At 47.0% G+C, this 115,343-nt stretch carries 102 protein-coding genes (2 of these 102 running past the window's edge); 49 read left to right on the forward strand and 53 right to left on the reverse strand.

The features are described from left to right. Both H6570_07600 and H6570_07605 read left to right on the forward strand, forming a co-directional pair. On the forward strand, positions 1-1,010 hold the 3' portion of the coding sequence (locus H6570_07600) for a U32 family peptidase (GenBank protein MCB9319128.1). The gene continues 265 nt to the left of window position 1, outside the view; only the last 1,010 of its 1,275 coding nucleotides appear in the window; its start codon lies off the left edge, out of view; its stop codon occupies positions 1,008-1,010. Beyond that, a complete protein-coding gene (locus tag H6570_07605) occupies positions 1,010-1,240 on the forward strand; it encodes a ferredoxin (GenBank protein MCB9319129.1) in 231 nt (76 codons plus the stop codon). Before H6570_07600 ends, H6570_07605 begins: the two co-directional genes overlap by 1 nt. Before the next feature lie 27 nt (positions 1,241-1,267). On the opposite strand, the gene H6570_07610 is transcribed toward H6570_07605, so the two are convergent. The 11 genes from H6570_07610 to H6570_07660 all read right to left on the reverse strand — a co-directional run bounded on the left by H6570_07610 (position 1,268) and on the right by H6570_07660 (position 13,959). Beyond that, entirely contained in the window at positions 1,268-3,031 is a 1,764-nt protein-coding gene (locus H6570_07610; protein MCB9319130.1) for a tetratricopeptide repeat protein, read from the reverse strand. Further along, complete coding sequence (locus H6570_07615) at positions 3,000-3,989, reverse strand: glycosyltransferase family 2 protein (protein ID MCB9319131.1); 990 nt, start codon at positions 3,987-3,989, stop codon at positions 3,000-3,002. The genes H6570_07610 and H6570_07615 overlap by 32 nt, the downstream gene beginning before the upstream one ends. A 64-nt stretch (positions 3,990-4,053) precedes the next feature. Continuing rightward, complete coding sequence (argH, locus tag H6570_07620) at positions 4,054-5,385, reverse strand: argininosuccinate lyase (GenBank protein ID MCB9319132.1); 1,332 nt, start codon at positions 5,383-5,385, stop codon at positions 4,054-4,056. Continuing rightward, entirely contained in the window at positions 5,382-6,449 is a 1,068-nt protein-coding gene (locus tag H6570_07625; protein MCB9319133.1) for a M20/M25/M40 family metallo-hydrolase, read from the reverse strand. The genes argH and H6570_07625 overlap by 4 nt, the downstream gene beginning before the upstream one ends. Before the next feature lie 2 nt (positions 6,450-6,451). Then, complete coding sequence (argB, locus tag H6570_07630) at positions 6,452-7,234, reverse strand: acetylglutamate kinase (GenBank protein ID MCB9319134.1); 783 nt, start codon at positions 7,232-7,234, stop codon at positions 6,452-6,454. Between the two features lie 6 nt (positions 7,235-7,240). Next, positions 7,241-8,179, reverse strand: a complete 939-nt coding sequence (locus H6570_07635) for an N-acetylornithine carbamoyltransferase (GenBank protein MCB9319135.1) — start codon at positions 8,177-8,179, stop codon at positions 7,241-7,243. Further along, positions 8,176-9,321 carry an aminotransferase class III-fold pyridoxal phosphate-dependent enzyme gene (locus tag H6570_07640; GenBank protein ID MCB9319136.1) on the reverse strand — a complete coding sequence of 382 codons (1,146 nt, stop codon included), beginning with the start codon at positions 9,319-9,321 and terminating at the stop codon, positions 8,176-8,178. Before H6570_07640 ends, H6570_07635 begins: the two co-directional genes overlap by 4 nt. A 12-nt stretch (positions 9,322-9,333) precedes the next feature. Next, on the reverse strand, positions 9,334-10,302 hold the full coding sequence (locus H6570_07645; protein MCB9319137.1) for an N-acetyl-gamma-glutamyl-phosphate reductase: 969 nt from the start codon (positions 10,300-10,302) through the stop codon (positions 9,334-9,336). After that, positions 10,299-11,507, reverse strand: a complete 1,209-nt coding sequence (locus tag H6570_07650; protein ID MCB9319138.1) for an argininosuccinate synthase — start codon at positions 11,505-11,507, stop codon at positions 10,299-10,301. Before H6570_07650 ends, H6570_07645 begins: the two co-directional genes overlap by 4 nt. Beyond that, complete coding sequence (locus H6570_07655) at positions 11,507-12,091, reverse strand: GNAT family N-acetyltransferase (GenBank protein ID MCB9319139.1); 585 nt, start codon at positions 12,089-12,091, stop codon at positions 11,507-11,509. The genes H6570_07650 and H6570_07655 overlap by 1 nt, the downstream gene beginning before the upstream one ends. Positions 12,092-12,375: 284 nt before the next feature. Next, the gene (locus H6570_07660) at positions 12,376-13,959 is read right to left on the reverse strand and encodes a hypothetical protein (protein MCB9319140.1); all 1,584 of its coding nucleotides are present in this window, start codon (positions 13,957-13,959) and stop codon (positions 12,376-12,378) included. Between the two features lie 271 nt (positions 13,960-14,230). On the opposite strand from H6570_07660, the gene H6570_07665 reads away from it, so the two are divergent. The 10 genes from H6570_07665 (at position 14,231) to H6570_07710 (ending at position 23,630) form a co-directional block, all read left to right on the forward strand. After that, entirely contained in the window at positions 14,231-15,253 is a 1,023-nt protein-coding gene (locus tag H6570_07665; protein MCB9319141.1) for a glutamine synthetase beta-grasp domain-containing protein, read from the forward strand. 120 nt (positions 15,254-15,373) lie between these two features. After that, complete coding sequence (locus H6570_07670) at positions 15,374-16,291, forward strand: alpha/beta fold hydrolase (protein ID MCB9319142.1); 918 nt, start codon at positions 15,374-15,376, stop codon at positions 16,289-16,291. A gap of 9 nt (positions 16,292-16,300) precedes the next feature. Beyond that, positions 16,301-17,110 carry a methyltransferase domain-containing protein gene (locus tag H6570_07675; GenBank protein MCB9319143.1) on the forward strand — a complete coding sequence of 270 codons (810 nt, stop codon included), beginning with the start codon at positions 16,301-16,303 and terminating at the stop codon, positions 17,108-17,110. A gap of 180 nt (positions 17,111-17,290) precedes the next feature. Continuing rightward, positions 17,291-17,890, forward strand: a complete 600-nt coding sequence (locus H6570_07680) for a TetR/AcrR family transcriptional regulator (GenBank protein ID MCB9319144.1) — start codon at positions 17,291-17,293, stop codon at positions 17,888-17,890. 11 nt (positions 17,891-17,901) lie between these two features. Then, positions 17,902-18,792 (forward strand): alpha/beta fold hydrolase, encoded by an 891-nt coding sequence (locus H6570_07685; protein ID MCB9319145.1) that lies wholly within the window; start codon positions 17,902-17,904, stop codon positions 18,790-18,792. A gap of 84 nt (positions 18,793-18,876) precedes the next feature. Next, entirely contained in the window at positions 18,877-20,157 is a 1,281-nt protein-coding gene (locus tag H6570_07690) for a hypothetical protein (GenBank protein MCB9319146.1), read from the forward strand. A 2-nt stretch (positions 20,158-20,159) separates the two neighbouring features. Further along, positions 20,160-20,927, forward strand: coding sequence for a hypothetical protein (locus tag H6570_07695; protein MCB9319147.1), 768 nt, complete (start codon positions 20,160-20,162; stop codon positions 20,925-20,927). Next, the gene (locus H6570_07700; protein MCB9319148.1) at positions 20,921-21,484 is read left to right on the forward strand and encodes a sigma-70 family RNA polymerase sigma factor; all 564 of its coding nucleotides are present in this window, start codon (positions 20,921-20,923) and stop codon (positions 21,482-21,484) included. Before H6570_07695 ends, H6570_07700 begins: the two co-directional genes overlap by 7 nt. After that, positions 21,465-22,724: a hypothetical protein gene (locus H6570_07705; GenBank protein MCB9319149.1), complete on the forward strand. Its 1,260-nt coding sequence runs from the start codon at positions 21,465-21,467 to the stop codon at positions 22,722-22,724. The genes H6570_07700 and H6570_07705 overlap by 20 nt, the downstream gene beginning before the upstream one ends. Before the next feature lie 132 nt (positions 22,725-22,856). Then, entirely contained in the window at positions 22,857-23,630 is a 774-nt protein-coding gene (locus H6570_07710; GenBank protein MCB9319150.1) for a hypothetical protein, read from the forward strand. Positions 23,631-23,653: 23 nt separating this feature from the next. On the opposite strand, the gene H6570_07715 is transcribed toward H6570_07710, so the two are convergent. The 5 genes from H6570_07715 to H6570_07735 form a co-directional block, all read right to left on the reverse strand. After that, a complete protein-coding gene (locus H6570_07715) occupies positions 23,654-24,073 on the reverse strand; it encodes a molybdenum cofactor biosynthesis protein MoaE (GenBank protein MCB9319151.1) in 420 nt (139 codons plus the stop codon). A 4-nt stretch (positions 24,074-24,077) separates the two neighbouring features. Continuing rightward, the gene (locus H6570_07720; GenBank protein ID MCB9319152.1) at positions 24,078-24,344 is read right to left on the reverse strand and encodes a MoaD/ThiS family protein; all 267 of its coding nucleotides are present in this window, start codon (positions 24,342-24,344) and stop codon (positions 24,078-24,080) included. Between the two features lie 48 nt (positions 24,345-24,392). Continuing rightward, entirely contained in the window at positions 24,393-24,989 is a 597-nt protein-coding gene (locus H6570_07725) for a nucleotidyltransferase family protein (protein ID MCB9319153.1), read from the reverse strand. A 94-nt stretch (positions 24,990-25,083) separates the two neighbouring features. Then, on the reverse strand, positions 25,084-25,710 hold the full coding sequence (locus H6570_07730) for an HmuY family protein (GenBank protein ID MCB9319154.1): 627 nt from the start codon (positions 25,708-25,710) through the stop codon (positions 25,084-25,086). 5 nt (positions 25,711-25,715) lie between these two features. Then, positions 25,716-27,719: a TonB-dependent receptor gene (locus tag H6570_07735; GenBank protein MCB9319155.1), complete on the reverse strand. Its 2,004-nt coding sequence runs from the start codon at positions 27,717-27,719 to the stop codon at positions 25,716-25,718. A gap of 260 nt (positions 27,720-27,979) precedes the next feature. Between H6570_07735 and H6570_07740 the strand changes: the two genes are divergently transcribed. The 3 genes from H6570_07740 to H6570_07750 all read left to right on the forward strand — a co-directional run bounded on the left by H6570_07740 (position 27,980) and on the right by H6570_07750 (position 30,878). Continuing rightward, positions 27,980-28,849, forward strand: a complete 870-nt coding sequence (locus tag H6570_07740) for a pirin family protein (protein MCB9319156.1) — start codon at positions 27,980-27,982, stop codon at positions 28,847-28,849. Positions 28,850-28,860: 11 nt separating this feature from the next. Continuing rightward, the gene (locus H6570_07745) at positions 28,861-29,307 is read left to right on the forward strand and encodes a (4Fe-4S)-binding protein (GenBank protein MCB9319157.1); all 447 of its coding nucleotides are present in this window, start codon (positions 28,861-28,863) and stop codon (positions 29,305-29,307) included. Positions 29,308-29,531: 224 nt separating this feature from the next. Then, complete coding sequence (locus H6570_07750; GenBank protein ID MCB9319158.1) at positions 29,532-30,878, forward strand: cytochrome-c peroxidase; 1,347 nt, start codon at positions 29,532-29,534, stop codon at positions 30,876-30,878. A 7-nt stretch (positions 30,879-30,885) separates the two neighbouring features. Here H6570_07750 and H6570_07755 read toward each other — a convergent pair whose 3' ends face one another. Next, the gene (locus H6570_07755) at positions 30,886-33,558 is read right to left on the reverse strand and encodes a DUF4062 domain-containing protein (GenBank protein MCB9319159.1); all 2,673 of its coding nucleotides are present in this window, start codon (positions 33,556-33,558) and stop codon (positions 30,886-30,888) included. A 92-nt stretch (positions 33,559-33,650) separates the two neighbouring features. Next, positions 33,651-34,427 (reverse strand): DUF1080 domain-containing protein, encoded by a 777-nt coding sequence (locus tag H6570_07760; protein MCB9319160.1) that lies wholly within the window; start codon positions 34,425-34,427, stop codon positions 33,651-33,653. 44 nt (positions 34,428-34,471) lie between these two features. Here H6570_07760 and H6570_07765 point away from each other — a divergent pair, with 44 nt between their 5' ends. After that, entirely contained in the window at positions 34,472-36,043 is a 1,572-nt protein-coding gene (locus tag H6570_07765; GenBank protein ID MCB9319161.1) for an alkaline phosphatase D family protein, read from the forward strand. Here the strand turns inward: H6570_07765 and mutS are convergent. Then, complete coding sequence (gene mutS / locus H6570_07770; protein ID MCB9319162.1) at positions 36,035-38,638, reverse strand: DNA mismatch repair protein MutS; 2,604 nt, start codon at positions 38,636-38,638, stop codon at positions 36,035-36,037. The genes H6570_07765 and mutS overlap by 9 nt on opposite strands. Positions 38,639-39,012: 374 nt before the next feature. Here mutS and H6570_07775 point away from each other — a divergent pair, with 374 nt between their 5' ends. Next, positions 39,013-39,504: a hypothetical protein gene (locus tag H6570_07775; GenBank protein ID MCB9319163.1), complete on the forward strand. Its 492-nt coding sequence runs from the start codon at positions 39,013-39,015 to the stop codon at positions 39,502-39,504. Positions 39,505-39,634: 130 nt separating this feature from the next. Here H6570_07775 and H6570_07780 read toward each other — a convergent pair whose 3' ends face one another. Then, on the reverse strand, positions 39,635-40,447 hold the full coding sequence (locus tag H6570_07780) for a T9SS type A sorting domain-containing protein (protein ID MCB9319164.1): 813 nt from the start codon (positions 40,445-40,447) through the stop codon (positions 39,635-39,637). A gap of 60 nt (positions 40,448-40,507) precedes the next feature. On the opposite strand from H6570_07780, the gene H6570_07785 reads away from it, so the two are divergent. Then, a complete protein-coding gene (locus H6570_07785; GenBank protein MCB9319165.1) occupies positions 40,508-42,757 on the forward strand; it encodes a TonB-dependent receptor in 2,250 nt (749 codons plus the stop codon). 182 nt (positions 42,758-42,939) lie between these two features. On the opposite strand, the gene H6570_07790 is transcribed toward H6570_07785, so the two are convergent. Continuing rightward, positions 42,940-43,653, reverse strand: coding sequence for a DUF547 domain-containing protein (locus H6570_07790; GenBank protein MCB9319166.1), 714 nt, complete (start codon positions 43,651-43,653; stop codon positions 42,940-42,942). A 124-nt stretch (positions 43,654-43,777) separates the two neighbouring features. Between H6570_07790 and H6570_07795 the strand changes: the two genes are divergently transcribed. Beyond that, complete coding sequence (locus H6570_07795) at positions 43,778-44,746, forward strand: D-2-hydroxyacid dehydrogenase (protein MCB9319167.1); 969 nt, start codon at positions 43,778-43,780, stop codon at positions 44,744-44,746. 54 nt (positions 44,747-44,800) lie between these two features. On the opposite strand, the gene lysM is transcribed toward H6570_07795, so the two are convergent. After that, positions 44,801-45,262: a peptidoglycan-binding protein LysM gene (lysM, locus tag H6570_07800; GenBank protein ID MCB9319168.1), complete on the reverse strand. Its 462-nt coding sequence runs from the start codon at positions 45,260-45,262 to the stop codon at positions 44,801-44,803. A gap of 315 nt (positions 45,263-45,577) precedes the next feature. Here lysM and secDF point away from each other — a divergent pair, with 315 nt between their 5' ends. Both secDF and H6570_07810 read left to right on the forward strand, forming a co-directional pair. Next, complete coding sequence (gene secDF / locus H6570_07805) at positions 45,578-48,652, forward strand: protein translocase subunit SecDF (GenBank protein MCB9319169.1); 3,075 nt, start codon at positions 45,578-45,580, stop codon at positions 48,650-48,652. Between the two features lie 115 nt (positions 48,653-48,767). Beyond that, the gene (locus H6570_07810) at positions 48,768-50,729 is read left to right on the forward strand and encodes an OmpA family protein (protein ID MCB9319170.1); all 1,962 of its coding nucleotides are present in this window, start codon (positions 48,768-48,770) and stop codon (positions 50,727-50,729) included. A 5-nt stretch (positions 50,730-50,734) separates the two neighbouring features. On the opposite strand, the gene H6570_07815 is transcribed toward H6570_07810, so the two are convergent. The 3 genes from H6570_07815 to H6570_07825 are packed head-to-tail and all read right to left on the reverse strand — an operon-like array spanning position 50,735 to position 53,349. Continuing rightward, complete coding sequence (locus H6570_07815; protein MCB9319171.1) at positions 50,735-51,613, reverse strand: hypothetical protein; 879 nt, start codon at positions 51,611-51,613, stop codon at positions 50,735-50,737. Between the two features lie 2 nt (positions 51,614-51,615). Next, positions 51,616-52,695: a M42 family metallopeptidase gene (locus tag H6570_07820; GenBank protein MCB9319172.1), complete on the reverse strand. Its 1,080-nt coding sequence runs from the start codon at positions 52,693-52,695 to the stop codon at positions 51,616-51,618. 15 nt (positions 52,696-52,710) lie between these two features. Then, positions 52,711-53,349, reverse strand: coding sequence for an orotate phosphoribosyltransferase (locus H6570_07825; GenBank protein ID MCB9319173.1), 639 nt, complete (start codon positions 53,347-53,349; stop codon positions 52,711-52,713). Between the two features lie 18 nt (positions 53,350-53,367). On the opposite strand from H6570_07825, the gene H6570_07830 reads away from it, so the two are divergent. Beyond that, a complete protein-coding gene (locus H6570_07830) occupies positions 53,368-53,982 on the forward strand; it encodes an NUDIX hydrolase (GenBank protein MCB9319174.1) in 615 nt (204 codons plus the stop codon). A 34-nt stretch (positions 53,983-54,016) separates the two neighbouring features. On the opposite strand, the gene H6570_07835 is transcribed toward H6570_07830, so the two are convergent. Further along, positions 54,017-56,485 (reverse strand): zinc-dependent metalloprotease, encoded by a 2,469-nt coding sequence (locus H6570_07835; protein ID MCB9319175.1) that lies wholly within the window; start codon positions 56,483-56,485, stop codon positions 54,017-54,019. A 177-nt stretch (positions 56,486-56,662) separates the two neighbouring features. Here H6570_07835 and H6570_07840 point away from each other — a divergent pair, with 177 nt between their 5' ends. Then, positions 56,663-57,811: an acyl-CoA dehydrogenase family protein gene (locus tag H6570_07840; GenBank protein MCB9319176.1), complete on the forward strand. Its 1,149-nt coding sequence runs from the start codon at positions 56,663-56,665 to the stop codon at positions 57,809-57,811. Here H6570_07840 and H6570_07845 read toward each other — a convergent pair whose 3' ends face one another. Further along, on the reverse strand, positions 57,812-59,080 hold the full coding sequence (locus H6570_07845) for a replication-associated recombination protein A (protein MCB9319177.1): 1,269 nt from the start codon (positions 59,078-59,080) through the stop codon (positions 57,812-57,814). Positions 59,081-59,180: 100 nt separating this feature from the next. Between H6570_07845 and H6570_07850 the strand changes: the two genes are divergently transcribed. From H6570_07850 to H6570_07865, 4 genes are read left to right on the forward strand one after another with little or no spacing between them, the layout of a single operon-like run. Beyond that, positions 59,181-60,872, forward strand: a complete 1,692-nt coding sequence (locus H6570_07850) for a T9SS type A sorting domain-containing protein (GenBank protein MCB9319178.1) — start codon at positions 59,181-59,183, stop codon at positions 60,870-60,872. Positions 60,873-60,899: 27 nt separating this feature from the next. Continuing rightward, positions 60,900-61,496: an RNA polymerase sigma factor gene (locus H6570_07855; GenBank protein MCB9319179.1), complete on the forward strand. Its 597-nt coding sequence runs from the start codon at positions 60,900-60,902 to the stop codon at positions 61,494-61,496. Beyond that, a complete protein-coding gene (locus H6570_07860) occupies positions 61,493-62,767 on the forward strand; it encodes a PorT family protein (GenBank protein ID MCB9319180.1) in 1,275 nt (424 codons plus the stop codon). The genes H6570_07855 and H6570_07860 overlap by 4 nt, the downstream gene beginning before the upstream one ends. Further along, complete coding sequence (locus H6570_07865) at positions 62,764-63,876, forward strand: hypothetical protein (GenBank protein MCB9319181.1); 1,113 nt, start codon at positions 62,764-62,766, stop codon at positions 63,874-63,876. The genes H6570_07860 and H6570_07865 overlap by 4 nt, the downstream gene beginning before the upstream one ends. A gap of 5 nt (positions 63,877-63,881) precedes the next feature. Here H6570_07865 and H6570_07870 read toward each other — a convergent pair whose 3' ends face one another. Further along, on the reverse strand, positions 63,882-64,640 hold the full coding sequence (locus tag H6570_07870; protein ID MCB9319182.1) for an SDR family oxidoreductase: 759 nt from the start codon (positions 64,638-64,640) through the stop codon (positions 63,882-63,884). 117 nt (positions 64,641-64,757) lie between these two features. On the opposite strand from H6570_07870, the gene H6570_07875 reads away from it, so the two are divergent. Then, positions 64,758-65,963: a sterol desaturase family protein gene (locus tag H6570_07875; GenBank protein MCB9319183.1), complete on the forward strand. Its 1,206-nt coding sequence runs from the start codon at positions 64,758-64,760 to the stop codon at positions 65,961-65,963. A gap of 106 nt (positions 65,964-66,069) precedes the next feature. On the opposite strand, the gene H6570_07880 is transcribed toward H6570_07875, so the two are convergent. Both H6570_07880 and H6570_07885 read right to left on the reverse strand, forming a co-directional pair. Next, on the reverse strand, positions 66,070-66,798 hold the full coding sequence (locus H6570_07880) for a DJ-1/PfpI family protein (protein MCB9319184.1): 729 nt from the start codon (positions 66,796-66,798) through the stop codon (positions 66,070-66,072). Further along, complete coding sequence (locus tag H6570_07885) at positions 66,795-68,213, reverse strand: hypothetical protein (GenBank protein MCB9319185.1); 1,419 nt, start codon at positions 68,211-68,213, stop codon at positions 66,795-66,797. The genes H6570_07880 and H6570_07885 overlap by 4 nt, the downstream gene beginning before the upstream one ends. A 108-nt stretch (positions 68,214-68,321) precedes the next feature. Between H6570_07885 and H6570_07890 the strand changes: the two genes are divergently transcribed. Further along, a complete protein-coding gene (locus tag H6570_07890) occupies positions 68,322-70,553 on the forward strand; it encodes a T9SS type A sorting domain-containing protein (protein ID MCB9319186.1) in 2,232 nt (743 codons plus the stop codon). A 139-nt stretch (positions 70,554-70,692) separates the two neighbouring features. On the opposite strand, the gene H6570_07895 is transcribed toward H6570_07890, so the two are convergent. From H6570_07895 to H6570_07915, 5 genes are all read right to left on the reverse strand, one after another. Then, positions 70,693-72,021, reverse strand: coding sequence for an HlyD family efflux transporter periplasmic adaptor subunit (locus tag H6570_07895; protein MCB9319187.1), 1,329 nt, complete (start codon positions 72,019-72,021; stop codon positions 70,693-70,695). Then, the gene (locus H6570_07900; GenBank protein MCB9319188.1) at positions 72,018-73,733 is read right to left on the reverse strand and encodes an ATP-binding cassette domain-containing protein; all 1,716 of its coding nucleotides are present in this window, start codon (positions 73,731-73,733) and stop codon (positions 72,018-72,020) included. The genes H6570_07895 and H6570_07900 overlap by 4 nt, the downstream gene beginning before the upstream one ends. Positions 73,734-74,284: 551 nt before the next feature. Further along, positions 74,285-75,139: a fructosamine kinase family protein gene (locus H6570_07905; GenBank protein MCB9319189.1), complete on the reverse strand. Its 855-nt coding sequence runs from the start codon at positions 75,137-75,139 to the stop codon at positions 74,285-74,287. After that, positions 75,136-75,870 carry a response regulator transcription factor gene (locus tag H6570_07910; GenBank protein ID MCB9319190.1) on the reverse strand — a complete coding sequence of 245 codons (735 nt, stop codon included), beginning with the start codon at positions 75,868-75,870 and terminating at the stop codon, positions 75,136-75,138. The genes H6570_07905 and H6570_07910 overlap by 4 nt, the downstream gene beginning before the upstream one ends. A 1-nt stretch (position 75,871) precedes the next feature. After that, positions 75,872-76,891, reverse strand: coding sequence for a histidine kinase (locus H6570_07915; protein ID MCB9319191.1), 1,020 nt, complete (start codon positions 76,889-76,891; stop codon positions 75,872-75,874). A gap of 208 nt (positions 76,892-77,099) precedes the next feature. Between H6570_07915 and H6570_07920 the strand changes: the two genes are divergently transcribed. Genes H6570_07920 through H6570_07935 form a run of 4 tightly spaced genes read left to right on the forward strand, consistent with a single transcriptional unit; the run spans position 77,100 to position 79,618 of the window. Beyond that, positions 77,100-77,510, forward strand: a complete 411-nt coding sequence (locus H6570_07920) for a 6-carboxytetrahydropterin synthase (GenBank protein ID MCB9319192.1) — start codon at positions 77,100-77,102, stop codon at positions 77,508-77,510. A gap of 15 nt (positions 77,511-77,525) precedes the next feature. Further along, positions 77,526-78,122, forward strand: coding sequence for a GTP cyclohydrolase I FolE (gene folE / locus H6570_07925; GenBank protein MCB9319193.1), 597 nt, complete (start codon positions 77,526-77,528; stop codon positions 78,120-78,122). Between the two features lie 43 nt (positions 78,123-78,165). Then, a complete protein-coding gene (gene fabD, locus H6570_07930; GenBank protein MCB9319194.1) occupies positions 78,166-79,044 on the forward strand; it encodes an ACP S-malonyltransferase in 879 nt (292 codons plus the stop codon). 16 nt (positions 79,045-79,060) lie between these two features. Beyond that, positions 79,061-79,618, forward strand: a complete 558-nt coding sequence (locus tag H6570_07935; GenBank protein ID MCB9319195.1) for a YqgE/AlgH family protein — start codon at positions 79,061-79,063, stop codon at positions 79,616-79,618. Here H6570_07935 and H6570_07940 read toward each other — a convergent pair. Next, on the reverse strand, positions 79,615-80,307 hold the full coding sequence (locus tag H6570_07940) for a response regulator transcription factor (GenBank protein MCB9319196.1): 693 nt from the start codon (positions 80,305-80,307) through the stop codon (positions 79,615-79,617). The genes H6570_07935 and H6570_07940 overlap by 4 nt on opposite strands. Then, entirely contained in the window at positions 80,304-81,707 is a 1,404-nt protein-coding gene (locus H6570_07945; protein ID MCB9319197.1) for a HAMP domain-containing histidine kinase, read from the reverse strand. Before H6570_07945 ends, H6570_07940 begins: the two co-directional genes overlap by 4 nt. A gap of 150 nt (positions 81,708-81,857) precedes the next feature. Between H6570_07945 and H6570_07950 the strand changes: the two genes are divergently transcribed. From H6570_07950 to H6570_07980, 7 genes are all read left to right on the forward strand, one after another. Then, complete coding sequence (locus H6570_07950; protein ID MCB9319198.1) at positions 81,858-82,610, forward strand: GLPGLI family protein; 753 nt, start codon at positions 81,858-81,860, stop codon at positions 82,608-82,610. Between the two features lie 43 nt (positions 82,611-82,653). After that, positions 82,654-85,416 carry a TonB-dependent receptor gene (locus tag H6570_07955; protein MCB9319199.1) on the forward strand — a complete coding sequence of 921 codons (2,763 nt, stop codon included), beginning with the start codon at positions 82,654-82,656 and terminating at the stop codon, positions 85,414-85,416. A 206-nt stretch (positions 85,417-85,622) separates the two neighbouring features. Continuing rightward, on the forward strand, positions 85,623-87,482 hold the full coding sequence (locus H6570_07960) for an ABC-F family ATP-binding cassette domain-containing protein (protein MCB9319200.1): 1,860 nt from the start codon (positions 85,623-85,625) through the stop codon (positions 87,480-87,482). A gap of 102 nt (positions 87,483-87,584) precedes the next feature. Next, entirely contained in the window at positions 87,585-88,709 is a 1,125-nt protein-coding gene (locus tag H6570_07965) for a PD40 domain-containing protein (GenBank protein MCB9319201.1), read from the forward strand. Next, entirely contained in the window at positions 88,691-88,852 is a 162-nt protein-coding gene (locus H6570_07970; protein MCB9319202.1) for an alanyl-tRNA synthetase, read from the forward strand. The genes H6570_07965 and H6570_07970 overlap by 19 nt, the downstream gene beginning before the upstream one ends. An 80-nt stretch (positions 88,853-88,932) precedes the next feature. Next, on the forward strand, positions 88,933-89,931 hold the full coding sequence (locus H6570_07975; GenBank protein ID MCB9319203.1) for a helix-turn-helix transcriptional regulator: 999 nt from the start codon (positions 88,933-88,935) through the stop codon (positions 89,929-89,931). Positions 89,932-89,968: 37 nt separating this feature from the next. Next, positions 89,969-91,150 (forward strand): phosphoribosylformylglycinamidine cyclo-ligase, encoded by a 1,182-nt coding sequence (locus H6570_07980; GenBank protein ID MCB9319204.1) that lies wholly within the window; start codon positions 89,969-89,971, stop codon positions 91,148-91,150. A 26-nt stretch (positions 91,151-91,176) separates the two neighbouring features. Here H6570_07980 and H6570_07985 read toward each other — a convergent pair whose 3' ends face one another. Both H6570_07985 and H6570_07990 read right to left on the reverse strand, forming a co-directional pair. Beyond that, positions 91,177-93,261, reverse strand: a complete 2,085-nt coding sequence (locus H6570_07985; GenBank protein ID MCB9319205.1) for a serine hydrolase — start codon at positions 93,259-93,261, stop codon at positions 91,177-91,179. A gap of 123 nt (positions 93,262-93,384) precedes the next feature. Continuing rightward, entirely contained in the window at positions 93,385-93,714 is a 330-nt protein-coding gene (locus H6570_07990) for a hypothetical protein (GenBank protein ID MCB9319206.1), read from the reverse strand. A 195-nt stretch (positions 93,715-93,909) separates the two neighbouring features. Between H6570_07990 and H6570_07995 the strand changes: the two genes are divergently transcribed. After that, on the forward strand, positions 93,910-94,479 hold the full coding sequence (locus H6570_07995; protein ID MCB9319207.1) for an RNA polymerase sigma factor: 570 nt from the start codon (positions 93,910-93,912) through the stop codon (positions 94,477-94,479). Continuing rightward, positions 94,472-94,945: a hypothetical protein gene (locus H6570_08000; GenBank protein ID MCB9319208.1), complete on the forward strand. Its 474-nt coding sequence runs from the start codon at positions 94,472-94,474 to the stop codon at positions 94,943-94,945. The genes H6570_07995 and H6570_08000 overlap by 8 nt, the downstream gene beginning before the upstream one ends. Here the strand turns inward: H6570_08000 and purB are convergent. From purB to H6570_08015, 3 genes are all read right to left on the reverse strand, one after another. Further along, the gene (gene purB / locus H6570_08005) at positions 94,942-96,291 is read right to left on the reverse strand and encodes an adenylosuccinate lyase (GenBank protein MCB9319209.1); all 1,350 of its coding nucleotides are present in this window, start codon (positions 96,289-96,291) and stop codon (positions 94,942-94,944) included. The two genes, H6570_08000 and purB, sit on opposite strands and share 4 nt — an antisense overlap. 3 nt (positions 96,292-96,294) lie before the next feature. Then, positions 96,295-98,355, reverse strand: coding sequence for a polyphosphate kinase 1 (gene ppk1, locus H6570_08010; protein MCB9319210.1), 2,061 nt, complete (start codon positions 98,353-98,355; stop codon positions 96,295-96,297). A gap of 130 nt (positions 98,356-98,485) precedes the next feature. Next, positions 98,486-100,309: a TonB-dependent receptor gene (locus tag H6570_08015; protein MCB9319211.1), complete on the reverse strand. Its 1,824-nt coding sequence runs from the start codon at positions 100,307-100,309 to the stop codon at positions 98,486-98,488. Positions 100,310-100,429: 120 nt separating this feature from the next. On the opposite strand from H6570_08015, the gene H6570_08020 reads away from it, so the two are divergent. From H6570_08020 to H6570_08030, 3 genes are all read left to right on the forward strand, one after another. Further along, positions 100,430-101,176 (forward strand): triose-phosphate isomerase, encoded by a 747-nt coding sequence (locus H6570_08020; GenBank protein MCB9319212.1) that lies wholly within the window; start codon positions 100,430-100,432, stop codon positions 101,174-101,176. Between the two features lie 102 nt (positions 101,177-101,278). Next, complete coding sequence (locus H6570_08025) at positions 101,279-102,136, forward strand: LexA family transcriptional regulator (protein ID MCB9319213.1); 858 nt, start codon at positions 101,279-101,281, stop codon at positions 102,134-102,136. After that, entirely contained in the window at positions 102,133-102,369 is a 237-nt protein-coding gene (locus tag H6570_08030; protein ID MCB9319214.1) for a hypothetical protein, read from the forward strand. The genes H6570_08025 and H6570_08030 overlap by 4 nt, the downstream gene beginning before the upstream one ends. A gap of 34 nt (positions 102,370-102,403) precedes the next feature. Here the strand turns inward: H6570_08030 and H6570_08035 are convergent, their stop codons facing one another. Both H6570_08035 and H6570_08040 read right to left on the reverse strand, forming a co-directional pair. Continuing rightward, positions 102,404-103,285: an aminotransferase class IV gene (locus H6570_08035; protein ID MCB9319215.1), complete on the reverse strand. Its 882-nt coding sequence runs from the start codon at positions 103,283-103,285 to the stop codon at positions 102,404-102,406. Positions 103,286-103,351: 66 nt separating this feature from the next. Then, positions 103,352-104,392: an NAD(P)-dependent glycerol-3-phosphate dehydrogenase gene (locus H6570_08040; protein MCB9319216.1), complete on the reverse strand. Its 1,041-nt coding sequence runs from the start codon at positions 104,390-104,392 to the stop codon at positions 103,352-103,354. 153 nt (positions 104,393-104,545) lie between these two features. Between H6570_08040 and H6570_08045 the strand changes: the two genes are divergently transcribed. After that, complete coding sequence (locus H6570_08045) at positions 104,546-105,445, forward strand: hypothetical protein (GenBank protein ID MCB9319217.1); 900 nt, start codon at positions 104,546-104,548, stop codon at positions 105,443-105,445. A 248-nt stretch (positions 105,446-105,693) separates the two neighbouring features. Continuing rightward, positions 105,694-107,814 carry a hypothetical protein gene (locus tag H6570_08050; protein MCB9319218.1) on the forward strand — a complete coding sequence of 707 codons (2,121 nt, stop codon included), beginning with the start codon at positions 105,694-105,696 and terminating at the stop codon, positions 107,812-107,814. A 2-nt stretch (positions 107,815-107,816) separates the two neighbouring features. Here H6570_08050 and H6570_08055 read toward each other — a convergent pair whose 3' ends face one another. From H6570_08055 to H6570_08070, 4 genes are read right to left on the reverse strand one after another with little or no spacing between them, the layout of a single operon-like run. After that, positions 107,817-108,131: a divalent-cation tolerance protein CutA gene (locus tag H6570_08055; GenBank protein ID MCB9319219.1), complete on the reverse strand. Its 315-nt coding sequence runs from the start codon at positions 108,129-108,131 to the stop codon at positions 107,817-107,819. Beyond that, positions 108,131-109,102: a 6-phosphofructokinase gene (pfkA, locus tag H6570_08060; GenBank protein ID MCB9319220.1), complete on the reverse strand. Its 972-nt coding sequence runs from the start codon at positions 109,100-109,102 to the stop codon at positions 108,131-108,133. The genes H6570_08055 and pfkA overlap by 1 nt, the downstream gene beginning before the upstream one ends. 7 nt (positions 109,103-109,109) lie before the next feature. Beyond that, on the reverse strand, positions 109,110-109,976 hold the full coding sequence (locus H6570_08065; GenBank protein MCB9319221.1) for a hypothetical protein: 867 nt from the start codon (positions 109,974-109,976) through the stop codon (positions 109,110-109,112). Next, positions 109,973-110,872: a hypothetical protein gene (locus H6570_08070; protein ID MCB9319222.1), complete on the reverse strand. Its 900-nt coding sequence runs from the start codon at positions 110,870-110,872 to the stop codon at positions 109,973-109,975. The genes H6570_08065 and H6570_08070 overlap by 4 nt, the downstream gene beginning before the upstream one ends. 95 nt (positions 110,873-110,967) lie before the next feature. Between H6570_08070 and H6570_08075 the strand changes: the two genes are divergently transcribed. Continuing rightward, on the forward strand, positions 110,968-111,864 hold the full coding sequence (locus H6570_08075) for a 3-hydroxybutyryl-CoA dehydrogenase (protein ID MCB9319223.1): 897 nt from the start codon (positions 110,968-110,970) through the stop codon (positions 111,862-111,864). A gap of 70 nt (positions 111,865-111,934) precedes the next feature. Here H6570_08075 and H6570_08080 read toward each other — a convergent pair whose 3' ends face one another. The 5 genes from H6570_08080 to trxA form a co-directional block, all read right to left on the reverse strand. Then, positions 111,935-112,462, reverse strand: a complete 528-nt coding sequence (locus H6570_08080; protein ID MCB9319224.1) for a hypothetical protein — start codon at positions 112,460-112,462, stop codon at positions 111,935-111,937. A 109-nt stretch (positions 112,463-112,571) separates the two neighbouring features. Next, the gene (locus H6570_08085; protein MCB9319225.1) at positions 112,572-112,958 is read right to left on the reverse strand and encodes an RNA-binding S4 domain-containing protein; all 387 of its coding nucleotides are present in this window, start codon (positions 112,956-112,958) and stop codon (positions 112,572-112,574) included. Positions 112,959-112,960: 2 nt separating this feature from the next. Continuing rightward, complete coding sequence (locus H6570_08090) at positions 112,961-113,713, reverse strand: polyphosphate kinase (GenBank protein ID MCB9319226.1); 753 nt, start codon at positions 113,711-113,713, stop codon at positions 112,961-112,963. 3 nt (positions 113,714-113,716) lie between these two features. Beyond that, positions 113,717-114,646, reverse strand: coding sequence for a DUF58 domain-containing protein (locus H6570_08095; GenBank protein MCB9319227.1), 930 nt, complete (start codon positions 114,644-114,646; stop codon positions 113,717-113,719). Positions 114,647-114,690: 44 nt separating this feature from the next. Then, positions 114,691-115,011: a thioredoxin gene (gene trxA / locus H6570_08100; GenBank protein ID MCB9319228.1), complete on the reverse strand. Its 321-nt coding sequence runs from the start codon at positions 115,009-115,011 to the stop codon at positions 114,691-114,693. A 197-nt stretch (positions 115,012-115,208) separates the two neighbouring features. Here trxA and H6570_08105 point away from each other — a divergent pair, with 197 nt between their 5' ends. Then, positions 115,209-115,343, forward strand: partial view of a DUF3810 family protein gene (locus H6570_08105; protein ID MCB9319229.1) — the beginning only. It continues 987 nt past the right edge of the window; 135 of the gene's 1,122 nt are visible here — the first part of the coding sequence; its start codon is at positions 115,209-115,211; its stop codon lies off the right edge, out of view.

Below are 115,343 nucleotides of genomic sequence, written 5' to 3' on the forward strand. Positions count from 1 at the left end.
ATCTGAGCCTGATGCGCCGCATTGTTGATGAAGCGGCAAGTCAGGGCATTTCTGCGATCATTGCCTCGGATCAGGCTGCCATCGGTTATGCCAGGTCCAAAGGTGTGCCTGTGCATATTTCGACACAGGTCAATATCTCCAACATAGAGACCATCAAGTTTTATGCACTTTTTGCCGATGTGATGGTTCTGGCTCGTGAACTCTCTATGATCCAAATGCGTGAAATTACCCAGACCATCGAACGTGAAAAGATCACCGGACCTTCCGGGGAATTGGTACGGATCGAGGTGTTCGCTCATGGCGCATTATGTATGGCCATTTCCGGCAAATGCTATCTGAGCCTGCACACCCATAATTCGTCTGCCAACCGCGGGGTTTGTATTCAGAATTGCCGCCGGCAATATGAAGTCAAAGACCGCGATGAGGGCCATGAATTCCACATCGAGAATGAATACATCATGTCTCCGAAGGACCTGAATACATTGCCATTCCTGGATCAACTGCTGGATACCGGAATCGATGTACTCAAGATCGAAGGCAGGGGCCGTGCTCCGGAATACGTCAAGTCGGTGACCCAGGCATACCGGCAGGCTATCGATTCCGTGATTGCAGGAACCTTTACTCCGGAAAAAGTAGACGGTTGGATGAGCGAAGTGGAACAGGTCTATAACCGGGGATTCTGGGGTGGCTATTACCTTGGGAAGAAACTGGGAGAATGGTCTGATACGTACGGTTCAAAGGCAACTACTAAAAAGGTTTACCTGGGTAAAAGTCTCCATTATTTTCCTCGAGTTCATGTGGGTGAATTTAAGATGGAAAGCCATAAATTGAATAAAGGGGATAAACTGTTGATCACCGGACCGGTAACCGGTGTTCTGGAGTTTACAGCCGATGAGATCCGGGTGGATGATCAGCCCGTTGACACCATCGAACAAGGTGTATCCTTTTCCATCAAGGTGCCTGATAAGGTAAGGCCGTCCGATAAGCTGTACAAAATCGTGGATGCCTGATGATCGTGGTAACACAGAACCGCAAGAAATGCATCGGGTGTAATTATTGCGTGGAACTTGCTCACAATTATTGGCGAATGTCGAAAAAGGACGGAAAGAGTGTGTTGCTGAACGCCACGGAAAAACGTGGGATGTACAGTATCCGTCTGGAAGACGAAGCTTTTGAAGCCAATGAAGCTGCAGCGCAGGCATGCCCGGTCAGAATCATCCAGGTCAAGAAGATCAGTTAATCCGTCAGTATGGGTCACAAAATCAGGTTATTGCAGCTTTGCCTGGATCTCCTGTCTGAAAGACTGCATATTCGCATCGTTTGGATTGATGCGCAGATACTGTTCCACATCCTTTAAAGCTGCCTGGTTATTACCCATGGTATAGTAGGTTAGCGCCCGGTTTGACAGTCCGTCCAGGAAATTAGGCTGTAGTGATAAAGACTTGTTGAAATCGGCAATGGCTGGTTCGTACTGGCCGGCACTGGCAAGAGCAGCGCCACGGTTCGCATAAGCCAGGTAGTTATTGGGGTCCAGTTCAATAGCCCGGTTTTGATCTTTAATGGCCAGATCGGGTTTATTTTGTAGAAAATACAAATTACCCCGGTTGAGAAACCCTGTCGGATAACCTGGATTAGCCTGGATAGCGGCATTGTAATCTGACATAGCGCCTTCCAGATCTCCTGCTCTCTTTTTAGCCAGACCACGGTTGGAATAGGGAAGTGCTATCGTTGGGGTAGGTCCAGAATATCCCCTGGCATTCCGGTAATCAATGGCATCGCTAAACATGGTGACGGTGTCGTGCCAAACTTTGGAGCGCTGCCAGGTAAGCCCTGTCAGTAACAAGGCATAAATTCCAAACCCGGCATACAAGTATTTTTTATTCCACTGTAAACCCTCCGCCTTGCTGATAATTAATTGCACCAAACAGAGAAAAAATCCGATACTGGAAAGATACACATAGCGGTCCGCCATGATAACGTCCCGCACGGAGAAGATCTGCGAGAACAGGGTCAGAACGATATTAATAACAAAAAAAGCGATTCCAAAAAAGTAAAGCCGCAGGCCTTTACGCCAGGTGTAGTAAAGAAGCCATAATACAACTACTACGAAGAGGGGAGTGGCGTAAAAATAGCCGGGTGTTTCACCCTGAGGCGGATAGATATAGTAGGTGGAAAGGTGAACAGGCAGTACCTCTTTCCAGGCATAATTTGCAAATGCCATACAGGCAAATAATAACCGTTCGAGGATGGAGTAGGGCAGAGCGTTTCCCGTACCTCTCATGTCTCCGGCGACCCGCATGGTTGCCATCCCGATACCGAGTGCAATGATGAAAAAAGGGATCTTTTCGATCAATGCCTCCCTGGATAACCAATTGCGTTGCTGGAAATAATCGATCAGCATCAACAAGAGCGGAAGGACCACTGCCTGTTCTTTGCAAAAACCGGCTAGTAGGAAATAGACCAATGAAAGGTAGTACTGACTTCGGTGGCTGCCTTGACGATAGGTAAGATAACTGATCAATGAAGCCAGGGAAAACAGGCTATAAGTCCCAATTTTCATGGAGGCTGTGAGCCAGGCCACGGATTCGACCTGCAAGGTATGTACCGTAAATAAAGCACTGATGATGACAGCAATGTCATCCCGGCGAATCAGCTTCTTAATAAAAACGAAGACCAGAAAGCCATTCAGCAGATGCAGAATAATGCTGAAAAACTTAAGAGCACCCGGTTGTAATCCAAACATCTTTATCTCAAAAGCCATAATGGACATCGCAACCGGAGAATATTGATTTCCGATGTAACCACTAAAAAGGGATGGGAGGTCAAATCCGGTGAGGGGCTGATTTTGAGTGATGTATAACTCATCATCGTAATTGAGAAATTCACCCTGGAGGATGGGTGAATAGGCAATAAAACCTGCAACCGCTATGGCAACCAGGATAACCAGATTTGTCTTGGAGAAGAGAGTTGTTGACACAATGCGTTTACGGGTTGACCCCTTACTTTTTTTCTTTGGTTTTCCTTTCGTCATTCGATGTTTGGTTGTCTGATGTCCATTGGGGAGTTATTTCATCCCGGATAAAATAAAAAGGTCTGCGTTTGACCTCTAGAAATACCCTTGCCAGGTATTCTCCCATGATACCCAGGTTCAGCAGAATGACACCTCCTATGATGAGCAGGGTAAGTTGTGTTGAGGTCCATCCGGGTATCGTTTCCCCCCGGAAATATTGAGCCAGTGCGTAAACCCCGTAGGCAAATCCCAGACCTGAGATAATCACACCACTGTAGAAGGCAATGCTTAAGGGCCTGGCAGAAAATGAGGTTAGCCCCTTGAGACCGAAACCAATCATCTTTCCCCAACTGTATTTGCTTTGTCCCGAATGTCTCGCTTCAGCCTGAAATGGTACGATCGCCTGTCGGAAACCCATCCACGTAATCAGTCCCCGGTTAAATCGGTCGCGCTCCTCAATGGATAGGAAAGCATCCACGGTACAGCGGGTCATCAATCTGAAATCAGCGCCTGCCGGGGGAACAGGCATGTCACTCAGCCATCGGAGGAGCCGGTAGTATAACCTGGAACTGTATTTTTTTTGCCAGCTGGTAACGGCTGGATCGGTACGTTTGGTATTTACGATGTCGTAACCTGCCCTGGCTTTGTTTATCAATTCGGGAATCACCTCCGGAGGATGTTGCAGATCACCATCCATCGTGATCACGAGTGAACCGCGTGCGTGCTGCAGGCCAGCTAACAAGGCGGTTTGATGCCCAAAATTTCTGGAAAGTGATAGGTAGCCAATAGCCGGAAATACCTGATGCATCTGCCAGATGGTCTCTTTCGTCCCGTCATTGCTTCCGTCATCGACAAATAAGACTTCGAACGATAAGTTCAGAGTACCGAGTACCGGAAAAAGTCGCTCTCCTAAAGGCTGGATATTATCCTTTTCATTGTAGACGGGAACGATGACGCTGAGTACCGGTGAGCTTTCCATGTTCGCTTGCGATGCTATGGGAAAGGTAGGAAATAAATGGAAGGGTATTCACAAATGGCCCGGATCAATCCAATAATTGTTTAAGGATTTCAGCCGGCTTATGCATATCCACTTCGGTAGTAATAACCTTCATCTTTTCCCTGATTTTATCGAATCCAGGATGGTCAACGCTTCCCAAATGCGTGGTTCTCAGATTTTCCGGTTTGCGAAACTGCCCGCTGCGTACCTGCTGCCCGATCTGGTGATAGGCTTCCCGGAAGGATATGCCCTGAGTTACCAGCTGATTAACTGCATCGACACTGTATGCGAGCAGGTAACGTGCATCCTCTGAGAGATCCGCTTTAACTTCAATGGAACCAACCGCATAAATCATCAGATCCAGGATCTTCTGCATGGTGTGAAAGGCTGGAAAAATGATCTCCTTGAGTAGCTGAAAATCCCGGTGGTAACCGGCAGGCAGGTTTTGGATCAATTGAAGGATCTGCTGGGGTATGGTCACAAGTTTATTGGTCTTGGCCCGGATCAATTCGAATACGTCGGGGTTTTTCTTGTGCGGCATAATGCTCGAGCCGGTCGTCATCGAGACGGGTAGCGTGAAAAATCCGAAATTTTGGCCGTTGTACAGGCAAATGTCATAAGACCATTTATTCAGGGTTTGTGCAAGGCTGGCCAGGGCCATCCCGCAGAGTAATTCACTTTTACCCCGTTGTAGCTGGGCATGAATGCTGTTGATGTCAAGACGGTCAAATCCTAACAGACGGGTGGTCAATTCACGGTCGATCGGGAAGGATGAACCATAGCCTGCTGCACTGCCCAATGGGTTTTGGTTGATGATCCGGAATACCTGTTGAATCAATTGAAGGTCGTCGATCAGGTTTTCTGAATAGGCCCCAAACCATTGCCCAAAGCTGCTGGGCATTGCTACCTGCAGGTGGGTGTAACCGGGCATAAAAACATCCGCATACCGCTCTGCCTCGGCGATGCTTTGCTCAAATAAGGTCTTGATCTGCTCACCGGTATTTGCCAGTTGCTCTCTGAAAAATAATTTCAGGTCCGTCAAAACCTGGTCATTGCGTGATCGTGCCGTATGGATTTTTTTTCCGGCCTCACCTGCCTGCTCTGTCAGTAGTTTTTCTATCTGCGAATGGACATCTTCGATCCCCGGTTCGATTACAAAGGCGCCTTCCGATATCTGTTTATGGATAGCCACCAACCCCGCTTTCAGGTCCGCAAATTCTTTCTGGGTTAATAGGCCGGTTTGAGCCAGCATCTGTGCATGGGCGAGATTGACGAACACGTCGTACACTGCCAGTTCCAAATCAAATATCGGGTCATCTCCGACGGTAAAATCTTCTATCCTTGCATCAAGAGGGGTATCCTTTTGCCAGAGCTTCATGACCAGAAAGATTTGAGTTTATGTAGAAATGCCTGGTAACCCGACAAGCCGGCTTCCAGTTCGGAGTATAAGATGTATTCATCCGGTGTATGCGATCGTGCACTTTCTCCCGGACCTAATTTTAAGGTCGGGACAGAGATGAGGGCCTGATCGGAGAGAGTAGGTGATCCGTAGGCCGGCCAACCCAATTCTTTACCGGCTAGGAATAACGGGTGGCCTTCGGGCAGATGAGAAGGTCTGAGTCTTAAAGATCGGGGTGAAAGCCTGGCATTTAATTTTTTCGACAGCGTGTCCAGGATCTCCTCGAAAGTGTAGAGATCATTTACGCGAATGTCGACCACATAGTGACATACGGCCGGAACGACATTATGCTGTGTCCCGGACTGGATCATGGTTACCGTCATTTTGACCGGCCCCAGCCAGGGGGAGACTCTGGAGAACTTCCAGTTCCGGATTAGTTCGATATCTTCCACTGCAAGATAAAGGGCATTGACACCCTCGTCACGGGCCGCATGTCCGGACTTTCCTTCCGCATGAGCATCAATGACCAGCAAACCTTTCTCTGCAACTGCCATCTTCATACCGGTGGGTTCTCCCACAATGCCGGCATCTACCACTCCGAGGTCCTTCCATACACTTTCGATTCCTCCTTTTCCACTGATCTCCTCCTCTGCTGTGCAAGCCAGGATTACATTAAATCCCAAGTCTTCGTTCTGAACATTTAAGAAGGCATGTATGAGGCTGACGAGGCACCCGCCAGCATCGTTGCTCCCCAGTCCAATCAGGCGGTCATCCTGTCTCACAACTTCATGGGGGTTATGCGTCCAGTTACCCTGCGGTTTGACGGTATCGATATGTGAATTCAGCAATAATGTTTTGCGCTCCTCTCCCCAGGATCTCCCGCGCAGGATCAGGTTGTTACCAACCCTTTCAGGTATTGTGCCTGCATCAAGGAGGTATTGTTCGAGCAAATCGGCTACTTCTTTTTCCTCTTTACTGTATGATGGAATGGTAATCAGCTTTTCGAGCAGACGGATGCTATGTTCAGCGGTATACACCTTCATAGCTATCGTATCAGTGTGCCTTTGGCTTGCTGGTCGGGAGTGCGAATGGTGTTGGAGATCCAGATGGAGCGGATCCCTTTTTCGATGGCAAGGAACGCGTTGTCAAGTTTGGGGATCATTCCTCCCTGAACTATTCCTTCTTTTTTGTATTTCAGGTAAGATGCATGTTCCAGGAAAGGTAATGTTGACGAAGGGTCTTCAACATTTTTGAGAACTCCTGGTGTATCGGAAATGTATTGTAAGTGGATGCTGTAATCATTGAGAAGGGCTAATCCAAGTTGAGTAGCTATGCTGTCCGCATTGGTATTCAGCAGTTGATCTTTTCCATCGTAAGTAATGGCACAAAAGACGGGAACCCAACCAAGCTGGATGATCTGAATAACGCGGTCGGTCTGGATCTGGTCGATGTCACCTACAAATCCAAAATCGATGGGTTCGGGAGCTCTTTTTTTGGATACGATCAGATTCAAATCGGCTCCGGAGAGTCCGATTGAACGAATTTTATGACCGTTGAGCCAGGCAGATATCCGCTTATTAAGCAAGCCGGCATAAACCATCACGGCAATATCCAGAGTTGCTTCATCTGTCACCCTTCGACCATCGATCATTTTGGGTTCCAGGCCTAATTTCCTACTGAGTTCAGAGGCTTGTTTACCTCCGCCATGAATAAGGATCTTATTTCCGGGCAGAGAGCTGAATCCTTTGAGGAGTTGCTCCAATTTTTCCTGGTCATCAATTAATGCTCCACCTATCTTAACAACATGAAGTGCTGGGTTATCTTTCATGGCTGTTCACATCAGTAATTCGGCTAAGACCGCTTGCGCTGCATAGATACGATTTTCTGCCTGATCAAGCACTATCGAGTGCTTACTATCAATCACTTCATCTGCGACTACGACATTACGGCGTACAGGCAGACAATGCATGAAACGGGCTTTATTGGTACGGGCCATCTTTGCATCATTCAGCGTCCAGGATTTAAGATGTGGGGCGGTGGCACCATAATCGAGGTAGCTGCTCCAGTTTTTCACATATACGAAGTCTGCCCCTTCCAATGCACGATCCTGGTCAAAATCCACTTCTGTCTTACCTACAATATCGGAACGGAGGTCAAATCCTTCGGGATGCGTCACCACCAGGTCTACATCCATGCGTTGCATACCCTGGATGAATGAGTTAGCCACTGCCTGGGGTAATGCCCGTGGATGAGGAGCCCAGGATAAAACAACTTTCGGCCGATGATCCGGATGATATTGCCGGATGGTCACCGCATCGGCCAATGCCTGCAACGGATGTCCGGTAGCTGATTCCAGGTTAAGCATGGGAACCTGGGTATGACGGGCAAACTGATTGATGACAAAATCGGTATAATCGGCTTCACGGTCCTGTAAACTGGCAAAGGATCGCAAACCGATTATATCGGCAAAACGGCTCATGACACCGGCGGCTTCACGAATGTGTTCTGCTTTATTGCCATCCATGATGACTCCATCCTCAAACTCTAGCGCCCACCCCTGTGCGAGATCCATGGTGATGACTTCCATGCCCAGCCGTTGCCCGGCGATTTGGGTACTCAATCGCGTCCGTAAACTGGGATTGTAAAACAATTGAAGCAGGGTGCGGTGTTTACCCAGGGCAGCATCTGCGTGAGGGTTTCTCCGGTAAAAGTCTGCCCGGTCCAACAGATAACTCCAATTGGGTGCGTCGGCTACCGTCAGATATTGTTTCATATGGCCGTCGTTGAACTGAGTAATTCGGTAAATGCCTGAACAAACTCGTTTAGCTGAACTTTTTGGATGGTCAATGGCGGCAGAATCCTGATCACATTGGCATCGGAAGCACTTCCGGTAAATATGTGTTTGTCAAACAGCAATTGCTTCCTCAATGCGGCGACCGGTGTTTCCAGTTCGATACCGATCATCAAACCGCGACCGCGGACTTCAACCAAACCAGGAAGTTCCTTCAGGACGTCCATCAGATAGTTACCCAATTGATCAGCTTTATCGATCAGTTTTTCCTTCTCCATGACTTCAAGCACCGCAATACCTGCTGCGCAGGCAAGGTGACTTCCCCCAAAGGTGGTTCCCAGCATGCCATGCCATGGCTTGAACCGGGGATGGATCAGGACACCTCCGATTGGAAATCCATTCCCCATACCTTTTGCGACCGTGACTATGTCAGGCTCCAGGTCGGGGATCTCCTGATAAGCAAAAAAACGGCCACTGCGGCCATAACCGCATTGGATCTCATCGCTGATAAAAACGGTATCGGTTTCCCGGCACCATTGGCGTACTTGACTTAAAGCCTCACGATCAGCAAGGTGGATGCCGCCAATTCCCTGGATGGCTTCTGCGATGAAAGCAGTGAATTTCTGCGTGTAAAGCAGATTACGTATTTGATCCAGATCATCAAAGTCGACATACGTTACATCAACTCCACGGTTGATCGGGGCCTGGATTTTCAGATTGTCCGTGGCCCGAACTGCAGCACTGGTCCGGCCATGGAATCCCTTATGCAAGGCCATCACAGCGGTCCGCTCATTGTGGAAGGATGCTAATTTGAGTGCATTTTCGTTGGCTTCGGCGCCGGAGTTAATGAGAAACAACTGATAATCGTTCAGCCCCGAGAGATAACCCAGACGATCAGCCAATTCCTGCTGCAGGCGATTTTTTACCGAATTGGAATAAAACCCAAGTTGTGAGACCTGTCGGGAGATGGCTTCCACATAGGTGGGATGGGCATGACCGATGGAAATGACCGCATGTCCTCCATAAAGATCGAGGTAGCGGTTGCCGGAAGCATCGTAAACATATGTTCCGCAACCTTTGACAGGTTCTATGTCGTAGAGGGGATATACATCAAATAACTTCATAACTCGTGTGTGTTAGAATGCGGAAGGTTTTAGCAGTAATCCGGTTGTCTCGGGTATCCCAAACTGTATATTCATATTTTGGACTGCCTGACCTGATGCACCTTTGATTAAGTTATCTATCATGCTGATAATTAGTAAATTATCATCAATTACTTCAAGTCCTACCAGGCATTTATTGGTATTTACAACTTGTTTGAGGTCGATCGTTGTATTGGTCGTATGGACAAATGGATGATCCTGGTAAAAGGCTTCATACATTTGTTTAGCTTCTTTGGTGGTCCCGGCATAGGGGACGTACATCGTAGCAAAAATGCCCCGGGTGAAATTACCACGGACAGGAATGAAGCGCAATTTAGGAGTCGGTGAAGTTCCCACCCAGTCCAGTGTCTCCAGGATTTCAGCCTCGTGTTGATGCCTGAAAGGTTTATAAACAGAAACGTTGTTGTCACGCCATGTAAAATGGGTGGTTTCTGACAAGGCCTGGCCGGCACCGGTAGAACCAGTGATGGCCTGGATGTGTACCTCTGCAGGCAATTTACCAGATGCGGCTAGTGGCAGGAGACCCAATTGAATGGCCGTGGCGAAACATCCTGGATTTGCAATTTTTTGTGCACTGGCAATCTGATCACGGTACACTTCCGGCAGGCCGTATACGAAACCGTGGTCGCCACTACGTCCCAGACGGAAGTCGTGGCTTAAGTCGATAATCTTAGTCTCAGATGGAAACATGTGCTGATCCAGATAAGCTTTGGAACGGCCATGACCCATGCACAGAAAAACGACATCGGCATCCGAATCCGGTTCGCTGACAAAGGACATATCCAGGTCACCAAGTAGATCATTATGAGCAGAATGAATTGGTTTGCCCGCCTGGCTTTCGCTTACTGCCCACACCAGGGTTGCATCCTGATGCCCCAGTAGTAGCCGGATCAGTTCACCCCCGGTATAACCGGCAGCGCCGATGATACCAACCCGGATCATGTTTTTATTTTTTCTTCCTGATGCAGGGAGAAGTATAATTTGGATGCATTGCCTAATACCGTTGTGAACCCTTTGACGTCGTCTCCTGTCCAGGCATTGTTCATCTCACCGTACTGGCCAAATTTGGTCTGCATCAGATCGTATGGAGTACGCACACCAAGGCATTCAAAACGATGTGGATACAACTTGACTCGGACATCGCCGGTAACATGCTTCTGGGTATCCGTCAGGAATGTTTCGATATTACGCATCACCGGATCGAGGAACTGAGCTTCGTGCAGGAACATGCCATACCAGTTGCCTAATTGCTCTTTCCAGTATTGTTGCCACTTGCCCAGGGTATGTTTCTCCAGCAAGTGATGTGACCGGATGATAATTAATGCAGCTGCGGCAGCAAAGCCAACCCGGCCTTTAATGCCGATGATGGTGTCGCCGACGTGCATATCACGTCCTACACCGTAAGGTGTTGCAATGGCTTCCAAAGCTTCGATGAGTTGTACGGGATGGTCAAATTCCTTGCCATCGAGGGATGACGGCTCACCGTGGGTAAATCCCAGGACAACTTCCCGGACTTCGTGAGCAGTGGCCGGCTTGGGCCATGCCTCTTCAGGCAATCCCTGATCGGATGTTAAGGTTTCTGCGCCGCCGACGCTGGTACCCCAGATTCCCTGGTTGATGGAATATTTTGCTTTTTCCCAGCTCCAGGACACACCATGTTTTTCGAGATAGGCGATCTCTTCCTGCCGGCTTAATTTCAGGTCCCGGATTGGGGTGATGATTTCGAGGTTGTTACCCAATACCTCAAAAGCAAGGTCAAAACGAACCTGGTCATTGCCGGCACCGGTGCTTCCATGGGCTACATATTTTGCACCGCTTGCATTCGCATAGCGCACGATGGCCAGCGCCTGAAACATACGCTCGGCACTTACGGACAGTGGATAGGTTTGATTTCTAAGTACGTTGCCGAAGATCAGGTACTTCAGGCATTGATCGTAATAATCCCGGGTCGCATCGATGACTTCGAAGTGAACCGCTCCTAATTGCATGGCTTTTTCGCGAACAGTCTCAAGTTGTTCGTGGGAATATCCTCCGGTCTGGACCAGAACCGCATGAACGTCAAGTCCTTTTTCTTCTTTGAGGTATTTTACGCAAAATGAAGTATCCAGGCCGCCACTATACGCCAGAACCACATGTTCTTTGGTCATTACTCTACAGGATTTGGTTGAAGGATCAGATGGGATAAGTCCAGATGAGGCGCCTCTTCTTTAGAAGGCGCGAGCATGCCGGTGCATAGACACATGCGTCGCTCATTGCGCTCCAGGATATCGTAATTAGGACAGCTTTTGCATGCGTCCCAAAATTCGGTATCCTGGGTCAATTCTGAAAAGGTAACTGGCTTGTAACCTAATTCCGAATTGATTTTCATCACGGCCAGGCTGGTGGTGATACCGAATACCTTGGCACTAGGGTATTTATCCCGCGCCAGTTGGAAGGCACGCACCTTAATCATCTTGGCCAATCCTTGTTTTCGGTAGGCATTTTTAACGATCAATCCGGAGTTGGCGACGTATTTATGATGTGACCAGGTCTCGATGTAGCAAAATCCGATCAGCAATGTTCCGTCCAGGGCGATAATCGCATCGCCATTAAGCATTTTCTTTTGGAGATACTCCGGTTTTCGCAAAGCAATCCCGGTTTTGCGCTCTTCAGCAGAAAGACGATACATTTCAACCAGTTCTTCCACATAGGGAAGATGGGTTGCATTGGCAATAGTTAGTTGAATGGACATCTTTAGTTGTGCGAAATAATTAGTGATGAAAACAAAACCTCAGGTGGTTGAATACCGGCAATGCCGGATCGATGGATCATAAACACGCCCCGCCGGGGCGACGAGGTAAACATCGCGGGCTGAAAGTTGGAATATAGATGTATTGCTTATTCATCTTCGCTAATACAAATTTAGTAACGATTCAAACATTTTCCAATAATGCCCAATAATTTTAAAAGGCTTCAAATAGTTCCGGTGATTCAATGAATTTCATTCAATGGATTCACGTATCACTAATAATGGATTTATAATGAAGCGATTAGCGATTCAATTTTTTGACTCTGGCGGGAATTAAATTTTTGCCGGATCACGTCTTGCAGATTCTTTTCCTGCATCTTTGATTCCAGCCAGGTGATGATATCCAGGTAAACAAAGGATTTCTGGTCTTCCACGTTATGAGAAAGCTTATCCACTTTTTGATAGAATTTCCGGATCTCGATCAAGACTTCTTCATTGGGCTTATATAATAGACGGTTAAGTAAGCTTAAGGTTTCTTTTTGCAATACATTTTGATCCTCCAGCTTGGACATAAATCGCAAAACTGCCGGGATCTGATATTCCAGGAACTGATAATTCTTCAATTCATAGTGGACAATGAGTGATAACAACCGGGAGTAGATCTGAATATCTTCCCGCAAATGTCCCACATCGAGGTAGATGATCCGGTTCAGGTAATCAAGGGACTTTGAATAGTCTCCGTTACCAAAGTATAACCATGCTATTTTATAATAAAAGACCAGGATCTGATGCTGATCCAGATGGGGATCATACATTTCCAGCTTCTCCATGATCGTACGGACCTCTTTAATCCCTTCACCGAAAGTGCCACGGATAAAATGGTCGTTCAGTTTCGCGGTGTAAAGGTAGAGGAAGCAGATCACCTCGGACGTGGTATTGAAGTCCTGACCATGCTGAGCTTCAAATTGTTCAAAGGTTTCCAGGATATCTTTGAAGTCTGCGTAACACTGGAGATTGAAAAGGGTGGTGAGCTCATAATGCAAACCGCGCATATAAAGATCAGGATCCTTGGTTTTCATATCCTGATCCAGCTCAAATTGTTCTACCCACCGGGCCGCGTTAACGTAACATCTGACAAAGTCGAGGAGGATGTAATAATACCAGACATGGGTCTGATAGTAATAGATCTTTTCAAAAAAGGTGAGCTGGTCGGTTTGGATGGATTTTAGCTCATGCTTGAAATATTTCTCCAGATCGGCTCGGTCTTTTTCATCCCTGATATGACCGCGCTGAATATAAAGACCGTGGATCTTGAGTTTTAGATTGGTGAGCCTGGCCGTGTTCAGGGCCACCTCTGCCCTTAGCTCCGATTCGTCGATCAGTGTCTCCATTTTGTTTTTGATCTTCCGGCTGCGGGTGATGTGGCGTGATTCGATGAGTTTCTGAAATTCGAAGATCTCGATCAGTAAAAAATCCTGATGGGTGGTTTCGGCGGTTGTTTTAATCCTGTCAAGCAACTTCAGACTTTGCAGATACAGGCCTTTTCCATACAGGATCCGCGCGAAGTCGATCTGTTCACGAATTTGAATGTCGATGTTCTTATTGATGTGGATCAGCCGCAGGCTAATCAGGATCTGGGTGTACAAATGCCTTTTAAGATTGGATAGCTGAACCTTGCTTAATTGGTGGAAGCGCTTGTAAATAAGCTCCTCCTGATAGTTCTTTTGCTTATCGAGGATGTCGAATAGTTGAATGAATTTTGGATCCGAGTCTTTATTGAGACGTTTGGTATACAGTTTGAAAGTGCGCTTTTCTGCCTTTGATAAACTCCGGATCAGATTGAATAATTGGTCTCCATGAGAGATCGGCATAAGCAGTTGTTGGTTTGGTGCTTGTTTGGTACCTTAAAAATAGTCAGAATCTCTGACTCTCAGTCAGTAAGCTTGCGGAAGGGAGCAAAAAAGTTCTTTTGGAACTAACAAATGGAAATATTACAGTTGTTTGATAATCAATGCTTAATGATATGTGGTTGACATTTGGGTATGACAATGCATTTTGATTTTTAACATGGGTGCTTCACGTCGGCAATCTATTTTTGAAGTATCAATTAAAAATTGCATCACAAAATAAATTTCGGGAGTCATGTCAAAATCAAAACTGGAATACATTTGGTTGGATGGATCTACGCCAACCCAGGGACTTAGAAGCAAAACGAAGATCGTCGAAGATTTTAGCGGCAAGCTGGAAGACTGTCCAATGTGGTCATTCGACGGTAGTTCCACAGGCCAGGCCCCAGGCGGTTCTTCGGACTGTCTGTTGAAGCCGGTTGCACTGTTCACTGATCCTGATCGTAAGAATGGGTACCTGGTAATGACTGAAGTCTTGAATGCAGATGGTACGCCACACGTTACCAATGGCCGCGCCACCATCGAAGACGATGATAATGACTTCTGGTTTGGTTTTGAGCAGGAATATTTCCTGTGGGACCCTGAGACCGATAAACCGCTGGGCTTTCCGGCAAATGGTTTCCCGGCACCACAGGGGCCTTATTACTGTTCCGTAGGTGCAAAAAATGCCTTCGGACGTTCGATCATTGAAGAGCATCTGGATCTTTGTCTTGATGCTGGTGTAGATGTGGAAGGTATCAATGCCGAGGTTGCTGCCGGACAGTGGGAGTTTCAGACCTTTGCCAAAGGCGCTAAACACGCCGGAGACCATACCTGGGTAGCTCGTTATCTGATGGAGCGTACTGCTGAAAAATATGGCGTAGCCGTTAACTGGCACTGTAAGCCGATCAAAGGAGACTGGAATGGTTCCGGCATGCACGCCAATTTCTCCAATTCGCTGCTGCGCACCGCTGGTGACAAAGCAACTTATGAGAAGATCTGCGATGCTTTCGGTAAAGTGATCAAGGAGCACATTGCAGTGTATGGCGCTGATAACCACCTGCGTCTGACCGGATTGCATGAAACACAATCCATCGACAAATTCAGCTACGGTATTTCTGACCGCGGAGCATCGATCCGTATTCCGATTGCTACGGTTGACCGCGGATGGAAAGGCTGGTTGGAAGATCGTCGCCCCAATTCTGCAGCAGATCCATACAAAGTTGCTGCCCGGATTGTTGAAACGGTAAGTAAAGCCAGTAAGGCAATTACTGGATAAGAAATAAGGAAAGGCTTTTTTATTTATTGTTTAATTTTGGTTAGGGCTTGCTGTCCAAAAGTCATTTTTGGGCAGCTTTTTCTTTTTCATAACTACCCTTATATTACCAGATAAAAAAGGATGTATCGCATTCTTATCCCCCTCTTGATATTTATTGGTTGTCAGTCTCCCTCGCCTGATCAGGCGCTTGTGGACAGTGCAGAGTACGCCACACTGAATGGCTTTACCTTTTTTATCCGGCAAATTGGCTCTGGCGAACCAGTCCTCGTATGCCATGGCGGCCCAGGTTTGGATCACACTTACCTCATGCCGCAAATGGGTAAGCTGGGAAAGCAGGCGCGGATGATTTTTTACGATCAGCGGGCCTGTGGCCTGTCAGGACATATTGTAGACTCAGGTATGATGCGACTGGACACTTTTATAGCGGATATGGAAGCAATACGGCAGCACCTTGGTCTCGAAAAAATGAGCTTACTCGGTCACTCATTCGGTGGATTTCTGGCCATGGCCTATACCTCCCGGTATCCGGACCGGATCAGTCATCTTATCCTGATGAACAGTATGCCTCCTACCTATACGCTGTGGCAACAAGGGAACGATGCCTTGTTCAACCGCATATCCCCGGAACAACATCAGGAGATTACCGCAGTACAGCAATCCGACGCCTACATGTTAGGAGAAGCAAAAGGATACGAAGACCTTTTCAGGGTTATGTACAAACTCCAATTCGACAATCCTGCATTGATCGATTCTTTAAACATTACTCTGCAACCTGATTTCGAAACCACCAGCCAGACCTTTAACACCATGATGCCGGATATGATCAATTACGATTTTACCCAGAAGTTACAACGCCTGAAAGCACCTACGCTGGTCATTTACGGCGATCAGGAAGCGGGTGCGGATGGGGCGATCCGTGCATTTAAGACCATTAATCCGGCGTGGGAAGTGGTTAAATTAGCTCACTGCGGACATTTCCCTTATATCGAGGCTATGCCTGAGCTGGAGAAATATGTTGGCGCACTGTTGAAACAATAATAGCTGGATATGGATCAATACATTCATGGCTATGCCTCCGAAGAACAACGCCGTCTGGCCAAACTAAACGAGTTGCTTAACCGGCGTTGCATTTCACAATTACCGCTTAAGCCCGGAATGCGGGTTCTGGATGTGGGTTCAGGACTCGGTATGTTTTCCGCTCAAATGGCAGATAAGGTGGGCTTCTCGGGTCAGGTGCTGGGAGTGGAAAAAAGTGAGGCACAGCTGGATAGGGCAGGAGCTTGGCTGGAAGGCCGGCCTCAGCTGCACTATCGCCAGGGAGACGCATATCAGCTTCCGTTGGATGAAGAGGAGAGAGGTCATTTTGACCTGGTACATACCCGATTTTTATTGGAACATTTGCGATCTCCCGAAATGGCAGTTCACCAGATGGTGGATGCAGCCCGACCGGGTGGACAGGTCGTATTGGTGGATGACGACCATTTGCGGTTCACCTTATTTCCTGAACTGCCTTCTTTTGAGGCGATTTGGTATGCTTACCTGAGAAGTTACGAAGTTATAGGTAATGATCCATACATCGGCCGGAAGCTGGTGGCCTTACTTAAAGAGGCGGGTTGTACATCCATCCGCAATGATTTCATCTTTTTTGGTTCCAATGCCGACCAGTCCGACTTTACCGATTATGTCCGTAACATTGCCGAAATCATCGAGCAGGCAAGGACGGTAATCCGGGAATATCAATTGTTGCCAGAGGCAGAATTTGATTCCGGACTGAAGGATTTTGAACAATGGCAATATCATCCACATGCTACCATATGGTACCAGGTGTGCTGGGCAGAAGGGATAAAACCTTTCTGACGACAACAAGTATAGAGCTTCCGGAGATAATGTCTATTCTATTTCACGGAAAGGAGGTTGATTGCATGCTATCCGCCACCGGTCGGCAGTAGGACAGGTATATAATCCTTTCGTTGAACTCCCACCCTAATTTTGCTTGTTACAGAATTATTCTATATTTTTACAGACCAATTGGTCTGTATGAAGCCAAATGAAATAACCACCAGGGAGTGGATCATCCAGCAGGCAGCAACCCTGTTTAACACGAAGGGCTATTATGCTTGCAGCCTGAGTGATATCATGGATGCGACCCATCTGCGGAAAGGAGGGATCTATAATTATTTCCGCAACAAGGAAGAAATTGCCCTGGCTGCTTTTGACCATGCCTTCCAGCTGGTCCTGCAACGATTTCGTTCGAAACTGAATCAGGCCGACACCAGTTGGGACAAACTCCATATCATCATCGACGTTCTGGCATCCATGGCTTTTGAGCCCGTAATTGCTGGGGGATGCCCGATATTTAATATTTCTGTGGAGGCGCCAAGACTGGATCCGGCACTTGCCCTAAAAGCAAAACACGGTATGCAGATGTTAACCCGTTATATCGAAATTAAGCTGGAAGAGGGAGAGCTGCAGGGGGAATTTTCCTGCAGCCGTTCTTATCAGGAAATAGCTTCCACCATAGTCGGAAGTATCGAAGGGGCAAATATCGTTGCCAGGACTCTGGATGATCCTGGCCGGCTGCATTGGGCGGTTAATCACGCCAAGGAATATCTGGCACAAAATTGCTTTAAACCCTAATTTTTTTGCATATGAACAGACCGATCGGTTTGGCGGCTGAAGCCAAAAAGAAGAAGCGCAACAAACGCAAGACTCCGGTTTCTTTACGTATTATCAGGTCTACCATGAAAACACTGGAAAAGGTGTCCCCGAAGCTAGCCAACTTTGTCGCCTGGCGTCTCTTTTGTACACCATTCCGGCATAAAATACCTGAACGGGAAAAAGCAGCCCATCAAAGTGCGCAAAAATCAACACTCGGGATAGGTCATCTTTCCATTTGTACTTACCGGTGGGGACACCCGGCGGATCCCATGGTCCTATTCATGCATGGATGGTCTGGCCGGGCAACACAGGTTTCCAGCATGCTGCCACATTTGCTGAATGCAGGTTATCAGGTGCTTGCCATCGATGCCCCTGCGCACGGTCAATCAAGCGGTAAGACAACCAATATCCTGGAATTGGTGCAGGTCGTGGAACACCTGGGCCATCAATTTCCACTGGTTGCAGCGATAGGTCACAGCTTTGGTGGCGTAGCCCTCCATTATTCCAGCCGGAATGCAATCTTATTTTCCAAACTGGTCACCATCAGTTCTCCAATGGAGAGTACATTCATCTTACAGGACTTCATGGAGAAAATAGGCGGTACACCTGCGCTAGCTCACCGTATCCGGGAATACGTCCGGAATAAATTTAATATGGAATTTGACGCTGTTTCTCCTTTGTATCCCGATGTCTGGTCCGTATATCCGGACTGGTTGATCGTCCACGACAATGATGATCGCGATGTGCCGGTCAATCAGGCTCATGCAGTTAAAAATCATCCACTTAAACCTCAACAGGTTATTACCAGCGGACTGGGACATTACCGGATCCTCAGGGATGATCATGTGAGTCAGGTCATCATTGACTGGCTCCGGAGATAATTTTACACATATTCAAGGACAGCTTACCCAACCCTTTGCAGCCAACCCGGTGTCTTAATAATTGAACAACAAATTGACACCGTCATGCATAAAATTTACCCTTTCCTTTTCCTGGGGCTGTTAAGCCTGACTACCGGATGCCTGAAAGACAAATGCGATGCCACCATCAGCTATGTCAATATGGAACCCATCTACCAAACAGCATCCCAATTCAGAACGAAAGACGTACAAGCCATTCCCGCACAGCCATTGGAAAATCCGGGAAAAATCTATTTCTATAAAAATTATGTCCTGATCAATGAATTGCGCGAAGGTATCCACGTATACGACAATGCTAATCCAGAAAACCCGGTACAGGTCACTTTCATACCGATCGCCGGAAATGTGGATATGGCCGTAAAGGACGATGTTCTGATGGCGGACTCCTACGTCGATCTGATAGCCATTAATATCAGTGATCTGAATAATCCACAATTGCTGTCCCGGACAGAAAATGTTTTTAAACTGTATGGCCAGGGACCTGATGGAGCCTATCTGGTGTATTATGAACCTAAAGAGATTAAAGAATTTACTACTTGCGACAATGCAGGAACAGGACAACCCTGGTTACGGGAAAATAATCAGCTTTTTATCGATGTCGCTTTATTTGACGCCGCACCTGGAAACGCCTCCAGTACCGATAAGGCCTTGAATGCAGCAGGTATTGGAGGCTCAATGGCACGATTTACCCTGGCCGGTGACCGGTTGTATTCCGTGGATCATTCTCAGCTCTATACATTTGACATCACCAATCCGGGGAATCCCGTCCAGACCAACAGCCTAGCTATTGGGTGGGATATTGAAACCATCTTTCCGTATGATCAATACTTGTTTGTTGGTTCACAGTCCGGAATGCATATTTTCAGCCGCAGTGACGCAGACAATCCTTCCTGGGTCAGCAGTTATCAACACATGACGGCGTGTGATCCGGTTTTTGTCGATGGGAACACAGCTTATGTGACCCTTCGTGATGGCAGTACCTGTGATAATTTTACCAATGAACTAGATGTCATAGACATCAGTAACATTTATGCACCCTATCTGGTCGCCACTTATCCAATGGACAATCCGCATGGACTATCCCTGGCCGATGACCGCTTATACATTTGCGAAGGCGATGGCGGGGTAAAGGTCTTTGATGCCAGTGACCGGAATAAGATTGGTGACCGGCTGCAAGCTCATGCAAAAGGATTTAATGCCTACGATATTATTACCCTTTCCGGTTCACACGCCATGATCATAGGCAGCGACGGATTCTATCAATACGATATCAGTGATCCCAAAAAATTCCGGAAGTTGAGTGTAATACCTGTCCAAACCAAATGACCATGTCTGTACATCACCTTTATCGCTTCCTGATTTGTACGGTCGTATGTCTCACAGCAGTATTCATAAAGGCCCAAGATGCCGCCATACATTATCTTGATGTTCTGGACCTGAAAAATGGAAGCAGACTCACCGGCACCATAACCCGTATTGAATCAGACAGCGTGTATGTTTTCAAACTGGTAACCGGAGCGACGCTATACATCCATAGTCGTACTGTAAAACGCCTTTACCAGAAAGTGCAGGGAGGGCCACTGCTACTGAAGAGTTATAACTTCCGGGAAAGGGGCTGGTATGGCTTGATTCAGATGGATTTTATGGATGGGCAGGCTGTTAACAGCCCACTGATCCCAGGTTTTGGTCTGAATGCGCAGGTAGGTTACCGGCTGCAACGCCTGTATGGATTTAGTGGAGGGGTACGTTATAGTCAGTTCAATTTACAATCGGTAGAAAAAGTCCTGGCCGGATACGGTGAAGTAAGAGGATATCTTTTACCCCGGCAGGTAAGCCCATTTTATGCCCTGGCTGCAGGATTCGGCTGGACTTATGTCCGGAGCGGTAATATTCTGAATGCATCCGGAGGCTTTTACTGGTCACCGCAGATAGGCCTCCGTCTGGGAGCTTTCCGGAATACAGTAGCTACCATTGGTATTGGTTATCAATTTCAACGAGCAGCTTTTAATTACAATATAAGTCAGTGGGATCGTCGTACTTTAGAGAAGCGTATCGAATTCAGACGGTTAACCCTAAGTACGGGATTGCTATTTTAACTATGCCGAAACAGCACGATATCATATCGATCATAGAAGGGTGTAAAACAAATGACCGGCGGAGTCAGGAGCAGCTCTATCGCATCTATTTTCCTGCCATGGCCCAAATGTGTCACCGTTTCACCCGTGATCAGGATCGTATCATTGATATTGTCAATAACGGATTCCTCCGTGCCTTTCAAAAAATACACCTTTATGAGCACAAGGGATCTTTTGAAGGCTGGTTACGGCGTCTGGTATTCCATGCGATCTCCGACTATTTTAAGAAGGAAAACCGGTATTTGAAATTTTTGATCCTGGACGAAAAAGACGATTCCATCCGGGAAGAAGCTATCCACTCCCTCTATTACGAAGATTTGATGAGCCTGATTGAAGATCTTCCTTACATGAGCAAACAGGTTTTTATTCTTTTTGCCATCGAAGGACACTCTCATGATGAAATCGCAAAACAACTGGAGATCCAGGAAGGAACCAGTAAATGGCACCTTTCCAATGCTCGTAAGATCCTGAAGGACCGAATTCAAAAAACGCAGAAAAATGAGCAACTCGCAAGATAAAAACTGGTGGAATGATCCTTCCGCACTGGACAACGCCTGGAATGATATGCGCCGGGTGCTGGACCGGGAAATGCCGGAGAAAAAAAAGACCAGAGCCATACTGTGGTGGTGGCTTTCCGGTGCAGCAGCCTTAGCCCTGATGGGATGGTTCTTTCTCCTTCCTAAGGATAATGACTCCGGGGAATTAGCCGTGTCAAAATCCCAACTGGCCCAGCCAGTTACCCCGGAACAAAAACCTTCTGCTGCTGATGATATGAAAGCGCTGGCGTCACCGGTTCGTGGCGAACCAACTGCTGAGCTTGCTTCTCCGGAAGAAGCTCACATTCTGTCATTTAAAGCTGCCAAGTCAGGATCTGGACATTACGAGGTACGTAGCGCCAATAATACCTCCGCTGCAGTGGTTGTTCCGGAAACCGGATCGACATTTGAGGATGCCAGTATGTCTGAATATCTGGTGACTGAACCTGCTTCAAAAGAGCGAACCAGGGTAAGCCGTGAGGATCTACTTGTTTCGGATGCAGTGACTGTGTTAGCAGGGCTTTCCATCAAGAACTTCATTCCGGTAATGGATGATTTTAAAACCACGGTGCTTCCACCAGTCACAACAGCAATTGTGGTTCCAGAGGAACACCGTCGGTTGTTTGTTCCTGAATTTATGCTTGGTGTAGTGGCCAGTTTAAAACCATCATCTGGTTTTGGCTGGACTGCTGATGCCGGAGTAGCCTGGATGATTAGTTCCCACTGGTCCCTGGCTGGGGGAGTGGGCATAGCCAAATGGTCTTTTAATCCGGTGATCACCCAATATTTGCAGAATGTGTCTGGGAGTGGGATGAATGACACCAACCGTTCCACAGTTTCAGAGGTTTCCGAATTGAAACCATTTTATCTGGTGGTTCCTGTCGGGATTCGTTACCAGGTGGCTAAAAACTGGCAGTTGGGTATCGGCGGCAGTTATGAACATCTCCTCAGCGGACAGGTAAATACTGCCCTTGAATCCCTGGATAAATCCGATCCTACTGCAACGCCCGATTTTACTGCAAACCCGGGAACCATAAGCTCCACAGGAAATAGTACGGAACTTAATAACCAGGTTTGGACCGGTAACGCCTTTCTTCGTTATCGGTATAACCGCTGGATAGCGGAAGGTTATTTTCATCAGGGTTTGTCACCATTCAAGAAGGTGAATTCAGAGGCCATCAATCGCCAGGAACTGGGAGTAAGGTTAGGGATTCGCTTTTAACCGTAGCCTGCCTTTTATCGTTAAGTCGGCGCTACGGCCAGCTTAATCGAAAAGTAGGGGACTTCCGCTGAAAAAAATTGGCACAAACAGGTAAGCATAGTAACTTCCGTATCAACTAAACCGGATTATTGAATGGAAAGCCATTTACTCTCTTTATTTGTTTACGACCTGGCCTATACACTCAGCAGGATAAAGGACGCCGTCCATTTTATTCGGGACAACCGCCTGTGGGAAGGGATGATGGGTTACAGCTGGTTATCCAGGATATTGTTAGTCGTCGGATTGTTACTTTCCCTGAAGTTTGTCGTTTCATTTTTCAAGTGGTATGAGCAAGGGGTGAATGAAGACCACCACAATGCAGTATACCAGGCCTTTGCTTCTACCGGGCATGCCTTTTCGGATAGCCTTGGCTTTATGTTCAATGGAAGTTTTAAGTACATTCTTCTGATCGTTTTCGAGATCTTCATTTTCCATTTTTCCCGGCGTGCTATCGAAATCCTCACCGGAATGAAAACCCATTCAGACTGGAAAGATTTTGTTGCAGCTCAGAAAAGGATGATCCAGATTGCTATTCGCAATTACGCGTTCGAAATGGTTATCGTCGTCCTGATCGGAATTCCTCTGGGAATGATAGGAATGGCATTCATCAAGCCGGTCGTAGCCTGGCTCATCGGTTGTTATTTCATCGGGTTTACGCTCATCGACAACTACCACGAGGTGTATGAACTGAATATCAAAGAAAGTGAAAAGCGGACTAAGTCGTATCTGGGAGTATCATTTGGCGTTGGACTGGTAGCCAATACCCTGATGTTCCTTCCGGTGATTGGGTCTCTGATTGGATCTATCCTTGGTGCGGTATTAGCGGCAATGTGTATGTACGACCTGGAAGCTAAATCTACCGTCTAGCATTAGGATTAGGGTTGAGTAAGTTAAGGATGTGCTGATACCCAGTGTGACCCATCGGTAAAGAATTCCTTTTTCCAGATCGGCACCCTTTCTTTCAATGAATCGATTAAAAACTGACAAGCTGCAAATGCTTCCTGGCGGTGTGCACTGGATACCCCGATGATGACCGGGGCTTCACCTATCCCTAACGTACCCAACCGGTGATGTATGGCAATACGGTGACATGGCCATTGTTCACTGCATATCTGTGCCAGCTGATTCATTTCTTTCAGAGCCATAGGCTCATAAGCTTCAAATTCCAGTTTGATTACCTGCTGGTCCTGGTGATGATCACGTACGGTGCCGGTGAACACGACTATACCCCCACTGGACGGGGTTTGCAGGAAATGATAAATGCCGTCAGTATCCAGTGGTTGACTGGTAAGATGTATTTGTACTTCCATGTCCTTACCCACCGCTTACCGGCGGTATAATTGCAATTTCATCATCCGGAAGTATGATCTCATCGTCAGCGACATACGACTCATTGATAGCAAAACGTACATACTGTAATTTCTCGAAAGCCGGAAATGCTTCCAATAAGGCATATTTAAGATCGGAAACATTAGAGCCGGGCTCCAGATCCATCCAAAGTACGTTATCCTCGAGGATATCCTTGGCAATTCCAAATGCCAGGATTCGTACGGAGAGGGTTTCAGTAGTTTGTGGTTTCATAAAACGAAAATACAAAACTACCGGAAGACATTAAGGGTTACTTCCTGGTTACTCATTTAGCCTGCTAATGTCTTCCTGGGTATCCACATCCACCAGGCAGGAGGCATCCGGCCAGGGAATTAAACGAACATGGTCGGTATGGTTTCCAATGATTTCCTTCGCTCCCTGTGTCCCTCTCAATTTGCTTAATAAAGGACGCATCCTGGAGTGGAACAAAACGGGATGACCAGGTTCCCCTTCATAAACGGGGCGCATGATCCAAACCGAATCATCAGCCTGAAAAAATTTATCCACCATTGCAGTAAGAGGCTCTCGTTGGAGTAACGGCATGTCAGCCAGAACGATCATATATCCGGATGTGTCAGGAGATGCCACCTGTATGCCAGCGGCAATGGAGCCACCAATGCCTTGCTGATAATCATGGTTATAAATTGTCCAGTATGGTTTCCCGGAAACCAATGGGTACAATAATTCGGCCTGATGTCCAACTACCAGGATGCGTTCCTGTACTGGTATTTCGTCCATCAATGACAAGCAATAGCTGATCAGCGGCTTGCCATGTAATAATGACAGGGGCTTGTTGCTTTTCATTCTTGTGCCTGTTCCGGCAGCCAGGATTATTGCGGAGATTGCTCTGGTAGTCATGGCCTAAAGCTATGAAATCAATAAAAAAAGAAAAAGGCTGACCAGGGATTACAGGTCAGCCTTGGAAAGGATGAAGATCAATAATAAACTAATTCTACTGAAGATTTTTACTTCCGTCCTCCTGATAAATGAAACGGAAGGTATACGTGGCAGTCTGATCCGTAAATGCATCCGGATTGGCGGGAGCATCCTTGTAATAACTCAGGATCTCCAGTTTCGCATATTTATCATCATGTGTCCGGACGAAGATCACTTTGCCGGCAATGGGTGTAATCAGGTAAGCGGCATCGTTGTAGACGTACCAGCCATTATTACTCCCTGTGGGAATGGCAAGGTCACTTCCACTATCCTGACGGTATTCGCTATCTTCTGGTGCCGTAATCATCTCATCAAATATGCCATCCTTAATAATGGCACCAGCATGGCCGGTCCGGGTTACATTCTCGGATCCTGAGCCTCCATTGACCAGGATCTTGGTGCCTTTGAAGGCAAGATCCCAGGAATCATCCGATACCGTATCTTTTGCGCTGAAGCTAAATTTAACGAAGTTATTTTCCTTGAGGATCTCACCGGTTTCACGGTTAATCTCGTCATTGGGTGCAAAGAGATTATTAAACGTCTCTACGGTGAGTGGATCGCTCGGAGTCACTGTCTCATCTTTTTTACAGGCTGTGAATCCAAGGGCTATGAGAGCCAATACCCAAAATGTGTTCTTAGTCATCTCTATCATTTATGATTGTGATTGTGAAAATCGATTTGATATTCGAAACCCAGATAGGGGGTGATACCGGGTATTTGCGGTAAATAAGCAGCATTCCGGTAGTTGAACAGATTATCTACACCAGCTTTAAAAATCCAGGCCTGCCAGTATTTCTGGACCGATAAATATCCTACCCCATATCCGGCTACATATTCATTGGCAGCGTCGAGTACCGAATTACCGTTCAGATCGGCAAATCCAAAACGGCTGCGATAGGTATAACGGGCTTGTGCCTGCCAGCCATTATGTGAATCAAACATCAGCTGGATCTGTGCCTGATGGGCTGAACGGTTGAATAATCCACCATAATCCTTACGGGTCAGACGTTCCGTCTTCAGGGTTTCCGGGTTACGCCGGTAGATCGTTCCCTGGTCGATGGCATCCAGCACTTGCTTGTCTTTCGCTTCCAGGAACTGGTAGGATGATTTTAACTGCCATTGTGGTGCCAGTTGTAACGTTCCACACCATTCGATACCCTGGGTGAATACGCGGTCCAGATTCAGATAGGAATAGATAAGCTGGCCATTGGTTCTTCTGGCAACCGGTAAGGTTTCGATCAGCTGATTGATGTCGTTACGGAACAATTGCAGCTGCATGCGGTTCCCTCCTTTGCCTTCATAGTTGATAAAGAATTGACCTGAGTTAGACCGTTCAGGCTGAATATTTCCGAATTGACTGGTATTGACCAGATATTGATCGATCAGGTTTTGTGATTCCAGATCAGCCAGGACTGTTGGTAACTCTATAGCGCCAAGCACCTGATAGCCAGCGACCGAATTTGCAAAGTTGAGGTACAATTGCCGGAAGTCTGGAACTTTAAAACCCTGACCCCAACCACCGCCGGCTGAAACGGATTTGTTCAGTTGGTATTTCAGAGATAATTTTGGACTGAAGCTGGAGGCGATGTCGACGTAATTGTCATATCGTGACGATGCCAGTAGCTGCCAGGAAGCATGATTCCATTCCAATTGAGTGAAGCCATACGGGTGAGCCCTGCGGCGGGTCACTTCATAACGGTCGGACTGGACTTCCTCCCATTCACCTCCTGCACCCAAATGCCAGGTCAGGTCACGGAAAATCAATTCTTGTTGCCACTCTGGCTTCAGAAACTGCTGGTAGAATTGGAAGTTCTCTTCAACGTTACCGGATTCCTGCCGTAACAACAAAAGATCCTGGCTGAAGGTAGAATAGCTGAACCGGTAGGTATGTTTAAGATGCTGGTTCCAGAAATGAGTCAGATTGGTTGCTGCCAGCCACTCCTTCTGATACGTATTGCCGGTGACGATATCTGCCGGAGTGGTGACTTCATAGGCATTCCATTGAGTTTGACTTACATTGCGGACTGAGGCATTCCATTTGGTGTACGTGCCAAGCTGTGCAGAGATCTTTCCATGCAGGGTCACCTGATGATACGGTTCAACCGTCTTGCCATACGTTTCGTTATCGAGATCGTATCCCGGAGATTTTAGATAATCGGCAAATAGGGAAGACTTGATTTTTTTCCCGCTCCATTGGAGGGAGGTCTGAATATCGGGTAGTTGAATGGGGCTTACCAGCGTGCGAACAGTCATTGATTTACCTGCTGGCTGGTCCGTAATGATGTTGATTACCCCGGCTAAGGCATTACTACCGTAGAGGCTTGAAGCGGGCCCTTTTAAAATCTCAATTTGTCGGACATTTCCGAGTACTATACGGGACAGGTCCAGGGTTCCACCACTGCGACCAGTAAGCGGCTCGCCATCGATGAGGATTTGAGTATAATCCGGATCTAACCCTTGCATCTGGACCCCGGTACCAAGCATGGAAACGGTATTGATGCCACTTTGCTGTTGCAGTATATCCTGCAGGCGCATCGCACCGGTCTGCTGAATCTCTTTTTTACCGATCACCTGGACCGGAATAGGCAGCTGGTCCTGAGTCCGGGCCATTTTAGTTGCTGAAATGATCACCTCAGGTTGATCGATGTACATGCCAATGGTATCATTCTGGCTAATCAGCGGGAAGGCGTAATTTAAACCTAAGAGAATAAAAGTTACATTCCCAAAGACCCATTTGAATTTATGTACAATTGCATCCATGTCTACAAAGGAACGGGGATCTGCAATCACATTTTATATACATATCCTTTTTTGACATAACTCTGACAATTGCCCTAAGGAGCGATTCCTGTCGAACCAACTGTCCCAATAACTGTTGAATTGAAAGAAATTAATAAATACTTGATATCCTGATGGAACCAAAGAAGATTAAGCTGATCAGCACGGCTGAGATGGTAAACATGGACGGCAATCTGATCCTTCAGGCATTACCCATTCATGAATTGGAGCGTGGGGATCCTATCCTTTTGATTCACCACTGGAAGACTGAAATACCAGCGGAAAGCAGGGTACGTGAATTAGGGGTGGCACCTCATCCCCATCGTGGCTTTTCACCGGTAACGTTTGTTTTTGAAGGCGCCATGGAACATCGTGACAGTCGTGGTAACCGGGGAGTTGTCGGACCTGGTGGCGCCCAGTGGATGCATGCCGGTATGGGCATCATGCATAGTGAGCGACCGCCTAAAGAACTGGCAGGGGCTGGTGGAATGCTGGAGTTGATTCAGTTTTGGGTTAATGTGCCCAGCCAGTCGAAAATGATCCAACCCAGTTATCAGAATATCCCCAGGGAAGAGATCCCGGTAATCTCTTCTGAGCAGGGGTTGTTAGAAATCAGATTGGTCGCCGGGACCATTTCTGACACCCGGGGTCCGGCACAGGTCTTATCACCCGTGACAGCTATGCAGATCTATGCCCGGGGAAAGGACCAGATCAATTTTGAGGTCGGTGAAGGCCAACAGATGTTTTTTTATGCATTGGACGGACTGTTTAAACTAAATGGCAAGGTGATCGGTCCCACTCAGGTGGCTTTGTTACCGCCGGAAGGAACCAGTATTGGACTGGAAGCTCTTGAAGCAGGTCGTGCCGTTTTGGTCGGTGGCAAACCCATCGAAGAGCCGGTGTTACAATATGGCCCCTATGTCGTTACCAACCAGACCGAAGTATTGCAGGCGATGCGAGACTATCAGTTGGGGAAAATGGGTATATTGATCGAAGACTTTTAATTACCTGGACTATGAGCTCAGATAAAGAGATACAAAAAGAGTACACCAACGGCGATATAACAGTTGTATGGAAACCGGAGACGTGCATTCATTCTACCATTTGCTGGCATGGACTGATTGAGGTCTTTGATCCGCGTAATAAACCCTGGGTTGACATGAAGGGTGCGCCGACGGAGGATATCATCCAGCAGGTGGACAAGTGCCCTTCCGGAGCTCTCAGTTACCACTATAACGATCCTTCAAGACGGAACCTGACCGAGCCTTCTGAGAAATTACCCAACGTCCAGATTGAGGTCGTGGAGAATGGTCCGCTGCGCATTACCGGTGATATTTCGGTCCATTTTGTCGATGGAACTCTGCAGCAGAAGACGCCGAGAGCCAGCTTCTGTCGCTGCGGTGCATCTTCCAACAAACCATTTTGCGATGGAAGTCACAGGAAGATAGGTTTTAGGGGTTAAAAAAATCTAATACATATTTGCCCACATTATGAGCAGGTTAATCCTATATGCTATAATTTAGTGAAATGAATGGGTCAAAAAGGATACCTGTACATTTTTTAAATTGATCGATCATGGCATGGATTTTGATCCTGGCAAAGGGATTTGTGTTCAAGTTTCGACAATTTTTTGAGGTACACAATCAAACCGACCTATCGTAAAATCAAGCACTAGGAATATTGGTTATGAGGCCTCGTTTACTTTTTTTTATAATCGTTACTATCCTCAGTTTCACACAATGCAAAAAAGATAGCATTTCCACCAGTAACGAGCTGGATGACGCTTTAACCAGTCTGATCAGGAATGCCTCACCCAATGGTTCACTTAGCTATTTTGTGCTTCCTTCCAATACCGATTATGCTACCATACCTCAGGATCCAAGGAATGGATTATCTGAATCTAAAGTTCTTCTGGGAGAATTTTTATTTCATGAGACCCATCTAGCCGAAGGTGCCAAGTACGCTTCAGGCATTCATACCTATTCATGCGCTACCTGCCACCATTCTGCAGCCGGATTTCAATCTGGTATGCGACAGGCCATATCCGATGGGGGTATGGGCTTTGGATTTCGTGGCGAAAGCCGTGTGCCAAATCCGGACTATCCGTTTGATTCACTGGATGTTCAACCGATCCGGACCCCTTCAGCGATGAATGGTGCTTATCAGGAGGTCACCCTCTGGAACGGTCAGTTTGGCGGCACCGGAATGAATGTTGGTACTGAAGCATCGTGGACAGCAAAAACGCCCAAAGAAGCTAATTTACTGGGTTATGAAGGATTGGAAACGCAGGCCATAGCAGGCCTTAACGTACACCGGATGGTGGTTGACCGGTCCTGGATCGAATCCATGCCCGTCTATAAGGATCTGTTTGATAAAGCATTTCCAGAAATGGTGGAAAACGAGCGTTATCACCGCATTACAGCAGGATTGGCTATTGCTGCATACGAGAGAACACTGTTGTCCAATCAAGCCCCGTTTCAAAAGTGGTTGCAAGGTGATGACTCAGCGCTCACCACCGAAGAAAAGGAAGGTGCTGTGTTGTTTTTCGGTAAAGCGAATTGTGTGTCCTGCCATACCGGACCAGCATTGAACAGTATGGCATTCTACGCCCTTGGAATTGATGACCTTGCAGGCAGTGGCGTTTATGGTAATTTTGAAGAAGATAAAACCAACTTCGGAAGGGGAGGATTTACAGGAAAAGAAGAGGACATGTTCAAATTTAAAGTACCTCAGCTTTACAACCTGGCAGATGTTAAATTTTTTGGTCACGGCGGCACCTTTAAAAGCCTTGAAGAGATTATTCAGTATAAGAACGCAGCCCAGCCGACCAATCACAACGTTCCGGCTAATCAGTTGGCAAAAGATTTTCAACCTTTAGGTTTAACGCCCAAAGAGGTGCAGGCTATCGCGACTTTTATTCGTGATGGTCTCTATGACAGTAACCTGAAACGGTATGTTCCTCAAACACTACCTTCAGGTTACTGTTTTCCTAACAACGACCTCCAATCAAAAGCGGATATGGGCTGTAATTGATCTCGTTTTATTTGGCCTGAACTTGCATCGCCAGTTGAAACAATTGATCAATCCCTGAGGCATATACAGGGTAATCGTTCTTATCATTAAGTTGGTCAGCTATCAGTTCTTCAATTTTGCGTATGGTCATTTCGATCACCTTCCACGGCTTGTAATCAGTGGCAATAAATTCTTTATAGGCTTCCTTGTAGAGTGCTATTCCCTTTTCCGGTTCTCCAATCAGGGTTTGAATGATACCCAGGCCCATGGCCGGCACCAGTATCATGACCACATCACCTGAATTACGGCCATTTTCGATGGCCTCCCGGAAGTAACTGATGGCTTTTGAGTAATTGTTCATCCACATATGACAGAATGCGGCGCCCACCAATGCCCATCCGTTAGTTGCCTTAAAACTGGACTGGACATAGCGGACTAAACTTTCTTCATAAAAAGGCAAAGCCTTTTGCGGATCACCCAGCGCCAGCAAAGTTGCTGCTTTTACCACATAGGTTACGGAAAGATACATTTCATATCCTTGCCTGCACAGTGCTTCAGCTTCATCCAACAATTGAAATGCCTCTGCAAGTCTGTTTTGTGCAAGACGGAACTCTGCTAAAAATGTTTTGGAGAGAATCTGGCTGAACCGCTCATTGCTTGCTTTACCCAGGTCAATAGCCTGCAGGAACCACCGCTCCGTGTCAGGATGGTTGATACTTAATCCGGACATCCCCATGTAAGCATATCCAATGGCTTGTCCCCGCTTGTCCTGTAATGAGGTAAAAGCGTTTACACTGATTTGGAGTTCTTTGACGGCCTGGTCAAAACGGCCAGAAAGGTATCGAATCAATCCTTTTATCTGTATAGCACGTCCAAACAGGGCCTGGTCTTCACCGGATAAATCATCGATGGGGTAGTTGATCCGGATATTTGCCCGGTCCATCCATTCTACCGCTTCGCTGATTTTACCTACCGAGAGCCAATACATGGACAGTGCTCCCGGAAATTTCCAGGCAGTGCGCCAGTCTTCGAACCGGATAGCCAGGTTAAATGCAGCCCGGATGTTTTCAAATTCTTCGTTGATAATCTGTACATAGGAGAAATCACTAAGTCCCCGCAGGAGCGGATCGTATTTTTGGGTTAGATCAGCATAATACTGGTAGTAATTTTTCAATTTGTCCTGCTGTTCTCCTGCTTTATTAAAGCCTTCGGTTGCATATTCCCGGATGGTCATCAGCCAGTCGTATCGAAGCTGATAAGGTGAAAACTTACGGTATATGAGTCCCAGATCAATCATCCGGTCCATGATGTCCATTGGCATGATTTCGCCAAAAAATCGGGTTTGTAGCTGGGCAACTGCCTCGAGCGTCCATCCGCCATGGTAGATGGCCAGCGAATAGAAAAATTGCCGCTCATTTTCGGATAGTAGCTGAACACTCCAGTCTATGGTATTTCGAAGGGTCTTTTGCCGGGTGGGAAGGTTTACCGGGCCTTGTGCCGCCAGGTCAAGGGATGAATGAATCATCCTGATCATCATCGAAGGATTCACATACCGGGTTCTAAGTGCTGCCAGCTCAATAGCCAGGGGCAAACCATCCAACTGATTACAGATTTTCTGGATGGCCAGCATATCCTCCTTTCCAAATGCCATACGGGGGTTTACTTCCCTGACCCGTTGGATAAAAAGTTGAACAGCCGGGTTATCTTCCAGCTTTTCAGGTTGAATATCTGCAGGTGTCGGCAAAGGCTCCAGGGGGTAGATTTGTTCATATCGAAGGTGTAAGGGCGTACGGCTGGTAATCAGCAAATGTACCCGTGGACAACGCTGAATGAGATCGCCGATGAAATGCGAACTTTCCGTGATTTGTTCCATGTTATCCAGTACCAGCAGCATTTCTTTATCACTTAGCCAGGACATCAGTGTCTCACTGACGGCTTGCTTGCCACTATCCATGATGGGTAAGCTGCGGCTTATGGCTGCCGGGACGAGACCTGGCTCCGAAATGGCTTCGAGGCCTACAAAGACCACACCATTGGAGAAGTTGGTTTTTAACTGGCGGGCCGTCTCTATGGCGAGCCTGGTTTTGCCGGTCCCCCCAGCGCCACAGATGGTTATCAGCCGGCATTGAGCGGATGTAAACATTTCCCGTAACTGCTCAATATCCTTCTGCCTTCCAATGAGGGCATCGGCCATGGTCGGCACATCAAATTTATAGTAGGACGGAGGCTGATCGTCCTGATTATTTGACTGAAAATGCTCTGACAACATGATTGCCAGGTCATTTTCTACGAGGTCGAGTAATTCTTCCTGACTGGTGAAAGGTCGGTAGCACAGGGCATTGCTCGACTGAATTTCCTCCAGCAGATGATTCAGGCGCAGCTCTCTTTCTGAGGCCTGCTTTACGTAGATAAGTTTGGGTTTGTCCAGAGCGATTCGATATTCATCTTCAAGCCCGGAGATGTTCATATCAGGAGCTACCCAGCCGTATTTCTGCCAATAAACACCTACAAAAACGTCACTTTGGTTGAGGTAATCACGGTAAAGGTCCTGCGGAGGATGATGCCGGGCACTTAATTCAAACAATACCGGGATCAGGCGTAGCTTTTCAATGGCTTGTTTTACGGCTTGTCGTTCGACAGCCAGCTCATGCAGCGTAGAGCTTACGAAAACCCGAACCCTCTGATCAGGAGTGCGAATCATGCCAGATCATGGAGTTTTAGCACTCCACAACGAAAATTAGAAAGAAAATTGATTTGTTGAACGCTTAACTACGATAAGTTCACTTAAGGGAATCAATCCTGGATATTCCTAATCCAGATGTTCCGGAATGCCATGAAGTTCCCGTGGTCCTGCAATTGTAAGGGTAAATTTCCATGCGCTGAGTATTCCGGATCACCGATGTACAACGTGTTGCCTTTGATCTCAAAATGATTTTCAACCAGAACGCCATTTTGTACAACTGTTACATAGGCAGGTTTGGTGAGTTTACCCATGGCGTCAAACTGCGGAGCATTGTAATAGATATCATAAGATTGCCAGTCACCGGGAGGCAGGCAGGCATTTACCTGGGGTATGGCTTGCTTGTAAATGGAAGCCGCCTGACCATTACTATAGGTGCGGTTGCGGTAGTTATCCAGAACCTGAACTTCATACCTGGACTGGAGAAATACCCCACTGTTACCGCGTTCCTGACTGTGTTTGCCGGCTGTATCAATCGGAGTCTTCCACTCGAGATGCAGCTGACAACTGCCAAATGAAGCTTTGGTCTGAATAGGGCCAGATCCTGGTTTGACCATGACATAGCCCTCCATTACCATCCAGGGTGCCGGGCTCTTGTCCCTGACACTTTCCCAGGCATCAAGATTTTTACCATCAAAAAGAACGATCGCATCGGAAGGCGGCTGATTGCCCACTCCTGGTGTTACCACCGGAGGTACTGGCTCCCACACCTCCGTTTCTTCCGGTTTACGCTGTTGACCAAATACATCCGCATAGGCCAAGTTAAAGATCAGCAACGTGAAAATTAATTTTACGGTTATGGTTACGTTTTGTGCTTTAATCGCTCTCATCCTTCAATTTTAAGCCTTTAATTTAGCGAACCAACAACAATATTATGTGGTATATCCTGGTAACATCGAAAAAAAAATCATTCTGGCACCTTGCAGTCGTATTTCTTTTGGGTCTTTTATCCTGTGCGCCAAAGCCGAATGGACCGGTAACCATTCCTGTTCACACGGGTACGGAAGCGCTACTTAATCCCGCCCTTAAACCATTTTACCACGGTGTAGCTTCCGGAGATCCTACCCAGCATGGAGTGATCCTCTGGACCAGGATAACCCCTGATAACTTCATGAAACACATTGATGTGGAATGGGAGCTGGCAACGGACCGGCATTGTGAAGAAATCGTCCAGTCCGGTACGGTAAGAACTTCACCGGATAAGGATTATACAGTACACATTCCTGTCACAGCGCTGACCCCCGGGCAATATTATTACTACCGGTTCAGGAGTTTGGGAGTGCAGTCGGTGATCGGCCGGACCAGGACGATGCCCGAGGAACTTGTCCCGGAGATGAATTTGGCGGTAGTCAGTTGTTCGAACTATGAGGCAGGCTATTTTAATGCGTATGGTCTGATTGCTGAAATTGATGACATCGCAGCAGTGGTTCATCTGGGCGACTACATTTACGAATATGGCACTGGAGTATATGGGAATAAGGCATTGAACCGTAAAAATATCCCTCCCTATGAGATATTTCGTCTTAACGATTACCGGACACGGTATGCGCAGTATCATCTCGATCCCGACCTGATGCGCCTGCATCAGATGGTACCCTTCATCACGATCTGGGATGATCATGAAATTGCCAATAATTCCTATACCACCGGCGCCAAAAACCATCAGCCGGAAGAAGGCGATTACAATTTGCGGAAAGAGGCCGCCGAACAAGCTTATTACGAATGGCTTCCCATCACCCCGGATCTGAAACACCTATATCGCTCCACCGATCTCGGGGCACTGGGGACACTCTATATGCTGGACGAGCGCCTCACTGCGCGTACAGCCCAGGCATCCGGAGTTGATGACCCCATTTACCTGGATTCCCATCAGGCCATGATTGGCCATGAACAATTAGCCTGGCTGGAAGACAAAGTTGCTGAAAAGCCTGATGGATGGCATCTGATCGGTAATCAGGTGTTGTTTTCTTTGCCGCATGCAGCAGGGAGAAAACCGAATATGGACTCGTGGGCTGGTTACCCTACCGAACGACTGCAGATTATCAACTGGCTTTCCGACCCCAAGGTGCAAAATGTGATTTTTCTGACGGGTGATAGTCACAGCTCCTGGGCATTCGAGGTCCCACGGTCCATTGCGGATTACCGTACGTCGCACCGCTCACTGGCAGTGGAATTTGCAACACCATCCATTACCTCTGCGAATGCCGATGAGAGCATTCCCTTGGATACAGTTTTGGTAATTGAGCAGAACATGATGCGGGATACGCTCAATGCACCAATGAAATACATCGACTTACACGATCATGGATACATTTTACTGCGGATCAGACCAACGGAAATTGCTGCCGAATACCGCTATGTTGACCGTATCAATGCGCCATCGATCCATCAGAATACAGCAGCCGTCTGGAGGGTATTGAAAGGCTCGTCTTTTCTATCAAGGTGAGTCGTTGGGTATAGCATTTAAAAGCATATCCTGCCACTCCTTGATCTTGAGCATGCATTCGATAGGTGTCATGCGATGGAGGTCTGATTCTTCGATGGCCTGACGCAGGGCTTCCAGTTCAGGGTTGCTGGTCTCGAAGATATTGAGCTGCATAGGCTGGGGGAGCGTTGGGATCCCAGTTTTCACCGGTTTGTTCTGTGAGTGAGTCCTTTGTTCCAACTGTACTAGCAGCTGTTCCGCACGTTGAATCACTATCCGGGGCATTCCTGCCATGCGCGCTACATGGATGCCAAAACTGTGGCTTGACCCGCCAGGTACCAATTTTCGCAGGAAAATGATCTTTGCACCGATCTCTTTAACAGCCACATTGAAATTTTTAATGCGCACGTATCGGTCTGTAAGTTCATTCAATTCATGGTAGTGGGTCGCGAACAATGTTTTAGCCCGGGCATATTCATTTTCATGGAGGTATTCTGCAATCGACCAGGCGATGGAAATTCCATCGTAAGTGCTGGTGCCGCGGCCGATCTCGTCCATCAGGATCAGACTGCGGTTCGTGATGTTGTTCAGGATGTTGGCTGTCTCATTCATTTCCACCATGAAAGTGGATTCTCCCGAGGAAATGTTGTCTGAAGCGCCCACCCGGGTGTAGATCCGGTCCAGCAACCCGATACGTGCATATCCGGCCGGAACAAAGCTGCCCATTTGAGCCATCAGGCAGATCAGGGCTGTTTGGCGGAGAACAGCTGATTTACCGGACATATTGGGCCCGGTGATCATCAGGATTTGTTGCTGGTCATTGTCGAGGAAAATGTCATTGGGGACATATTGCTCACCCAGTGGCAATTGCTGTTCAATGACCGGATGCCGCCCCTCTTTGATGTCAATGATGTAGTTTTCATCGATGATCGGTTTGACATAACGGAATTTTTCCGCATTGCGTGCAAAAGCCAGCAGACAATCCAGTTTGGCAATGGTGCGGGCATTGTGCTGAATCGGCTCCACATATTCCAGTAATTCGGTGAGAAGTTCCCGGAATATGGTTTCTTCCAGAGCCTGAATACGTTCTTCAGCCCCCAGTATCCTGGTCTCCAGATGTTTCAGTTCGTCGGTGACATACCTTTCAGCATTAGTCAGGGTTTGCTTGCGCACCCAATGATCCGGGATCAGACCGGCATCCTTGTATTTATTGGTTACCTCCAGATAATAACCAAAAACATTATTGAAGCCGATTTTCAGGTTGGTGATACCGGTTGCAGCTGATTCCTTGGTTTGTATGTCCAGCAACAACTCCTTGCTGTGTCCGATGACATGTCTGAGGTCGTCCAGCTCTTCATTTACACCCGGGCGGATCACCTGTCCCTTTTGGATCTGGACCGGGGGATCTTCCTGGAGCAGCGCCCCGATGCGGTCCCGGATATTAGAGCATAGTTGGAGGTTGTCCGCGATGGAGACCAGAACCGGATCTTTGGTATCCATCAAATTTTGTTGCACCGGTTCCAGGATCCTGAGTGATTTTTTCAGTTGGTTGACTTCACGTGGATTGACTTTTCCCACGGAAACTTTGGAGATCAGGCGTTCCAGGTCACCAATTTGCAGGATGAGCTGGGTCAATTCATCTCGCAGCGCAGGATGCTCATAAAAATAGCCTACCTGAGCCAAACGGCGCTGGATGGCATTGACTGAGAGGAGGGGAAAGAGGATCCACCTTCGCAAGAGTCGGGCGCCCATGGGTGATACGGTCTCATCCAGAATGTCCACCAAAGCTTTACCTCCCTCGCCCTGACTGCGCAATAATTCCAGGTTTCGAATGGTAAATTTATCCAGCCACACATAATCGCCTTCCTGCAATCGTCTCAATGCCGTTATGTGTGCCAGTTGATTGTTTTCAGTACTGGACAGGTAATGCAAAGTAGCGCCGGCAGCAATTTGCCCGGCTTCAAGGTCTTCCACGCCAAACCCCTTCAGCGTGGCAACCTGAAAATGGTCAAGTAATTTTTGGCGGGTGAACTCGGTGGTAAAGATCCATTCGTCGAGGCCATAAGTGTAGTATGCTTCCCCAAAATGCTGTTTAAACGATTGGACCGATCCTTTGGGCAGGATAACTTCAGCCGGAGAAAAACTTTGCAGCAATTTAGAAATAGATGCAGTGTTTCCTTCGGCAATATAAAACTCACCGGTAGAAATATCCAGGAATGCAATCGCATCCTCTTGCTTCCCGGCATGAAAATAGCAGGCCAGGTAATTGTTTTCCTTGAAATCCAGTAAATTATCATTCAGGGCCAGTCCTGGTGTTACCATCTCTGTAACGCCCCGTTTGACTATTTTCTTCTCTTTACTTGGTTGCTCCAGTTGCTCACAGATGGCTACCCGGTATCCGGCTTTTACAAGCCGGGGCAAATACATATCCAGTGCATGGTAGGGAAATCCTGCCAGTTCGACATCACTTCCACCGTTATTCCGCGCAGTGAGGACGATGCCGAGTACATCGGCAGTCTTGACGGCGTCTTCTCCAAATGTCTCATAAAAGTCTCCGACACGGTATAGCAGGATGGCGTCCGGATATTGCCCTTTCAACAGGGAATATTGCTGCATCAAAGGGGTGACTTTTGATGCTTCGGCGTCCGGTTTCTTTTTTTGTTTTGCCAAACTGCAGGTCGGTTTAGCCCACGAAGGTCTTAAATTAATAAAAAACTTATATGAAAAAGAATTAGATTTTCTGGTTTTTAAGGCTGAAGGACCAGGGAGTTAAGCATGTTGTTTTGTATCCTGCCAGTGGTAAGGTAGCCTGTTGTGATGTATTCCCTGTAGGTTCTGGTATAATGGGGCGTTTAAATAATCCCGGCCTATGCGTTTTTAAACAATCTCTTGTCACCGCAACGTGGAATGGGTCTTTATAATTGATTTGGCAAAGGTTGTAATAGCAAGGCATTTTATTAAATTTGCGGCGATTTTAAAGCAATCCGAACATGATCCAAGCTTTTGAACATTTGACCGCGGCGGAAGTCCAGGAGATGTATGATGCCATTCCTCTGATCACAATTCTGATCGCTGGTGCAGATGGAAAAATAGATATCAATGAGGTGAATTGGGCACGCAAGGTCGCTCATATTCGGACCTACGCTACTGACAAGGTATTATTCGATTACTACCAGGAGGTCGACAAACATTTTGATGAACGCTATACGCATTTCATCAATACCTTGCCCTCGGATGCTCAAACCCGTGGTGAATCCATCAGTTTGACCTTATCCCATCTGAACCGTCCATTTGAACGGATGGATCCGCATTATGCTTATCACCTGTGGCGTAGTTTTCGATCCTTCGCCAAACAGGTGGCCAAGTCTTCCGGAGGATTTTTTAGCTTTTTCAGCATCTCCAAACATGAAGAAAAATGGTTGGATTTGTCCATGATTAAGGCTATCGCCCGCCCGGTTGATTTTGAAGAGGAGGAAGAATAGCGTTAATTCCCCGGTAGGGAATGCCCGCTAAGGAGCATCTTCTTATTAATGACCTGCCAGAGGCAATGTAGCCACCTGAACATTTCATCGAATAGGTATGGATTGTTTGGTCGTGTTGATTTACCGGAAATCAATAGGGTAAAACCATAACCTTTTTAGACACAACCTGATTGCCCTGTCCCACAGCAATGAAATATGTACCCGCTGCAAGATTCTCACTAATCACTGGAAATTCATTCATACCCGGCGTCAGATGGACATTTTTCTGTGAGGCGACTCTACCCATCATGTCATACAATGTGATGGTCGTTCTGGACTCCTGATCTGAAAAAATGGTGATGGTGCTATTGGGTGTCAGTGGATTGGACTTCAGTTTAAACTTGCTTTCGACTGTTGGTGGGGTTTGTATTGACGACACTTCTTCGCATTGTCCGGTTTCACGGACCTCGATGGAATAGACTCCCGGAAATAAAGGACCAGGAACTCTCGCTTCGATTGGGCCCAAAACGGTGCCCAGTGTCAGATCAATGGTCAGGTCATAACTGCCTACGGAGACCGTATCGTTGACAGTACCACCTAAAACAACACAGCCGTATTGCAGGGCAAGCATTTTACAGTCTTCAGGATTGCACATGTAGGATAATCCGGCTGGCAGCCCTTTGACAGCAGTGGTTGGATTTAATTGAGCATAACTCAAGGCCAATGGAAATCCCTGATTGACGACCACATCCGGAATGAACATGGTGAAAGTGAGCTCATAGGACTCTCCTTTGCAAGCAGCCTTTTTTATCCCTGACGTGCTGTCACCTTCGATATACGGGCGCGGAGCTATAATGGACCCGGAATCAAGAGCCATGGTATCCGGCGTACAGACTTGTGCACGTAAAGGGACCAGGGAAGTAAGCAGGAGCATTGCGGCGATGAGGTGTAAATATCCTTTCATAAATATTTCTTACATTTCCTTTAAATATAACCGGTTTTTGACAAATTAATCGAGCTGCGTATGTTAAAGCCTGGCAATTGGAAATTAGCGATCTTATTTGTCTGCCTATTCTCAACATGGTTACCGGCTCAGGACATCAGGCTATCCGGAAAGATTGTTGACGGGCATACCGGGGAGGCCCTGGTTGGAGCTACGGTACAGTTTTCCACGGGCGGCACCTTATCCGATGCTGATGGTGGTTTCCAGTTAAGCTTGCCCACAGGCCATTATCAGCTGGATGTGCGTTACGTAGGTTATGATAATAAAATGGTGGACCTCGATCTGGCCAGGGATACTTCCCTGGTGATCGAAATGGCTGTAGCGGAAAATTTACTGCAAACCGCTGTGGTTACCACATCACGGTACGCCCGTCCGCTCAGTGAATCAACCATCAGCCTGGATGTGATCAAACCGGACATGGTCCAGCGTAACAGTCCTTCTTCCGTTGAAGAATTGTTGGGCAAGGTTCCTGGTGTCACCATCGTAGGTGATCAAGCCAATATTCGGGGGGGCTCCGGATTTTCCTATGGCGCAGGTAGCCGGGTACTGCTCCTCTTGAATGACATGCCGGCCTTACAAACCGATGCCGGATATCCGAACTGGAATGATATTCCGGTGGAGACCCTTGGTCAGATCGAAGTAGTTAAGGGGGCATCCTCTGCACTTTATGGTTCCAGTGCCCTCAATGGGATTATCCACTTTCAAACCACCTACCCGGGCAGTGAACCGGAGACCAAGATAAGCGCTTACTATACCCATTATTTTACGCCCCGGGACCCGGCAAAAAAATGGTGGGACAAAGCACCGCATGCCTGGAACCTGGAATTCAGCCACAAACAAAAAATCGGCAAGCTGGACCTGGTATTGGGAGGCTTCCTGACGGACGGCAACAGCTACGCTCAAGGTTCCGGCCGTCATTATGGCCGGGGTGAGATACAGACCAGGTACCGGATCAGTGAACGTGCGACGCTTTCATTGGGGGCATACATTAACAAAGGCAGAACCAGCAGCTTTTTTTATTGGAAGGATGCGGAGGCAGGAGCCTACCAACCGACGGAAGGTACCGAATCGGAATCCAAACGGTTTCGCTATTATGTGGATCCGCAGTTCACCTATTTCTCGAAACAAGGAGGCAGACACCGCATCCAAGGAAGAATCCTGGGGATCGACAACAATGTCACCGGCGGCAAGTCCAACGCTTCTTTCAATCTGTTTACGGAGTATCAATACAGCAAGGATTGGGCTGACTGGGATGCCAACCTGACAGGCGGGGTGGTGTACAATCGCAGCATCGTCAATGCACCTTTGTATGGTGACAGTACGTTCCTGGGCCAAAACGCCAGTATTTATGCACAGATATCTAAAAAGATTGATGACCGTTTGACCCTGACAGGTGGCTGGCGCTACGAATATTTTCTATTGAAGGGCCCGAGTCAGCTGGGCGATTATTCATTTCCGGGTGGAAAGGAGGCACAAGACAAACCGGTCTGGCGTGTGGGGGCGAATTGGCAACTATTTGATTTTACCTACCTGCGTGCTTCCTGGGGACAGGGATTCCGCTTCCCTTCAATCGCGGAGAAATTCATACAGACTTCTTTTGGCACTACCCTGATCACACCAAATCCCACGTTGAAAAGCGAGTCCGGATGGAGTTCTGAGATTGGGATCAAGCAAGGCATACAACTTGGTGGGTGGAGGGGGTTCCTCGATGCTTCGGCATTTTGGAGCCAGTACCAGGATATGATGGAATTTGTTTTCACCGGGTTCATCCGTGGATTCCAGTCACAGAATATTGGCAACACGGATATCAAGGGATTTGAGGTGAGCCTGGCCGGGGAGGCAAAACTGTGGGGCATCCCAATGTCCATCCTGGCGGGGTATACCTACATCGATCCGCGATTCCAGGAATTTACGGAACTCGATGACCAGCGCTCATCCGTTGATTACAACATCCTCAAATACCGCTCTAAGAATCAGTTCACGATGGACTGGCAATGGACTTTCCACCGGCTTAAAATAGGAACCAGTACGATATATCTGAGTAAAATGGAGGCCATCGACAGTATTTTCGAATTGGTTATTCCAGGGGTGAAGTCATTCCGTGAAACCCATGGTGGTTTTCAGGTTTGGGATGCCCGTCTTTCCTACGATATCCGGCCGGTGACGGTTTCCCTTATCCTGCGCAACGCATTTAATGCAGAATATGCGTCCCGCCCTGGCCAACTGGATGCTCCGAGGAATTTACTGGTCCGTGCCGACTGGAAGTTTTAGGGCTAAAGCCCGTGAGGTTCAGTACCCATGCTCCATGCCCCTTGCTCTATGCTCCATGCCCCATGCCCCATGCCCCACGCTCCATGCTCCACGCTCCATGCTCCATGCTCCATGCCCCATGCTCCTTGCCCCATGCTCCACGCTCCATGCTCCATGCTCCACGCTCCATGCCCCATGCTCCATCATTTTCCATTCAGCGCCCAGTCGTATTCTTTATAGGCGATAGCAGCACCGGACTTGATGGTGGTTGCAGAATAATTATTTAAATAGGAGATCAGGTTGCCAAAGTCCTGGTTATACCATTCGAATATTTTGGAAACCTGGATATTGGATGTCTTGATGGTATTGTAAGCGGGGTTATTGACAAAGGATTTTGCCCGTTGTTCCAGTTGTGCATCCAGGGTGGCTGGCATCCAGGCTTGATTCAGCAGGGGAGGGCAGGACTTCGCTGCACAGTTTACCGCAAAATGGATGCGTGGCTCCTTGAATTGAGGTCGGATGATCTCGTTTTCAATTTGATTCAGCGAATAGGATTTATTGCCCAGTTTGATCCAGACCTTGTCCCAGGCTTTGCCACCATCGATATCCATGATGGACTTGACAGGATAGTTGTTGAGGATCAATTTGATGGTAAATGCATTGTAGGTATTGATCCAATAGGCGAGTTTTTCCTCGCGGGACCATCCATCCTGAACCGGGTTGCTGGCCAGGGACTGCAAATACGTATCCAGTAGGGTGTGTTCTGCTTTTAATCCCTGATAATTGACCTGGCCCTGGTTATCCACAAAGGTAGAGAGGACCTGAGTCCACAAGGTGTGATCCGGACCTGAAATCATGACCTTGTCTGTGTAGATAATAAGTGAAAGCAGAAAAGTTATCAGCATTTTGCCAGCCATCGGTAATTCATTTTGCGTATTTCAAATTTAAAGAACGCAAGAAGGAACGCCATGGTTCGTTCCTGATGCAATCGGTAACGAACATTAACAGGTGTTTTGGTATTTTGGTTGACAAAAGTAATCAATGGAGGGTAGGAAAGTATCCATGGTTATATTGGATGGATTTACCAATAACCCAGGAGATATCAGCTGGGGGCCGCTTGAGCATTACGGCGAGTTGACAGTTTACGATCGGTCTGATGACTCCAATTGGTTTGAACGGGCCGGTCGCGCTGAAGTAATACTGGTGAACAAATTTGTCCTTGACCGTCCTAAGCTGGAGCTGTTGGATTCATTGCGGTGTATCATTGTTCTCGCCACCGGATATAATAATATTGACATTGAGGCATGCAAAGTCCGGGGGATCAAGGTTTATAATGCGGTAGGTTATGGAGGTGGGTCTGTGGCTCAATACGTTATGACGGCTATTTTAGCCTGGCAGATGCGGATTGAAAGCCATGCCATCGACGTTCGTCAGGGTGGTTGGTCTCGATGTCCGGATTTTTCATATACACTGTATGCGGGACGGGAAATACAGGGCATGCAGTTGGGAATTGTCGGGTTTGGTAAAATCGGTCAGACTGTCGGCCGTAAAGCCTACGCTCTGGGCATGCAGGTTGCAGCGTATCACTCTCATCCTGATCGTGATAATCAACCGTGGATGACGATGATGGGGTGGGAAGAATTGTTGAGGACCAGCGATATACTTTCCCTCCATGTGCCATTGACTCAGGCAACGCAATACTTAATCAATAAAGACAGCCTGGCCATGATGCCTTCACATGCCCTTCTGATCAATACCGGTCGTGGCGGCCTGGTCGATGAAGATGCATTGTATAGCGCCTTGAAAGAAAAGCGGATCGAAGGCGCTGTCCTGGACGTATTGGCCCAGGAGCCTCCGCCATTGGGCCATCCTTTGTTTACGCTGCCTAATTGCTGGATTACGCCACACATGGCATGGACCAGCAAGGAGGCACGAATCCGGCTTATTCGGATATCCGGCGAGAATGTTGGCCATTATTTGTCGGGAGAAGTGAAGAACCGGGTAGTGTAAAACAAAAAAGCCGGCTCGCTGTGAACCGGCTTTAAAGCTTTATTTTTTTACGATTTAAGCCAAGGGAGGTATCCGGAGCATCTGTCCCGGGTAGATTAAGTTAGGATCCTTAAGCATCGGCTTATTGGCTTCAAAAATGACCGGATATTTCATCGGGTCACCATAATACTGCTTGGCAATTTTTGAAAGCGAGTCTCCCTTCTTGACTTCGTAAAATTGTGCTTCCGGCTCAGGAACTGCTTCCGGCTCTGGCGGTACCACCGATATACGGTCGTCAACAGTTGCAATGCCTGACACATTACCAAGTGCAAGAATGATCTTTTCACGTTCTGACTGGGTAGGCACCGTGCCGTATACGGTAACCGTCTCATCATCTACGTCAAGATCAAAATCATTGACCGAAAATCCCAGATCGGTAATGGACTTTTTCAATGCCGCTACCTTGTCGTACTTCGGCTCACTTGATCCTCCGAAGATCTTTGCTCCAGCGTTTTTTAGAAAAGAAAATAAACCCATAATGTTCTTATTTTAGGTGAATGAATATTGGGGCAGCGCAATATACCACTTTTTTGAGCTAATAACCGGGAAGCTATATCGTTATCCAATCCGGGAAGGTTTCCGTGGGCTTCTACTTCGATTGAAGCAGGCCGAAATCATCGGATTTAAAGGAGAGAATGATAATTAATGTGTTGATTATCAGGCATCCAATAAATATTTTCTTATATCATATCTTTTATTGGCTCATTTTCAGGGCAATCCACTAAAAAGTAACATTAAACCTGTATATTTGCGCAGTTTTTCACAAAGGTTTTTGAATAAAGTTAATAGCACATGCAAGGCAAAGGCTTAATCAGATTCTTCTTCTTCTTACTCCTGGTAGTAAGTGCCATTCAATATCTCTTTATTTTACCTACGAATAAAGTAGAAAAGGCAGCAGACCGATATGCAGCTTCGCTCTCGGCTGAAATGCCTGAAGGAGTGGCTAAACAAACGGCCTACAACGATGCCAAATCAAGGTATCTCGATTCGATGTCGACCGAAACGGTATTTAGCATACCCGGCATCAAGAAGTATAATTACGAAGAGCTCAAGAGACAACAACTTGCGTTAGGTCTTGACTTGCAAGGTGGTATGAGTACAGTATTGCAGGTTGACTTGAAGAGCTTCCTGCAGAACTTATCCAATAACAACCAGGACCCCACCTTCCTGCAGGCATTGGATAATGCTCAAAACAGGCTAGCCAGCGAACAGACGGACTACATCACCCTTTTTGGGGAGGAGTTCACCAAGATCGCCAATGGCAAGAAACTGAGCGCCATCTTCCGGAACAACGCCTCCTTACGGGATGACATCAACATTGAAAGTACGGATGATGATATCATCAGCTTACTTCGTACCCGGGCAAATGAAACGGTCGACCTTACGTATAAAATGCTGAAAGACCGGATCGATAAATTCGGGGTCACCCAGCCTAACGTATCCAAAGACGAAAGCCGTGACCTGATCCTGGTCGAGTTGCCGGGTATCAGTAATCCGGAGCGTGCCCGCCGTTATTTGCAGGCAACAGCAAAACTGGAATTTTGGGACGTCTATCGTGTGACGGATCCAGGAGTCCTGGATGCCTTCTACGCTGCTGATCAGCGCCTGAAGAAGCTTGAAGAGGGTGATACCGCACAGGTGGCTGAACCGATCACTTTTGATACCATTCCTTATCGGGACACGCTGACCGGAAGAGACACTTTCCAGCTGGTGGAGCGGAATAACAATCAGCAGACCACTGCCGGTCCATTGTTCTCAGTCTTCCAGCCCAATCTGTACACGCAGGAATCTGCAGTGGGTAGTCCAGCTGTGATGGGTATAGCTGATAAGAATAAACGGGAGCAAATTACCAATTTCCTGAATCGGACTGACATCAAAGGCCTGTTCCCCCGTGATCTGGAGTTTAAGTGGAGCCAGAAAGGCATAAAGGACCAGAACACCGGCCAGCTGACCAATGCATACCAGTTGTATGCGATTAAAATTCCTCGTGGTACCGGGGTAGCTCCCTTGCAGGGCGACCGGGTTGTGGATGCTTATGAGACCCAGGATCAGCAGAACCAGATTGTGGTCAGTCTTCGCATGGACCCCCGTGGCGCCAAAATTTGGGGAGATATGACCACCAAGGCGGCTCAGGACAACAACCGTGAAATTGCCATTGTCCTTGATGATGAAGTGGTTTCAGCTCCGCGCGTAAACACGCCGATCACCGATGGAAACTCCCAGATTGAAGGTGGTTTCTCGCTGCAGGAGGCCAAAGACCTTGCTAATATCCTCCAGGTAGGTAAGTTGCCTACGGAGACGAAAATTATCCAGGAAAACCTGGTAGGACCGTCACTCGGCCACGACAACATTGCCAAGTCACTGCGCTCCATGATCATCGGTTTGACCATCGTACTGCTCTTTATGATCATCTACTATGGTGGTGCCGGTATCGTTTCGATCATTGCGTTGTTACTTAACCTGTTTTTCATCTTCGGCGCCCTGGCATCACTGGGAACCGTTCTGACGTTACCGGGTATTGCTGGTATCGTGCTGACGATTGGTATGGCCGTGGATGCGAACGTTATCATCTACGAACGTATACGGGAAGAATTACGGGCCGGAAAATCGCTTTCCACGTCCATTATGGATGGATTCAAACAATCCTATTCAGCGATCATCGATGCCAACGTAACCGGATTTTTGACTGCTATTGTGCTGGCTTACTTTGGTCTAGGACCCATTAAAGGCTTTGCGGTCGTTTTGATGATCGGTATATTGTCATCCTTGTTTACAGCCGTATTGGTTTCCCGGATGATCATCGACTGGTGGACCAAAAAAGGACGCGGTATCACCTTCTCCATCAAATCGACTGAAAACGTACTTTCAAAGGTTAACATCGATTGGCTTACCAAGCGCCGCGTAGCTTATATGATCTCCGGAACGCTGTTGTTGGTCAGCATCGCATCCATGTTGTTCCGTGGATTTGACCTTGGAGTTGACTTTAAAGGCGGATACTCCTATAATGTGCAGTTTGAGCACAGTGTAAGTCCGCAGGAGATTCGTGATGCGCTGTCCGGGCCATTTGAGAAGACACCGGTAGTTAAAGCGGTAGATATTTCCAATACCTATAACATTACGACGGACTACCTGGTAAATGATCAGGCCGATGATGCAGCCGACCGGGTGATGGATCAGTTGTATGGCGGAGTCAATACCCTCATGGGCGGCAATCTGAATGAAGAGAATTTCAAATCCCCGGAAGGCTCCGGCACACACGTGACCAGTTCCAGCAAAGTAGGACCAACCATTGCGGATGACATCAAGTCAAGTTCTGTCTACGCTACGTTGTTCTCCCTGCTGCTGATCTTCCTGTATATCTTTATCCGGTTTAACCGCTGGCAGTTTAGCCTGGGCGCTGTCATCGCTTTGTTCCATGACACCCTGATCACACTGGGTATCTTCTCCTTGCTGAAAGGAATTGTGCCCTGGTCACTGGAAATTGACCAGGCCTTCATTGCCGCCATTCTGACGGTGATCGGTTACTCCATCAATGATACCGTGATCGTATTTGACCGAATCAGGGAATACTTGAATGAATACACGAAAAAGGACAAATTCTCCGTTATTAATGATGCCATCAACAGTACATTATCCAGAACATTGATCACCTCGTTGACGACTTTGTTTGTGGTATTGGTACTGTTCCTGTTTGGTGGATCGAGCATAAAAGGATTTGCCTTTGCCATCCTGGTAGGTATCGGCGTAGGAACTTATTCGTCGATCTTCATTGCCACACCGATCATGGTGGATATGACCAAGGAGCTAACTTCGACAAAAGTCAGCGCTTCGAAAAAGCATTTTTCGAAAGCTGCAGGGATCAAATAGTAAGAAAGTTATCCGAATATACATGGAAGGTTGGTTTACGATTGTAGGCCAACCTTTCTTATTTTTTGCAACATCACGGGGAACAAATCCGTTTTTTTTGTGGTATCTTTTTCCAATGCAAGTCTTGAAAAATATTGGCTTATTGTTCCTTGTCGCTATTTTGGCTGCCTGCTCAGGCACTCAAAAGTTAAAATCCGGTGAGGAGGCCTATCAGTACTTCCAGTATCAGACGGCTATTCAACTCCTCAGCGAGGAATACGAGCATTCCAACATTAAAGAAGAAAAGGCACATAAAGCCTATCTGATCGCCAAATCATTTGCCGCCAACGATGACCTCAATCAGGCTTTGCAATGGTTCCGCACGGCTTATGACCTTGATTATGGTGAGCAGGCGCTGTTCGATTATGCAGTCATCATGAAAAGGCTGGAAAGATATGACGCTGCCTATAAACTTTTTGAAGCGCTGAGCAACCGGGCAGAATTTCAGATAATTGCCAAGCAGGAGATGCAGGCTTGTAAAACGGCGATGGTATGGAAAACCAATAAAGTAGCTTATACCGTTGAACCACTTTCGTTCAATAGTCCCGGATCCGATTACAGTCCGGTATTGTACCTGGATGACCAGATCGCATTTGTTTCTGACCGAAGCCAAAGCGCTGGTGAATACAATTTCAACTGGACCGGGCGGAAGTTCTCGGACATTTTTCTGGCACCGGCGCATCGGCTGGGTGAAGATCCCAGGTCATTTGATGACGTGGTCAATTCTGACGCCAATGAAGGACCACTGGCATTCAGCCACGATTATCAGACCTTGTTTTTCACTAGATGTGCGTCTCCGGAGGAAGAGCGTGATTTCTGCAAAATCTATTTTACCCGGCGAGGGCCTTATGTCTGGTCTGATCCTGAGGTGCTTTCTTTTGTACAGCCGGGAGCTAATTATCGTCATCCGGCATTGGCAGCGAATGACAGCATCATGATCTTTTCTTCCGATATGCCTAACGGTCAGGGCGGTTACGATCTTTATTATACCCGGCTGACCGGAAACAGATGGAGTGATCCCGTTAATTTAGGTGCCCGGGTTAATACTCAGGCCAATGAATCTTTTCCCTGGCTTGATCTGGATACCTTATATTTTGCTTCAGACCGGATAGGAGGTATGGGAGGACTCGATATTTATCAGACCTATGTCATGGATGATGGCTCCTGGGCACCGCCCCAGAATTTAAAGCCTCCGGTAAACAGTGGCTCTGACGACTTTGGATTGATCATTGACAGGAAGGCTGCTTTGCATTCGGGAGAACTACAGAAGGGCTATTTTTCTTCCTCACGGGAAGGGATGGGCAAAGATGATATTTACCGCTTTACCAAAATTCTGGTCGAACCCGATACCCCTCAGGTAGTCGTGCAGGAGCCCGAGAAACCATACGTCATTTACCTCGCGCTGCGGGTAGTCGAAAAATTACTTGAAAATCCGGATGACCCGAATTCGAAAGTGATCGGAAAACAACCGGTTTCCAGAGCCCAGGTAACGATTAACGGGCAGTCTTATGTGGCCAACATCAATGGCTTTGTGATTATCCCGATCGAACACGATCATTCTTACGATGCGAATGCAGCCATGGATGGTTATCTAACCAATTCCCTTGACTTTCAGTCCCCTGCCAAAGAAGATGGTCAATACGAGGTGACTGTCAATAAAGAGGTTTACTTGGACCGGATCTATCCGGGAAAAGAAATTATCCTGCAGAATATATACTACGACCTTGATAAATGGGACATTCGCGAAGACGCCAAACCTGCCCTGAATGAGCTGGTAAAAATATTGAAGGATAATCCGGAAATTCGTATCCAGTTAGCTTCCCACACCGATTGCCGGGCATCTGACGAATACAATTTCGAACTTTCCCAAAAAAGAGCGCAGAGTGCGGTAGATTATCTGGTTGAAAATGGCATAGCGCCTGAAAGGCTGGCTGCCAAAGGATTTGGCAAGAGTCAACTGATCGAAAAATGTCCTTGTGAGACTTGTACCGAAGAACAACATCAGGTCAATCGCCGTACAACCTTTACGGTGTTGTAGGCTTCTTACTGAATCCAGTGCCACAACTGATGTAAATAATACCAGGAGATCTCAAAGAGCAACGGAAGGATCATTACCCCATCAATAAAAATCGAAAAGAAGTAGTCGGAACCGTGAGATTTGGATTTGTAAATCAACCACCCGGCAACGCCATAAGTCAGGATCAATATGGTATAGGCGCGGGGACTCCAAACATGGAAATGATACACCAAAAATCCTAACAGCAACAAGGCTGCCAAGAGCAGACTCATGGAAAGCCGTTTGGCCCACTTGATTCCCAGGACCATAGGGATGGTCCATACTTTGTGTTCCTGATCCACACGAATATCCCGCAGATCAAATGGTATGGTCAGGCTGAAGATAAACAGGAAGCGCTCCAGTAATAACAGAGTGATGATGTACCAGGAATAAGTATTGGCATGCATGACAGGTATACCGATGGTCAATAAGGTCCATAGGCTGCCGATAAGAAAGATCTTGATGTAAGGATAATCCCGTAACCGCTTTTTACCTGGAAAGACGGGCAGGGCGTAGGCCAGACTTAGCACCATGATTGGAACCAGGCTCCAGCGCAACCTTTCGGAGGCATAAATGAATCCATAGACTGAAAGCAGGATTCCGATGCCGGCCACCACGATGATCCAGGTGCTCAGTTTCAGAACCGACTGAAACCGGCTGGGGCCGAGATGGACGAATCGCAGACCGATGATGCGATGGAGGCCATACAGAGCAAGGGTACCGCCAAATATCAATGCCTGCTGTGGCAATGGTGGTGTTTCTCCTGCCAGATAGACATAAGAAAAATACAGGAGAGCCCAGGCACACAGACCAATGTACAGGTTTGTGTACAACAGGAAATCGATCCATTTCTTAAACCGGAACAAGTCTAAAAGTACTTGAAGCTCTGACCGCTCTTGATGACCTGTAAGCTTTCATACATCAACCGGATCACATTTTCAACATCCTCCCGGTGGGCCATTTCCACCGTGGTATGCATGTATCGCAAGGGTAGGGATATCAGAGTTGAAGGAACACCGCCATTGGAATAGGCGAATGCATCGGTATCCGTACCGGTGGATCTGGACGCAGCGCAACGCTGGATCGGGATCTTTTTCTTTTCTGCAGTTTTGATGACCAGGTCAAGTAACTTGTTGTGCACTGCGGGGCCATAGGTTACCGCAGGTCCTTTTCCCAGCTTTACGTCACCCTGGGACTTCTTTTCGATCATCGGTGTATTCGTATCATGGGTGACATCCGTGACCAGCGCCACGTGTGGTTTGATGGTATTGGCAATCATCTCGGCACCACGTAACCCGATTTCTTCCTGTACTGCATTGACCACATACAGGGTATAAGGCAGGCTGATCTTGTTTTCATGGAGCAGACGGGCAACTTCGGCGATACAGAATCCTCCCATCCGGTTATCCAGAGCACGTCCTACATAAAAATCCTTGTTGATGATTTCAAATGGATCGTCATAGGTAATGACACAGCCGACGTGAATTCCCATTTCGGCCACTTCATCTTTATTTTTCGCTCCTACATCTATAAATATGTTGTCCACCTTGGGTGTCAGCTCATTACTTCCACTCTTTCGGGTATGGATCGCCGGCCATCCGAAAACGCCACGAACCACCCCATTAGCGGTATGGATATTTACCCTTTTCGACGGCGCAATGGTCTGATCCGATCCACCATTACGAATGACGTAGATAAAACCATCTTCGGAAATATAGTTTACAAACCAGGATATCTCATCGGCATGTGCCTCGATCACTACCCGGTAGTCTTTACCGGGGTTGATGATGCCATACAGAGTGCCGTAATTATCCAGATGATAATCGTCAATGAAAGGCTTGATGTACTCCAACCATATTTGTTGACCAGGCGCTTCAAATCCGGTGGGTGAAGCGTTGTTCAGATAATTTGCCAGAAACTTTAAACCTGTCTTTTTGATCAGTGTCATATCGATAATCCAATTTTAAACTTCATCCGATATTTGCCAGGCACGTGGATTGGTGCTCCATTTCTGCAAGGCTGTAAGATCGGCAGCATTAATGTAATTTAATTCATTTGCTACGCTGAGCAAAGCGGTATAGTTGCTTAGTGTCTGATGATTGCAGTTTTGATCCTTGAATGCCTGTCGGGCTTCATCAAATTGATAGGAAAAGATGGCCAGAATGCTTATAACTTCGGCCCCTTGCTCCCGTAGCGCATCCACAGCCTGAAGTGAACTGCCACCGGTGGAAATAAGATCTTCGGTTACCAGGATTTTTTGTCCTTCCTCCAGCATTCCCTCGATACGATTCTGTCTTCCATGTTCTTTTGGCTTGCTCCTTACATACAGGAAAGGCAGGCTGAGCCGGTCGGCAAGCAACGCACCCCATGGTATTCCTGCTGTGGCCACTCCAGCCACTGCATCAAAATCCATCGATTGGGCCAGTTGTGCAAATCCGTGAACAATCTGATTCCGGACTGCCGGATAGGATAGAGCGATCCGGTTGTCACAATAGATGGGAGATTGGATGCCTGATGCCCAGGTAAAGGGTTTTTGCGGGCTGAGTTTAATTGCGTTAATTTGTAGAAGCGATCGAGCGATCTCCTGAGCTAAATTTTCCATACACAAGTCATCGCGCAAATGTACAAAATATACAGCACTGCTCAAGTTTGTTGCCTGGCTACTCCTCAGGAGTTATTGCCAAATCTGACCGGAACGTTGCAAGCTCCTGTTGTTCCTTTTTTCAATAAGCGGGTTTTCAGTTCGTACCTGGGGCGCACCGAATATCCGCAGGTGACCTTTTTTGCCGACGACCTGGAGCAATTATGGGGCGTCTATAAAAAACAGTTCATTTACCTGGAGGCTGCCGGTGGGTTGGTATTTAACCAGGATAACAACCTGCTGGTCATTTTTCGCCGGGGATCCTGGGATCTGCCCAAAGGGAAGGTTGATCCGGGCGAAACACTCCAGGAGACCGCTATGCGTGAGGTAATGGAAGAGACGGGTATCCTGACGAAAATCCTGGCTGACCTGCCTCCCACTTATCACACCTATCCTTACAGAGATGGCATTGCCCTGAAAAAGTCCGTCTGGTACGAAATGCAATGGACCGAGGGCCAGATAAAGCTCCAGGCAGAAGAAGATATCGAGGACCATGCCTGGATAGCTCCCCAGCAGTTTTTAGAGAAATACCATCCGATCTACCCCAGTATCCGCGAAGTGGTGACAGCTTACCTGGACAAACATCCGCATTAGATCCATAATAGGTCTAAAAGAGAAAGTCTTGCAATCAGTTCTTTTGATTCGGGTTTAAGATGTTGTCAATACGAACGAGGATATCCTCAAGATGTCCCTTTTTCTCCGGTAGTCCTGAGGATCGGCTGATGGAAGCCACAACATCACCACGCAAGGTCTTCAGTTGTTGCCGGATAATTGGCTTGATGTCCGATTCGGTCACCTTCACATCTTCATCCTTCATCAGTGTACCCAGCACATCAAGATAACCGCGTTGCAAATTACGTCTGAAAGCATCCGGTGTCTGTGTGTTGGTCAGCTCACTCCATATCGTCTCACGGGTTGAATTCATCAGTTCATCCAGACTGTAAGCAGAGATCGGATAGAGCGCTTTTTGTTCCATCAATCGCAGGAGACGTTCCTTGTCATAGAGGCTATTGAGGGTTCGCAATTGCAGTGACCGGACATTTTCCATGGTGCCCACAGGGTCAATCCTTTCGAGGATGTCCGGTACTAATAACCAGTTAGGTGTTGTGAAAACATTGTGATTCAGCCAGTTAACAGCTCCTGCTTGCCGTGCTTTTGGAACCTGCAGGTACACCGGACTGTCTTCATCTGCTGTCTTCCGGTATTCGTAGACACCGCCGACATTCATAGTCACGTGCCCGATATATCTGCGGTATTGGCCGATAACGGCATTGTACATATCTTCCAATTCTTCAAATTCTTTTCCTTCCTGGGAGGACCAATCGATCAACTGAGGTACGATCCTTTTTAGATTGTTAAGCCCCATGTCACTGGCATAAACCGCGTCGTCACCGAGGTCTTCAGTTTGTGAGGACGGGTCGATGCCATTCACATGACCAAAGCGGTAGATCGGATTTCCGGATTTCTCCTTCACCCATTGATTTAGCGTGGACCGTTCAGAGTCCTTGGTGCTTCCCGGAATAATCCGGTAACCGTAGGTTATTGACCAATCGTCATACGGACCGATGCCAGGATAGAAATTCGTAACACCGTCCTCCGGCTGGGCTATGTAATTAAATCGCGCATAGTCCATGATTGAAGGAGCCGTACCATGGTTTTTGGTGAATGTCCTGGACCTGAGGGAGTCAACTTTATAGGCAACACTCGAGCCCATATTGTGGGGCAAACCCAGGGTATGACCAACTTCATGGGATGCGACAAAACGGATAAGCTGTCCCATGACTTCCTTGTCAAATTTAACTGCCCGGGCAGCCGGATTGGAAGCTGCTGTCTGCACCAGATACCAGTTGCGAAGCAGATTCATCACATTGTGGTACCAGAGAATGTCACTTTCCAGGATTTCTCCTGTTCTGGGGTCATGCACATGAGGGCCCTGGGCATTCTGGATCTCTGTGGTGATGTAGCGAATGACGGAGTACCGTACGTCCTCGGGGCTCCAGGAAGGGTCTTCCTCTTTGGTTGGGGCGTCCATAGCCATGATGGCATTCTTAAAACCCGCTTTTTCAAATGCTTTCTGCCAGTCATTGACTCCTTGTTTGATATAAGGACGCCATTCTACCGGGGTAGCTGGATCAATGTAATAAATGATTGGCTTAACAGGCTCAACCAGTTCACCGTGGGCATAGGCTTCAGGATCCTTGGGCTCCAATCGCCAGCGGGTTATGAACTGTTCTTTCGCTGCTTTTTGTTCATCGAGGCTGTAGTTGGTATGGCTGACGCTGAAATAGGCTACCCGGCTATCGTAATAACGTGGTTGCATCGGGTGCTCCGGGAGCAGGATAAATGATTGGGTCATCTCCACCGAAAGTGTTTGGGTCAGTTGATTGTCGGGCAGAGACCTGCCGCGGAATGTGAGTACATGAACCACCTCTACATTTTGGGGGAATGCCCGCATGGATTGTACAAAGGATCGCTTATTATCCAGGTTCTGGATGTCAAAATTCTTGCGTTGATTTTTCGTAAGCGGGCCGATCATTTCGACATCGGAGGTAAACAGATCCGTGACATCAATGACCAGATTGGTCGAATCGGTATTAAATGTTTTGATCGGGAAGGTCATGATGACCGGTTCAAAGTTGTTGTTTTTGACCGACTCATAAACCGGATTGTCCGGGTCTGCGGTACTTGAATACGAAACCGACCGCAGAAGAACCTGATCACCCAGCCGCTGCCAGCGAATCACTTGTTGTGGCCGGCTCTTCATACCTGCGCCACCAAAGGATAAATTGTTGACATAACCGGATATTCGTGATACGACCAGCATTTCTTTTTCAAGCAAGCCAAAAGGCAGTTCGAAATAGGTCTTGTCATCAACCTGATGGACCGTCATCAGTCCGGCTTCACTTTGTGCTTCCGGGGTAATGATCTCTTTGTAAGGCTTGAATTTTCCCGGTTTCTTTTTCGGTGCTTCAGGCTTTATCGTATCTGCTTGTACTACCGGCGGTGGTGTTTTCTTTTTGAATACTTGTGCTTCAGCGGGAATGAGTAAAAGCCCGGCAAACGCCAGGGCTAAGGGCATTCTCAAGGATGTCCTCATGATTTGCGTTTTATTGATTTGATTGCGAATTTAGGTTTATCTGTTTATATAGACCAACTTATTGAATATTGTATACCCGCCTGGGTGGTGTGCCATGCCTCGCAGGTACAAATAACGATTAGCCCTGCGAACAAAATTGTAGATTTGCAGTTTACTGTCCAATAATTGTAAGGAGCGATGTTTGAAACTCAGTTGGCTAGCGAAAGTTTAACCCTGATACGGGACAGTACCCGAGATTTTGCTGAACAACACATCAGGCCCTATGTGATGGAATGGGATGAATCCCAACATTTCCCCAAGGATGTCCTGCAGGAGATGGGCAAGTATGGTATGATGGGTGTCCTTGTACCGGAATCGTTGGGTGGAGCCGGTTTGGGTTATCAGGAATACATCACTGTAATCGAGGAAGTTGCGAAAGTTGATCCTTCACTGGGATTGTCGGTTGCAGCACATAATTCATTGTGCTCCGGGCACATCAGCCAGTTTGGCGATGACATTCAAAAAGCAAAATACCTCAGTAAGTTAGCGACTGGTGAGTGGATCGGTGCCTGGGGTTTGACTGAACCCAACACCGGGAGCGATTCCATGCGTATGCAGTGTACGGCTGTGAAGGATGGGAATAACTACATTCTGAACGGGAACAAACTGTGGATAACACATGGCATCAGCGCAGAGGTGGCAGTTGTTCTGGCACGCACCGGATATTTATTGGATAAAAACGGTATTAGTGCCTTTGTCATAGAACGTGGTACACCAGGGTTTTATGCCGGTAAAAAGGAAAACAAATTAGGCATGCGGGCTTCGGAGACGGCGGAAATGATCTTCGATAATTGCCGTATTCATAAAAATCAAATGTTAGGGGAGGAAGGCCAGGGATTTATCCAGGCGATGAAAGTGCTGGATGGGGGACGTATTTCCATTGCTGCCCTTTCTCTTGGAATTGCCAAAGGTGCCTATGAGGCTGCTGTCGCCTATGCCAAGCAGCGGGAACAATTTGGGCGTCCGATTGCCCATTTCCAGGCGATCTCCTTTAAGTTAGCCGATATGGCAACCAAAATCCAGGCTGCCGAGTTGCTTACCCGTCGCGCCGGGTACCTGAAGGATCAGGGACTCCCGGTGACCACCGAATCTGCCATGGCCAAGTTGTATGCCTCCGAGGTATGCGTTGAGATTGCCAATGATGCTGTCCAGGTTTTTGGTGGCTATGGTTATACCAAAGATTTTCCGGTCGAAAAATTTTATCGTGACGCCAAGTTGTGCACCATCGGAGAAGGTACTTCAGAGATCCAGAAACTGGTTATATCCCGCAATCTGCTCAAGGACTGATCAATAGCCATATTTTTCTTTCCAGCAGTGCTGTAGGTACTGCCTGAGCTTCTCTTCCTGGCCATTCAGAGCAGGGTCATACAGTTGAGTGCCTTCGACCCCTTCCGGCAGATATTCCTGATCCATGAAATGATCCTTACCCTCATGCGAATACTTGTACCCTTTGCCGTAATCCAGATCTTTCATCAGCCGGGTTGGGGCATTGCGCAGATGCAGTGGGACCGGAAGATTCCCTGTCTTGCGTACCAGGTCAAGGGCTGCTCCGATAGCAGCATAGGCCGAGTTGCTTTTAGGTGAAGATGCCAGGTATACAGTGGCTTCAGAAAGGATAATGCGTGCCTCAGGCATCCCGATCACATGCACGGCCTGAAAACAGGATTGAGCCAGCAATAAGGCATTTGGATTGGCTAACCCGATGTCCTCTGCTGCCGAGATCAGCAATCGTCGTGCAATAAATTTTACATCCTCGCCACCATCCAGCATACGGGCCAGCCAGTATACGGCGCCGTTTGGATCACTGCCGCGGATGGATTTTATTAATGCAGAAGCAATGTCGTAATGTTGTTCTCCGCCTTTGTCATACCGGGTGAGATTTTGCTGCACCAGGCTGGTGATCACCTCGTTGGTAATGGCCTGGCCTTCCTCTAAAGCACCACCCACCAGGTCCACCATGTTCAGTAGTTTGCGGGCATCACCATCTGAAAGCTGAATCAATGCCTCCGTCTCCGCTATGGTCAAATGCAGCGGCGCCAGGATCTCGTCCGTATCCAGAGCCCGTTTTGCCAGATTCAGAAGTTCCGTCTCGCTCAACGGCTTCAGTACATAAACTTGGGAACGGCTCAATAATGCCGATATCACTTCGAAGCTTGGATTTTCAGTGGTTGCCCCAATGAGTGTTACCGTACCGTTTTCCACTGCATGCAATAAGGAATCCTGCTGTGCCTTGCTGAAACGGTGGATCTCGTCGATGAATAGGATTGGATTCGGACGGTCAAAAAAGCGTTGCTTTTCGGCTTTTTCGATGGTCTCGCGTACATCTTTGACGCCGGAATGGACTGCACTTAGTGCGAACATGGGCCGCTTCAGTTCCTGGGCGATCAGCCGTGCCATTGTGGTCTTGCCTACACCGGGAGGTCCCCAGAAGATCATGGACGGGATCTGACCCTGCTGGATTAATTTGGTGAGTACTCCCTGCGGTCCTACCAGATGTTGCTGGCCTACGATATCGGATAAGTGTTGGGGACGAAGCCGCTCCGCTAATGGTTTCATAAATAATTTTAAAAAATATTGGCTTTCTACCAACCAGGTGATGAAGAACTACGTGTAAGGTAGTAATGATGGAATTATTAACGAATAAAAAGACTACCATATGAAAAACACATTAGTAGCCCTTCTCATCTTTCTCATTCACTTGCCTTTGGCTTATTCCCAGGATTGCCAGGTCGGGATCATCCGGGCCTCGACCAGTAATGGAATTGTCCTGGAGTTAAAGTTAAGGCCAGCCGATCAGGTTCGTGGAATACGCTGGTCCACCGGAGATTCCACGAACCGTATTTTGGTTTCGGAGCCAGGTGTTTATTGTGTCAAAGTTGCGTTTGCCGGGGGCTGCATCGCTGATGACTGCATTGAGATTGGTCGTCCTGATTCTACCCCCTGTTTTGTAGAGATCAAGCGGGAAACATTGGATTCGGGTATCAGACTTACAGCGATCCCACGGCCTGCCGATGCGGTTGTAGCACTCAAGTGGAGTACCGCTTCGGAGGATCGTTCGATCGTGGTCAGGGAGCCGGGTAAATATTGTGTTGGCGTACGGTTCAGTACCGGCTGTACGGCGGAAGCTTGTGTGGAGATCCCTCGGACGGACCCACTGGAATGTAATGTAGAGATCAGGCGTGAAGTGACTGATTCGGGCATCAGGCTGACGGCAGTCCCTCGGCCTGCCGATGCGGTGGTTGCATTCAGGTGGAGTACCGGTTCAGAAGATCGTTCGATTGTGGTCAGGGAGCCGGGTAAATATTGTGTTGGAGTGCGGTTCAGCACTGGCTGCACAGCAGAAGCATGCGTAGAGATCCCGCGCCTGGACTCGGAAGAATGCAAAGTAGAAATCAGGCGTGAGCTACTTCAGGGTACAATGTCAGCTATTCAATTAAAGGCCATCGCCCGGCCAGGCGATGATGTCATTTCCTTCAAATGGAATACAGGAGATACTACGCAAATGATCACCGTTGAAAAACCCGGTAATTATTGTGTTGGTGTACGCTTTGCATCCAGATGTACAGCCCGGGACTGTGTTGAAATAGCCGGCAGAGATTGCCAGGTTGGCTTTGAACGTCATACTGCGGATAGCGGCTTCTATGTGTCCATTGTGCCACGTCCGGATACGGGCATCGTCGCTGTAAAATGGTCTACAGGAGATACGGGCCGGCAAATTCAAGTCCTTGCTCCTGGGAAATATTGTGTACGGGTTGCTTATCGTAATGGGTGTGTGGCAGAAAATTGCTTTGAATATGAAAGGGCCTGCAGTGTTCATATTCGTACCTCGAAAGGTAAGCTTGGTGCCAAAGCCCGAGGCATAGCTCCATTTGTATACTATTGGTCAACCGGAGACTCCAGCGAAGTAATTGAAGTGGAAAACCCCGGTGAATATTGCATTACTGTAGTTGATGCAACTGGATGTAAATCAGAGACATGCATAAGGTATGATCCGGATTTGCTGCTGGCTGCAAATGGAGATGCCCAGGCGGTTTCAGAACATCGGGAAGTTTATAATCCAACCGGATCGCCATCGAATCTGGTAAGCGAGAAAATACCGGGCAACTCATTCGTTTATCCTAACCCGACAGACGGTATATGGAATATCCAACTGCCTATAAATCAGAGCGGTACATTTATTGTGCAGGTTCAGGATATGCAGGGTAAAACACATATCCAAAAGATCCTTAATTTAGAGAAGGGCATTCCCATCGTTGAAATTGACGGATCGAATCTGCCACCCGGTTTGTATCTGACCCTGATCCATGACAGTACCCGGTATTGGGCGCTCAAAACCATTCGAAAGTAAATTCAATTCATAAAAGCATCCATTCACATGGACCACAATCTCATAAAGCAATGTATAACTGGGCAACGCCATGCCCAGTTTTTGCTTTATGAAAACTGCTTTCCCTGGTTGATGCAGGTGTGTTTACGCTATATGCCAGACGAGACAGAGGCCAGGGCCATATTAAATAGTGGATTTCTGAAGATCATCATGAATCTAAACAGATATAATCCCGATGTTCCTTTTGAGGCATGGGGAAAGCGCATCATGATCAACACGATAATTGATGCATTCAGGAAGACACAGTCATTGCGCCGGAAAGTCGAGATCGTAGAGCTTGATCATACCGCTGAAAGCCGTCATGTCGATTACAATCAGGCCGAACTGCTTTTGGAAGCAGAGCAATATCAAAGGATGATTCACCAGCTTCCAGAAATCCCAAGGAAAGTTTTTAACCTGTATGCCATCGATGGATATTCCCATGCTGAAATTGGTGAGCTGTTATCCATTTCTCCCGGAACATCAAAATGGTACCTGAACGCAGCCAGACAGAACTTGAAAGAAATGATCGCATCAAAACTTCAGAAAGATCAGGGGCCGCTGAAAGGTCCCCCCAGACAGATATCTGTAAATCAACCAAGATGAAAGAAAAAGATCCAATAGATAATCTATTTGCCCGGAACCTGAGCAGTAATCACTACAATATGCGGCCGGAAGATTGGCAAAATGCGCTTCGCCTGATTGAATCCCAAAAGCGACGTAAGCGCAGGCTTGCATTCTGGCTATTCGGCAGCTTGGTAGTTTTAGGCTTGTTAACAGGATACTGGTTTGCCTTTGCGGGAGGTAAGGAACCTGAAAATATAACCAGGCATGAGGCTGTGGTTGAAGATGCCTTCGCTGATGATGGTAAGGAAGGAAATCGGGAAGCCTTGAAATCTCAAATGTCAACTCAGGAACAGGCATTAGTTATTGACGCTTCTAAAGGTGTTTTACGCCAACTAGCTGACCCTAATGACAAACTACGGGGACGAAAGGGAGCAGGGACCCGCCAAAATACCTCGGCTGTTCCCGGTAGTTATACTCAACTAAGAAAGCAACCAGATGTGGTGTTGGATGATCCGGCTAAAGATGCGGGAATCGGGTTTCAGTTTCAGGAGAACCACAAGTCTGTGACAGATAGCAAGGCCATAAGATCCTTACCTGACAGATTTATTACAATCGATGTATCAGATACCGGAATCCGGCTGAAAAAGATGAACACCTCATTGTCGGGCCCGGAAATTCCATTCGAACCGGTAGTTGGCATTGGACTTTCGATCGGAACCTTGTTTAGTATCGGGAGCTCAGAATTATGGCAGGGTATCGAGGCCGGATTGATGACCACCTACCAGTTTTATGAAAAATGGGGTTTGCAACTCGGTGTCATGTATGGGCAGAATCACCAGATTGGCGGCTATTCTCAACTGGAATATCAGTCAGAATATGATTTTGGCTCGGTCACCAGAACATTGGGAATGTATGGAGATACCAGGCATTACCTGGAATTCCCACTGGCATTACACTATCATATATCGCGCTGGTCTGTCTTCGCTGGTGTTGCACCGTCCTATACACTGGGTGTGCAGGGTTCAGTAAATGAAATAACACTGATGCCGATCCTGGGAACCCGTTCCAATAAAGTACAGCAAGTGGTGCAGTCGCTTTCTGAAGGCTGGCTGCCCACAGGACCTTACCGGAAGTGGAACTTCAGGACAACAGCGGGGATGCGGTATCAGGTGAATAAAGGCTTTTTCCTGCAAGGGGCCTTAGGCTACCTGTGGAAGAATGATTTAAGCGATTATCCGGAATCGTTGATGCAGTCAAAGCCAAGTCCGGTATCGATTGGGTTAGGAATACAAATTATGTTGGAGCAATGAGAAAGAGACATTTGATTCTGTGGGTAATGGCATTGTTTGCTGGTTGTCAGACGCTTGAATTTCCTGAGCCTCAGGTACCTAGCCCGGTTTTTTACATAAAGGGTTATTTAAATGGCGCACCGTGGCAATTGAATGCCGGAGATAACCACTATTTCCTGGATACGGAGTGGAAACGGGATGAGGCTAAAGTACCCGTATTGGTCAGTACCATCCGGCCGGATTCCTGTGCCGGACTTTGTGCCAATTCTTTCAGGATGCAGTTGCGCTCTCTGCAGGCATCTGCTGCAGGCATAGATATCGATGCGCTTTTGAATGCTGATCAAAACAGGCGTTATCTGGATGTGGAAGCCGTGGATAGCACCGAATATCAATTCAAGTCAATAGGACAGTGTTCAGGCCTTCCGGCGCGGTCTAATTGGAAGATCGGAGATCGCAAACTCAGCGGGTCAACTATTTCAGTAGTACTACCGGATGTTGAGCAGGAAATGGATTACATGATCCAGGACTCGACAGCCACATTGGCTGTTCAGATCACACAACCTATTGTGCAGGAGATGGTATCCATGACAGAGTCAAACCAATCCATCAAGGTTAATTTTATACAGGATGGTCGTGCGATTGTTATTCAATTATCGGATACCAGGGATTTTACCGTGACCTGGTCACCAGTTACATCGGATGGTAAAAAGCTCATCATCCGGGAGCCGATCGCAACCCGCATCAGTGCAGAAATCGTATGGAATAATGGACAAAAAGGGAAAGTTGTCATCAAATTACCGGAGAATAATGTATTGCCGGCAGATGTTTGTCAGGCTGGCTTCAGTTACCGGGTCATCAATAAAGTACCGCGGCCAAATCCATTGCAACTGAATACCATCGATCTGTATTATACGAATGACCAGGGAAAATTGTTTAGCACCCGGTTTGCCCGACAGGTCAATGCTTCGTTCAAAGTTATAGATCACGAACCCTATAGAAGTGATGCTTCAGGTCAGCCGACTCAGAAAGTCTTCTTTCTGCTCAATTGTATCATGGCAGACCAGGCCAGAACGGAGCAACTCGTCCTGGAAGATGTGGAGGGGGTTTTCGCCTTTGCCTATCCCAACTGAGTGGACTAGGATCTGAGGTATGAAGCGCCATTTATATCCAGGATTGCTCCGGTCATGTATTCCGTCCCTGTCTCAGCCAGGAATAAGATACCTCGGGCAACTTCTTCCGGTTTGGCGACTCGTCCGGTAGGTGATTGTTTGCGGATCCCATCTCCCCGGGGTCCGGCAAGGATTTCCGCCGCCATATCGGTTTCCGTAAAGCACGGAGCTACTACACCAATGTAAATATGGTACGGAGCTAATTTCTGGGCCAGAGACTGGCTGAGTGCGTTTAACCCGGCTTTACTGGCTCCATAGGCTGGTTGGTCAGGTTCACCGCGAAATGCTCCCCGGGAAGAAACATTGACAATACGACCTCCTCCTTGCCGGATCATATGCTGGGTCGCCCAGTACATGGTATTGGCAGGCCCGAAGAGGTTGACCTGAATGGTCTTTTCCCACTCGTTTTGCCAGGTTGAGTAGTCTACCTGGTCGATTGGATGGTGTTCGTGAATGCCGGCGTTGTTCACCAGGATATCCAAACGGCCGGTGAGCCGTACCGATTCTTCCACCAGCCTTCTGGCATCTTCCGGATTGCCAACATTTGCCTGAATCAGATGATGCGGGCCATTGGGGAGGGTGGTCACAAAGTTTCTGGCTCCTTCCAGTTCTTTGTGATAATTGATGACTACCACCGCACCTTCTTCGGCAAAGGCCTGAGCAGTGGCGCGACCAATTCCCCGGCTTCCACCGGTAATGAGTACGGTCTTATCTCGAAAACGCATGGTCTGGAATATTTTCGGCAAGATAGTGATATTGGAAAGGATGATGGCGGATATGCTTTGGTAAAGAAAGACTCAGGTTTATATCTTTACGACAGCCTTATTAAACCAGGTTAATCAATGAATTACATCATCCTGTCCATACCAGTTTTCTTCCTACTCATAGGAATCGAATTGTTGATCGATAAGTATAAGCAATCCCATTTGTATCGCTTTAATGATGCTGTTTCCAACATCAGCTGCGGGATTGCACAACAGGTCAGTGGGGTCTTTTTTAAAACCATTCTCATTGTGGGATACGTGTTCCTTTACGACCACTACCGGTTTTTCAATCTACCAAATACCTGGTGGATGTATTTGTTACTTTTCATCGGCATTGATTTCTTCTATTACTGGTTTCACCGGATGTCCCACGAGATTTCATTCTTCTGGGGAGCGCATATCGTACATCACCAGAGTGAAGACTACAATCTGAGTGTGGCACTGCGACAATCCACCTTCCAGGCTTTTGTTTCAACCGTATTTTATCTCCCGTTAGCGCTTCTGGGGTTCAATCCGGTGGCATTCGTTACTATTGGCGCTTTTCAGACACTGTATCAGTTCTGGATCCACACCAAAACCATCGACAAGTTACATCCCGCTTTCGAGTATGTATTTAATACACCTTCCCACCACCGTGTCCATCATGGCCGGAATCCGCAATACATCGATAAGAATCACGGCGGCACTCTGATCGTGTTTGACCGGATGTTCGGCACTTTTCAGCCGGAAGAGGAAGAAGTGGTCTATGGCGTGACCAAACCGTTATCTTCCTGGAACCCGCTTTGGGCTAATTTTGATTACTACGTGGATTTGTGGCATCTCTTACAACAACCGATGTCCTGGTGGGAACGCATACAGGTACTGGTTCGCAAGCCGGGTTGGATGCCTGCGCACCTGGGAGGTTATCAACGACCCAAGCCGGTAACAAGCGATTCAGCGGTTAAATACGATACGGCAGTTCCACCCGGAGTGAACTATTATGTATTCATGCAATACATCATGATCCTGGGATTTACGTCATGGTTTCTGTTTACTCTTTCCAAGTACGACCATCTCACCCAGATCTGGCTGACGGCCTGGATTTTGTTGGGTATTGCCAATATGGGAGCTATTTTCGAGCTTAGAAAATGGGTATGGTATGTGGAGTGGTTTCGTTTTGTCTTCACCATGGTGCTCCTCTGGATCCTGCCTTTCCAGATAACTATCCGCATCGGCGCTACTGTCCTGATATCGGTCAGCGCTCTGTGGTTCTTTAGTTTCAGGCCCCTCTTCAGGCGGAAATAGAAAAAGCCGGCTCAAGCTGAGACCGGCTTCATATAACCATAAGACAGCAAACTATAGGCAATTTTGCATGGCTGAAGAAGAAATCTTCATAAAATTCAAAGGCCCCTCAATGGGGAGAGGCTACCAGATGCGGGATTTGATCTAAATTCCAATCGATGACCAAACCTTCTGCAATTCTTCTTGCCACATTTACTCCATATAAGTGTTCACACAGATAAAGTGCTGCTTCAAATGACCGGGCACCTCCGGCTGAAGTAATAACGCGATCGTCGTGAACAAAGTATACACTGTCGCGAATGTCCAGATTTGGAAATTCTGCCCGCATTAATCCGATATCACCCGGGAATGTGGTACACACGTGTCCATTCAGGACGCCTGCCTGTGCCAGTATAAATGCTCCATCACAGTGAGAGGTGACGAAATGAGCCGACTGACTTACCTTCCGAACCCACCGGATCAATGTACTGTCCGCCCGGTCAGTATCCAGATGGTGTTCCGCACTGGGGATGACAAGTATGTCTATGGCAGGAAGGCTGTCCTGAAGGTAGCTGTAATCCGGCAACACTTTTATTCCTTCAAAGGTGGTTATGGCGTCATGAGTCCTAGCGACGGTGAAAACCTCCATGGGTTTGATACCTTCGCGGAATTGGGTGTGCTGAAAGATATCAAAGGGTGCAGTGAATTCCGTGTTGTAGGTGCCGTCCATGATCAGGAAAGCGACGTGATAGGCGTCCTTTAACTGCGGTTCATAATTCCGCGAAGTCTCCGGTGGAGTGGGAGAGGAGCATGCCTGCCATCCAAAGAACAACCATAATGGGAGTGATTTTATGCTCATGCCTGTACTTTTTCACCGATCAGTTCATTGATCTTTTCGAGTAGCCAGGGTTTGGAGGCAATGTTTTTTACCTGCTCCACGTCTTCCCTTAATTTGATCAATTTAGCAGGGCTGCCCTGATTTTGCAGGATTTTTTGTAGAAATGATACGTAATTATTGTACAATTTTCTTCGGTCCTCAGACACGATATCCTTGCGGTAAATATAGGTTTTAAAACTACTCAATGAAGATTCCAGTGCATCAATCTCATCCAGTTCATAATAGGTGGCGATCAGCAAAACTTTGGCATTCAAGTTATAGGTCAGGTCCGAATATTCTACCGTGTTCAGCAGGTCAACCACCTTGTCGTATTTCTTCTCGTAAAAGTTCAGCAGGGCAAGATTGAAATGATAGGCATTTTCTTTTTGGTCGGGCTCCAGGTATTCCTTGTACTTTTCAATAAAATCCCGCGTCCAGTTGTATTCACTTTCCTGAAGCGCGGCAGTGACAATGTTGCGGTAATCCCAGTGATCAAAGTTTTTCGAGTCAATGAGGATATTGCTTTCCAATGCAAATTTGTACAGTTCCCAGATTTCCCTCCGGAATATCCGCTGTCCCTGATTTAATTTCCGGATGCTGTAATTGATGGCATTGTAGATTAACCGGAAAGCTTCATTGGGCAAAAATTCGACTGCATAATTGAGCAGGAGTTTCTTGTATTCATGGAAATATTCTTCATTTTCCGGATCCACCAGCATTAATAAATTGTGGTAGTACAAGTTGATGATGTAGTTATCCGGAAATGGATCACCCTTCAGGAATTCCAGTATCTGGTCGATCAGATGAATTTTGTATTCCTCTTTTAAAAATGATTTCTGCCAGTAGACCAGTGAATAGATCCGGAGTTTTTCAATGATGTAATAGGAATCCAGTTTATTGGACAAGATATCCAGTGATGACTTTTCATAGCGCTTTGAATCCGCCTGTTCGATTTGCCGGATATCACGCTCAATGAGGAAGTCAAAAAGCAGATTGGTCGTATTGATGCGGTCTTGTTTGATCTGCTGGGCTTTGCGAATGGTTCCCTTTGACAGCGCCGTGATCTGATAGGCATCGATACCCTCTAATAATAAATGGGACCGGAGGTATTTGTTGGACCTTAATTGTTCGATGGCCAGAAAATCTTCCAGGAGTTCAATGGCCTCATTGCACAACCGCCGGAAGTACGCATCGTCGAAGTCAGAATCCTGATTTAACTTCCAGAAAACCATTTTGTCTGGCTCCTGAACCATGCGATGGCATTCCACGAGATAGCTGACCAGATTGGTCAACAGCTCTTTTTTATTGAAATACGGCGATTGCAGGAACTTGATGAACCGGTTGCCCTGGTACACATCAAGGCAGGCTAAACTCTGGTATATCTTGCTATCGTTCAAAGTACAACAAATTGTTAATAAATGATATATGAATACATAATAATACGATTTAACACTTCGTTCCAAAGATAGTTCGTATCTTTGTTTTAAGCACTTAATGAACAATCAATGAGCATAGTTTACCCCCGCATGCTTTTATTGACCGTATTGATCTGTCTGGGATGGACGATTTCCGCTCAGATACAGACGCAGTCGGACTTGGTTCGCATCGGTCAGAATTACCCTAAGTATATCTTTCCCCTTGCCAACGATAACGGTTCAGGACCTCTTCATATTGAGAAGATCCTGCTAACTAATTTCGGTACGGCGCAAATTATGGACGGAGGCAGTTCCCTCTTCTATAAACCGGATCCGGATCATGCCGGGAAAGCCTTCATCAAATACCTGGCCTGTGACGACCAGGGTAACTGTGCCCCTGGCGATGTCCACATCTATGTGGCGAGTTACGATCAGCTGATTCCTTACGATACCCTGCAGGAGTTCAGTATTGCCGGAGCACCGGTCTATCTGTTTACGCCATTGGATAATTTTACCGTTTCCGCATCGCCTAAACATGGGACGGCCCAGTTCATAACTCCCTTTGCACTGGAGTACACGCCGGTAGACAACTATGTCGGTAAGGATACGGTTATCGTTCAATATTCCACCCTGATGACAAAGGTATTTGTCATCTCGGTCTATGCCAAACCGGAAGAAAAGGTCATTGCTAAAAACGGGGTGGTTCATTTTATCAAAAATACCCGCGATCCGGTACGATTTAACCTGATCAACAATTTTTACAATAATGACCCGACTTTAACGATCGGGGATCCCGGAGATAAAAATTTAAAGACCTACATTCTAGGCTATCAACCGCAGTCCTTCCTGTTGCTGGACGAAAATGGCCTGGCTGAGTATACCTATCCGGCTAATTTCGAAGGGGTTCAATCATTTGATTACCAGGTTTGCCGTGATGGATATTGTGAGGATGCCACAGTTTTCCTCCAGGTAAGTGATTACCAGCCCCGTAATGATGAGCCATACCACTTCACGCTGGCTAAGAACAACAGCCTGGTGGTCAATTACCGCATTCCGATTGACGCCGATAAATACGCCTTCCAGGTACAGCAGTTTCCGGGTAATGGTCAAATTGACATTTTCAAACAAATTGATGAAACCACTTTAAACTGTGGAGACATCGCCGGTACGAACATCATCTATTACGAGCCGAAATTCAATTTCACCGGACAGGATCACTTTACCCTGGACTATTGCCTTACCGGTAATAAATGCCAGTCGATTGATGTGATCATCGATGTCGTGGATGAAGAAGCCATCTGTGACCTGGCACAGGATCAGGTATGGCCGGGTGATGCCGATGGCAATGGCCGGGTTGACATGGGAGATGTTTTGCAACTGGGATGGACACTCGGAGAAACAGGACCTGCCCGTGATCATCAGGGATCCCAGTGGATCAATGCCGTAGCGCCCGACTGGTCAACGACCTACAATGGAGTGAATCTCAAGCACGCGGACACCGACGGTGACGGATACGTTACCCAGGCAGATCTCGATGCCATCAATGCCAATTACCGGCAAGCGCATTCTTTCGTACCTGATGTCGTATTTGTCTCCAAAGAAATGACGGATATTCCGGTCTTTATTGAGCCGGAGCAGAGCCAGCTGGATTCCGGCGACCTTGCCGTGATCAACATTCGCCTGGGGACGGAAGCTTATCCGGCGCTTGATATCCATGGATTTGCCTTCACCCTTGACTATGAAGGGCAATTGGTTGATTCCAATTCGGTCCAGGTCAACCTGGATACAGACTCTTGGCTGGTCCGTAACGCGCCCCATATAGAACTGGCCAAAGATCCTTACCATGGCCGGGTCGATGCTGCCATCAGCCGCGCCAATAAAGAAGTTATATCCGGGCATGGCTTGGTGTCTACCGTAGGGTTTGTCATCAAAGAAGATATTGCCGGATTTAAAGGGGATGAGCAGATTCCGCTGCAGCTGCATTTGAAAAACATCCGTGTATCAGACAAAAATGGCGATTCCTATTCGCTTCCGGATGCCTATCAGACCGTATATGTTCGCCTGCATGGCAAGAAGGATAATGTGCAACTGGTAACCTTCCCGAACCCCACTTCGGACAACCTGACCGTTCATTTGAATGGCGGGGGACAGTTGAAAGACCTGATCCTTTATTCTATCACCGGGCAGCAAATCCTTGAAAACAGAAATGTTTCCGGAAGAGACCACCTGCTGGATCTCAGTGCATTGCCTACCGGACTATATGTTCTTCAGGCTCAGACGGATACCGGAATCCTTACCCAAAAGATCCAGGTGCAACGTTAATCGCTTTTAGTGCTTATTAATTATAATGTTCATTGTGCTTATAAAAGGCCGTCCCTCCCGATGGCCTTTTGTTTTTTATGCAGAAACATCCTGAACGGGAAGACATGTTTCCAATAGAAGTTCTCTGTATTAACCCGGATTAATTACTGGTACCTGACTTTCCGTTGGCAAGATTGGAAACTTCCCAGCGCATTCCTTTCTTAAACTTCTCAAACAGGCTTTCTTTTTTGATCAGCACCCTGGATTGGGCAGTCATACTGTTTCCAAGCGGAGTAATGGATACTCCATAAGTCGTGGTAAAATGATTGTTCAGTTTCGCTTTGCAAAAATAAGTATCCCCGAATGGGACGGAAGAGATGTCGGAGACGGTTGCGGCAAGTGAGCCATATTCCAGATATGGAAATTCATCCATTTCTGAATAGACAATCTGCCCCTGATGCAGGTAGTTGATGTATTTGGCAGGGAATCTGAAATGGATTTCAAAATCCGATGTTGAATCAGTAAGTGGACTTATAATGGCTATGGTATCACCTGGTTCGAAATACGTGAGTGAGGAGTAATTTCCGAGATGCAAGCGGCCGTTTTGCGGGGCAATGATGAAATACTTCCGCCTCCATTCCAGTTCGGCATTTTTAACCTCAAAAATGGATAATTCAATGTCGTTGACCATGTTCCTGAACTTGTTCTGAAATTCCAGTTCCCTCAGTAGGAAGTCCTTATTAACATCGTAATTGTTCCGGGTTATGGCATAATCATTGATCTCGCGCGACAGGGAGTTTACTTTATCCTTGATGGTTTCAATCAAACGCTCTTCCTGGTATTGCGTGGAAATGACCCGCTGATTTTTAAGTGAGGCGTCACGGACATCACTGGATGTAAGCAGGTCTTTGAGCGTGGATTCCAATGAATCTTTGGTCCGGATTAATTTCTGGATCTCCAGATTGGAGTTGTGATTCTCCAGATAGTTATTGACCAGTTTGGAATAACTTTCCGCATTCACATTGTACATGGATTGGTAGTATAGCAGGTTATTGAGCAATTTGGCTACGTGGAAATTAATGGATTCGTCGTTGATGACCAGTGATTTGAGCTGATTAATGGTGGAGTCCGTTTGAGTCAGGCTATGGGCCAGACTGAGATTAGCCAGAGCCTGATATTGTTCCAGTTTAGGAAAGGTATGGTCATTCAGCTCATAAATTCCTACGCATTCATTCCTGGAAATGGGTGCGGAAACACCAAACCTGGGAATGTTAACCAAACCACTTTTATTTGCAATGATGACATAATTCTCGTACCGTTCACTTTTGATCTCGCTGCGCACAGTTATGTAACTCTTCAGCTTAACGAAGGTGATGAAGCAGGACAAAAATGCAATGTTGATGATGATCACCAAAAGACTTCTGGTGACTATCCTCCTCGGAAGTTCATGGATATTGACCGGATTATTGATCTTGAACAGTCGCATCACATTAGATCATTAATGGTTACTCCTTTGTTTTCAGCACCGTCAGTCAGATCAAACTCTTTGATAATCTGACCTTTTTTTAATAAAACAACGTAATCCATTTTGTTGGCAACAAACAGCTTGTGTGTGGCCACGATAATGGTTTTGTTCGGATATGCGGTAAGGATATTGTCAATGATTTCATTGGATGTTTTAATATCCAGCGCACTGGTGGGTTCATCAAAAATCAATATTCCGCAGTCTTTATAGAGTGCCCGTGCGATCAGGATGCGCTGGAATTGCCCTTTACTCAACGTAACTCCGTTTTTGCCCAGTTTGGTATGCAATTTGTCCGGCAGATCATTGACGACTTCCGTCAAACAGCTGATGCGCAGCAGGTCTTCCAGTCTTGCTCTCGGATATTCTGCGTCCTCACTCAGGGTTATATTATACAAGATGCTTTCATCGAAGATGTGGCCGTCCTGGGACACGGCGCCTATACAGCATTCGGAAGGGTGGTAGTCGTTGGTCCGGTGTCGGAAAATGACCTTACCTTTTTCCGGTGTAATAAGGCCGTTCATGATGTTGAGCAAAGTGGACTTGCCGTTACCGCTTTCACCAATAAACGCTAATTTATGACCATGCTTTAAGGTCAGATTAACGTTTGCAACTCCATGGTTGGTGGTTGGATAAAAGTAGGTGACATTTTCAAGAAGTATGTCAGCATCGATACGCTCTTCTGACCGCCTGGTCCAGGTATCATCGGAGACTGTCTCGTAAAAGTCCTGCAATCGTTTCAAACTTAATTTGGCATACTCGCGATCCTGAAGAAATTGAAGGGTGTCGTGCATGGGTTGTCTGGTCCTTCCCAAAATGTACTGAATGGCGAGGAGTGCGCCCAGGGTCATATGTCCGTTGATAATACTGAAACATGCGATCGCGAAAATGATTCCATCACGGATTTCAGAAGAGATCAGATTGCCCCCTTTGTATAGCTGGACCAACCGAAGGATGGATAACCGTATATTGGAGGTGTACTGGTGCAACTCGTGCCATAATTTCAAATGACGGCTTTCGAGCTTGTTCATTTTAATGTCAAATACTCCCTTTACCGCTTGAATGACCTCGCTCTGAATACGCGAATTCATATTGTACCGTTCATGATCAATCTTCGCACTAACCCCCAGGAAAAGAATTTCCCAGCCAACGAGAATACAAATGGAGACGATGAATACGACGGCTATTGTTGAATTGAAGAAGAACAATACCATGGAAAAAAGGCCAAGACTGAAAATGGAATTTATCAGGGTAATGATACCATCGGTCAGAAACATTTCTATGCGGACATTATCATTGACATTTTGGATGACCTGACCTTCGTTAATGTTCTTGAATCCCAGGTAATTATTCTTGAGCAGCTTGCTGTAATAATGTTCGACGATCACGATATTAATACGGACGCCGATATTGCGGAGGATCCAGGTTTTCGAAAAATCCGCCAGCATCCCACCGATATTAAAAATGATGATGGCAGCAATGATATAGATGATGAAGGACTTGTCCGAAAAGAAGATACCCTCATCAACCAGGAGTCGGGTCAGAAACGGAATGGATAATTCTGTAGCCGTCCAAATGACGTAGAGCAGGATAGCATAGAGTACCCCTGCCCGAAATTTAAGAAGGTGTCTGAATAGAGTCCGGAAATTTAATTCACCAACTGCTTCCGTATTTTGCATGTATCTCTCGACTGTCTTGTTAATCCGTTATAGAGTCGCTGATGGCTTCAATATACCGAATGACATCAGCGTGGCTAAATATAAAGTCGGATCAGCAGCATTTTTATGGTTCGTTTGGAACAAAAAAGTAGTCTTCATAATGGAAGTATTCAAGGGTAAGTATCCTGTTGCTATTAAAACAATGGTTACTCTTCAATGGTCCGAACCATGCACTTAATCCTGCGAGCCAGACTGTTTAGCATCATCCCGATCAATGGACACCTCAATGGAATATCCCTCTGGACGCAAATTTAATACCAGGTTACAAATAACTTAATATTGATATATATAAAACTAATGATTTCAGTAAATTTTCAGAATCTTCAAGACAAAAAAAACGGATATTCGGTCTGCGGCACGCATATAATACCAATATATTAACATAATTCAAGATTCTGCCCGATTGCCGGGTAAATCGTAGTTGCCTTTACCGGATTTCGGTCAGGAAGTGTATTTAGTTGGAATAACAGGAATATCCGGCATTGCGGAGTGAGAGCACGCCAGGATCAATATCAATAGCGGTTGATCACTTCCAGGCACGAAGAGACATAACTGCCGCCAAATAGATTTACGTGGACAAGCAGATAATACAACTGGTAGTCCGGAACGCGTTCCTCCCACCCATGTTCAAGGGGATAAGTTTCCCGGTAGCTGTGGTAAAAGGAATCCGGGAAACCGCCGAAGAGCAGGCTCATTGCCAGGTCAACTTCCCGGTGACCGTAATACACAGCCGGGTCGATCAACACGGGCTCTCCGCTGATTGATGCCAGGTAATTACCACTCCACAGGTCGCCGTGGAGCAGGGATGGATGTTCCTCCGGTAACCTGGCTACAAGCATCTTGAGAAATTGATCGAATTGACGCTGATCGCTTGCTGTAAAAAAACCGGAATCGCATGCCTTTTTCCATTGCGGTTGCAGGCGCTCAGCGATGTAGAATTCCACCCAGGTGGCTTGATAGTCATTGGTCTGCGGGAGGCTTCCAATAAAATTGCTTCGGGAATACCCATACAGATCGGCCGAATTCCGGTGCAGTTCCGCCAGACGCTGACCAAACCTGATCCCGAATGGACGGTCGAGATGACGGGTAGAGGGTATATACTCCATGAGGATATAAGAACACTGTCCGGATTCTCCTTGCCGGTAGACTTCGGGAACCCGGATTGATCCGCTTGACTGAATAATCTGAAGGCCATCCACCTCCGCTTCAAGCATTGATTTACCCTGCTTTTCAGTGCTCAGCTTTAGGACAAATGCCTCAGAATCGTTTTGGAGGAGATACACCTGGTGGATGCTCCCACCGGATAAGACAGTAGGTTGTAAATGATTAAGCCCGAGAAGGGTAAGGACCTCTCCGGGAATGATCACAACTTATTGTCGTTGATCATCTGGAGCAGCTCATCCCGGTAGTTCTTACCGATAGGTAAGTGTTTGGTTTGCCCTTTTTCGGTGACTTCCACCATGTTACCCACAATCGCTTCTATTTTATTGATATTGACGATGTAAGAGCGGTGGATGCGTTTAAACATGGGTGTAGGCAATTTATCTTCCAGGCTCTTCATTGTTTGTAATGTGATGACCCTGGATTGGTCCAGCCGGATTATGACATAGTCTTTCAATCCTTCAATGTAGATGATATCGGCAAAACGGACACGGACAAGTTTTTTATCGGCTTTGATGAAGATGTAATCTTTCTCGTCGACATCCTCCGTATGAGGTTGATGGGCCTGGGCAGTCAATTTTTGTTCTTCAATGGCCCGGTTTACGGCTTTCATGAATCGTTCAAATGAGATGGGCTTCAAGAGATAATCAACCGCATCCAGCTCATAACTCTGGAGTGCGTAGTTTGAATAGGCCGTGGTAAAGATGACCATTGGAGGGTGGGAGAGTGTCTTCAGGAAATCGATCCCTGTCAACTGCGGCATCTGGATATCCAGGAAGATCAGATCAATCCGATGGTTATTTATGGCTTCATTGGCTTCAAAAGCGTTATTGCATCGTTTTACCAGCACCAGATCCGGAACCTTTTCAATATAGGTTTCCAAAACATCCAGTGCCAGCGGTTCATCATCAACAATAATCACGTTGAGTTTACTCATCTTATACGATTTCCAGGTTTAGATCCATCAAAACCTTGTATGCATCAGGCTTATCCTCTATGTTTAACGCATAGGCTTGTGGATAGATCAAATTTAATCTTCTTTTTACGTTCATTAAACCTATACCGCCTACTTTTCGGAGTTCGGGGGTAGGTAATGCCGGCGGTTTGCTGTTTTCGATCTCAAAATGCAACTTATTTCCCTTCACCTGCATGATTATCCGCACGAAGCCGTGCGAAATACCCCGGTTGAGTCCATGCTTGAATGCATTTTCCAGGAACGGAATAAACATGAGCGGGGCTACCTTCTGATCGGAAATATCGCCCTCAACATCAAAGGTGATATTCGCTTTGTTCCCCTGTCTCAATAATTCAAGATCGAGGTAATTGCGGATGTACTTAATTTCCTTGGTAAGCAGCACACGGCGTTCATTGCACTCATACAGCATATACCGGAGCATCTCTGATAATTTGATAACGATTTCAGGTGCTGCGTCCGACTTCTTTAAAGTCAGAGCGTACAAATTATTGAGTGTGTTGAAGAGAAAATGAGGGTTGATTTGTGATTTGAGGAATTTTAATTCGGTCTGGATTTGTGAGGTTTCTATTTCCTTGCTGGCTGACTGCTGTTTGACGTAGTCCCTGATGATCTTGGTTATGGTGGTCGTACCGGTTACAAAAAAGAAAGTCAGGAAAAACATAACCATAGCACTGACACCCATAGGTACGCCGGACACCATGGAATATACAGCGGTATTAATAGGGGTGATCAATAGGCATAATCCCAGTAACATCAGGGTGTAAAACAGGAAGTTTTTGCTCAGGTAGGTGGGGATCAGCAAATAGATGTTGATGTAAACACCGGCCATCAGAAAGAGCAGTACCGGTATATTGCTGATGGCACTGGGCGCCAGCGGGCGCAGGACCAGAAAAATGACCAGCCACCCCAGTGCATGTCTGAACAAAGGATGGGTAAAAAACCTGCCTACGGCACTCCTGCGAATTACTTTGGTTAATGTCATATTCGGAAATCACTCCGGCCTTCAACGATGGTACTTCTTCCTGTCCTAAACCAAAGATAATTTAGACTAAATGAAACGATGGATCGACTACGGGAATTTTTATCATGTCCCGATACAACTAGTTGTCTGTCTTTGTACGGAACCTGCTAAAACCATTCAGGTCTTCAATTCCTTTCGTAATTTTGCGGCCGATTCATAAATCGAAGCAATGGTATACGTAACACGTATCGAGAAATTCAATGCAGCGCATAAACTGTGGGTCAAAGATTGGCCGGATGAAAAGAACTGGGAAGTTTTTGGTAAATGTGCTAACCCGAACTGGCATGGTCACAATTATACCTTGTATGTGACGGTCAAGGGAAAACCGGATCCGGTCACCGGATTTTTACTGGATGCGCGGGTGCTCTCCCAAATCATTAACCAGGAGGTGCTTGAACATTTGGACCACAAAAACCTTAATTTAGATGTCCCTTTCATACCTCCGACGATGCTTCCCAGTACGGAGAATCTGGTGATGGTCATTTGGGACTTGTTGAAGGACAAAATACCTTCCGGTCAATTGCACGCCATCAAGCTGTATGAGACCGAAAAGATCTATGTCGAATATTTTGGTGAGTAATCGTAAATCACTTCCATGACGTACTTAAAAACCGAGGACTACCAGGACAGCATAACCGATCAATTGACAGGCTTTTATCATCAGATCCTGGAAAACCTGGGTGAAGACCCATCCCGGCAGGGATTGATGAAAACTCCGGAACGGGTCGCGAAAGCCATGCAGTTCCTCACGCAGGGCTACGACCAGGATCCGGTAACCATTCTCCAGTCTGCCATGTTTGATGAAGAATACAGTGAGATGGTCCTGGTGAAGGATATTGAATTGTATTCCTTGTGTGAACATCACATGTTACCCTTCTTTGGCAAGGCACATATTGCCTATATTCCGAATGGTAAAATTGTCGGATTGAGCAAAATTCCCCGTGTGGTGGATGTGTTTGCTAGAAGGCTGCAAGTGCAGGAACGACTCACACTGGAGATCCTTAATTGCATCCAGGATACACTGAATCCACTGGGTGCGGCTATCGTCATTGAAGCCCAGCATTTATGTATGATGATGCGGGGTGTTCAGAAACAAAATTCGATGACGACTACATCAGCCTTTACCGGGGAATTCCGCAAGGAAAAAACCCGCAGCGAATTCCTTAATCTGATCAGCGCCAGTCTGATTTGATCCTTTCAGGAATTATTTTTTTTTGTATAAGCAAACCAACAAGATGAAAGCATATGTATTCCCCGGCCAGGCAGCTCAGTTCGTGGGTATGGGCCAAGACATGTATGAGTCTTCCGCACTTGCCAGAGAATTATTTGAGGAAGCCAATGCGATTTTGGGATTTCCCATAACCGAAGTCATGTTTTCCGGTACGGAAGAAGATTTAAAAGAAACGAAGGTTACCCAGCCGTCGGTATTCCTGCACTCGGTCATCCGGGCTAAGATGGCCGGAGATGACTTCCGGCCGGATATGGTAGCCGGTCATTCATTAGGTGAATTCAGTGCCCTGGTGGCGAATGGCGCCCTTGATTTTGCATCGGGTCTTCAGCTGGTTTACAAACGTGCACTGGCTATGCAGCAAGCATGTGAACAGAATCCCGGTACCATGGCTGCCATCGTTGGACTGGATGATGCCATCACGGAATCCATTTGCCAAAACATTGACGATGTGGTTGTACCGGCGAACTATAATTGTCCGGGCCAGTTGGTGATTTCCGGGAGTATGGCTGGTGTGGAAACAGCTACTGCAAAATTAACCGAAGCTGGAGCTAAACGAGCCATCATTATTGCCGTAGGAGGTGCATTTCACTCTCCACTCATGAAGCAGGCAGAAGACGAACTGGCAGCAGCTATTGAAGCGACCAGTTTCCGCCATCCAGCATGTCCCATATACCAGAATGTAGATGCAAAACCGCATCTTGAACCTGCTGATATCAAAGCGAATCTTATCAAACAATTGACCGCCCCCGTACGTTGGACAGCGATTATGGAACAGATGATTGCTGACGGCGCGACCCAATTTATTGAGGTAGGCGGAACCGGCAAGATGCTGACTTCGTTTGTAAAAAGAATTGACCGCAATATGCCAACGGAGGCATTATAATCGTATCTTTCAATCCATGGTAGATCGAGAAGTCGCTAAGGGACAAATATTATTGGCAGAACCTTTCATGATCGATCCCAATTTCCGAAGATCTGTGGTATTACTCTGTGAACACCATTCCGATGGTAGCATAGGCTTTATCCTAAATAAGCCTTTGAAAATGAATGTATCGGAGCTGATCGCCGACTTCCCGGAATTTGAATCAGAAGTCTATTTCGGAGGACCAGTCGCTACCGATACCATCCATTACATTCATAATGTTGGTGAATTATTGGAAGAAAGTGTGGAAGTTAACCGCGGTGTGTATTGGGGTGGCGACTTCGGCAAACTTAAGTTCCTGATCTCATCCAAATTGGTTGAACCGGGCAATATCCGCTTTTTTGTCGGCTATTCGGGCTGGTCGTCCGGGCAGTTGAGTGAAGAACTTGGATATGGTAGCTGGGTTATTGCCGATATGCATGCGAACTACCTCTTCAAGTCCCATCCGGCATCACTGTGGAAACAAGTTATGTCCAACAAAGGCCAGAACTATGAGATCATCGCCCAGATGCCTGACTCCATTAACTGGAACTAATCCTGCGGTAGTATAAAACGGTATCCAACCCCTTTCAGAGTTCTGATCTCCACGCCAGGATCCGCATTCAGATAATTTCTCAGTTTATTGATGTAGACATCCAGGTTGCGGGAATTAAAAATGGAATCATCGCCCCAGACTTTCTTGAGCAACAGACTGCGGTCGATGACATCATCTTTTTGTTCGTACAGGTAGTTCAGCAGCTGGGATTCCCGGTGTGAGAGGACAAATTCCTGGTCACCGGTTATCAGGATCTGACGTAAGGGGTGAAATCGGAATGAGCCCAGCCAGAATTCTTTGGCTTCCTGATTGTCCTTGCGTGCATTTTGGGTTAACTGAAGCAAATTCTGAATGCGCAGTATTAATTCTTCCATGCTGAAGGGCTTACGGATGTAATCGTTCCCCCCGGATTTGAATCCCTCAACCACATCCTGAGCCTGGGTTTTGGCAGTCAGGAAAAGAATGGGCATTTCGGGATGCAACGATTTTATGGATTTGGCCAGAGACAACCCATCCTGGTGGGGCAGCATGATGTCGAGTACACAGATATCTGGTTGAAAGCGATGAAAAGCATCCAGAACAGCGTTGCCATCTTCCTGCAGGTTAACCATGAAGCCACGGCTCTCGAGGCTTTCCTTTACAATTTTCGCCAGGAATACTTCATCCTCAACGTACAGGATCTTGATCATAATGGTTGATTTTTCTGGAAATGCAAAGCAAACCGGCTGCCTTGCCCCGGTATGCTTTCAACTTGCACCGATCCGTGTAGCATCTGCATGACTTGCCTTACATAGTGCAGGCCCAATCCATAGCCTTTGACGTTATGGGTATTTCCATGGGGCACCCGGTAAAACTTGTCAAAGATTCGATCCTGATCATCCGGATGGATCCCGATGCCCCTGTCCGCAATGGACCAGAGAATACCCGCTGCTGATTCTTTGATTTCAATGGTAAGTTCCGGGTTGGACTTGCTGTATTTCAATCCATTATCTACCAGATTATACAGGACGTTGGACAGGTGCATGCGGTCAGCCTGCACCGTATGTTCACCGGAAGTATTCAGATTGATGGTAGCATGCAAATTATCGGTCTGGATCTTCAGGCTGTTGAGGATCTCGCGTGTAAGCTGCGACAAGTCGACAGGCTCCAGTTCAAATTTGATCTTATTGCCTTCGATCGAAGTCGTTCTTAAAACCTGATCGACCAGTAAGTGTAGCCGGGAGAGTTCTTTTTTAGACATGTCGAGGTACTCAGCCGTTTTCGTAGGATCCTTCAGTACGTTAAAATTTTCCAGGGCTTCCAGGGCAACACTGACGGTGGCAATGGGCGTCTTGAGTTCATGAGTCATGTTACTCACAAAATTATCCTTCATTGCTGTCAATGCTTCCTGCCGCTTCAGTGACCGCCAACTCAGGATGAAGGCTCCGTAGATGCAAAACAGCAGTATAAAAGAGAATAGGCCCTGAGGCCAGATCTCCTGCGATATGGCCCAGAGCGTAGGCGTGAGGATCACGGCAAGGCGATTTCCACTGACCGGATCAAAGTAAGCCCGGGTCATCCAGGGATCAAAGGTTTCCGGCTGATTCTCGAAATGTTTGAACTGATAACTGATATTCGGGAAATTTTGAGTGGCATCCCGGTTAAAATGTCGTTCAATCATCTGAACCATCATGGTATCTACACCTTCCTTGCTGCCACCGGTGGCGCGTACGATGATTGTCGCCGCACTGAAGAGGTCCTTACCCGGTGGCCCATCAAAGAATTGCTTCTTCTCAAAACGCCAGCTCGAGTCTCTCTTGCCATCCTCCTGATGGACAATGAAAGTCTTGGGAGGCCTGGGCATCATCGCGTTCCGGACATAACGCATGGTATCCATTTCTATACGGATATTCAATAGCGAATCTCCTCCGATCGCCATAATCGAATCGTCACTTTTAAACCGCCAGCGCAAGAGGGAATCCTCAGCATTGCGTACAGCCTGGTTAAATACGAAATCACTGCGCTCATGCAGGTCAGCCCGAGCACGTAAATACGATTCCCGCAACCAAAATGCTACAAAGACGGTCAGCAACACCGAACTGAAAAGCATGAAATAAAGTATCCACCTGGATTGCATACGTCAAAAATACTCGCTTATTGACCGATACTTGCTTTTCATTAACCTTATTTAACCTAAGACTAAGATGGATTAACCAGATGTTCCAATGAACCCGCTAATTTTGATGAAAATTCGATGATAATGAAATATTTAGCTGGACTCATTACCGTATTATCCTTCGCACTTACACTTTCTGCACAGGATTCCGGTACCATTACCTACGCACAAACTGTGAAGCTTCAATTTAAGTTTGAAGGTGGGCCGCCGCCGCCCATGGTCAATGATATGCCTAAAGAGAACACGCTCCAGATGGTACTGGTACGCAAAGGCGATGAAGTGCTTTACCGCCTGAAGGATCAGGAAGAACCTGGAAAGGACATGAATTTTACTTCGGAAGAAGGGGGGCAGATCAACATCCGTATGGCACCTCCCCAGGATGTTCTCTATGAAAACCTGGCAGACAACAGGTTTATTGAGCAAAAAGAGTTTCTGGGGAAAAAATTTCTCATTAAGGATGCGCTGCCTGAGTATGCCTGGAAGTTGACCGGAAAGTCAAAACAGATACTCGATTATCCTTGCCAGGAAGCCATCCTTCAGGATACATCCAAAAATGTGGTAGCCTGGTTTACTCCGATGATTCCGTGGCAACTGGGACCAGGGAAATATTCCGGTCTACCCGGGTTGATCCTGGAAGTTATACAGGATGACGGACAGAGGGTCCTTACAGCCACTTCTGTTGAATTGGCGGAGCCTTCTATTGCCATTGAGATCCCGGACAAAGGGAAGGAAGTAGGGCAGGCAGAGTTTGACAAGATCATGGAAGAAAAAATGAAAGAGATGGGAGGTCGCCCGGGCGCGGGAGGCCAAATCCACATGATTATCCGTCAGAATTAATTTTTCTTCCGCGTATTTATCCTCATCAATTAAATCATCTGTTATGAAAAGCGTCATTACTCTTTTCCTGCTTGGTATTGGTATCATTTCCTGGAGTCAAAACAGTCAGATCCAGGGGAAGATCCAGGATGCGGAAGGGACTGGCTTGCCGAGTGCCACGGTCGTGTTATTGCAACCAGCAGACTCGGTCATGAAGTATTTTGCCATAACGGATGACCAGGGAGGATACAACATAAGGAATGTCCGGCCGTCCTCATACCTGTTGCAGATCAGTTTCATGGGGTATCAAACCTATTATCAATCGGTAGATGTTACGCCCGATCCGGTTAATCTGGGAACGATAATCCTGGAAACGGAACAACAGTTGCTGGATGAAGTAGTGATCAGCGAGGACCGCGTTCCTATCCGGATTAAGAAAGATACCATCGAATACGATGCCGGAGCATTTCAAACCCAGCCCAATGCCGCCGTGGAAGAATTGCTGAAGCGATTGCCGGGCGTTGAGGTCGAGTCGGATGGGAATATCAAAGCACAAGGAAAAGATGTTCAGCAGATATTGGTAGATGGCAAAGAGTTTTTCGGTAAGGATCCAAAAATTGCCACGAAAAACCTGCCTGCCGATGCGGTAAAGAATGTGCAGGTATTTGATAAGAAATCAGACCTGGCAGAGTTTACCGGAGTGGACGATGGCGTGCGGGATAAGACCATCAATCTCGAGCTTAAAGACTCCCATAAATCAGGGTTGTTCGGCAACGTTACCGCCGGATACGGGGACCAGGGTCGCTACCTTGGTAAATTGAACCTGAACAACTTTACCAAGAAAACCCGGGCTTCATTCATCGGTTCCCTGAACAACATCAATCAGGAAACCTTCTCCATCATGGATTATTTCTCACTTACCGGTGGGCTGGGCGGTGGATTCGGTGGCGGCGGCCGCGTAAGGTTGGAGATCAATACAGATGACGGTGCATTCCCTGGAGGAGTCCAGAGCGGAATTAATACCCTATACAGCTCAGGACTCAATCTCAGTCATGACTTCTCCAAGAATACGTCGATTACCGGGAGTTATTTTTTCAATGGAATCCGTAATGACCTGTATCAGACGGTCAATGAACAACAGTTTTTGCCGACAGGAAATCTATTTTCAGACGACCTGACGGATCGTTTGCAAAAACGGTACGATCACCGGGTGAACCTGCAGTTTAAAAGTAATCTGGATTCGCTGCAACAAATTCGCTTGAATTCCAAGGTTGGATTCAACACATTTAACCAGAATGCACAAAGCAGTAGCTTGAATTCCAATGCCTTAGGTGCATTACTGAATAGCAGTGCCCAAAATTATCAGGTGGATGGCAACCGGACGAGCTGGTCGGTCGAGGGGGCCTATCGCAGAAAACTCGGCAAACCGGGTCGTTTTGTGGCCTTGTCCGGGAATATTGGACAAAACGACCAGGATCAGCAAGCATACATCGATGCGCTCAACCTGTATTATTCCGGAGGCCAGGAATCCCTCATGGATACACTAAACCAGGAACAAAATCAGAATCAACAGGAGCTCAACTACCAGGCTCAAATAAATTATACGGAGCCATTGGGTAAGAACAATCTCCTGGAATGGACCCTGCAGCGTGGTAAAGATGACCGTGATATCGATCAGAAAGTCTGGGACTTGCTTACGATATTTCCAGAGCGTTTGCTCAATGATGATCTGACTCAGGCTTACCAGCAGGCATTTACCCGCACCTCGACCGGATTAAGATGGCAATATGCCAATAAGAAGGCACGGACCAGCGTGGGTGTAAAATGGCAACAATCGGATCTCCATGGTAAAAATGCGGAAACCGCTGCGCTGGATAAACGCTTCAGGAACATTCTGCCTTACGCCAGGTACACTTATGAATTTTCGAGTTCAACCAATCTGAACCTGGATTACTCTACGGGAATTCAGGAACCCTCCCTGCAGCAACTCCAGCCATTGGTCAATAACAACGACCCACTCAACATTTACATTGGTAATCCTGATCTGCAACCGGAATACAGGCACAATTTGTCTCTCCATTTCTTCTCGTTCAATCAGTTTTCCGGGATAAACTTTTTCGCAAATCTGCAAAGCAGTTATGCGCTCCATAACATCGTGAATGCGAAAACCATTGATACATTGTTCCGCCAGGTGTTGCAACCGATCAATACCGATCATGCCTGGCAACATATCGCCTCAATGAATTTTGGAGCGCCCCTGAATTTCATAAAATCACGATTCAATATCTCAGCCAACTATGTATTGGATCAATACGATAATTTCCTGAATAATCAGGTTAACAGCATCTCCTCATTTAACCAAAGTTACCGGTTACGTGTTGACAACCGGAATAAGGATAAAGTTGACATTGGCGTCGGAGCCAGTGTAGCCTGGCAACATGTACAGAATTCTATTGAGACGGGGACGACCTCACAATACAACCGGCAGTCCCTCTTTTTGGAAACCAGTCTGAACGCCATTAAAAACTGGATCATCAGCCAATCGTTCAATTACGCCAGTTATCAGGGTGCCGCCGGTGTGGCGTCTCAAAAATTACCTCTCTGGGATGCTTCGATTTCAACTTTTGTTTGGAATAAGAAGCTGCAACTCAAGTTTCAGGTGGTTGATATCCTGAACAGAAATCGCGGCATCAGTCAAAACGTTGACCTCAATAGTATTCAATTTATTCAGTACCGGTCACTGGGGCGTTATTTCCTGATGTCGGTAACCTATTCCATAAAGAATTTTGGACCACCACCTATGCAGATAAAGATGGAGCGTTTCTGATGAACCAGTAAACTATCCGGTTTGGTTGTCGGTTATGGAATGACCCGAAATCATTTCAGTATTTGTGGAAGTTATAGCTATTAATGTGTTGAATATAAACATATTACCTATGGCGTGATCGTGGTGTTTTTTCTCGAAATCCTTTCCGGATCATCATTTGGCTTACTGCCGAACTGCCTTATATTTGCGGTCTAAAGTTTACCGCGTTGATTTATTTGCAGGATTTAAGGGTCCAATATGGAGACCGGGTTCTTTTTTCAGACCTCGATTGCTCAATCGGCTTGAACGATAAAATTGGTCTGGTAGGGCAGAACGGTACCGGGAAAAGTACATTATTAAAGATCATTGCCGGTGAAATAGACCCACAGACAGGCCGGGTGGAAACACCAAAAAACATTCGTATCGGATACCTTAAGCAAATGCTGGACCCGAATACTTCCCAATGTGTTCTGGAGCAATGCCTGAGTGTGTTCCCCGAAATCGTCCAGGCCCGTAAAAAGGTACAATCCCATTCCAATGCCGAAGTGTGGACGGACGAGGACCATGATGCGCTTGAGATCTGGCATGACCGCGGTATGGAAAAAGAGGTAAAAGCCATCAAGCTGTTACGCGGATTGGGGTTCTCCCAGGATGACTTGTACAAACCGCTGTCGCAATTTTCCGGAGGCTGGCAGATGCGGGTCGAATTGGCTCGCCTGCTTCTGGAGGAGCCCGATGTATTACTCCTGGATGAGCCGACCAATCACCTTGACATTGAATCCATCATCTGGTTCGAATCTTACCTGAGGCAGTTTCCGGGTGGATTTATCCTGATTTCACACGATAAAGACTTTCTTCGCAATTCAATCTCCCGCACGCTTGAAATTGAAGGCGGGAAGATCGAAGACTACCGTGTTGGTTATGATCGCTACCTGGAAGAAAAGGTTCAACGCGCTGCCATCAAAGCAGCAGCCTACCAGAATCAGCAGAAATTCATCGCCGAGAAAGAAAAGGTCATCAATAAATTTCGGGCCAAAGCTTCCAAAGCCGCCATGGCTCAATCCATGATGAAACAACTGGATCGTATCGAGCGCATTGAGCTTGATGAATACCAGGACCGCGCATTTACCTTGCGATTTGATCCAGCCCCAAGGGCAGGGGCCTGGGTACTGAAAGGAGAAGGCATCAATAAGTCCTATGGCGCCAAAGAAGTTCTGCGTTCGGTCGATGTCACCATTGAAAGGGGTGAGCGGGTTGCCTTTGTAGGTCAAAATGGTCAGGGCAAGTCCACATTGGTTAAAATTCTGGTTAAGGCTATACCGGCATCTTCCGGCAAGGTGGAACATGGCTACCAGGTCGCTTTGGGTTATTATGCCCAGGACCAGTCCGATGCACTGGATTCTTCACGGACATTGCTGCAGGCCATAGAGGATGCGGCGCCGGAAAGTAAGAGGACCCAACTTCGTTCCATTCTGGGAGCTTTCCTTTTTTCTGGTGAAGAAGCAGATAAAAAAGTATCCGTCCTGTCCGGGGGTGAGAGGGCCCGCCTGGCGCTGGCTTGCCTGTTGACGCATCCGATCAATGTCCTGGTGCTTGACGAACCGACCAATCACCTGGATATGGCATCCAAGCAAGTCCTGAAAGAAGCTTTGCTTGCTTATGATGGAGCGTTGGTGGTGGTCAGTCACGACCGGGATTTCCTTCAGGGATTAACAAATAAAGTCATAGAATTCAGGGATCATCAGGTATTTGAATACCTGGGTGATATCAATTATTTCCTGGAAAAACGCAATGCCCAGGATTTGCGGGAGGTAAGCCGGGGACCTCAGGGAGAACAGGTCGCTCTGAAACCGAAGCTCGATTATGAACAACGCAAGAAACTTAACCGGCAACTGACCTACCTGGAGCGGGACATTGAAAAACTGGAGGAGAAAATCCAGCAGATCGAGATGGATCGTGCGGAAGTTTCATTCTATGAAAGTCCGGGACATAAAACCAAGTTGGAAGAGCTGGAGGTCCATAAAGCTCAATTGAAGCAGAAGTGGGAAGAATGGGAGGCTATATCCAAAGAACTGGATGAAGGGTAATGGCCACTCTGGCCAGATCATATATGACAAAGTTGTGACAATTCACAGGTATCAGGTTTGGATCATTCTGTTATTTTTGTGGCCACTTAAAGAGAGGCTTCCATGAAAATTAATGTACTTGGTATCGGACTTTTGATCGTTGTGTCAATGGTCTATTGTACCAATCAACCCACTGAGACGACGTCTGAAACCCCGGATACGGAAACGATGGCTAGTGATAGTCTGATCAAGCCGGGAGAAGAACAATTTTTCCAGTCTTTGCGCCAGCTTTCATTTGGAGGGGATAATGCCGAAGCATATTGGAGCTTTGATGACAAAAGATTGGTCATGCAAGTTACCAATCCCAAATGGAATGTCTCTTGCGACCAGATTTATTACATGGATGTTGCCGGTGAAAAAGCACCCGGATTTATGCCCGAGCTGGTAAGCACCGGAAAGGGCCGAACCACCTGTTCGTATTTCCTGCCGGGAGATTCAACCATCATTTACGCTTCGACTCACCTTGCTGCAGATACGTGTCCTCCCACACCTGCGCACCGTTCTGATGGCAAGTATGTATGGCCTATCTATGCTTCATTCGACATCTTCAAAGCCGATCTTCATGGCAATATTCTGGCTCAAATGACCAATACGCCCGGCTATGACGCAGAAGCGACCGTCTCTCCAAAAGGGGATAAAATTGTATTTACCTCCCTTCGCAACGGCGATCTGGATCTGTACACCATGAACATTGATGGCAGTGATGTAAAGCAAATAACGAATGAGCTGGGATACGACGGTGGAGCATTCTTCTCACCAGGCGGAACGCAGCTTATTTTCCGTGCTTCACGGCCAAAAACAGATGAAGCTATTAAGGAATATAAAGATCTTTTGAAAGAAGGATTGGTTACACCTACCGAAATGGAGTTGTTCATCTGCGATGCGGATGGCACCAACCTCCGGCAGATAACCTCACTGGGTAAAGCAAACTGGTGCCCTTACTTTCATCCTTCCGGCAAGAAAGTCATCTTTGCATCCAATTATGCCACGGAACGCGGTTTTCCATTTAATCTTTATATGATCAATCTCGATGGCACCGGCTTGACCAAGGTGACTGCGGATGGTACTTTTGATGCTTTTCCTGTTTTCTCCAATGATGGAAAATATCTTGTATTTTCATCCAACCGCAATAACGGAGGAACGCGTGATACCAATTTGTTTTTAGCGGAATGGAACCCGAACCAGTAAAAGAACACTCCGGTCGTCCGGCCTGGATGCGCTGGCTTAAACGCATGGGCGTAGCAGGATTCCTTTTTTTTCTGGTAAAAGGACTGGTCTGGCTGGCTGTTTTTTACGGTCTGACCAAATACATCGGCTGTGAAGCGCCTTGAGGGATACCAATTAAAGGGATTTCGACGGTAACCTCTAAAATTGCTATATTTAGTACAGGTCTACCAAAACACCGCTAAAATTGGCAAATCAGCTTCATCATTACCTGCTGAATCAGATTGTTTCGCAGTATTCCCGGCGGTCTGAGGCCGTGAACGAATTGAGTGAAATCCTTCACCTCACACCCGATGCGATCTATCGACGTCTGAGAGGAGAATCCATTTTGAATGCCGAAGAGGTAGAACGTTTAGCCCACCATTATCAGATCTCCCTGGATGCATTACTGGGAACGGATGCCCGGCATGTCACCTTTGATTTCTTGCCCGGCGCTGAGGAAGTTGTTACCGTAGAGCATTTTATGGAGTCTGTACATTCCCTCTTACTGGATATGCAGAAGTGCTCACAGGTGAAGTTGTATTCCATCAGTGCCAATATGCACTTGTTTTACTACGTCTTTGCTCCTAAGCTTTTTAAGTTCAAACTCTTTGTATGGGGAAATACCATCTGGAACATCCCTGCATTGCGGATGGAACGATACAGCGAACAGATATTTCCTTCATTTATTGATGGCTTGATCCAGCGTATCCGCCAGGATTTTATTGCTTACCACACCATAGAATTGTGGAGTATGAGTATGGTTGATGATACGTTAAACCAACTGGCTTATTTCACCTATTCCGGACGGTTCGAGAGTCCCCGGATTGTAGAAAGTTTATACGATGAACTGATCGACCTGATCCGGCTACTTCAGAGCTTTGCAGCCCATGGCTGTAAATTCAACCGGCCGGAGGTTCCCCAGGGACTGTTTGACTTGTACCATAATGAAGTGATTCATGCCTCACAGACCTTTTATGTATCATCCGTGGAAAAGGATTTGGTGATCATGCCATTTGCCACTCCAAGCTTTGTTATTACACAAAATCAACAGACATGCGAGCACCTGGCAGCATGGTTCGATCAGATTATCCGTAAGTCCAGCCCGATCAGTACGGCCAATGAGAAGAATCGAAATTTCTTTTTCAATCAGATTCTGCAAAATATCAACTTTAGCCGGCAACGGCTCGAGCATCTCCTTGAATAGTGGTATTTTGGCGCGTCATTAATTCTGCGCCAGATCCATGGCTGATAAATACGATAAAAGGGGCGTTTCAGCTTCAAAAAGCGAAGTTCACCAGGCAATAGCCGGATTGGACAAAGGATTGTATCCAAACGCATTTTGTAAAATCCTGCCGGATATCACCTCGGGTGATGAGGACTACGTTAACCTGATGCACGCTGACACAGCCGGAACCAAAACCGTACTGTCATACCTGTATTGGAAAGAAAAAAACGATCTGACCGTCTGGTCAGATGTAGCCCAGGATGCGCTGGTCATGAATCTCGATGACATGGGATGCGTAGGTGCCATTGATCGTATTCTGGTATCCTCTACGATTGGACGGAACAAACATTTAATACCCGGCAAGGTATTAACGGAAATCATCCAGGGCACGGCCCGGTTTGCATCAAAATTGAGTGAATACGGCGTTAATTTGCAACTGGCAGGAGGTGAGACTGCAGATGTGGGAGATGTGGTCCGGACCATAGACATTGGCTTCACCACCTTTGCCAGATTGTCCAAAGCTGAGCTGATCGTGAATGCAATCAGGCCAGGTGATGTCATCATTGGCCTTGCATCCTACGGGCAGGCCAGCTATGAGGACCGCTACAATTCAGGGATTGGCTCCAATGGGTTAACGCAGGCACGCCACGACATTCTTGATAAGCGCTATGAGAATTATCCCGAAAGTTTTGACCCACATACAGATGCAGCTTACCGGTTTACAGGATCCTATGGACTTAGAGACCAGGTATTATTACAGGGCACTACCTATGAGGTAGGCCAGCTCCTTTTATCACCAACCCGCACTTACCTGCCTGTCTTGGCCGCTTTATTGAATTCGTCGCTGAGACCATCCATTCATGGCATCATCCATAATACTGGGGGAGGATTGACCAAAGTTATGAAGTTTGTAGATCAGTGTCGCATCATCAAGGACCAGTTGTTGCCGGTTCCTCCGGTGTTTGAACTGATTCAGCAAGAGTCCAATGCTCCTCTGAAGGAGATGCACCAGGTTTTTAACATGGGTCAGCGATTGGAGATATATATAGCTGAATCACAAATAAATAACTGCCTTGATATCATTAAAGACTTTAATATAGACTGTCAGGTGATCGGTCATGTCGAGTCAGCTGCTACCAATGAATTGGTGATAACTCGGGGATCAGATTCATGGACTTACTTGCCGGGTGAATATTAAAACCCGACCTGGCTCCTCTGGTATCCTCATTCCTTACTCCGCTTTCCTTCAAACTCACCGTTGGGCTGATGTAGTACGATTACATCATGATCGGTCCCTTTGAATGATACCGAGAATCCTGGCAGATCCGGGACTTTAAATTGATTCTCAAGGATTGGTTGCAAAGCAAAAGTAGGTTGCCCCGCAGGTGTCATTTTGAGCTGGTCACCTTCCAGCTTAATGACAATTTTCAGACCATTGACATCGTAATTGCCGACAAATTGTTTGAGATAGTCTGAACGTTTCCAAAGGTCGGAGGCTATCCGTTCAAACACAATTGGATCTACCGCTGGTTCTAAAGGAACCTGAATGCGGTCAATGTAATTGCTCATCCCGGCATCAAACTTGATTTTGAAGCCCTCATCTCCCAGTTCTGGCACGATACCTTGGAATAAATCTACGTCAACCGCAGATAAAGACAGTTTCATAAAATTGAAGGAGGCTCGTAATGTATCGCGGTCAAGGGTTACGGTGAATTTCCCGTAAGCTGGGTGTTCAAATGTGCCTGCGTAGGCGCTAAGTGGACGGACCGGTATGAAAGGCTTTGCTTCTTCCTTTTCCTTTTCTTCCTTTTCTTTGTCCTCTTCTTTAGGTCCCCGGTCCGTCACCTGAAGCCACCTTTCATGGCCTGTCTGGATCCAGTTTGTACCATCGACGCCCAGCACCTTATCCATAAACGCAAAACTTAATGCCGCAGAAAGGGGCGTGCCATTCATATTGGCCAGTACAACCATTCCAAAGCCCTTTTCAGGAACCAGGTGAACATGAGCCGTAAAGCCGTCGATATTTCCTCCGTGGGATACGATCTTTAGGTTGTGGTAATACAGGATCGACCATCCCAGCCCATAAAAGCCTTCCGAAGTGCCAGGTTTGGCGAAAATACCAGCACCGGACATATGTGGCTTCTGGATGTATTCAATCAGGGATGGATCCAGTAATTGGTGATCGCCGACTTTACCTTTATTGAGATTAAAAGCAACCCACTTGACCATGTCTTCCGCCGTGCTATTGATAGAACCTGCCGGGCCGATGGCGTCGATATTGCGATAGGGAATCTCGATCACACCGGATTTGGTCCACCGGTATGGTTTACTGGCACGGTTGTTTCCGGTCATTTCTGAGGTGGAGAAACTCGTCGCCTGCATATCCAGCGGGGTTAGAATCCGGGAACGGGTGAAGTCTTCCCAACTCATGCCGGATAGATGTTCCGTCAGGATTCCGGCAGTCATGAACATCAGATTTTGGTACTGAAAAGTTGTACGGAAGGGTTCATTTGGTTCCAGGAACTTCAATCGGTCGAAAAGCTCTTTCCGCGTCCAATTACTTCCATACCAAAGTAAATCATGCCGGGGTAGTCCTGACCGGTGGCACAATAAATCTTCGGGAGTCATTTCCTGACTGGCAAATGCATCATGCATTGCAAAATCCGGCAGGTATTCATGCACCGGTTTCGTCCACTCCAGCTTACCATCATCAACCAGCATGGCATTGCCCATTGCTGTAAAGGCCTTTGTGGTCGAACCGATCCCAAAAATGGTCTGGGCAGTAGCTGGAATCTTTTTTTCCTGATCCTGGAACCCAAATCCGTCCGATAGTAAAACTTTTCCATCGTAATAGATAGCCACGCCAATACCCGGAACTTCAAAGAGGTTACGGACAGAATCGATGAAATGATGCCATCCGGTCGTATCAATTTGGCTGGCTTTAGTGCCTTCCAGGGTTAAACTCAGCGGTAAGGCAGCAGGCCCCTGGTAAAAAGTGCCGGAAATTGAAGTGGGTGATTCAATTCTGCCAGCATAGTGGACATTGCCCGGTATACCAGAGACCTTAAATGTTATCGAATCGGAAGAAATGGCCAGATCTGAAGCGGGAAATCCCTGTGCCGTCTGTTGGGGCACTTGAAAAGTTATCTTCCAGTCGGTTGGCTTTTCTACGAGAAGGACGACATCCAGGGTGCCACTAGGTATCTGGAGATGGCCTTTATATGTACCTGTCTCAATTTGGGCGGAGAGCTGTGTTAATATCCCGAGGCTCAGGATAATTGCATAGCGCCATGCATTCAAGCGAATCATTGGATTTGTTTCTTTCCATCCAATTTAAGCAATGCGATGGAGATCAGTTCTTCGTTTCGATCAAATTAGATGTTGGACCGGACCAAACGGCGGATAATCCTGATGTCAGGATGAAAAACGGCCTCAAACCATATCACTTTCGGGCAAATTCTCAACACGTTTAAAATAGGCCAGTAAAGCCAGACCGCCACCAACACAGGTGGTGAAGACGGTTGTAAAGACGGAAGGTAATGGAAGGATTTTCTCCAGAATTGCTCCGGCAAATAAACCACATCCTATACCGATCAATAACAAACCCCAGCGTAAAGCAAGGAATTTCCGTGGAGATGCAGTTGGTGTGGCAACAACTCCGCTCATGCGTTCTTTATGCCTTGTATAGAAATAGAGGTAGGTCAGAACGATAACGGACGACCAGAATCCGATGACGGCAACTAGTCCAATAATTTCTCCCATGATAATTGATTTTTAATTGATTTGTCCGTTGGACATAACGGACGCAAGAAAGGTTACAAGGACTCAGAATTTTTTTTACGGTTACGTTTCCCGGGCATGCGGAGGAGAAGCGGTTGCTTAAACAGTAAAAATTTGTTGTAAAAAATACCGGCAATCAGTAACCTTTATATGGGAGATAATGTCAGATTGATACCTATGCCGACAGATCAGGAGATTATCGATGGACTCGTGAAGAAAAACGATGTTATGGTGCGTACATTCATTCGCATGCACCAGAACTATGTTTATACGTTGTGTATAAGGTTACTGGGTGATGAAATGAAAGCTGAGGAAGCAACACAGGATACCTTTTTGCAGGTATTCCGGAATATTGAAAAGTTTGACGGGAGATCACGAATTACAACCTGGATGTACACGATCGCCCATAACATCTGTATTAATCAATTGCGCAAGTCCAAAAAGTCCGTATTCAGTCCACTTGAAAATGCAGAAATAGCCATGAAACCGGCTGAAGAGAAAACGGATCAGAAAGTGCTGGCACAGGAACAAAAAGAGCGCCTGGAAAACTGTCTGCAGCAGCTGCCTCCGGATCTGAGGGAAGTATTGACGTTGTTTTATTTCAAAGAGCTGTCCATCAAGGAGATTGGATCCATCAATGGAGATACAGAAGCAAACATCAAAGTGAAACTACACCGCGGAAGAAAACAGTTAAAAACGTTGTTAGAGTCATCAGTTCATGGTCAAATTGATTTGCTATATGGATGATTATTTGATTTCCAAGTACCTGGATGGCGAACTATCGCCTGCTGAAAAAGCAACTTTTGACAATCGCCTCAAGACCGATGATTTATTTCGGAGAGAAGTGGAATCCATGGAGGCTGTCCACCGGATGCTGGCTGATTTTTCGGTTCGTCCTGCTCCTCAGCATTTGCAGAGCCGGATCATGGCGCGCGTCGCTGAAGGGGTCAACCCGATGCTGCGGTTTGTGCAATGGATCGTGGTTATCTGGGCTATTCTTACCTTGGTGTTACTGGTGCTTAAATTCACTGGAGTTGTCACCTTTTCGGACCAATTGTCTGGTATTGATGTGAAGTCCATCATGGATGGATTGGTAAAATATCAATCCATATTTGCGATCCTGTTCAGCGTTACCTTTACTTTCGGTATCCTGTATTTTAGTCAGAACTGGTTAAAGAAACTGGCTCACAAGCCTTCAAATCACCCGCATTAAAAAGGGTGGTCCCAACCGCCGATGTACGTGGATGGGGTCAATTGCTTCATTTCATGTTTGACCTTTTCACTGATTTCCAGAGAATCAATAAACTGATGCAGGACGTCCTGGGTGATTTGTCCCTGTCCACGGGTTAAGGCCTTTAGTTTTTCATAAGGCTGATCGACGCCTTCCCTGCGCAAAATCGTCTGAATGGCTTCGGCAAGGACCGCCCAATTCCGGTCCAGGTCTTCTGCCAGAGCGCGTTGATTGAGTTGCAATTTGGACAAACCTTTCTCAAGGGACTGCAGGGCGATCAGAATATGGGCAAATGGGACCCCTGCATTTCGCAATACCGTACTGTCAGTCAGATCACGCTGTAGCCTGGAGATGGGAAGTTTCTCTGCCAGAAATGCCAGGATGGCGCTGGCCATTCCCAGATTACCCTCTGCATTTTCGAAGTCAATAGGGTTTACTTTGTGAGGCATGGCCGAAGAGCCAACTTCATCCTTCACTGCTTTCTGCTTGAAATATTCCATGGAGATGTAAGTCCAGATATCCCGGCAGAAATCCACCAGTATCGTGTTCAGACGGATCCAGTTTTGAAACAAACCGGCGAGATCGTCGTAATGATCGATTTGGGTGGTAAATACCGAGCGCTTCAACCCGAGGTGTTCCTGTAAAAAACGGTGCCCGAAGTCGAACCAATCAATGGTTGGAAAGGCAACCAGGTGGGCATTGAAGTTACCCGTGGCACCACCAAATTTCCCATAATAACTTTGAGAAACCAGTGCTTCCCGGATGTGTTGCAGGCGACTCACGAAAACCATCCACTCCTTGCCCATGGTGGTCGGAGAAGCAGGTTGGCCATGGGTCCGGGCCAGCATGGGTATTTCCCGCATTGCCAGCGCCTGTTCCTGTAAACGGTCAATCAGCTTTTCGAGTTGTGGTAGCAATACCTGCTGAAGGGCATCTCGCAGGAGCATTGGCACAGATGTATTGTTGATGTCCTGGGAAGTAAGCCCAAAATGGACGAACTCAAGGTAAGATCCAAGTCCGATCTGCTCCAGTTGATCCTTAACCCAATATTCTACGGCCTTGACATCATGATTGGTAATGCGTTCTTTTTCTTTGATCCAGACGGCATCTTTCTCCTCAAACCGGTCGACCAATGATCGCAATTCCAGGGCTTCAGATTCACTCAATGGTTGGAGGACAGGGACGGTGCGGGAAAGTGCGATAAGGTATTCTATCTCCACCTGAACCCGGTATTTGATCAATCCAAATTCGGAGAAGTAAGGTCGGAGTGCTTTGGTCTTGCCGGCATATCGCCCGTCAACGGGACTGATTTGAAATAATCCATCCATTGCTTATAGTTCGTCTTGGAGTCGCTTGAAATAATAATAGGTTTCGGTTTGTGATCGAATGGCCAAATCACTTCCATCCCGTTTGTATTGGTTGTTAAGCTTGTGTTTGACCAGCCGGGCTTTCACATTGTCGTTGAGCTGGATCTGTAGCAGATCGTGAATTGTTTTTTTTATGGTTGGGTTGTATACCGGGATTGCTGTTTCAATCCGGTGACTCAGATTTCGGGTCATCCAGTCAGCAGATCCAAGGTACATTAACTCTTTCCCGCCATGATGAAAGACATATACCCTGGCATGTTCCAAGAAGCGGTCGACAATACTGATGCATTCGATGTTCTCACTGTATCCGCGTACCCCGGGCACCAGTGAACAAATGCCGCGGATGATCAACTTGATCTTTACACCAGCCTGACTGGCTTCGTAGAGGAGCTTGATCATTTCAATGTCCTGCAGCGAATTTAGTTTCAAGAGGATATAGGAAGGTTTTCCGGCTTTTGCCTGATCTATTTCAAAGCGAATGTAATCTTCCAGCTTTTCCCTAAATCCAAACTGTCCCACCAGGATATGCCTGAATGGGGTTCGCGGCCGCTTGACCGTTTCCAGATAAGAAAAAAGCCGGGCTGCTTCCCTGGTTAACTTCCGGTCTGCAGTAAAGAGGCCAAAGTCACTGTAAATCCGGGCGGTACCTTCGTGGAAATTACCTGTACTGAAGTAGGTGTAGATCATAGGTCCACGGGTCTCCACACGGCGTACAAGCGCTACTTTCGCATGTACTTTCAATCCAGGAAAACTGTAATGCACATTGACGCCTGCTTTCTCCAGTTTTTCACCCCATTCGATATTAGCCTGTTCATCAAAGCGGGCTTTCACTTCGATGAATGCGCTGACATGTTTGCCGGCTTGTACTGCCCGGATCAGGGCGCTCATGATCCTTGACACGGCAGCTACCCGGTATTGGATGATCTTGATATGTGTTACCTGTGGATCATCCGCTGCTTTTTCAAAGAAGAGGATCACGGATTCGTACGATTGGTAGGGCATGTGCACCATGTGGTCGGACTGCCGTATCGCTGCAAAATAATCGGGCGCTTTCTCAAGGGGGTGGGGCAGCGGTGGCAGTGGGATCTCCTTCAGATGTATCTTGTCAAAATTGGGGAAGGTGAAAAAGTCACTGTTGTTGTGATAGCGACCTTCCGGCATGAGGTCTTCTTCTGCCAGTTCAAACACCTGCATCAGGAAATGCAATACTTTATCCGGTATTTCCCGGTCGTAGACCAGCCGGCTGGCCGGGCCGATATTTCGTTTCGTCAGGCTTCGGCGTATTTTCTGAATCAGATCGCCTGAAAACTCGTCGTCAATGTACAATTCTGCATCGCGCGTGAGCTTGATCGAATAGGAATCTATGATTTCGTACCCAGGGAACAGCCATTGTACACTATGCCGGACGACATCATCAAGGATGATCAGATCGTATCGTTCCGGTCGCGAGCTGGGCAACTGTATAAACCGCGGCAAGTGGTCCGATGGGATTTTAATGATGGCGAATTCGGAAGGTGCGTTCGCCAGTTCAAGTTCACGTAGGTGGAGGACCAGATAAAGCGCCGCATTATTCAGAAATGGCCGGATCTTGTTTTTTACCAGCAACACCGGCTGCACGAATGGAAGCAGGTGGTTCTCAAAATAAGTATCAATGAAGTCCCGTTGTTCCGGGTTCAGCTCATAACCGCGAAGCAGAAAGATCTTGTTCTCCTGAAGCAGTGGTACGATCTGATTTTCAAAGATATAGCTGAATTCCTCCTGTTGTTTCTTGACTATTTTCAGAATGTTGTTCAGGGTGATTGCCGGGGCATAATCGAGTTTCCGCATGGTTTTTTTGCCTACCCTCAGCAGGTTCCGGTGATTGGCTATGCGAATGCGAAAGAATTCATCGAGGTTGGATGAGTAGATGGCCAGGAATTTCACACGTTCAAGCAAAGGCACCGAAGGATCCTTGGCTTCTTGCAATACCCGGTAGTTAAAAGATAACCAGCTTACATCCCGGTCTATGTAAGGCATATTATTCATGCAAACTCATTTCTTTGCCAAAATACAAATTTGTGCAGCACAGGGGGATCACATCCGTGGCTAATCCGGCAATACGGTCATTCATGGCTTTGGAATTTGATCAGCAAATAACCCGGTCGCGTTCCTCCGGTTAATCATAATCAAGTGACACCTTGACGCCCGTCGTGATCCATCTCCCAGGCATGGGTACCAAATTGGTTTCTGTATAGATCGTATTGAATAGATTGTCCATTTGTAAATACCATTCCAGATGAGGCCAGGTGAACCCGGTTCGCAAATCGACCAGTTGATAATCTTCGAGATTTTCGCGATCCAGATAACGATAGGCCAGGGTGGCATTCCATTTAGAAGTTAGCCTCAATTGAACCTGAAATTGAACTTGGTTTCTTAAATGATCCAGTGCGTAACGGCTGAACTGGCTTTCCGAAGCGTGATTGATCCCCTGGATATAGTTGTAGCTGGCATACATATAGGTAAGCCAGGATAGGGTAGACCACCACTGGTATTCGAATTCCCAACCGCTGTATGTGACAGAGCCAAAATTGTCCGGTCGCCATGGATCATCGGCCGCTGCCTTGGTCCAATCGATCAGATTTTTACCGTCACGAACAAAATATCCAAGTCTTAATGAACTGTGCTGAGGCATCCAGTACAAACCACCTTCATAGGTGATGGCCGACTCCGGTTGCAGATCCGGATTGCCGACATTGAGTCGGTCGGTGTAGTAGAGGTCCGTAAAGGTGGGAGCCCTCCAGGTTGACCCGATGGTGCCAAAAATCCGGAATTGATTGGAAAACCTGAACCCGGCGTCCAGTCCTGGAAATACATGCAGGCCCCAATCGGTAACCTGGTGAGCAGATATTCCGGCATTCACGATGATCCGGTCATTCAACCATTCGCCGCGGTAGTCGAGGTAGGCTGAACTGATCTGTCGTTGTCGCCGGCCCAGATTGTTGGAATGCAAAAGGGCTCCCTGGTTGGAGATCCCCAATCCGATTTGTCCCCAGCGATAGACGCCCGTACCATTGACTTCGGCAGTCCACACATTGCTGATGTGCAGGTTACGGTATAAAGAGGGGTTGGACCGGACAAAGATGTATTCATCCTGGTTGCGACGCCAGGATAGACGGGGCTGCCATACCCATTTTGCGGTGACATGATTCATTTGCAAGCCCACTACACTGGTCTGAATGGCTTCAAATTGTTCGGTAAAATCGGGGCTGGCGTAAAATCCATTGGCGCCAAACGCCCGGTCCGAGTGCATGGCGAGTAATTCAAAGGATTCCCGTCCGAGCTGAAATTTATTTTTATAGAACAGGTCGGAAAGGTTGTAGTCGGTATTATGGCGATATCCCTCACTCCAGCTACGGGAGGCTGAAAACCATTGATTGACATTAGGGCCGGGGAGGGATACGGAACCGGATATCTTTCCGGTGCCATACTGCCCACCGGAAAGACCCAGATTGAAGTTTTTCGAGAGGTCATCCCGGGTTATTATCTGGATTGCGCCTGAGAATGCATTGGGGCCATACCGCCGTGCAGCCGGTCCTTTCAGGATCTCTATGCGCTCAATCAAATCCAGCGGGACAGGAATATTCATCAGATGGTGCCCGGTTTGCGGATCACTCAGCGGGATTCCGTCAACTAAAACCAAAACCTGATCAAAGGTTCCCCCCCGGATGCTAAGATCACCCTGGACACCGTGCACACCGCGTTGACGCAGATCCAATCCTCCGGCATATTGCAATACCTGCATCAAACTTTGCGCATTCATTTTGTGAATGTCCTTTCCCTCGAGCAGGGTTATGGAATGCATGGTTTGGGTAAGCGGCATCGTGAGCCGGGACTCTTTAACAGTAACCTCCTCCAGATTCAGGGATTGAAGTGAGTCCGTTGATTGAGCAGTTGAGGTGGTCAGATACAGACCACTGGCCAGTATGAGGATGAAGCGCATTTCTATTATTTCGATGCGGCAAATGTACAAATAATCCTTCCGTCAATTTTGTGAGCCAATAATTTGGGAGAATGAGCGACAACTGCGTTCTTCGTGACAGTTTAACAAATGGATTGAACAATGGCCAGAAAGATTGCTGCAGGAAACTGGAAAATGAATTTCACTCTACAACAGGCTGTAGAATTCATTGATACTTTCAATGAGGGAAGCTGGCCAGAGGATGTCGAGGTGCTATTCGCAGTCCCATTCCCGTATCTGATGGCTCTGGAAGCTATTGCCGGTTCGCGGATCACTATTGCTGCACAAAACTGCAGTGATCATCGTGAAGGCGCTTATACCGGAGAAGTGGCTGCGCCCATGCTGGTCTCAGCAGGAATAAACCATGTGATTCTAGGCCATTCTGAGCGTCGTATGTACTACCAGGAAACCCCGGCTGTATTAAAGGAAAAAGTGGACCTCGTGTTGGCACATAATATGGTGCCTATCTTTTGTTGTGGTGAACCTTTGGAAGTGCGGAATGAAGGAAAACACCGTGAACTGGTCCGGTCCCAACTGGAAGAGTCCCTCTTCCATCTTACCGGAGATTCATTATCCAAAATAATCATCGCTTATGAGCCTGTGTGGGCTATTGGAACAGGAGTCACCGCCAGTCCGGAACAGGCACAGGAGATGCATGCCTATATCAGGGAAGTCTTCACAGAAGCGTATGGAAGTGAACTGGCTGAAGCGTTGCCCATACTCTATGGAGGCAGCGTTAAGGCCAGCAACGCACAATTGTTGTTTTCGCAACCGGATGTAAACGGAGGTTTGGTGGGTGGCGCCAGCTTAATTACATCTGAATTTTTACAAATTACAAATTCTTTTTAAGCGTAAACTACTCATCTAAAACTACCTAAACATATTTTTTTCATAATATTATAAAAAGTTGTAATTCATTTATTACATTTGAGAGCGTTTAGTTCTCATGTTATGAATCATATCGTTAGTCAGCGGTTTGTGAAGTGTCTGGAAAAACTGAAGGAAGAAAATAAAATTCCTTCCAGCAGGCAGTTTGCTATAAGTTTGGAATATCAGCCACAGAACCTCCATGAGATCCAGGCTGGTAACCGGGACGTAACCATTGACCTGATCCGGCGTGCGATTGAAGCGTACCAGTTCAACCCGGAATATTTGTTCCTGGGTCAGGGGTCGATGTTCACCCGCCCGGAAAAAGAAAATGACTTCCGTCTGCTGACCGTGGTTACTGATCAATACAACGATGAACGCATTGTGCATGTACCCATTCCTGCCCAGGCTGGTTATACCAGTGCTATGGCGGATAGTGAGTTCTATTCTGATCTGCCATCCTACTCCTTACCGGACTACAAATACAAAGTGGGGACCTACCGTTCGTTTGATATTGCAGGAGACTCTATGGAAACGTCCCTGTTCGAAGGAGATAAAGTGATCTGTACGTTCTGTGAACCGGGACGCTGGATGAATTGCATCAAAGACAATTGTGTTTATGTGGTAGTAACCCGCAGCGATATTTTTGTTAAGCGTGTCAGAAACCGGATTGCCGAATCCAAGCAATTGGAGTTGGTTTCAGATAATGCTTATTACGAGCCATTTATGGTGGATATTGAAGATGTACGCGAGCTGTGGTATGTACAAACCAAGATGACCAGTTTTTCACACACGCCGCTTAAACCGGCTCAAGCCAAAGAAGATACCATTTCAGGTCAGGAGCTTGAACACCTTAAACACGTGATTGCCGAGCAAAGCAAGTTGATCCGGCAACTTCATGGCACGATAGAAAAACTTGTTAACTCCAGCTTAACCACATGAAACGATTTGACATTTCCGGCAAAGCTACCAAACAAGAGCTGGGAACTGGCTTTTGGGGTATCGTGGATCAGGAAGGTCATAACTGGCGCCCCATCAATATGCCGGATCAGCTGAAAGTGGAAGGTACCACCATCCACTGTACGGTGGTCGAGGCAAGCGAAGACATGTCCATTTTTATGTGGGGAACCCCTGTCCACATCATCAGCTTCCAAACACCGGCATTAGCCTGGTAATCACATTCAACTGGTAATCAATTACTTGTCAGGGTCAGACTACAGGCGTGACGGCATGATGCGCAGAGAGGTAATCCCGCTCGTATTGTTTTAACATAAGTTGTACCTCACGGGTTACCGGACCCGGCTTCCCATTGCCAATCACATGCCCGTCAACACGGATTATGGGTAACCCCATCTTCATGGTTCCGGTAAGGAATAGCTCATCTGCTTTAAGAAGCTCTGCCATGGTCAGGTCACGAATTTCTATTTCTCGCGTTTTCTTAGCCCATTCGATGGTGTGGCGCCTGGTGATACCTAGTAATATATGTTCAGCCGGTGTGACGAGCTTTTCACCGTATACAGCAAATATGTTGGCTCTTGAAGATTCTCTGACCGATGATTCTGTATAATACAGAGGTTCAACCGCACCTGCTTTTTCAACCTGGTCCTGCAGGTAAACAGCAACCATGTAATTTGTTGTTTTTGCTTCGGCAATGGGGCGCTGATATAAATAACTGATCAAAGGTGCCCCCTGCTCCATCCAGTCTTGTCTGGCCTGCCCGAAAGGCAACACCTGGATGGCGACGTTTGGTTCGTCGAGTTGAAAACCATTGGCGGAATGACCTCCGGTGACCAGGATCTTGATGCCCGCATCCTGGATTCCATTGACCCGTACCAATTCATGGATCGAAGCTTCTATTTCCGCTGCGGTGAAAGGTATCGGCAGGCGCATTAACCGGCATGAATTGTACATCCGTTCCAGATGTTCTTCCAGATACAAGGGCACGCCCTGCTTGATTTGCAGGTAGTCAAATATCCCGTATCCACGTCCTATTCCGAGATCAGAAATAGGAAGACAAGCGGATGCTGCCGGCACAATCTGGCCATTGAGGAAATGAAAACGGATCATAGCAATATTTTCAGTCGCAAACATACAATGATTTGTACGTAACGAATGAGCAACCAATAATCGTTTTCAGAAATATGTTTTATTTTATGATCAGAGGTAATCCACGTCTACCCAATATGGAAAGTTCATCAGGTACTCAATGGCACGGAGTATATCAAAGTCTTCAAAAACAATTCGGTATAGCACCTGGGTGATGGGAGCGGTGATCTTATAATTTCGCATTAAAGGGTAAATGATCTTCAGGGTCCGGATGCCTTCCGCTAATTCCTCACTGGTTTCTGTGATATAGCTGAGCTTTTCACCTTTTCCCAATCTTTTTCCAAAGGTATAGTTGCGGCTGTCTTCGCTGGTGGCGGTGGCGATCAGGTCCCCGATTCCGGCCGTACCCAGAAAGGATTTGATATCTGCTCCCATGGCTTTTCCAAAATAAATCATTTCCGACAACCCGCGTGTGATGAGCATCGCCTGCATGTTTTTGCCCATGCCTACACCGGCAAGCATTCCGGAGCCAAGAGCAATGATGTTCTTCAAAGCGCCCGCCAGTTCCGCACCCTTCAGGTCGTGCGAGCCAAATACAAAGAACTGCTTACTCGAAAGCAATTCCTGACCGGTCTTGATCACCTCATCAAATGGACTTGCCAGCAAAGTTGCCGTAGGCTGACCGTGTAATATTTCATTGGAGAGATTAGGGCCGCTTAAACAACCGATGCGGATGACGGATGTCTCCTGTTCGATAACTTCGCTCATGGTAAGTACATCATGCCTTGTCAACCGCTGCTGGGTATTTTTAGATTCAAGGCTTCCTAAATCCAATCCTTTGGTACCGTGGATCATAATATGGAATGGACGGACATGAGGTGCCAATGCGCGCATGACACTACGGAAATGTTCAGAGGGAATAACCGGAAATAAAACCTGGCATGAAGAAACGATTTCCTCCAGGTCAGCGCTAGCCCTTATCCGTTTGTCCAGATCGACATTGTAATGTCTGTGATTGTTGTTGATCTCATTGACTACTTCCATCTTGCGGGAAAAGATGAGGACATCGACATTATAGGCTAAAAGTTTTGCCAGGGAAGTGCCAAAACTTCCCGATCCGATCACCGCTGCACGTTGGAAGGATTCCGGCATATACTTCTTTTAAGGCAATCACTAGCCAGATCACCGGATCAAAAATGCACTTTTCTTCGGATTCTTACGAAAGATGATGATCAGGCCATAACAAATTTAATCAGAGAACTGTTGATTAGTGGAGTAGAGAATACACAGAACACCTGAAGGCCTATGATTTGGTCCATCCTTTTATTCATCAAGTTCCTGTTTCCGGGAAATCTGTACCTTAACGATGTTCCCGTCGTTTTTACTGATACGATATCCGTGCGCACGATAGACCGGGCAGCTGATCAGCAGGGCTATTACCTTTATTTGCCAGAACGAGCAGCCAGTTCCTACAGCGTTGTCTTATTTGTGCATGGTTACGGGTGTATCAATCCAATGATCTACGGAGCTTGGATAAGGCACCTGGTCAGCCAGGGTAATGTAGTGATCTATCCCCGCTACCAGGAATCGATCTGGACACCTTCTCCCCGGATGTTTGCATTGAATGTAGCGCATGCATTCTCCAATGCCATTGAGCTGATGGATTCACTCCATGTCCCATACCGGCTGGATCAATTGGCATATGTTGGGCATTCCTATGGTGGAACCACGGTCGCGTATCTGGGGGTTTATCATGATTCTTTGGATATGCCGGCACCCAGGGTGATTATGGCATGTCAACCGGGTACAGGCCCTTTTGATGCGCTCAAACTGGAATCGTATGCCGGGATTGATCCTGCCATCAAGCTGCTGGTTTTGGTGGGGAAAGACGACAAGACGGTAGGCGACGCCCTTGGAAGACAGATCTTCTCCACAGCACAGGTTCCATACAAGCGATTCGTGGAGCATCTGGCTTCTGAAGATGAACTGTTTACCGCATCCCACTATGAACCTGAAGGATTGGATATGGCATTTGACAATGGTGACCGCAATGTATCTGCCAAACGTGCTTTACGGCTGGCTAAACTGGATGCGGTGGATACACTTTACTGGGATCTGTTTGATCACACCTTTCAGACAGATTCATTATCGCCTGTCTGGGAGTTGGACTCGGTAAGTAATCCCTTTCCGATTGAAGTGAAATAGGTCCATTCCATTGCAAAACCTTCCGGAGTAACCACTTTGTAACCTTTTTTCATAACCATGTACCCTGTTTAGGGTATTTGGCTGCATTTTTGATGTAGAGGTTGCATCTACTAAATATTTAGGATATGCAACGAATTCTACTACTATGGTCATTAGGACTATTTACTGTTATTTCAGCCAGTGCTCAGCTTCAAATTGAGTATGGGGCCCAAATTGATTCTGCCTTCCACCAAATGTCAGACCAGCACGTGTACCGATTCCTTGGTGAAGAAGGTGATGTGATTGCCATACGCATGCGAGACCGGAATAGTCCGGTTGATGCCTGTTGGGAGCTGTACGATCCGAATCAGAATCTGGTTGCCGCAAAATGTGGAGATGGCGGAATTGTCGAACAATTCGGTAAAAAGCTCAACACCACCGGAATGTATTTCCTGTACGTCATGGACAACCATCACAATGATGTAGGAACGTACGGATTGAGCTTACACAAAATGAATAAGCCCGGTTATGCACTTCCTCTCGAGGAAGGTGATGACCCAGTGGACCGGATTGGATCCGGAGTTGCCATGAATGCCTACAGTTTTCTGGCACTGGAAGGGGAGGAGATCCGTTTTCAGATGCGGGCCTCAGATCTTCATTTTGAATCAACCTTGTTTATCACCGATTCTACAGGAACGAAAGTGGCTTCATCGTACCGTAAGTCAAATGTATATGCCGGCATTGATCGATGGGTGGCCCCGGCAAAAGGTAGGTACAGCTTATTTATTTATGATGCCGGTGGCAACGATACCACTTCGTATGGATTTACATACCAGTCGTTATCCCATCCAACCCACACGACACAACTTGCATGTAAGGATGTCATCAATGCCTCCATAAGCCAATTGGCAGAAATTCATGCCTATACACTGCAACTGGATGCCGGGGAGACAGGCTTTATCATTGCCAAGGCGACTTCCAATTACCTGGAGTCTACCATTCACATCTATGATGCAAATGGGGCGGAGAAAGCACATCTTACCGGTAGCGGGACAGCAATATTTACCCAGTTCACCAACGATGGCCCGGCACAGGAGTTCCTCATCACTTTTGAGGATGAAAGAGGCAATGATTTGAGTGACTATTATCTTACGGTCCTGACATTTTCTGATTCCTGTTCAGAAGAAATTGGTTGTGGTGAACAGGAAGGGAACCTGGAGCTGGCGGGTGTTCCCAATTTATACCGGTTGCCCGTAATTTATGGAGGGAACTATACTTTGACGGTAAAGGAGATCACTACTGCTATAGAGCCATGGGTTATTCTTTATGATGCAAGCGGGAATATTCTTGAGTCGAAAAATGACCCCGTAAAAGTAGCTCTAAGTCACACAGCGGCATCCTCGGAGACCTGGTGGGTCCTGATCATGGACCGGGGTGCAAACGATACCGGAAAATACCGGCTGACCGTCGAAGGTTGTATTGCTCAATTACCGGACTGGGATATTGCCTGTACACCGGCCACCATTCGATTGGATGACAATGGCTCTGCGGTTCTCATTCCCCAGGATATTGATGCTACAATTTATCCGGAAGGTCTGCATGCTGACGGAAGTTTGTCGCAATCCTTGTTTTCTTGTCATGATGCGGGAACCCAGGAAATAACCCTTACTGTGCGGGATGAGTTTGGCCGGTCACAGGAATGTAAGACCACTGTAGAAGTGGTATCCGGATTGGCTGTAAATGTGCCTTCCTGTCCAGTGGTGTTCACCGATTATGCACCTGCTTCCTGCACGGTGTTGAACGTAGAAATAGAACACGGAACCGGACCTTATTTGTATTCGTGGAGCAATGGTGAATCAACACAGGCCATTCAGGTTTGCCCGGATGAGAGCAGTAATTATGGGGTTCAGGTGACCGATGCGAATGGCTGTGAAGTAGCGGCCCAGGTTTACGTGCAGGCAGCGGATATTGCCTGTGACAGCAGAGCCACAAAAATCAATATCTGCCATCGGCCAGCCAACGATCCATCAAAGGAGAACACACTTTGCGTAAGCGTCAATTCAGTTGACGGTCACCTGCATCAGGGTCCAGGTCATGAAGAGGACCACCTGGGTGAATGCGGCATAACATTCTGCAGTGAGAATGCCCTGGAATTGGAAACGCGATCCGGATCGGAAGCGAGTACCCAAGAGTTGTTGGTTCAAGCCCGGATTGGACAAGTCAGCCAGGCGATCATATTTAATCAGCTGGGACAAGTTCTGTACCGTCTCACGGATGAAAATCAGCTGCTGGAATGGTTTAATGAAGATCAGTCACGTGCGCAGGGCATCTACTACCTGCGTTGGGCAGATTATAAAGGCAATTGGTTTCTGACGAAAGTGTTTCGTTGATTTTAAGCGTTTTGGGTCTCCTGGTGAATCCAATTGCCATAGGATACATTCACCCGGGATCTCCACCGCAATATGCATGGGACCTGGTAAGGATGGTTGGCCAGAACATAATCTTCCAACCTCTGCTCCAGGTCCAAACGCGTCTTAACCAATAGTACCCACTCTTGTTCTCGGCTGACGTCTCCATCCCACCAGAATGCGGCATTCATGGACCAGGCATTATAACAGGCAACCACACGTTCACGGACCAAGGCCTGACCCAATGTCTCAGCAACATCCTGGGAAGGACAAGTAACGTAGGCGAGCAGTATTTCCATTACAATGACAGGATCTCAGCCATCCTGATCAGGTCTTCGTTGGGTACTTTAGGTTTGGAAATGGCGTCAATGAAAGGTGTGAAGTTGATTTGGTTATTCAGGACACCTATCATTGCTCCACGTTGTCCTTCCAGAAGGGCATTAACAGCTCCATAACCCAACCTACTGGCCAATAATCGATCCATGGCTGTGGGAGCCCCGCCCCGCTGGGCATGTCCTATCACAGAGACTTTCACCTCTGCGTTGTCGACAAGATCCTTAACCTTGTTGGCAACTTCAAAAGCATTGCCCGTCGTATTGCCTTCGGCTACGATGATCAGATTAAAGAGCTTTTGCCTCCGGACGCCTTTACGTAACGTGCGTGCCACCGAGTCAATATCGTAGGATTTCTCCGGGATCATGATGCATCCGGCGCCGGATCCTATCCCCGTATACAATGCTATAAATCCTGAATGTCTGCCCATGACCTCAATGAAGAACAATCGGCTGTGGGCATCGGCGGTATCACGGATACGGTCTACCGTTTCCATGGCTGTATTCACCGCAGTGTCAAATCCAATGGTTAGGTCGGTACCGTACAAATCATTGTCGATGGTACCCGGAACACCTATGATCGGAATATTGAATTCTTCAGAAAATACGTTGGCGCCGGTGAAGGTGCCATCACCACCGATAACTACCAGTGCATCGATGTCGTGGGCCATCAGAGAATCGTAGGCTTTCTGACGCCCTTCTTTGGTCCGGAAAGCATCACTCCTTGCCGTCTTTAAGATCGTTCCTCCGCGATGTATGATGTTTCCTACGGTGGATTTCTCCAGTCTTTTTATCTCACCTTCTATGAGTCCGGCATATCCACGCATGATGCCATAAGCGTGGAGGTCTAAAAACGAAGCCGTACGCACAACAGCCCGGATTGCCGCGTTCATACCAGGGGCATCACCACCGGAAGTCAATACGCCGATTCGATTAATGTTAATTTCAGGCATTATCGTATTTGTTTGCGATAATAAATTGTTTCAGTAACTGTATTGGCTTTTGAATAATTCGGTAAGGCTGTACATTAAAATATCCCAAGGCTTCTCTCAGCTCCTCCTTGAAATGGAAGGCTATTGAACCTATAAAATGAATCGGCAAAGATCCGAATTGTGAAAATTTCTCCAAATGATTTTCCACAAATTCTTTAAATGAGCTTATAAGGAGGTCATGAACGAAAGGTTCTGACCGGTGCTGATACAGGAACTCCGTGTACTGAGCGATCCTGGTATTCGGCCGCTCTGTATGATAAAGCAATTGCAATATCCCGGGAAGATCCAGCCCATATTGATGGAAGAAAAGCTGCTGTAGATTTGATGGCAGATTACCGTAGGTATAATGTTTCAGCAACTGTTTCCCAAGGTGGCTACCAGAGCCCTCATCACCTAAAATCCACCCCAGAGAAGTGGTAAGCTGGGTGATTTGCTTCCCATCATAAACACACGCATTACTGCCAGTCCCAAGTATTCCCAGCAAGGCCGGCTCATTCCCGGCACAAGCCCAGGCAGCTGCTATGAGGTCGCTGCCCACCACAAGATTTGCCTTAGGGAACATGCTCTGAAGCAGCTTTTCGGATTGGACTATTTTAGCAGGATTGCCGATTCCGGCGGCAAAAAAAAACAACTGTTGTATATTTTTGGATTGATCCTGGATGATAGGATTTTTCCACAGGTCTTTGCGATACAAATCAAAATCCACCAGGTAGGGGTTAAAGCCCATGGTGGATAACTGGACCTCTTCGACATCCGGTCCCCATAAGATCCAGTCCCCTTTGGTTGAACCAGAGTCAACTATTGCAATTCGATAACTCATTTTGTTGGCATTATATGCAACTCAAACGTGCCGGTTTCTCCTCGTTTGCCAGGTAAGTTCCAGTTGCCGGTATAGTTGATCAAGGCCGGATAGTCTTCGCCTTGTTCATTCTGACGTACACTAATTTGAATTTTGTTTTCGAAGATAACCAATCCCTGCTGTTTTAAGTGATACGATCGGTAGACTACCTGGAGGTCTTCCTGGCGGAAATAGGTGACCATGGACTGAACTATGGCTTTATTGCCCGGTGCACTTTCGTTCAACCGGATGGCGAATACGAAGCAACGTTCCCCATCGACCATACGAGGATACCATGCGTATTGATACCAGGGACTCATTCGTTCACTGAAGAGTTCAAACTTTCTGCCTATCAGGGGAATGGTGTATCCGGAGCCGGGGTTGAATATGATTTCCTTCAATTGACTGATCCGGTTTGATTTGCCGGCATCTCCTGGTGGATTGCTGTTGCCCGTACAAACTGGTGCTGGCGTATAAAATAAGTCCATCAGCATCGCAAGAGTGTAATACCGGACGTTGCGGTTCTTTCGGAAGACGGGCCCCTGAACACTTTCATCTTCCAACTGCATGCTTCGGCATTGTCCATCGAAGGTCTGCCGGCAACGGGCATGGTACACGGCAGGTTTCTTTCCATTGGAGTAGCTGCCTGCCCAGTCGGTCGTGAAGCTATAATTCATTCGGCGCAGTCTGCGGAAGGCTTCATAGAGTGAAGTATCTTCCTGCATCCACCGGATAAAATCTTCACGTTCAAAACCATCCTTTTGTGCCAGTACAACTACCGAGTCAAGCTGGACGTATCCCGCGACTTCTTCTGAAACCTGGGCATAAGACGGCAAATGAATCGAGACAAGGATGGCAATGATGGCTCCAAACTTCATAGTCCTAATTTCGTAAATTAATCGAATCCGGGCTGGTCTGAACCTCGGGCATGAATGATTGCGTATCTTGACGCTTGAAAAAATAAGCAGCACCTATGCGTCAGATTGCGGTTATTGGTTCTGGGCAAATGGGAAATGGAATTGCTCAGGTTTTTGCACAACAAGAGCTTAACGTCCAATTGGTGGATGTAGATGCGCAAGCCCTTGAGCGGGCAGTGTCAACCATAACCAGAAACGTTGACCGTCTAATCGATAAGGGCCAGGTTGAAGGCTCAAAGAGGGATCAGATATTGCAGAGCATTCGTACTTCCACCGACTTGGAGGCAAGTGTTAAAAATTGCGATCTTATCATTGAGGCTGTTCCTGAAAAGCTTGATTTGAAACAGAGGATATTTGTCTCACTGGATCAATGTGCACCTCCTCACTGCATCCTTGCGAGTAACACGTCATCCATTTCCATTACCCGGATAGCCAGTATGACCAGGCGGCCCGACCAGGTCATTGGCATGCATTTCATGAATCCGGTGCCCATCATGCGGCTGGTAGAAGTGATCCGTGGTTATGCCACTTCGGATGAAACAGCAAACAAAATCATGGAGGTCAGCCGGTTGCTGGGGAAGGACCCGGTTGAGGTGAATGATTATCCTGGCTTTATCAGCAACCGCATCCTGATGCCGATGATCAATGAGGCCATCCAGTCGCTGTTTGAAGGTGTCGCCGGTGTAGAAGAAATAGATACGGTCATGCGATTGGGTATGGCCCATCCTATGGGACCACTTCATTTGGCTGACTTTATTGGTCTGGATACATGCCTGTCCATCTTAAGGGTCCTCCAGGATGGATTCGGGAACCCCAAATATGCGCCATCTCCTTTGTTGGTGAATATGGTTACGGCAGGTAAACTCGGCGTGAAAACCGGTGAAGGATTCTACCGGTATACGCCTGGCTCCAAGGAAAAGCAGGTAGCTCCCCATTTCCAAAAAAAACAGTAACTAACAAAAAAAGAACGGTCGCTAGTGGAGTAAACTCTCTATGCGACCGCTGCAAAATGGAACAACCGAATTATTTGTTTCTCTTCTTATCGTGGTCATCTACCGCTTTTTCGATATCATCAGCCAAATCTTCCATGAACTTGCTGAAGCGATCTGCGGCATCCTGTATTTTATCTTTATCGATGCTTTCTTCCAACTTCTTAGCAAAAGCATCAATCTTATCTCCAAAACCATCAAAAGCGTCATCTAGTTCATTTTCCAATGCATTTACTAGCGCTTCACCCTCATTTTCAGATAATTTCTTGAAACTCTTGCCGTATTTGTAAGCATAATACTTAATGGATGAGCTGTAGTACCGCTCTTTTTCGTCCTGGGTCATCTGGTCACGATACTCCGGATAACATTCCTTGGTAAATTTTTTGTATTTCTCATCCAATGCTTTCCAGTCCTCAGACCGGTAGGAGAGATCTTTGTCGTTGACCGAGGCAACGAAGCGTTCATAATTATCCAGAAATTGTTCTTTGTTGACTCCACATGTAGTAATGTCACAAGAAGCTAAGGATACGACGGTTAGCAGTGCAAGAATTGTTCGCATCATGATTGTTATGTATTGTTTTAACAGCTATATAATGGGATGCAATTCAATCTGGTATGCAATTTTCGATCAACAGGGCCAAAAATCAGCTCAAGACAGGTCATGTGATCTATTAGTCGTCCGTCTTAAGCCGGTCGATGTCCCTGCGTTCTTTTTTGGTAGGACGTCCGGTGCCACGGGGACGAAATTCACCTTGCAAATTCTTCACAGAATACCAGTGCTCAAATTTATGCAGCTCTTCGGGTGCGGTCAGGTCTTCAAAACAGAGAACTGCGAGCGGCGCACCAACCCGTTTTTCTATTAACTGCAGTGCCTTATAGGTGAACTGGAATCCGCCTTTTTTTACGGTAACCACATCGTTGACGGTGAGCAGAGAAGCAGCTTTGGCAGATGATTCATTGATGGAAATTTTCCCTTCACGGCAGGCATCTGTAGCTTGTGTGCGTGTTTTGAAGATCCGTACTGCCCAGAGCCATTTGTCAATGCGGACTTTATCCATATTCAGGATTTTGCAAGGACGGGCAATTGCATTTGCAAGGCTTCCAGCCTTTCAACCAGGATTTTGTTGATCAGGTAATTGCGGTACCAGCGTTGATCTACCGGCACGATGTGCCAGGGGATGGAGCTCCAGTTGATGGCATCCTCATAACACTTACGGTATTGATCCCAGTACTCAGCTTCTTTCCAGTCATCCTGGTTGTGTTTCCACTGTTTGGTCGGGTCGTCGAGTCGTTCCTGTAGTTTTTCGGTTTGCCTTTCACGGGAAAGATGCATATAAAATTTAATAACCTGGGTATTGTTGTCATGCACCAGATTGGTCTCATAGGCATTGATGGCATCCATCCGGGCTTTCACCCGGTCCTCATTGATCCATTCATGGACCCGCTGGATCAGAATATCTTCATAATGTGAGCGGATAAAGATCTGGATGTCGCCTTTTGCCGGGCTGTGCTGCTGGACCCTCCATAGGAAGTCGTGGGCAAATTCTAGGTCCGTTGGTTTTTTGAAAGAATAACAACCCATTCCGCTGGGGCTGCAATATTGGAAAGCATTCCGGGTAGCGCCATCCTTTCCTGAGGTGTCCATGCCCTGGAAAACGACCAAAATGCTGTGTTTTTTTTCGGCAAACAATAAATATTGTAGTTCTGCCAGCCTTTTGGCCAGTCTTCTGGTTTCTTTTTTAACCAATTTCTTCTTAAGCCCTTCCGGTGCCTTCGTAGGTATCTGTGCTAAGTCGATCATGTAGTTTGTCATTGATTAGGTGCGCATCCGGGCACGCTTGACAAGATAAGAAGAAAGTACGGGTGCATACCCTGCATGAATGTCCGCTTCCACAAAATCGATCTGATATTGGAGGCACTTCATTTTGATGTCATAGATAAATTTATCCATGTGTTGGCGATAGGACTGGGTAACATCTTTAGGTTGAAGACGGAGTTTTTCTCCTGTCTCCAGATCAATAAAGAGATAAGGGCGGTTGTCGTAGTTGAATTCTACTTCCTTATCCCGGTCGTGAACGTGAAATACGATCACTTCATGTTTGTTATGTTTCAGATGTTGCAGAGCCCCAAACAGATCCTGAATGTTTTCCTCTGATTCAAACATATCACTGAATATCATAACCAGTGAACGACGATGGATCGAATCGGCTATCTGGTGTAAGGAACGGGCGGCCGATGTTTTCTTCAGGGTCTGTTGATCCTGATAAACCTTATCCAGATAAGTCAGTAGCAACTTGTAATGGGCTACACTACTTTTCGCGGGTGTATGCTGTACAATGTCCTGATCAAATAGGGTGAGACCGAATGCATCCCGCTGCCGGCGCAATAAATTCATCATGGATGCTGCACCTAAGATGCTGAACTGCATTTTGTTGAAAGGCATGCCATGACTTCCATCCATTTCGGGAAAATACATGGAGGATGACGTATCAATGACAATCTGACATCGCAGATTTGTCTCCTCTTCAAATCGTTTGCTGAAAAGCTTGTCTGTCCGGGCAAATACTTTCCAGTCGATATCCTTTGTCGATTCTCCCTGATTGTAGAGGCGGTGTTCCGCAAATTCTACGGAAAATCCATGGAATGGACTTTTATGGAGGCCAATGATAAATCCTTCGACAACCTGATTCGCGAGAAGTTCAAGGTTGTTTAATGAACGTATATCATTGGATTCGAAAATATCCATAATGCCAAATGGTCCTGTTGAAAGTCAATATCGAAAAGAGATAATCAGGACAGATGTGCTTCAATTTTTGCAGCCAACACCTGCTTACTGGTCGCTCCGACTTGCTTGTCCACGACTTCTCCGTCTTTAATAAAAAGGATGGTAGGGATGGAACGAATACCGTATTTATAACTTACTTCCGGATTGTAATCTACATTCAGCTTACCCACCACGACATTCTCTTCATAATCATGTGACAGCTCTTCCAGGATAGGACTGATCATACGGCAAGGGCCGCACCATTCTGCCCAAAAGTCAACAATGGTCAGTTTTTCAGAGCCTAATACAGTTTCCTGAAAGTTCGCGTCGGTAAATTCAAGAGCCATAAATTGTCGTTTTTTAATTTATTTGATTAAAACAAGTGATAAACAGGGTGAGGAGGTAATTAGTTGCAAGATTAAGAAATCTTTAGGTTAAACGGTCGTTCTTATTACAATTTTTACCATGTTTACTGGCCCTTAATGGACTCCGGTGGAGTGGTTGGCAGCGTGAATTGGAATAAATATTGACAGCTTAATTGTACATGAAGAGACTTTCGGTGATTGCTGGTACCGGCATCGGTCTGGCACTCCTGTCCCAACTCTTATATTACTTTTGTGCCCGTCATCCGGAGTGGACACTGCAGTGGTATTACGCAGGACTGTTTCCGTGGATTCGT

Source organism: Lewinellaceae bacterium, assembly GCA_020636135.1.
GTDB lineage: Bacteria > Bacteroidota > Bacteroidia > Chitinophagales > Saprospiraceae > JAGQXC01.

Excerpts from the sequence above, each read along its gene's own strand:
- H6570_07605 (MCB9319129.1), top strand. The coding sequence starts at position 1,010 with ATGATCGTGGTAACACAGAACCGCAAGAAATGCATCGGGTGTAATTAT.
- H6570_07610 (MCB9319130.1), bottom strand. The coding sequence starts at position 3,031 with ATGACGAAAGGAAAACCAAAGAAAAAAAGTAAGGGGTCAACCCGTAAA.
- H6570_07615 (MCB9319131.1), bottom strand. The coding sequence starts at position 3,989 with ATGGAAAGCTCACCGGTACTCAGCGTCATCGTTCCCGTCTACAATGAA.
- argH (MCB9319132.1), bottom strand. The coding sequence starts at position 5,385 with ATGAAGCTCTGGCAAAAGGATACCCCTCTTGATGCAAGGATAGAAGAT.
- H6570_07625 (MCB9319133.1), bottom strand. The coding sequence starts at position 6,449 with ATGAAGGTGTATACCGCTGAACATAGCATCCGTCTGCTCGAAAAGCTG.
- argB (MCB9319134.1), bottom strand. The coding sequence starts at position 7,234 with ATGAAAGATAACCCAGCACTTCATGTTGTTAAGATAGGTGGAGCATTA.
- H6570_07635 (MCB9319135.1), bottom strand. The coding sequence starts at position 8,179 with ATGAAACAATATCTGACGGTAGCCGACGCACCCAATTGGAGTTATCTG.
- H6570_07640 (MCB9319136.1), bottom strand. The coding sequence starts at position 9,321 with ATGAAGTTATTTGATGTATATCCCCTCTACGACATAGAACCTGTCAAA.
- H6570_07645 (MCB9319137.1), bottom strand. The coding sequence starts at position 10,302 with ATGATCCGGGTTGGTATCATCGGCGCTGCCGGTTATACCGGGGGTGAA.
- H6570_07650 (MCB9319138.1), bottom strand. The coding sequence starts at position 11,507 with ATGACCAAAGAACATGTGGTTCTGGCGTATAGTGGCGGCCTGGATACT.
- H6570_07655 (MCB9319139.1), bottom strand. The coding sequence starts at position 12,091 with ATGTCCATTCAACTAACTATTGCCAATGCAACCCATCTTCCCTATGTG.
- H6570_07660 (MCB9319140.1), bottom strand. The coding sequence starts at position 13,959 with ATGCCGATCTCTCATGGAGACCAATTATTCAATCTGATCCGGAGTTTA.
- H6570_07665 (MCB9319141.1), top strand. The coding sequence starts at position 14,231 with ATGTCAAAATCAAAACTGGAATACATTTGGTTGGATGGATCTACGCCA.
- H6570_07670 (MCB9319142.1), top strand. The coding sequence starts at position 15,374 with ATGTATCGCATTCTTATCCCCCTCTTGATATTTATTGGTTGTCAGTCT.
- H6570_07675 (MCB9319143.1), top strand. The coding sequence starts at position 16,301 with ATGGATCAATACATTCATGGCTATGCCTCCGAAGAACAACGCCGTCTG.
- H6570_07680 (MCB9319144.1), top strand. The coding sequence starts at position 17,291 with ATGAAGCCAAATGAAATAACCACCAGGGAGTGGATCATCCAGCAGGCA.
- H6570_07685 (MCB9319145.1), top strand. The coding sequence starts at position 17,902 with ATGAACAGACCGATCGGTTTGGCGGCTGAAGCCAAAAAGAAGAAGCGC.
- H6570_07690 (MCB9319146.1), top strand. The coding sequence starts at position 18,877 with ATGCATAAAATTTACCCTTTCCTTTTCCTGGGGCTGTTAAGCCTGACT.
- H6570_07695 (MCB9319147.1), top strand. The coding sequence starts at position 20,160 with ATGTCTGTACATCACCTTTATCGCTTCCTGATTTGTACGGTCGTATGT.
- H6570_07705 (MCB9319149.1), top strand. The coding sequence starts at position 21,465 with ATGAGCAACTCGCAAGATAAAAACTGGTGGAATGATCCTTCCGCACTG.
- H6570_07710 (MCB9319150.1), top strand. The coding sequence starts at position 22,857 with ATGGAAAGCCATTTACTCTCTTTATTTGTTTACGACCTGGCCTATACA.
- H6570_07715 (MCB9319151.1), bottom strand. The coding sequence starts at position 24,073 with ATGGAAGTACAAATACATCTTACCAGTCAACCACTGGATACTGACGGC.
- H6570_07720 (MCB9319152.1), bottom strand. The coding sequence starts at position 24,344 with ATGAAACCACAAACTACTGAAACCCTCTCCGTACGAATCCTGGCATTT.
- H6570_07725 (MCB9319153.1), bottom strand. The coding sequence starts at position 24,989 with ATGACTACCAGAGCAATCTCCGCAATAATCCTGGCTGCCGGAACAGGC.
- H6570_07730 (MCB9319154.1), bottom strand. The coding sequence starts at position 25,710 with ATGACTAAGAACACATTTTGGGTATTGGCTCTCATAGCCCTTGGATTC.
- H6570_07735 (MCB9319155.1), bottom strand. The coding sequence starts at position 27,719 with ATGTACATCGATCAACCTGAGGTGATCATTTCAGCAACTAAAATGGCC.
- H6570_07740 (MCB9319156.1), top strand. The coding sequence starts at position 27,980 with ATGGAACCAAAGAAGATTAAGCTGATCAGCACGGCTGAGATGGTAAAC.
- H6570_07745 (MCB9319157.1), top strand. The coding sequence starts at position 28,861 with ATGAGCTCAGATAAAGAGATACAAAAAGAGTACACCAACGGCGATATA.
- H6570_07750 (MCB9319158.1), top strand. The coding sequence starts at position 29,532 with ATGAGGCCTCGTTTACTTTTTTTTATAATCGTTACTATCCTCAGTTTC.
- H6570_07755 (MCB9319159.1), bottom strand. The coding sequence starts at position 33,558 with ATGATTCGCACTCCTGATCAGAGGGTTCGGGTTTTCGTAAGCTCTACG.
- H6570_07760 (MCB9319160.1), bottom strand. The coding sequence starts at position 34,427 with ATGAGAGCGATTAAAGCACAAAACGTAACCATAACCGTAAAATTAATT.
- H6570_07765 (MCB9319161.1), top strand. The coding sequence starts at position 34,472 with ATGTGGTATATCCTGGTAACATCGAAAAAAAAATCATTCTGGCACCTT.
- mutS (MCB9319162.1), bottom strand. The coding sequence starts at position 38,638 with ATGCAGCAATATTCCCTGTTGAAAGGGCAATATCCGGACGCCATCCTG.
- H6570_07775 (MCB9319163.1), top strand. The coding sequence starts at position 39,013 with ATGATCCAAGCTTTTGAACATTTGACCGCGGCGGAAGTCCAGGAGATG.
- H6570_07780 (MCB9319164.1), bottom strand. The coding sequence starts at position 40,447 with ATGAAAGGATATTTACACCTCATCGCCGCAATGCTCCTGCTTACTTCC.
- H6570_07785 (MCB9319165.1), top strand. The coding sequence starts at position 40,508 with ATGTTAAAGCCTGGCAATTGGAAATTAGCGATCTTATTTGTCTGCCTA.
- H6570_07790 (MCB9319166.1), bottom strand. The coding sequence starts at position 43,653 with ATGGCTGGCAAAATGCTGATAACTTTTCTGCTTTCACTTATTATCTAC.
- H6570_07795 (MCB9319167.1), top strand. The coding sequence starts at position 43,778 with ATGGAGGGTAGGAAAGTATCCATGGTTATATTGGATGGATTTACCAAT.
- lysM (MCB9319168.1), bottom strand. The coding sequence starts at position 45,262 with ATGGGTTTATTTTCTTTTCTAAAAAACGCTGGAGCAAAGATCTTCGGA.
- secDF (MCB9319169.1), top strand. The coding sequence starts at position 45,578 with ATGCAAGGCAAAGGCTTAATCAGATTCTTCTTCTTCTTACTCCTGGTA.
- H6570_07810 (MCB9319170.1), top strand. The coding sequence starts at position 48,768 with ATGCAAGTCTTGAAAAATATTGGCTTATTGTTCCTTGTCGCTATTTTG.
- H6570_07820 (MCB9319172.1), bottom strand. The coding sequence starts at position 52,695 with ATGACACTGATCAAAAAGACAGGTTTAAAGTTTCTGGCAAATTATCTG.
- H6570_07825 (MCB9319173.1), bottom strand. The coding sequence starts at position 53,349 with ATGGAAAATTTAGCTCAGGAGATCGCTCGATCGCTTCTACAAATTAAC.
- H6570_07830 (MCB9319174.1), top strand. The coding sequence starts at position 53,368 with ATGTACAAAATATACAGCACTGCTCAAGTTTGTTGCCTGGCTACTCCT.
- H6570_07835 (MCB9319175.1), bottom strand. The coding sequence starts at position 56,485 with ATGAGGACATCCTTGAGAATGCCCTTAGCCCTGGCGTTTGCCGGGCTT.
- H6570_07840 (MCB9319176.1), top strand. The coding sequence starts at position 56,663 with ATGTTTGAAACTCAGTTGGCTAGCGAAAGTTTAACCCTGATACGGGAC.
- H6570_07845 (MCB9319177.1), bottom strand. The coding sequence starts at position 59,080 with ATGAAACCATTAGCGGAGCGGCTTCGTCCCCAACACTTATCCGATATC.
- H6570_07850 (MCB9319178.1), top strand. The coding sequence starts at position 59,181 with ATGAAAAACACATTAGTAGCCCTTCTCATCTTTCTCATTCACTTGCCT.
- H6570_07855 (MCB9319179.1), top strand. The coding sequence starts at position 60,900 with ATGGACCACAATCTCATAAAGCAATGTATAACTGGGCAACGCCATGCC.
- H6570_07860 (MCB9319180.1), top strand. The coding sequence starts at position 61,493 with ATGAAAGAAAAAGATCCAATAGATAATCTATTTGCCCGGAACCTGAGC.
- H6570_07865 (MCB9319181.1), top strand. The coding sequence starts at position 62,764 with ATGAGAAAGAGACATTTGATTCTGTGGGTAATGGCATTGTTTGCTGGT.
- H6570_07870 (MCB9319182.1), bottom strand. The coding sequence starts at position 64,640 with ATGCGTTTTCGAGATAAGACCGTACTCATTACCGGTGGAAGCCGGGGA.
- H6570_07875 (MCB9319183.1), top strand. The coding sequence starts at position 64,758 with ATGAATTACATCATCCTGTCCATACCAGTTTTCTTCCTACTCATAGGA.
- H6570_07880 (MCB9319184.1), bottom strand. The coding sequence starts at position 66,798 with ATGAGCATAAAATCACTCCCATTATGGTTGTTCTTTGGATGGCAGGCA.
- H6570_07890 (MCB9319186.1), top strand. The coding sequence starts at position 68,322 with ATGAGCATAGTTTACCCCCGCATGCTTTTATTGACCGTATTGATCTGT.
- H6570_07900 (MCB9319188.1), bottom strand. The coding sequence starts at position 73,733 with ATGCAAAATACGGAAGCAGTTGGTGAATTAAATTTCCGGACTCTATTC.
- H6570_07910 (MCB9319190.1), bottom strand. The coding sequence starts at position 75,870 with ATGAGTAAACTCAACGTGATTATTGTTGATGATGAACCGCTGGCACTG.
- H6570_07915 (MCB9319191.1), bottom strand. The coding sequence starts at position 76,891 with ATGACATTAACCAAAGTAATTCGCAGGAGTGCCGTAGGCAGGTTTTTT.
- H6570_07920 (MCB9319192.1), top strand. The coding sequence starts at position 77,100 with ATGGTATACGTAACACGTATCGAGAAATTCAATGCAGCGCATAAACTG.
- folE (MCB9319193.1), top strand. The coding sequence starts at position 77,526 with ATGACGTACTTAAAAACCGAGGACTACCAGGACAGCATAACCGATCAA.
- fabD (MCB9319194.1), top strand. The coding sequence starts at position 78,166 with ATGAAAGCATATGTATTCCCCGGCCAGGCAGCTCAGTTCGTGGGTATG.
- H6570_07935 (MCB9319195.1), top strand. The coding sequence starts at position 79,061 with ATGGTAGATCGAGAAGTCGCTAAGGGACAAATATTATTGGCAGAACCT.
- H6570_07940 (MCB9319196.1), bottom strand. The coding sequence starts at position 80,307 with ATGATCAAGATCCTGTACGTTGAGGATGAAGTATTCCTGGCGAAAATT.
- H6570_07945 (MCB9319197.1), bottom strand. The coding sequence starts at position 81,707 with ATGCTTTTCAGTTCGGTGTTGCTGACCGTCTTTGTAGCATTTTGGTTG.
- H6570_07950 (MCB9319198.1), top strand. The coding sequence starts at position 81,858 with ATGAAATATTTAGCTGGACTCATTACCGTATTATCCTTCGCACTTACA.
- H6570_07955 (MCB9319199.1), top strand. The coding sequence starts at position 82,654 with ATGAAAAGCGTCATTACTCTTTTCCTGCTTGGTATTGGTATCATTTCC.
- H6570_07965 (MCB9319201.1), top strand. The coding sequence starts at position 87,585 with ATGAAAATTAATGTACTTGGTATCGGACTTTTGATCGTTGTGTCAATG.
- H6570_07970 (MCB9319202.1), top strand. The coding sequence starts at position 88,691 with ATGGAACCCGAACCAGTAAAAGAACACTCCGGTCGTCCGGCCTGGATG.
- H6570_07980 (MCB9319204.1), top strand. The coding sequence starts at position 89,969 with ATGGCTGATAAATACGATAAAAGGGGCGTTTCAGCTTCAAAAAGCGAA.
- H6570_07985 (MCB9319205.1), bottom strand. The coding sequence starts at position 93,261 with ATGATTCGCTTGAATGCATGGCGCTATGCAATTATCCTGAGCCTCGGG.
- H6570_07990 (MCB9319206.1), bottom strand. The coding sequence starts at position 93,714 with ATGGGAGAAATTATTGGACTAGTTGCCGTCATCGGATTCTGGTCGTCC.
- H6570_07995 (MCB9319207.1), top strand. The coding sequence starts at position 93,910 with ATGCCGACAGATCAGGAGATTATCGATGGACTCGTGAAGAAAAACGAT.
- H6570_08000 (MCB9319208.1), top strand. The coding sequence starts at position 94,472 with ATGGATGATTATTTGATTTCCAAGTACCTGGATGGCGAACTATCGCCT.
- purB (MCB9319209.1), bottom strand. The coding sequence starts at position 96,291 with ATGGATGGATTATTTCAAATCAGTCCCGTTGACGGGCGATATGCCGGC.
- ppk1 (MCB9319210.1), bottom strand. The coding sequence starts at position 98,355 with ATGAATAATATGCCTTACATAGACCGGGATGTAAGCTGGTTATCTTTT.
- H6570_08015 (MCB9319211.1), bottom strand. The coding sequence starts at position 100,309 with ATGCGCTTCATCCTCATACTGGCCAGTGGTCTGTATCTGACCACCTCA.
- H6570_08020 (MCB9319212.1), top strand. The coding sequence starts at position 100,430 with ATGGCCAGAAAGATTGCTGCAGGAAACTGGAAAATGAATTTCACTCTA.
- H6570_08025 (MCB9319213.1), top strand. The coding sequence starts at position 101,279 with ATGAATCATATCGTTAGTCAGCGGTTTGTGAAGTGTCTGGAAAAACTG.
- H6570_08030 (MCB9319214.1), top strand. The coding sequence starts at position 102,133 with ATGAAACGATTTGACATTTCCGGCAAAGCTACCAAACAAGAGCTGGGA.
- H6570_08035 (MCB9319215.1), bottom strand. The coding sequence starts at position 103,285 with ATGTTTGCGACTGAAAATATTGCTATGATCCGTTTTCATTTCCTCAAT.
- H6570_08040 (MCB9319216.1), bottom strand. The coding sequence starts at position 104,392 with ATGCCGGAATCCTTCCAACGTGCAGCGGTGATCGGATCGGGAAGTTTT.
- H6570_08045 (MCB9319217.1), top strand. The coding sequence starts at position 104,546 with ATGATTTGGTCCATCCTTTTATTCATCAAGTTCCTGTTTCCGGGAAAT.
- H6570_08055 (MCB9319219.1), bottom strand. The coding sequence starts at position 108,131 with ATGGAAATACTGCTCGCCTACGTTACTTGTCCTTCCCAGGATGTTGCT.
- H6570_08065 (MCB9319221.1), bottom strand. The coding sequence starts at position 109,976 with ATGAGTTATCGAATTGCAATAGTTGACTCTGGTTCAACCAAAGGGGAC.
- H6570_08070 (MCB9319222.1), bottom strand. The coding sequence starts at position 110,872 with ATGAAGTTTGGAGCCATCATTGCCATCCTTGTCTCGATTCATTTGCCG.
- H6570_08075 (MCB9319223.1), top strand. The coding sequence starts at position 110,968 with ATGCGTCAGATTGCGGTTATTGGTTCTGGGCAAATGGGAAATGGAATT.
- H6570_08080 (MCB9319224.1), bottom strand. The coding sequence starts at position 112,462 with ATGATGCGAACAATTCTTGCACTGCTAACCGTCGTATCCTTAGCTTCT.
- H6570_08085 (MCB9319225.1), bottom strand. The coding sequence starts at position 112,958 with ATGGATAAAGTCCGCATTGACAAATGGCTCTGGGCAGTACGGATCTTC.
- H6570_08090 (MCB9319226.1), bottom strand. The coding sequence starts at position 113,713 with ATGACAAACTACATGATCGACTTAGCACAGATACCTACGAAGGCACCG.
- H6570_08095 (MCB9319227.1), bottom strand. The coding sequence starts at position 114,646 with ATGGATATTTTCGAATCCAATGATATACGTTCATTAAACAACCTTGAA.
- trxA (MCB9319228.1), bottom strand. The coding sequence starts at position 115,011 with ATGGCTCTTGAATTTACCGACGCGAACTTTCAGGAAACTGTATTAGGC.